This is a genomic window from Pontibacter beigongshangensis, from assembly GCF_014332515.1.
GTDB classification, from domain to species: domain Bacteria; phylum Bacteroidota; class Bacteroidia; order Cytophagales; family Hymenobacteraceae; genus Pontibacter; species Pontibacter beigongshangensis.
The window spans coordinates 1-115343 of the sequence record NZ_VFSD01000018.1; the positions used below are offsets into that span (position 1 = coordinate 1).

The following is a 115343-nucleotide window of genomic DNA, read 5'->3' on the forward strand; positions in this document are numbered from 1 at the left end:
GCAATGAGGCCGCGAAAGTTAAATCTCATAAATTTTTGGCTAAAAGTTGAAAGTTAATCTGGCTAAATGGGTACTATAAAATTGTGTTATGCTCTGTGTCTTACTACAAAAAATACCTCCTTATTTAAAATTTTGATTTAGTATTAAATTAATTATTGATACATACTATTATTATTGAATTGGCTATTATTTTTGTCCTATAAGCCATCAAACGATTTAAATATGAAATTTTTATCTGGCGCTTTCCTCGAGAGGATAACTTTTAGCGTTTTTGGACATTTTATTAGTGCTCGCGCATCACAAATGTAGAACAGGAAATATCAAATAAAAATACAACTATAACAAAACAGGGTGAACTGTATAAACCTTTATGTAAAAGCCTACATTATTTATGTTAACAGTAATTCCCATAAGTGTTCAATACTTCATTATCATCTTTATTATATTGCACTTTATTAATCCAAAATTCAACAATATGAACATAGGCATTTTATAATCTTAATTCAGTTACAAACAAACGATCTTTCATTTACAGTAAGAGAGGAGGAATGAAGCTAAATATAAATATATTAATATGTATATTATAAAAATATTTATTTCTGTTTTTGGTGTTACCGTTGTTTAGCTTAATTAAACACCATAGAACGGATTTGATGAGAAGGGAAAAAAGTATCCAATACTAGGAAACAGGTGTTTGTGAGATAATTTAGATCTGGTGAAAAAACTAGTGACACCAAAGAAGTGGCCGTTCAGCGGTTCCTATAGAGCGCTTTTCCTGGTACTATTTAAATTATAATGGAATGGTGAATCAACAGCAGCATGCTTGTAATCGTACAGGCAAACAGGATTACCTCCAGGATTTGTTATGTGGCCCGGACCAACAGACGGCAGTTTAGCTAGCTATCCGGCCACCAATTATTCCAATAAAATACCCCCTCAGGAGCCTGCGGCTGCTCCACCACACACGACCAACCGCCAGCACGCTAAATGTTCTCGCCGGCAGATCTGTCTTTCTCTGGCACCTCTTGTTGCTCCTCTTCTCCGTATATTTCCTCGGCAAACTTGCCTGGCTCCGCGTTCACCGCCGAGTGCCCCACGTTTAGCTCTTGCCGCACAAAGCGCACCGCATAGTCGGCCGGGTATATATTATGGCCGTACTTGCGCGAGTACACAAAGGTGAAAACGGCGCCGAAAAAGATCATCTGCGAGATGAAGAAGACCCAGGAGAGAATAATGATGACGGTGCCTGCCGCTCCGTAAGCCGAACCGACGTCGGCCTTGCCCAGGTAAAACCCCACCACGCCTCGCGCAATGGAGAAAAGAACAGCCGTTACGAAAGCCCCCACCCACACATCGCGCCACCTTATTTTCACGTCAGGCAGGTATTTGTAAATGCAGCCTATCAGAAGCATCACCAGCAGCAGGTTCGACAGGAAGTTTGCCACATGCAGCACATAAAACACCCAGCCCGAAAAGCGGGCCGTCAGGAAATCGCCGATAGCCACCAACACCGCATTGGCCAGTAACGACACCAGCAGCAAAATAGCCACCGCCATAATCATCCCGAAAGAAAGCACCCTGTCGAGCAACAGCTTCAGGTAGCCGCGCTTTGGCTGCGGCCGCACATGCCAGATCTCGTTCAGCGAATCCTGCAGCGACACAAACACGCCGGTGGCCGCCACAAACAGCACCACAATACCAATGAGCGTGGCAAAGTTAATGTCGGTAAAATCGTTGATGTTCTCCACCATTTTCTGCACCTCGTAGGCCGCCTCCGACCCGATGAGTTCCTTTATTTGGTAATAGATCTCGCCAGACACGGCCCGCTCTCCAAAAAAGTAGCCAGCCGCGCTAATGATAATGATCAGGATAGGTGGGAGCGCGAAAACAGTATAATAGGCCAGGGCTGCCCCCTTCTGAAAAGAGTTGTTGTCCAGAAACTCCAGCCAGGTTTCTTCCAGCAGATACCATGCAATCTTTAACCGCTTTGCAACCATTAACAGGGGCTTATAACTTTCTCTACAAATACGGAAACCATTGATTATGTTTTTATTAGGGCCCCAGGTTTTCCAGCCCCTGATTCTTTGGGCGCAACGCGAATGCCTAAGCGTGCCATTACCGAAAGGCCACAATATTTTGTACCTTTGTGCCGGATTTAGACAAGAATTTTTCAGTAACCATACATGGAAAGAGAAGTAAGAGTACGCTTTGCCCCGAGCCCAACCGGGCCTCTGCATATAGGCGGCGTCCGCACGGCCTTATACAACTACCTGTTTGCCAGGAAAATGGGCGGCAAAATGATTTTACGTATCGAGGATACAGACCAGAACCGCTTTGTGCCTGGCGCTGAAGATTATATTCTGGAGGCCCTGAACTGGTGCGGCATCACCCTCGACGAAAGCCCTGTTGCCGGCGGCCCTTATGCCCCCTACCGCCAGTCGGAGCGCAAGCCCATGTACATGCAGTACGCCCTGCAGCTGGTAGAGAGCGGCCACGCCTACTACGCCTTCGACACGGCCGAGGAGCTGGACGAGATGCGCGAGCGCCTCAAAGCCGCCAAAGTAGCCACGCCGCAATACAACGCCATTACGCGCGCCACCATGAAAAACTCCCTCACCCTGCCTGAGGATGAGGTGAAGCGCCGCCTGGAGTCCGGCGACCCATACGTGATCCGGCTGAAAGTGCCCCGCAAAGAAGAGGTGCGCCTGAAAGACATGATACGCGGCTGGGTAATGGTACACTCTTCTGCCATAGATGATAAAGTACTGATGAAGTCGGATGGCATGCCGACCTACCACCTGGCCAACATCGTAGACGACCACCTGATGCAGATCACGCATGTGATCCGGGGCGAGGAATGGCTGCCGTCGGCCCCGCTGCACGTGCTGCTGTACCGCTACCTGGGCTGGGAAGACACCATGCCCGAGTTTGCCCACCTGCCCCTGCTCCTGAAGCCCGACGGCAACGGCAAGCTCAGCAAGCGCGACGGCGACAAACTGGGCTTCCCGGTGTTCCCGCTTCGCTGGACTGATCCTTTTTCGGGTGAGCTGTCGAGTGGCTACCGTGAGGCTGGCTACCTGCCCGAGGCTTTTGTGAACTTCCTGGCGTTTCTGGGCTGGAACCCGGGCACCCAGCAGGAGATCTTCTCGCTGGAGGAGCTGGCACAGGAGTTCTCTATAGAGCGCATCGGCAAGTCCGGCACCCGCTTCGACATACAGAAGGCGCGTTGGTTTAACGAGCAGTACCTGCGCGCTAAACCCGATGCAGAGCTGGCCAACTACCTGCTGGCGGCCTTGGAAGAGCACCAGATCAGTTGCACGCCTGAGAAAGCCGAAAAAATAGCCGGCCTTATGAAAGAGCGCGTGAGCTTTCCGCAGGATTTCTGGCAGGAAGCCGCGTACTTTTTTGTAGCTCCGACCGAGTACAGCGAGAAAGTGGCCTCTAAGAAATGGAACATGCAGGCAGTGTCTGTTTTTCAGGATTTCAAAAACGAGCTTCCGGCGCTGGCAGATTTCAACGCAGACGCGGTGAAGGATTTGCTGCTGCAGATTCTGGAGCGCCATGGCATGAAAATAGGGCAGGTAATGCAGGCGCTTCGCCTGGCTGTAACAGGCGCAGAAGCTGGCCCCGACCTCATGCAGATCATCGAGGTGATCGGCAAGGAAGAAACGATGAGCCGCATCGAAACCGCCATTGCCAAGCTGAGCCACTTTGCAACGGCCTAGGAAGCCGCCTCTGTTGTCAGCAACGCCTCTGGAAGGCTGTTTTCATTCGAATAATTGCTGGTTGCTAGTTGTTGATTGTTAAATTGTTAGATGGTTTAATGGTTGGTTTGAAGATGAACCGGATAACACCAATCAACTCTCAACTCAATAGAAGTCTACCATCTAAAATCTAGCATCTATTGTCTAAGAGAGTCTCCAGAAGGCCATTTTCATTAGAATAATTACGACGCATCAGGCATTTAAAAAGAGGCTGATCCATTTCGATGGGTTAGCCTCTTTTTTGTTTCTGCAAATAGCCTTGCAAAGTAGCCTCCGCCGCCATTTGCAACTATTTCCTGAATTCGCCTTATACATGTGTTTAAGAAACAGACGTTAGGTAACCAGGAGGCAGCGAGACAATTAGTAGCAGGACGAGCGGCAGGCCACTGCTACTATGCTTGTGTCTCTTTAAAAACTAAAACTATGGCAAAGAACAAGAAGGAAAGCAAAAAGAAGTCGCGGGTGCACAAGGACCTGGAAGGCTTTGAGATAAAAGTGAACCAACAGGGCGAAATCATCTCCAACTACAACATCGACCAGATTAACGAATTCCTGAACAAAAACGTGGAGGACAAAAAGCTTCTGAAACGCGATGCCGCCGAACGGGCCCTGCGTGAGGAGGAAAACGAGTTCCATGTGGAGGAAACCGAAGAAGTGGAAGAGACAGACGAGGACTTTGTGCGCAACACCAATGCCCTGTCTGACGACGAGGACGATGTACCTGTACGGGGCAAGAAAAAAGGCGTGGAGGACGACGAAGAAGAAGTTGATGATGAAGTATAACAAAATCATATATTGCATCTGAAACCTTATTTCAGACTATGAGAAACTCACACGAAATCGACTACAAGATTTTCGGCAACGACATTCAGGTGCTGGAGATCGAGCTGGACCCCAACGAAACTGTAATTGCCGAAGCCGGTGCCATGGTGTACATGGAAGAGAGCATAGAGTTCGAAACAAAGATGGGCGACGGCTCCAATCCCAACCAGGGCTTTTTCGGCAAGCTTGCCTCTGTCGGCAGCCGCCTCCTGACTGGTGAGTCGCTGTTTATGACCCACTTCACGCACCGAGGCTATAGCAACAAGAGCCGGGTGGCTTTTTCAGCGCCTTACCCCGGCACCATTCTGCCCATTGCCCTGGACAAGGTACCGGGCAACACACTGATCGTGCAAAAAGATGCTTTTCTGGCAGCGGCGCTTGGCACCAAGGTAGCCATGCACTTTAACCAAAAGCTGGGGGCTGGCCTGTTCGGTGGCGAAGGCTTTATCCTTCAAAAACTTTCCGGCGACGGCCTGGCCTTTATACATGCCGGAGGCACTATTGTAGAAAAACAACTCAACAACCAGACCCTGCGTGTAGACACTGGCTGTGTGGTAGCCTTTGAGCCTGGCATTGACTTCAGTGTGCAGCGGGCCGGTGGCTTAAAGTCGATGATCTTTGGTGGGGAAGGAATCTTCCTGGCCACGCTGCGCGGCACTGGCCGTGTGTGGCTGCAATCTATGCCGGTGAAGAAATTGATAGAGGCCCTCATGCCCCGCGGCGAGAACGCCAAGAAAGAAGGCGGTTTTATGAGCAGCTTTCTGGAATAGCAACGCAACAAAGACCTCACAGCGTCTTTCAGACCTATGAGTGTCTCTTGGTTAAGGCTCACAAGTCTGGAAGACACTGTGAGCCTTAAAGCACCAACCAGAAGAGGCGAGCAGCTGTACAGCTGCTCGCCTCTTCTGGTTGGTGCTTTTTTAGATGCTAGATTTTTGTCTGAATCAGAATTTACAGAATTAAAGAATGTTCAGAATATTTTAACCTTATGTTTTCTGAACCTTGTTGGTTCCGTACTTTTTAGCTAGTCAAAGCCATCTCCAAAATCGACCATTTAACAATTAAGCCATTTATCCATATATGAATTAGCACATTAAATCATTAGCACATTAACCAAGTCCATTCACCTCCAGTATCTCCTCCAGGTACTCGCGGGTGTTGGCGAGGCGGGGCACTTTGTTCTGGCCGCCCAGTTTGCCTTTGTGGCTAAGCCAATTGGTGAAGGTGCCTTGTGGGGCAGCATGTATGATGGGAGCCACCAGTGCAATGTCTTTGTGGCGTTTGGCATCGTAATCGGAGTTGATCTCGCGGAGGGAGTCGTCGAGCACCTGCTTGAATGTTTCCAGATTGTTGGGCTCTTTTTCGAATTCGATGATCCACTCGTGCCCGCCGCGTTTGCCGCTCTCCATATAAACAGGAGCTGCCGTGAAGTTGGTAATAATGGCACCGGTGGCATCGCAGGCTTTGGTAATGGCTACCTCAGCATTTTCTACAATCACCTCTTCGCCAAAAGCATTGATAAAGTGCTTGGTACGGCCGGAAATTTTGATGCGGTACGGGTTCAGGTTGGTGAACTTCACCGTATCGCCGATTTTGTAGCGCCACAGGCCGGCATTGGTCGAAATCACCAGAGCATAGTTTTTGCCAAGCTCCACCTGGTCGAGCGTAAGCACTGTAGGGTGTTCCTCTTCGAACTGATCCATGGGGATGAACTCGTAGTACACGCCGTAGTCCAGCATAAGCAGCATTTCGTCTTCGGTACCAGCCTGGTCCTGTATCCCGAAAAAGCCTTCGGAGGCATTGTACACCTCCAGGTAATTCATTTTATCAGAAGGAATAATCTCCTTGAACAGCTGCCGGTAAGGGCCAAAGGCTACAGCCCCGTGTGTGAACAACTCCAGATTGGGCCACACTTCCAGAATGTTCTGCTTACCGGTTGTTTCGAGAATTCGCTTCAGGAGCACATAGGTCCAGGTCGGCACCCCCGACATGCTGGTGACGTTTTCCTGCACCGTGAGCTCCACCATCTTGGCAATCTTTTCTTCCCAGTTGTCCATGAGCGCTACTTTTAGCGGAGGGGTTCGCATGGCCTCGGCCCAGATAGGCAGGTTCTGCATGATCACCGCCGACACGTCGCCGCAAGAGGTTTTGGCATTGAGTTCGTTGGGCCGGTGGCTCCCTCCTATCGAGAGGCCTTTGCCGGAGAACAGCTTGGTTTCAGGATAAAGGTTTACGTAGATGGAGAGCATGTCTTTGCCGCCTTTGTAGTGACACTCCTCCAGGGCCTCGGGGCTTACAGGTATAAATTTGCTGCGGGCATTGGTCGTGCCAGACGATTTGGCGAACCACTCAATATCGCTGGGCCATAGAATGTTCTGCTCGCCCTTCATGACCCGCTCTATGTGCGGAAACAGGTCTTCGTAAGTAGATACCGGCACCCGCTCCTGAAACTCTCTTACAGACTTAATGTCTTTGTAACCGTATTTCTTGCCCCACTCTGTGTCTTTGGCCGTGCTGATCAGGTTCTGAAACAATTCCTGCTGCACATCGTGCGGGTACTTCCGAAACAGATCAATCTGATGGATCCGCTTCTTCATTACCCACGTCACTATTGAGTTTATTATTTCCACTTTTTTGATTGCTGTTTGTTGATTGTTAGTTGCTAAGAAGCTACTGCTGCAGGTTCATGTTCGTTACCTTTATCAGGCTGTTAAGCATTTTAGGCAGTTTCTGCAGTGTTGAAAAAACATACTCGTATTCTTGCTGCGCCAGTAGCTTTCTAATCCTGCACTTCTCATTCCAATCCAAGCACTCATATACTGAACCTCTTGCATACCTAAAAAATTGTATTTTCTCTTTCTTCCCATGTCGTCCAAAGCCCTCGGCAATATTGGCTGATATACTGTCGACAGCTCTTATGAACTGCTGTCCCACCGTATTACGGGCAAAGTTCTCCCATTGCTCTACCCTCAGCCATAAAAAATTACTTAGGTTGAAAGCGGTTTTGTAGACCTCAATATCGTTTAACTGTACATGTTTTCGTTCCTGCATACTGCGCAAAATCCAAACAACAATCAACAACTAACAACCAACAATCAGGTCAAACCTTCCGCTTCAGTTCGAAGTGCTTGCCCAGGTATACCCGGCGCACCTGCTCGTCGGCGGCTAGTTCTTCGGCGGTGCCGGACTTCAGGATCTTGCCCTCAAACAGCAGGTAAGCTCTGTCGGTGATGGAGAGGGTCTCGTTTACGTTGTGGTCTGTGATAAGGATGCCGATGTTTTTGTTCTTGAGCTGCGCCACAATGCCTTGAATTTCTTCTACGGCAATGGGGTCTACACCGGCAAAGGGTTCGTCGAGCAGCACAAACTTCGGGTCTACGGCCAGGGCACGGGCAATTTCGGTACGGCGGCGCTCCCCCCCACTCAGCACAATGCCTTTGTTCTTGCGCACGTGCGTGAGCGAAAACTCCTCCAGCAGGTCTTCCATCTTCTCTTTCTGCGCCTGCTTGGTCATGTTGGTCATCTCCAGCACCGCCAGAATATTTTCTTCCACAGTTAGCTGCCGGAACACCGAGGGCTCCTGCGCCAGGTAACCCACGCCCCGCTTGGCCCGCTGGTACATGGGTAGCGTGGTAATGTCTTCCTTATCCAGAAAAATCTTCCCTTTATTGGGTTTCACCAGCCCCACAATCATGTAGAAGGAGGTGGTCTTACCGGCTCCGTTGGGCCCTAGCAAGCCTACAATCTCGCCCTGGTTTACTTCTACGCACACATCGTTTACGACCATGCGCGACTTGTATTTCTTAAACAGGTGTTCTGCTCTCAGTTTCATTGTGGTAATTTACTTAATAAACTTGCGCCCTGCAACGGACGCTGCCCAGGCTCTCTACTTCAAAGGTCGCCGCTTATACAGCTTAACATGGCGACAGATGCTTTCAGATGAAATTATTCTAATGAAAAGTGCCTTCCGGCATTGCGGCCGCTGCATGGGCTAAGGCCTGTACACAGGCAAAGTTCATGCTTATTTAGCTAAATACTCTATAAAAAGCTTGATTTTTACTTGCTGTCTGCTTAGCTTGTACAACTTACAACTATTCGTTACCACATGCTTACTGCCCTTGTTTTACTTGTTTCGCAGAAGCTGAGCTACATCAGCTTGCTGTTCATGGCAGGCTTTGCCGGTATGCTCAGCACCTCTGAGCCAGTGCCTACTGAGGACGATGGCAAACCTGCTACCAACGTCACAAAGACAACCAGCCTGAGAGGTATTGATGTGTCGAGGTGGCAGCACGAGGTTGACTGGCACCAGGTAAAAGAAGCCGACATTACGTTTGCCTTCGTAAAAGCCTCGCAAAGCGACAGCAGGCAGGATCCTTACTTTGAGCGCAACTGGCAGGAAACCAAGCGGGTGGGCATTAAGCGTGGCGCCTACCATTTCTTTATACCTACAGTGCCTGCCGTGGACCAGGTTAGGATTTTTAAAAGCCTGGTACGGCTGGAGGCCGGCGACCTGCCGCCCGTGCTCGATGTGGAGGTGGCCGACCCTACTATCGGTGGGGAGCAGTTCCGGGAGCAGATCCGCATCTGGCTGGAGGCCATAGAAGACCATTACGGCATGAAGCCCATGATCTACTCTAACCAGAACTTTTACCGCCGCTGGCTAAAAGGCCATTTCAACGAATATTCTTTCTGGATCGCGCGCTATAACACAGCACAACCCGTACTGCACGGAGATGATACCTGGAAGTTCTGGCAATACACCGACCGTGGCACGCTACCTGGCATTAAAGCAGCCGTAGACCTCAACTTCTTCCCCGGCGACTATGATACGCTGCACGCGCTTTGCCTGCCAGAACTGCCTGCCACTCAAGAAGAAGACCTGCTGCAGCAACTCAGGCACAGGCAACCGCTGCCGTAGCGGCTGTTGTTCAGCTTCCGGCAGCAAAATTTATCGTGTAACTTCTATCATTTAAAAGCATGAAGCTAACCAGCATATTTTACGGCTTTTGGTGCCTGGCCTTTTTGCTCTTCACTTACTGGCAGCTAAACGATCCGGATGCCTGGCTGTGGCTGCTGATCTATGGCTTTGCCGCGCTGATGTGTGGTTTGGCGGCCTTCGGCATCTACTTCCGCTATGTATTAACGGCCTTTGCGGTCTTGTTCCTGTTTGGCTTCGCATTGCTTTATCCAAGCTCTGTATCAGATTGGATAAGGCAGGAATGGGCGCAGAAAGATCTCTCCATGAAAACCAATGCCATGGAGCAGGCCCGCGAGTCGTTTGGGCTGTTGGTGGCAGGTATAATGATGGCACTGGCCGCAGCTACAGGCTGGCAAAAGCACCGGCAACAGAAAGCCCTGCCGCAAGAATCTCTAAAGGCAAGACATTGATTACCGGCAAATTATTTGAATGAAAATGGCCCTCCAGAGGCTTTTTAGATGCTAGCTGCATTAGACTGGTGGCCTGTAGCTGGAAGTCAGGTAGTGGGGATTTATAAGCTAAGTATTTCCTCTCCCTATCTTCTCATTTTCAAATTAAAAACATCAGTCTACTCTACTATAGCAGCTATTTTACCCGAATGTCTTTGATGCGCAGCTGGAGTGTGGAAACGCCTCTGAAAATGTTTTCCTCGATGGTATAGCACACGTCGAACGGAATACCTTTGGAGATGGCATCGTAATAGTCGCTAAGGCCGAAGCCAATGGCATCGATGGAGTAGTAGCCATCCTGGGTGAGCGTAAGCTTCAGGTGCGAACTGCCCACCACGCGCACAGCCCCTGTATCGTACACGCATTCCGACACAAAAACCGGCTTCATGTTGCCCGGGCCGAACGGCTCCATCTGGTGCACGATCTTATAGAAATTGCGGGTGACCTGGTTCAGCTTTATTTTGGCGTCTATCTCGATCTGCGGTATCTTCTGCTCTTCGGTAATAGTGTCAGACACAAATGCCTCGAAACGCTCCCTGAAGGCCGGAATATTCTCTACGGGCAATGTCAGGCCGGCGGCATACATGTGCCCGCCAAACTGGTCGAGCAGGTCAGAGCAGCTTTCGATGGCGTCGTGCACATTAAAGCCATGCACCGAGCGGGCCGAGCCGGAGGCCTTGCCATTAGACTGGGTCAGGATGATGGTAGGACGGTAGTATTTCTCGATGCAACGCGAAGCCACAATACCGATCACGCCTTTATGCCAGGAGTCTTTGTACAACACTGTAGAGTTGGCATTCCGTAGAAAATCGTCTTCCTCGATCATCTGCAGCGCCTCTTTGGTAATGTTAGTGTCTTTGCTGCGGCGCTCCTTGTTCGATTCGTTTATGACGTCTGCCACCGCGTAGGCTTCCTCCTTGGTTTCGGCCAGCAGCATCCGCACCGAGCGCTTGGCATCGCCCATGCGGCCAGCGGCGTTTATGCGGGGCGCAAAGCCAAATACCACACTCGTCACATCCATCGGGCCCGTAATGTCAGCCAGCTCCTTGAGCGCCTTCAGCCCCGGACGCATGCCGGCAGCACCATTTATCTGCAGCAGGCCGTAATGGGCCAGCACGCGGTTCTCGCCTGTAATGGGCACAATGTCAGCGGCAATGCTCACCACCACCAGGTCCAGCAGCTTAAATGCCTCCCGCTGCTCTATGTTATTCTGAATACAGAAGGCCTGTATCAGCTTAAACCCGACCCCGCAACCAGACAGCTCTTTAAAAGGATATTGGCAGTCGGGCCGTTTGGGGTCCAGCACCGCCGCTGCCTGCGGAATGTCTTCGTCGGGCAGGTGATGGTCGCAGATAACAAAATCTACTCCCAGTGAAGTCGCTAAGGCCACTTTATCAGCTGATTTTATGCCGCAGTCCAGGCTGATGATGAGCGTAAAACCGTTCTCAGCGGCCCACTCCACTCCCTGCTGCGACACGCCATAGCCTTCTTTGTACCTGTCGGGAATGTAAAACTCAATATGTTCGGTGTAGTTGCGCAGAAAGCTGTACATGAGCGCCACCGAGGTGGTGCCATCTACATCGTAATCGCCATAGACCAGAATTTTCTCAGATTTATGAAGGGCCTCGTTGATGCGGTTTACAGCCCGATCCATGTCCTTCATCAGGAACGGGTCGTGGAGGCTGCTCAGGCTGGGGCGGAAGAAGGCCTTGGCCTCCTCGAAGGTGCAGATGCCGCGTTGGCAAAGAATATCGGCCAGGGTCTTGCTAATCTTCAGGCTCTCTGCCAGTTCTGAAACTACTTCCGGCAGTTGCTCTTCGTTGTAAACCCATCTTTTCTCCATATGCTTCAGCTCGCGTAACCTGTTGAGTTGCAAAGGTAGGAATTTAGCGGAAATCTGGCTGTGGCATATCGCTTCGCCCCTACCGGATTTCCGAAAATTTATATCTTTGTGCCGGTATAACAGGTTAGGAGATGAAACGATTCAAAGAGTTTTATGAGAAGTGGAAAGATTATTCACTGGACATTGTGATGTACGGTTTTTTCTTCCTCTTTCTGTTGCTGCTCTTCCTCTTCTTCGGAGATTAGGCATTACTGAGTAAGGTTGTCGCCACGGAGGTTGCGGAAACGCTTGCGGGCCTCGGCCACATAAATGCTCCCCTGGTGCTTTACCAGCAGGTCGTTGTAGAGTTGCATGGCCTTTTCTGAGTCTTTGAGGTTTTCCTCGTAGATAAAAGCCATTCTGTACAGGGCATCGTCGCTCAGGATATCGATCTGCGGGTTGCTCACAATCTTATCTAGGTTGGCTAGGGCCTGCTCAAAGTTCCCCATCCGCTCATACAGGTTAGCCTTCTGAAAATAGATCTCGTCCGTCAGGCTATGTCCCCTGAATTTTTCCAGCATGGCATCCAGCCGGGTGTTTGCCTCTTCCAGCTTGTTCTGGAACACGAGCAGTTCAATAGCGGCGTATTCTTCCATGGCTACGGTAGAGGTATCGAGTCCGGTGTTGTCGGTAATGAGCAGGCTCAGCTCCATGGCATCGTTGGCAATTTCGCGGCTAGTGGCCAGTTTCAGGATGTCGAGGTGGGCCTGGGCCAGCTCAAAGTCGCCTTTGTAGTAGTTCAGGCGGGCATTTCGCAGCTTTGCCTCGTGGCCTATGCTCGTCTCCTTATGCGATTTCTCCACCTGCGAATACAGCAGCGTAGCCTCCCACGGCTCCCCCTTCAGGAGGTAAATATCGCCCAGGGTCAGCTTACACTCCGCTACCAGGTTGGGGTTGGCGCGTGGCATGGCGATGGCCTCCTGCAGCAGGGCAATGGCTTTGTCTTTTTCGTCGAGGTGTAAGGCGTAGAGGCTGGCCATGTGCGGCAGCACCTCCACCGAGTTGGTGTTCCGGCCTACCTCTGTCAGCAGCGCCTCATACTCCGTTATCAGGCTCCGGATTTTGCCCAGATCTACCGGAAACGTGTTCTCAACCTGCTCCTCGCGGGCATTGATCAGCCGCTGCCGCGCCATAAAGTAGTACGGCCCATCCGGATATTCCTTCACCATGTACTCGTAGGCTTCTATGGCGCCTTCGTAGTCTTTGTTTTCAGCACTGATGGTGCCTAGCTCCATCACGCGGGTGCCGCCGCTGCGGGTGCGCTTGTCTACAGAGCGGGCCTGCAGCAGGGCGCTATAAAAATCTTTCCGCTGTATGTAGAGCCATATCAGCAGTTCGTTGTAAGAGAGCTTATCGGGCTCCAGCTGCACCTTGGTCAGCAGTTCTTTCTCCAGCAGGTCGAACCCTTTGTCGTCGCGGAGGCTGTTCTGCAGCATGTTCTGCACATAGCCCAGTTCCTGCTCATTTTCCTGCAGCAGTTGCAGTGCCTCCTGTATCAGTGGCTCATTTTTCTGGCGATGGGTGTAGAGCGCGATCAGCTGACGGTTGTATTCCATTGGGTTTTTGCTGAGTTCCCGGCCCCGCAGGTAGGTTTTCTCGGCATAGTCGAACAGGCCGTGCTGCATAAAAATACTGGCAACAGCTATTACCTCCCCCTGGCTCAGGTTGCCGATCAGCTTATCGTAGTGCTTCTCGGCCGCCGCCTTATCTCCTGACTCCTGGTACACAATGCCCAGGTCCACGGCATAGGCCAGGGAGTTGGCGGAGCGTTTCATGGTTTTCTTCACCAGTTTCTCCGCCTCCTTGTAGTTGCGCTGTGCCAGCAGGGTTTTCAGGTAATCGGGGTACACCACGTGGAACAGGCGCTGGTCGTCTATCAGTTTGGCAAAAAGGTTCTCTGCCTTCTCCAGGTCGCCCTTGCTCAGGTATTCCCGCGCCAGCTCCACCTCCTGCTGCTTCGACTGGGCAGCCAGGTTGGCAGGCGCCAGCAACAGCAGTACCAGCGACAGTAGCAGGCTTGAAAAAATTCGTGTCCACATAATAAATCTACAACGGCATGACAGCCATTTTGATATGAGAAATGGCTGGTTTTTAAAGATAAATAAAAAGGAAACAGATTTCAGGAAAAAGAATTTCAGACGGCAGCCTGTTGCATATTGGGAGAAAGTTTAAAAGCTTCCTCTGATACATTCTTTCAAAGCCTCCGATTCGACCACACAATTCCTATCTGATTTGCACATCAGCACCCAAACAAATTATTCCAATGAAAAAGGTCCTCAGGAGGGTTCTGCTGTTGCTGCTCCTGTAATAAGTGTCAATTGTTTTGCTGCCGGAATTCTGAATAATTTCCCGGCAGCATGTGTAGCAGCAACAGAACAAATAGGCTCTGGAGGGCCCTTTTTATTCAAATAATCAGGTGTACACCAACCTTTGCAGCGCACGTAGCTCCTGCAAGGGTTTTGTCTGGAAAAGCTGCTACTGATCCTTCAGACGCTCGCAGGAGCTGCGCACGCTGCAAGGGTCTTTGCTGCTTCTCTTTGAAGCTAAAACAAAAAGAGCCACTCAAAACTGAGCGGCTCCTTTTGTTACGAATTCTTCTTTTTGCTTATTAGAAGAACTTCACACGGTTGTCTTTCACATCAGCCTTTTCTTTGATGGCTTCGTAGGCGTTAGACTGGTTGCGACCTGTACGCATATTTACCAGCTGCTGCTTCACCTCTGTAAAGTCTTCGGTTTCAGGAGCTTTGTTTACCTGCACCAACTCTACCATCAGCACACCATTCTGACCTTCGAAAGGAGCAGTACGGGCACCTGGCTTTAAACCAAATGCTTTGCCCACGGCCACAGGCTCAAAGCCAAGACCTGTGATGGAGCCACCCGCAAACGTTACGTCGTCGGCAGTTCTGACAGTGGCAGCAGGGCCGTAGCTGGAGGCAATGGCTTCCAGGGTACCGTTGCCACCTTTCAGTTTTTCGGCAATCTGTTTGGCTTTCAACTCGTTGCGAACAGCGGCAGTCAGTTCATCTTTGATGTCTTCTATCTTGGCATAACCTTTCTCGCGCTTGCCGGTAAGGGCAGCTACCACATAAGTATCGTTAATCTCAAACACTGGCGATACGTCTCCTACAGATCTGTCTTTGGCATAGGCCCAACGTACCAGTTCACGCGCATTCTGCAGGTTGTTTACCATTACGTTGTTTTTACCGATGTTGGCAGCTTCTTCTTTTACCAGTGTGCCGTTCTTTTCTACATTCTCTCTAAAACCGCTCAGGTTGCCGCTGGTACCAGAAAGCTCATCGGCAACGCCATAGGCCAGGCCTCGCGTTGTCTCGCTTGCCTCAACAGCCCGTTGTACGGCAGCCAGTTTGTAGGTCTGATTGGTTTTAGGCGCGGTGATTTTAATGATATGGTAGCCGAACTCTGTTTCTACCGGGTTTGGCAACAGGCCTGTGGAAGAGGCGCCGAAAATGGCTTTCTCAAACGCAGGCACCATTCTGCCTTCGCCGAACCAGCCCAGGTCACCGCCCACTGCGGCAGTTCCGTCTGTGCCGTGTTGTGCCGCCATCATGGCAAAGTCTGCTCCGTTCTGGATCTGAGCCAACACATCTTTGGCTTTGGCCAGGGCGGCTGCCTTGGCTTCCGGGGTATCGGCGTCTGGCTTGATCAGGATATGGCTGGCACGCGCTACACTCGACTCTCCTTCTTTGGCATCAATTACTTTAAAGAGACCTACTGTACCGTTTGAGGTATAAGGACCGTAAACTTTTCCTTCTTCTAAAGGCAGGCTGCTGCGCAATTGCTCCGGCAACTCGCTAACAGGCTGGTAAGAACCGTCGAAAGACGCATCTGAGTTCATGTTCACGAAAGCAGAATCGTTATCGGCGGCGGCAAACTGCTCTTTTAGTGTAGAGAATTCCTGCTGATAATAGGTGCTGTCTTCGGCAGAGGCGCTTACCGGAATGGTAACAAACTCGATAGAGCGCCCTTCCTCTACTTTATAGGCATCTTTATGGCGCTCGAAATAATCCTTTAGTTGCGCATCCGATACCTGCACAGCAGAATCAGGAATAGAACCGTAAGGCACAAACAGCGCCTTGATGCTGGCCGTTGCGTTCTGGGAGCTATGGTAGTTCTTTGCTTCGGCAGCAGTAATGTAAACAGACTTGGTGAGCATGTTCATATACTTGCTCTGCACACGGTCCTCTACCAGCCCTTGCTCAAAGTTAGTCCACATAGGGCGGGCTTGTGGGTCCATCTGGTCGAGGTTCTGCAGGTACTGTACGATCTGGCTGCGGTCGAACTCGCCCGTTTGCGGGTTCGTGAAGGCCTGACGCACAGATGGGTGAATGTTTTCGCCCTGCACCATGTCGAACAGCTCTTCTTCTGTTACCTCTATGCCCAGCCGGTCGTATTCTTTCTGCAGCGCGATCTTAAACACGAGGTTGTTCCAGGCCTGCTCGCGGATCATGGCCAGCTCTGTTTCTGTTGCCGATCGCCCTGACTGATTTTCGTAATTGGCCTTAATTTGCTGGAAAACCTGATCAAACTCAGTGTAATCAATATCTTCGCCGGCTACTTCGCCAATCGTGGTGTCGCTGCCGCCCATAAGCCTTGAGTTTGGAGCAAGCAAGTCACCGCCTACCACAAACACACCAAGCCCGATGGCGATAAAGCCAACTGCCCAACCAGACTTCTCTCTAATCTTGTTAATTAATGCCATTTGTTATACAACTTAATAAAGGAATGTGCAAAATAAGGTTAATCGCACTAAATTTCAAAATTTTATAAATATCTGTTTCAGAGCTTTATCAGAATTAATGTTTTGTGCTGCAAACGAACCGAAAAATAACAAGCGTTCGCTCTTCAGCCCCCTGCGGCTGCCAGGCACATTCAGGATTTGCCAGCGCGTACATCAGCAGCAACTTCCTGCCCTTCTGCTGCTTTTACCAGCTTCACGGCATTTATTCTGTTCTCGTCCATAGAGAGCACGGTAATGGTAAAGGGTGGCACCTCCACCACATCGCCTGGCATTGGAATTTCGCCGGATGCCGACAGGATAAACCCGCCCAGTGTCTCGTAATCTCCTTCCGGAATAGCGAGTTCGTACTTGTCGTTCAGGTAGTCGATCTCGTGCCGGGCGCTCAACAGAAAAGTCCCCTGCTCCGGCAGAACCTGCTCCAGGAGAGAATCTTCGTCGTACTCGTCGTGTATCTCGCCAAATATCTCTTCGATCACATCTTCTACCGTCACAATGCCCGAGGTGCCTCCAAACTCATCTACCACCACCGCCACCGAGCGGTGCTCTGTTACCAGCCGCACAAACACCTCGCTGGCCAGCATGCTTTCCGGCACCAGGCTCACCGGCGACAGGATCTCGGCAATGGTGGCAGGCTGCTTAAACATGGCCAGCTGGTGGCAGTAACCTACTATGTTATCGATGGTATCGTCGTATACCAGGATTTTGGAATGGCCGGTGCTCACAAAGGCCTCTTGTAACGCTTCTATGCTGTGTGCTAGTTCCACGGCTTCTATTTCGGTGCGCGGCACCATGCACTCCCGCACTTTTATGGTGCGGAACTCCAGGGCATTATGGAAAATCTCAGAGTCCACTTCAGGTATCTTCTCTGTTTCAGGGCGATACAACCTGTTCCGGATATAAGCATTCACGTCGGTGAGGCCAAAGACAGGCTTCTCTACCGAAAACTCTACTCTAAATACCTTCTCGGCCACCCATTGGCTCAGGCTCACGATCAGGTACACGACCGGGTAGAGCAGGTAATAAAAGACCAGCATAGGCACTGCCAGCACCTGCAGCATGCGGTTAGGGTTTATCACAAACAGGCTGCGCGGAATATACTCGGCCGTAAAGAGCACGATAACAGAGGCGATAAGGACCTGCAGCACCAGAATAAGGAAGCTCAACTGCAGCGGCTCCGGCAACAGAAAATAGAGGATGTTGTGCAGGATGCCTGCAATGGCAAAACCATAGAGCACCAGCGCCAGCACGTTGCCAATAAGTGCCGTACCCATAAGCCGCGACGGGTTTTTTAGCAGAAAAGTCAGGATGCGGCCTGATAACACGCCGTTTTTTTCATCCAGCTCTATCTGTATGCGGCTGGCAGAGGTAAAGGCGATCTCTATGCCCGAAAAAAAGGCCGAGCAGAGCAGCGCCATAAGAAGTAATATGATCTGATTGGGGTCTATCATGTTAACTTGTACAGCATCAGGCACTGTTGCGCTTTTTCCTGTGGCGGTACACCATAAACAGGATCAGCGAAACCATAAAAATCCAGTAATTGGTGGCTATATCCGTTTCAATACTCTTGTGTATGCCTATCACCATGGCCACAAAAGCCAGCGCAAATAAGATGGTGTTTAACAGACTCTGGTTCATTCTTTTTCTAGTGCAAAGCTGCCGGTCACTTTCGTCATCACCCATGGTGAGAACTTCTGGTTGGTACGCAGCCCATATCCTGTAATTACTTCGCTGTCTGTGGTTATTTTCACAAACTTATCAGTATAGATCTTGTCTCTGTTCTTATCCCAGAACAGCTCTTCTGTTTCTATTTTCTCTTTCTTCTGCAGGTTCTCCACCACTACGTTGCCTGTAACGTGGTAGAGGTTCTTGTTTCGGTCCTGCTTGCCGTAGTTGGAGCGCAAGGTAGAAGTCATCACGCCCGGCTCATCATAAAACTCTATGTACACTCCCTTCGGGAAAATGGCGTCCCCGTTTTCGAACTCCTGCTGCACAGGGGCTTTCATTTTTATCAGGAGCCGTGCCGAGTCGCTAAAGAGCGTGAGCACATTGTTGTTTTCTATCAGCGGCCCGGTATACTTAATCTCTTTGTCCGGGTCTTTCAGGTCTTTATCGCAGGCAGTGCTTACTACAACCAAAACTGCCAGCACGCCCAGTATCCACGCTTTCAGCATAGAATATATATTTTTATTAATAGTGAATATACTAAATTATTTTTACAAAGGTGCTTCTGCCTACCCAGCAAACCAGCAGCAGCGGGCACCGCTCCATAAAAAAAGCCGCTACGAGAACGGCTGCTTTTACACTATAATGCTTTTTTTATCAGAAAGGTTTATTCTAAGCGGCGCTTTAAAAACCACCTGCTGTTTATGGTAAAACCGATGCTGAAGTCGAAATAGTTTTCCTGTATCAGCCCGTTAGCGGTAGTTCCTCTGCGGCCTGCTGAAAAGGCTGTGTTCAGCTGGTAATAATCATACATGGAGGCCTGCCCGATCGGGAAGGTCATACCCACCGTTAAGGCCATATCTTTTAGCTGTTCTCCGTTAACCGTGTAAGGAGAGTCGCCATATCTTACGCCGCCACGGTAGGTTACCCGCTTCAGATAGTTGCTCACCGAATTCGGATCAGGCGTATACTCAGCACCCAGGGCCATGGTATAGCTATCGCCTAATTCACGCACCCCGTCAAAACTGCGGAAGTCGGACCATTTCTGCGTATAGTACTCTGCGGCAAGCGTAAAGTTATTGCCATTGTCGATGCTCAGGCCGGCACGAATGCTGGCCGGGATGGTAGAGGCACCTTTGGCACTATCGGCCAGAATATTCTGCTCCAGAACTGCATCAGATAGATTTCTGCGCTCGTAAGCGCTGTTGCGCTTTGTGCTAACGTCTGAATTAAGGCTGTAAACGGCTCCGGCTCCAAGCGACCATTTGCCGCTGATCTTCTTCCTATAGCTCGCACCTGCCTTGAACAACAGATCGGTGTAGCGGGTGCGCTCGCTATACACCACCATCTCCCGGCTGATATTGACCAAGGACGTATCTTGTATAAGTGAGGCAGCATCTTTAGTGATCGTCCCGAAAAGATAGGAGACACTTGCGCCAACGCTCAACCCCTCGGCTATGCGCACGCCATGTGCAAAGTTTACCTCGTTTATGCCTCCCTCGCCTGTGTAATACCGGTATACTGTGGCATTGGGGTTGCTGCCCAGCGGAGCGGTTTCGGTAATATCGTAATTAACCGTACTGTAAGGCCTCAGACTAATGGCAGAGCTCCACCTTTTGGAAAGAGGCACTCCCAATGTCAGGTAAGAAAGGTTGGCATTTCCGTCTGTACGCGACAGCGAGGCGTTTTTTGTATTCCGCACCTGCCCTGCTATGCCAATATCGAAAACGGTGGTGGTGTTAAAATAAAGGAGGGCCGGGTTGGCCGTGTTGGCCTGAAAGTTATTGCCGGCACTTACGCCTACGCCAGCCATACCGTTAGTGCGGATTGTGCCGTGGTTCTCATTCAGGTCGCCTAAACCGTAGCGGGAGTAAGGAGAATTAGAAAAATTTTGCGCCTGCACGGCCTGCGCCAGGCAAACCACGGAAGCGCAAATTATTAAACGTAGTATTTTATACATTATGTGCTAATATTCTTTGGAGCCCAATCAGGATCAGTTCAGGAATTACAAAGATGCGTCCTTTTAAATTACTTTCAAAAAAAGCTGCGTCGCCACCACAAACTATAACTATAAGATCTTTTGCTTTTTGCGAATAAATCTCGATAATCCCGTTCACTTCGGCCACTGTACCGGCCAAAACACCACTCATAATAGACTCCTGCGTGGTTTGACCTATCAATGGAAAGTTTTGATCAATTTGTTGTACTAACGGCAGCCTGCCCGTAAAATTATGCAGGGCCTTGTATTTCATCTGCAAACCGGGCGAGATGCTACCGCCATGGTACCGCCCCTCGCTGTCCAGAAAATCGTAGGTAATGCAGGTGCCCGCGTCAATTACCAGACAGTTGCGGCCCGGGAAGAAATAATGTGCTGCTACTGCCCCTGCCTTCCTGTCGGCTCCCAGTGTTTCAGGCGTTTTGTAAAGGTTAAGAACAGGCAAAGCTGTCTGCGCCGAAAGCTCCAGGAAGCTCCCTGACACAGACAGCTTTGCCTGTAAAAATTGCGTGTCGCCTGCCACCGAGGCTGCTATGGCATGATCAAAAACCTGGTTCTGCAGTTCCTGCGGAATGCTCGTTTGGTTCCCAAAGCTGCCATTTGTGAGCAGGTTCTCCTCTTCGAAGATCCCATACTTACTGCCGGTGTTTCCTATATCGATGACAAGGCTGCGCATAGGGTGGTTACATAAAGTACTTCAGCCGCACTACTTCTTTCTCGTTCAGGAAACGCCAGTTGCCGCGTGGCAGGTCTTTTTTAGTAAGACCGGCATACTGCACCCTGTCCAGCGTTACTACATCGTAGCCCAGGTGCTCAAAAATGCGGCGCACAATACGGTTACGCCCGATATGAATTTCAACGCCTAAGAACCTGTTGGTGTCTCCAATCAGCGCCAGGTCATCTACATCGGCCTTGCCGTCTTCCAGCTCCAGCCCTTCGGCAATTTGCTTGAAGTGTTCTTTGGTAATGGGCTTGTCGAGCTCTACCTGGTATATCTTCTTGATGTCGTTGGAGGGGTGTGTCAGTTTCTGGGCCAGTTCTCCGTCATTGGTGAACAGCAGCAGGCCTGTAGTGTTACGGTCTAAGCGGCCTACCGGGAAGATACGCTCCTTGGAGGCGTTCGCCACCAGGTCCATCACTGTCTTTCTTCCTTCCGGATCATCTGTGGTAGTGATAAAATCCTTTGGCTTGTTCAGCAGCACATACACCATCTTTTCGCGGCTCAGTAATTTTTTGCCATACTGCACGGTGTCGCCTGGGTTTACCTTATGCCCCATTTCAGTTACAACCTCTCCGTTTACCTTGATCTCACCAGACTCGATGAGCACGTCGGCTTCGCGGCGGGAGCAAACACCAGCATTGGCGATGTAGCGGTTCAGGCGGATGGTACCATCCTCTTCTTCGCCGGTACGGTTCGTTTTCTTGATGCGGGGATTATCTTTGTAACGGTTCAGGTTATAAGACGGGGCTTCAGCCGGTTTGTCTGGTTCATCGGCACGGCCTCTTCTGTTCCGGTCGGCAGCATTTTTACCTAAGCGTGAGTCCTTATCGAACGGTTTTTTATCGCCAAAAGAGGAGCTTCTTTCGCTTCTTTCTGGTCTTGCGCCACGGCTGTCATCACGTCTGTCGGTGTTGCCAAAAGAACGGCGTTCGCCACGGTCGGAGCCGAACGAGCGCTTTTCGCCTCCTTCTCTTCTGTCGGAGCCAAAAGAGCGGCGTTCGCCACCCTCGTTCCGGTCTGGCCTGTCGCTGTTAAATGAGCGGCGCTCCCTGCCTTCGCGGCTACCGCCATCAAACGGGCGTCTTTCGCCCCGGTTATCGTCTCTGCGGAAGCTGCTTTCGTCACGGCGCGAATCTCTTCGATCGGAACTAAAGCTTCTTCTTTCGCCACCTTCACTTCTGTCGGAGTTGAATGAACGGCGTTCGCCACCCTCTCTCCTGTCGGAGTTAAACGAACGGCGCTCGCCACCTTCACTTCTCTCAGAACCAAACGAGCGTCTTTCTGTGCCTTCTCGGTTACCTGCTCCAAACGGTTTTCTGTCGCCTTCGCGCCTGTCGGAGTTAAAGTTTCTTCGCTCGCCGCCTTCTCTTCTGTCGGAGCCAAAAGGTTTTCTGTCGCCACCTTCGCGCCGATCGGTGCCATATGGTTTTCTTTCACCGCTCTCGCGGTTACCGGCTCCAAAGGGGCGTCTTTCGGTTCTTTCGCCGCTGCCACCTGCTGGCCTCCTGTCGTCTCTGCGGAAGCCGCCTTCTCCTCTGCCACCCTCTCTTCTATCAGCGTTAAACGGACGACGTTCGCCACCTTCTCTCCTGTCTGAACCGAATGAGCGTCTTTCGCCTCCCTCTCTTCTGTCGGAGCCAAAAGAACGGCGCTCGCTGCTATCCGGACGGCCTTCTTTGTCTCTTCTGTTAAAAATTTTCTTTTCTCCTCTGTCGTCAGATGGTTTGTTGAAGTTTCGTCTTTCAGAACCTCTTTCGCCTGCGCCGCCGCTATTGCGGTCAGGTCTTTCGTTATCTCTTGCCATTCTATAAATATTAATGATGCAGTATCGCTACTGTATCGGTATATGCGGTATTAAATGATTATATGCAAACGGGACACAAGTACAGGACGTAACATAAGCAATATTACCTCCAACTCTCCTTATAACAGGCGTTTAATAGCTGTACTATGAGTTGGGGGAACAAAAAGCCGGTGTCTCCATACTTACTATTTTGGTAGCGTAAGGTTTTGTTAGTCAGCTATTTCGCCGATAACGTTCTCTTCAGAAATGAAGTCTTTGAGTTGAGGGAGGTCTTTGATGTGGTTGATGCCGAAGTAGTCCATGAATTTCTGAGACGTGCCGTAGAGTACGGGTCTCCCGATGGTATCGGCTTTACCTTTTATTTCAACAAGTTCTTTTTCCAGTAGTTTATGGATGGCGTAGTCGCAGCCTACGCCCCTGATCTGCTCCACGGCCGACCGGGTAATGGGCTGCTTGTAGGCAATAATGGCCAGCGTCTCGAGGGCCGACGTAGACAGTTTCTTCTTGGATCTCTGTTTCAGGTACACGCCCACCGTATCCTGAAACTCAGGTTTGGTAAGGAACTGGTAGCCGCCGCCAATGGCATAGATCTGAAAGGCAAAGCCGGCACCTGCCAGCTGCTCGTTTATTTCCTCTATGCTCTCCAGCACATCGCTTACCAATACCTCCATCTCCAGCGATTCGCCGAGCGCACGCTGAATCTCTTCGATACTAATTGGCGACTGGGCACAGAATACCAGTGCCTGAATATGATTTTGCAGAATATTCAAGAGAAAAAGGTACTAATCGTTACGTTGCAGTTTAGCCTCGATAGAATGTTGTGTGTGCGGAACAGCACGCAGTCTTTCTTTTGGTATAAGCTTACCTGTTACGATACATACGCCATAAGTGCCGTTTTTAATACGGATCAGGGCATTCTCCAACTGCTGCATGAACTTCATCTGGCGTGAGGCCAGCTGGTTCAGGCTCTCTTTCTCGGCCGTGTCGGCACCATCTTCTAGCACCTTGGTAGGAGAGGCCGTGTTGTCTGTACCTGAGTCGTTTCGGCGGCTAAGCGTTTCTTTGATAAAAGTAACTTCCTTCCGGGCATTCGTCAGTTTTTCAAGAATAATTTTCTCAAACTCTACAAGCTCTTCTCTGGAATAACGCTGATTTTCTTGATTTGTGCTCATTCTGTTATTTTAGAACTAATTTTTTATTTCGCCTTTGCTACTGTTATGCTAACATTCACAGCTTTACAAAGTTCATTTACAGTTAAAAAGTAGTACTTGGCTGCTAATCAGGTTATATAGGGTTTTTACACCGATTCGCTCCTGCTGCCTGCTTAAAATAGCATTTGCACTAAATTCGGTGCAAAAGTAGCAGTAATATCCTTAATACGCCACCTTCTTTCAAAATTTAATCTGCAGGGCATTAATAGTATCAGCCTTCTAGGCGGTTGATGCCTAACAAATGTACATTCGAAAAAATGCCCCGATTACAGCCTGACCATCGTCTGCTCTGCCTCTCCTGGCCCAGGCTGGCCTCCAGGGTCTATATTGATGTTTCCGATGCGTTATCCGACTTCTGGCGTATGCTCATTATTTGAATGAAATTGCCCCTCCGGAGGCTTTTAGTTGTTGAGCTCTTGCCTCTCACTCAGGTAACAGCTGACCGTTTTATTGTCCGCTCTGTTCACTCATGGACAGATTTTCTCAGTTGCCAAGCTCTCCTCGTCTGCTCTTCACCTCTTAGATACAACTACTCAACAACCGACAAGAAGCAATTATTCTAATGAAAACGGCCCTCCAGATATTATTGTAACCAGCTAGATGTCAGGAACTAACATTATGTTTCGGGCTCAATTGCTATAAAAATATTTTTCAGCAATTTGCTACTATATAGATTTTATGGCATGAAGTTAGCTTTGCAAATTTCATTAAAATATTATAAAATATCTAAAAACTATGAAAAAAGTATTTATTATTCTGTTCGCAATTGCAGCAATTGCCTCTGGAGCCGCTCAGGCACAAACTAATGTGTTTAAAGTAAACGTGATCAGCCCAGTTGTGCGCACCGGCTCTGTTTTTTATGAAAGAAGTCTGGCAGAAGACAAGAGTGCACAGCTTGGCTTTTTCTACACTGGCTTTTCGGTTGATGAGACCTCTTTCAGGGGGTTTGGCATAACGCCGGAGTTCAGGAAGTATCTCTCAAAATCCAAGAAGGCTCCGCAAGGGTTCTATGCGGCCCCTTTTCTCCGATTCCAGTCGTTTAAACTCACCTCCGGCGAAGACCTCACAGAGAGCGAAGAAGTTACTGAAGGCAAGGCTACCTACAGCACTTTTGGGGGAGGCTTGCTTATCGGCAACCAATGGATACTGGCCGACCGCTTTGTGATTGACGCCTTTTTTGGGCCTAGCTACAACAGAGGCAACCTGAAAGTAACCAGCGGCAGCGAAGAGGATTTTGACACAGGCGCTTTCGGTGGCTTTGGTGTGCGAACTGGTATCGCTTTCGGTCTTAAGTTCTAGCCTTGCATTTCTTACCCAAAAGCAGCGGGGGCTGGCTTAGATCTAAGCCAGCCCCCGCTGCTTTTGGGTAATTTAGCTAAAAGCTGAGCATATGGATAGCCGCTGCAGCTGCCTCGATGCCTTTGTTGCCGTGCTTGCCGCCCGCCCTGTCCAGGGCCTGCTCCAGGTTGTTGGTGGTAACCAGCCCAAACGATACCGGCTTGTTGTACTTGAGCGAGACGGTGGTAAGGCCGTTGGCTACCGCATGGTTTATGTAATCGTCGTGCTTGGTGTCGCCCTTTATTACCACACCCAAGGCGATCACGGCATCAATGTCTTCGTTCTGCGCCAGAAACTGCGCGCCCAACGTGAGCTCGAAACTACCAGGCACGGTATTGCGGAAGATGTTCTCTTTCTGCGCTCCATGCTGCAGCAGCGTTTCTATGGCTCCGGCACAAAGCGCATCGGTAATATCGGTGTGCCACTCAGCTACCACAATACCGAATTTCTTATCAGAGATATCTGCAAAGCTCTGTTTGCTGTACTCGTTGAGGTTCTTTAGAGAAGTGGCCATAATTTAATGTGCTAATGGTTTAATGTGCTAATTTAGTAATTTGAAAATTTGGAGATGGGAAGATTTGGAGATGAATGAATAGAGCAAGCTTAAGGAAAAAGTCTAATCTTCAATCATGACTCTTAACTTAATCGAAAGTCTATCATCCAATATCCGGCATCTAACCTCTTAAAGAAGTCTCTGGAGGGCCGTTTTCATTAGAATAATTGCTCCTGCGCCCCACTAAGTAAAACTTCTGCTGCTCTGGCCACTGCAGACCCCTACAACCTCCGGCACTAAATCTGCACGGGCAGCAGACAAAAACAAAACAGAATCAAAATAAAAGCGCTTTTGCCTTGCGAACAAGACAAAAGCGCTTTTTATATTCTCTGGCGCAAAGCCAAAAGTTATTTTAGTTAGTGGCTCCCACTAGTTCTTCGGCACGTGCCTTGTACTTTTTGGCATCTGTTACCTCGGAGGCAGCGGCGTAGTCTTTTATTATTTTATCGTAGGCATCGGCGGCAGCTTTAAAGTTATTACCAGCCTCGAAGGCTATTCCGGCCTTCATGAGGTACTGCGGCGAAAAATACTGGTTGGCATTGTGGTTGGCGGCACGCATATACATGTCGGCTGCCTCGCCATTCTTGCCCTGCTCCAGCAACGCATCACCGATCAGGCTGTAGGCACGGGCCTGCAGCAGGTAGTCTTTCGAGCTGAAATCCTCCAGCTGATCGATGGCCTCTGCAAATTTACCTTGCTTTAGCAACGCCACGCCTGCATAAAAATGGGCCTGGTTGGCAGCATCGGTTCCGCTATAGTCGTTTGCAATAGCCAACAGGCCATCGTACTGCCCGTCGCCGTTCAGCGCCTTGTTCAAAGAATCAGCCTCGAAGTAGTAAACTGCCTGGAACATGGCTTCCTGCGCTTGCTGGTTTTGGGTGGTGCGGTAGTTGTAGTACAGAAACCCTCCCACAATAAGCGCGGCAATTGCAATAAACACTCCAAGCAGCGTGGCCTTATTCTTCTTTACGAAATCCTCAGATTGCAAAAAGCGATCTGCCAACGCATCCGGATTTTCTACCAGCTCCTCTAACTCGTTGTGCTTCTTAACTGTTTCTTTTGCCATTAGCTTTGAAAAAATAATATACTCTATGCGAAAAATCAGGAATTAATGCCAAATATAGCGCACTTATGTATTAAACCACAAGTGGTTACCTATTAATTCCGTCCTTTTGTATTTTTTTAAATAAATTAATCCATTATGTAAGGATAGTCTTTCTCTACGTAGATGTCGGTGTAGAGCTCTGCCGGGTCCGGGTAAGGCGAGTCTTCCGCAAACTGCACCGACTCGGCCACCACCTGCTTTATTTTCTCGTCGATCTGGTTCAGCTCTTCTTCTGTTGCCCACTCGTTTACCAGAATGGTTGATTTCACTGCCTCGATAGAGTCACGGCCTTTGTAGTCTTCCAGTTCATCTTTGGTTCTGTACTTGGCAGGGTCAGACATGGAGTGGCCTTTGTAGCGGTATGTTCTGAACTCCAGCAGCGTAGGGCCTTCGCCGGCACGGGCACGCTCGGCAGCCTGGGCCACCGCATTGTGCACATTTTCTACCGACATGGCTTCTACCGGCTCAGACGGTATGTCGTAAGACAGGCCAAGCTTGTAAAGTTCGGTTACGTTAGAGGTTCTGTGCACAGCAGTACCCATGGCGTAGCCGTTGTTCTCGATCACGAAAATAACGGGCAGTTTCCACAGCATGGCCATGTTCAGGGCCTCATGGAAAGCGCCCTGGCGCACCGCGCCGTCGCCCATGTAGCACATGCACACGTTGCCGGTCTTGTTATATTTCTCGGCAAAGGCAATACCTGCTCCCAGCGGAACCTGAGCACCCACAATGCCATGGCCACCCATAAAGTTTACTTCTTTGTCGAAAATGTGCATAGAGCCGCCCTTGCCTTTAGAGCAACCGGTTGCTTTGGCAAACAGTTCGGCCATAATGGCGTTGGCGCTCGTGCCAAGTGCCAGCGGGTGGGCGTGGTCGCGGTAAGCGGTTATCCACTTATCGTCTTTGGTAAGGGCCGAAACAGCTCCTGCCACACACGCCTCCTGGCCAATATAAAGATGGCAAAAGCCTTTTATTTTCTGCTGACCATACAGCTGGCCTGCTTTCTCTTCAAACCGGCGCATGAGCTTCATCTGCTCGTACCAGGTCATGTAGGTCTCCTTTGAAAATGTTGGTTCTGTCTCTACCTTTGCTTTCGCCGGCTTTGTTCTTTCTTTTGTATCAGCCATGGGTAATTTTGTATTCGTTTGAAAAATATCCGTTGTGTGCTGTTAAGGAGTTTTTACATCCTGTTAAACCAGAGGCAGTAATGCCTGAACGGGTTTGGCTTGCGAATTTAAGGAAAAAGAAATCAAAGTAGAAACTTATGTTCCTCGAAAATCTTAATTTACTCTTTTTCAAGAACTACGAGGAAGCTTTCGTCAGTTTCTCGGAACATATAAACTGCTTTATCGGCGACAACGGGAGCGGCAAAACAAACCTGCTGGACGCGATTCATTACCTCTCCATGACCAAAAGCGCCTTCAGCAGCTCCGATGTGCAGAGCATAAAGCAGGACGAAGATTTTTTTATGGTGAAGGGCCGCTTCCTGCTTGAGGGCGAGAAGCACACCGTGCAGTGTAGCCTGAAAGCGGGCCAGAAGAAGACCGTTACGCACAACAAGGCCTTGTACGACAAGGTGAGCGACCATATTGGCCGGTTCCCGGTGGTGCTGATCTCGCCCTACGACACCGACTTGATCCGGGAAGGCAGCGAGGGCCGTCGCAAGTACTTCGACAGCCTGATCTCGCAGCTCCACCACCCCTACCTGGAGCAGCTCATAAAGTACAACCACATTCTGAAGCAGCGCAACTCGCTGCTCAAGCAGTTTGCCGAGCGCCACACCTTCGACCGCGAGTACCTCCACATCCTGAACGAGCAGCTGGCGCCGCTGGGCGAAGAGCTGGCACAGCAGCGGCAGGCCTTTCTGCAGACCTTTGTGCCGATCTTCCAGAGGCACTACCGCCACCTTTCCGACAGCCACGAAACCGTAATGCTCAACTACAAAAGCCAGCTGCCCGGTGCCGGCTTCCGGCAGCTGCTGGAGCAGGCCGAACGCAGAGACATGGCGCTGCAGCGCACCACCGTGGGCCCGCACAAAGACGATTACGTATTCCTGATGGATGGCAACCCCGTAAAGCACTTTGGCTCGCAGGGACAGCAGAAAAGCTATGTCATCGCCCTGAAGCTGGCGCATTTCGAGGTGATGGCCGAACAGCAGCAGCACAAGCCCCTGCTCCTACTCGACGATATTTTTGACCGCCTCGACGAGAAGCGCATCACCAAGCTCATGCAGATGGTGGCCGCCCACACCTTCGGCCAGATCTTCCTGACCGACACGCACCTGGAGCGCACCGACAAAATACTCGAGAATCTGTCGGAGCAAATTCGTAGATTTAAGGTATCGGAGGGAACGGTTTCTTTAATTTTGAATGAGTGATTTTTGCTAATTTTGAATTTTGAATGAGTGGATGAGTGAATGAAATGCAGCAGGAGGAGCAGCAAATCAGGAGGGCCATTTTCATTCAAATAATTCATTTTAAACATATTATCACTCTGTAAATTCTTGGGATGGGAACTCCATTTACAGATTCAGACAAAATCCATCCACTCATTCTCTCAATCACTCATCCACTCATTCAAAACTTTAAACCATGCGCTATATCTTCAAAAAGAAAAGTGACATCAACTACCGCAAGGCAGATATTCAGCCGATCGGGGAAAGCATACAGGCGCTGCTGAAGGCGTATAAACTGCAGGGCAAGCTAAGTGAGGTAAACCTGATCCAGAGCTGGGGAAGGATCATGGGCAAGCCCATCGCCCTGAAAACGAAGGAGCTTTACTTCAAAGACCAGAAACTGTTTGTGCGCCTCGACTCCGCCCCGCTCAAGCACGAGCTGAACATGTCGAAATCGAAAGTGATCGAGATCCTAAACCGCGATGCCGGAACAGAGGTAGTGAAGGATGTGGTGTTTTTGTAAAATTTTAAATGAGTGACTGAGTGATTGAGTGAATATATTCTATAGCTTGTAATTAGTGCTGCTTCAGCGGGAGCAAAAGTGCTGAGAAGGCCGTTTTCATTTAAATAATTCCGCTATCCCTCCTTCTATGAATTCCGTAAATTCTTATTCTAACCAACTTCATATTCACTCAATCACTCATCCACTCATTCAAAATTAAAAAAATCACTCATTCAAAATTAGAAATGACAGCACCAGCTTACCGCCCCGTTTCCTACTCCCGCACCACGCTCACAGAACTCATGATCCCGAGCTATGCCAACTTTGGCGGCAAGATACACGGCGGCATCCTGCTCTCGCTCATGGACAAGGTGGCCTATGCCTGTGCAGCCAAGCACGCCGGCAACTACTGCGTGACGGTAACGGTAGACGGCGTTCATTTTCTGCAGCCGGTAGAGGTGGGCGAGTTGGTCTCGCTGATGGCATCAGTAAATTATGTAGGCAAGACCTCGCTGATGGTGGGCATTAAAGTGATAGCCGAAAACGTGAAAACCGGGCTGGTAAAGCACACCAACACCTCCTACTTCACCATGGTGGCCAAAGACGACGACAATAAACCGACCCTGGTGCCCGGCCTGATACTGGAGAACCACAATGATGCCCGCCGTTTTCTGGAAGCCCTGAAACGCCGCGAGCTGTCCAGGCGCTACCAAACCGAGTTTGCCGAAGCCAAAACAGTGCTGGCCGTGGAGAAAGAACTTTATAAATTGCAGGGCGAGCGCTGTAAACTTGCCTACGACGACTGAAGGAAGCCGGCAGACGAATTATTCTAATGAAAATGGTCCCCAGAGGCTCAAACCCCATTTACTGGAACCACTCCACAAACCACCAAGACATACGCTGTTCAAATTTTATGCATAAAAACACCCTTTCCAAACGGCTGCTCACCCTGCTGCTGCTGCTCCTCGCCTTTACTGCTACTACTACTGCCACCCTGGCCCAGGTTAACGACAACCAGGACGAGGAGATCACCAAAATGGTAAGCGAGATCTCGGCGCAGAACCTGCGGGCGCTGGTAGAGAAAATGGTCAGCTTTGAGACCCGCCACACCCTGAGCACCACCACCGACAAAAAACGAGGCATAGGCGCTGCCCGGGAGTGGGTAATGTCGGAGTTCGAGAAATACGCCAAAGCATCGGGTGGGCGCTTGACTGTGGAGATGGACCGCTTCGTAATAAAAGCCGACGGAAGGCGCGTGCCGCAGGACACGGAGATGGCCAACGTGATGGCCACTCTGAAAGGCTCCGACCCGAATGATAACCGCGTAATAATAGTAGGCGCCCACCTCGACTCCCGCGCCACCGACGTGATGGATGCCAAAAGCAAAGCCCCCGGCGCCAACGACGATGCCTCTGGTGTGGCGATCGTGATGGAGATGGCCCGCATCATGGCCTCGCGCCAGTTTCCGGCTACGCTGGTGTTTGTGGCCTTTCAGGGCGAGGAACAGGGCCTGTACGGCTCCCGGCACCTGGCGGAGCGGGCAAAGCAGGAAGGCTGGAACCTGGTGGCCATGCTCAACAACGATATTGTGGGCAACTCCTACTCCGGCGAAACCGGCCTCCACGACAACACCCGCGTGCGCGTATTCAGCGAAGGCACCCCTGCCAACGAAACCGAAGAAATGGCCCGCCTGCGCCGCACCCTCGGCTCCGAAAACGACAGCCCCAGCCGCACCCTGGCCCGCTACATGAAAATGACCGGCGAAGCTTACATAGACCAGATAGAAGTAGTGCTTGGCTACCGTGCCGACCGCTTTCTGCGTGGCGGCGACCACACGCCCTTTAACCAGCAGGGCTTTGCGGCCGTGCGTATGAGCGAGATGAACGAGGACTTTGACCACCAGCACCAGAACGTGCGCGTGGAGAACGGCACCCAGTACGGCGACCTGATCGAGTTCATGGACTTTGAGTACCTGCGCAAAAACACAGCCGTTAACCTGGCTACCATGGCCAGCCTTGGCCGGGCTCCTTATGCACCCGAAGCCGTGTCTGTTATCACCGCCAACCTTACCAACAAAACCGACCTTACCTGGCAGGCACCCGCTAAGGGCAAAAAACCGGCAGGCTATTATGTGCTGATGCGCGAGACGAGCAGCCCGGTTTGGCAGAAGAAGTTTTTTGTGAAGGATACGAAAACCACCATCGGCTACTCCAAAGACAACTACTTTTTTGCCGTACAGGCCGTTGATGCGGCTGGCAATGCCAGTTTGCCGGTAATTCCGGTACCGGCCAGGTAAATGCTCATACCGATCTGATTACGCAAGCGAACAATCTGCTTCCTGCTACTCTTTACTATTGGTTTTGCTACCAGTTCTCAGGAACTGCACCGGGAGGTAAAAAACTGGTGCCGAATGTGTGGGGATATGCTTCCTTTAGGATATTAGGCGGAGCAATGTTTCTGTTTAATGGCCTGTTTGTAGCAGCTAAGGAGAGGGAGTTGTGCTCACAGACATGGCCTGGGGCGAAGTGCAGACAGAATAGCTGCTCTTTGACGCAGGGCTGTGCCTGCCCATTCATACTCTATAATTTATCTCCGAAAATCAGATTACAGATACACCCACCAAACAGAAAAAGCAGCTCAGAAAGCTGCCCTTTAACTCAAGTATGAAGTGTAATACCTTATAGCTTTGACACTTTGGCCGCCGCCGATGTTTCTGCTGTAATGCCTGGGCTGCCCTTATAAGCTACACTCGATGCACCCGATGCTTTTATCTCCAGCGATTCCCGGGCAAACACGTTTACCTTGCTGGCACCGTTTGCCTCTACCTTCACCTGTTTTGCCTCCAGCTGCTCGGCGCTCAATTTTGTAGCACCGGATAAATCCAACTTCACCTGGTCCGCCCTGCCCGAAAGCTCCACTTTAGCGGCTCCGCTCATATCGGCGTTCAGGGTTTTCACATCCAGGGCCAGGGCTACTTTAGAACCGCCGCTCAGGTCGAGCTTCATGGTGTTGGCTTTGAACGTAGAATGGCCTACCAGCTTCACGCCCCCACTAATATCAACAGAGCGCAACTCTTTGATCGTGATATAGGCCTTCATGCCTTTGTGGCTGGTCAGGTTGCCCTGGTTGTAGATGTGCAGCACCCCGTTTTTTACTTCGGTGCTTATCTGGCTCAGCAGGTTCTCCTCTGCCTCCAGCACCACCCCTTCGTTGTTTCCCTGGGTAAGTTCTACCGCAAAGCCTCCGCTAATATTTATGCCGGTAAAGCCCGATGCCTGCCGGGTTTCCTTCTGAATATTGCCATTGCCTTGCAGTTGCTGCGCCAGTGCCGGCGTTTCGACAAGCAGAAGGGCAAAGCAAGCTAAAGTGGTTGCGAAAAATGTGATGACTTTCATAGTTTTAGTTTTTTAGTGGCTATAGCGAGGTGCAGCTGCAGGCACAGACGCCTGTTCCTGATCCGCTTCTGACATAAAAGATGCGGCAGAATCTGAAAGGTTGCCTTGCGCCTGAATTATTTTCTGCACAGCACTCCACCCCGCACAAATCCCTGACGTAGTGCCTTTCAAGATAAGATTATGCTAATGATTTTGCCCCTCCGGAGCCAACCTTTAAAGATGCTGGACTTTAGGTTGAGTGAAGAGTTATGAGTGCCCGGCCTTTAGAAGCTGCTCTCACAATTCATTTCCAATCAGCACAGCTCAACTCCAAATCTCCAAATCAACCACTTTACAGTTAAGCCATTTAACAATCAGAGATTAACAACCAACAATCAAATTATTCCAATAAAAACAGCCTCCAGAGGCTCTGCTGCTGCTGATGCCGGCGCCTGTGCTGAATAGCAGCAGAGCCCGGAAGTCAGGGTAGGGGTTTGTTCAGGATTAGGTAAAAGGCAAGCCCACCGGCTGCATAAGCCTGCACATCCAGGGCATCGGCCGTATAGCGGGTAAAAAAGAGCGGGAGCAGCAGTTCAAAAACTACCGCAAAAACAGCAAATGCGCTGAGTATATAGCTTACAGGCAACACAAAGCCAGGCCTTTTAAAATACCATCGCTCCGCCGCCAGCACTACCGTAAGTGCCAGGGGGAGGCAAAGCAGGTCGTCGAGGTGCGTGTGCAGAGGCCACAGGAAAATGCCCGAAAGCTCCAGCACCTGGTTCAGGAGAAACAGAAAAAAGCACAGCAGAAAAAAGGGGTGCCGAAGCGTTTGCATGCCGGTTATAATGCCACCAACGCTATAAGCAGCACAATGGAGCCTAGTACTGCCATAAAGATCTCCAATGGAGTCAGTTTAGAGCTTCTCCGCTTTGGTTTAGGAAGTATCTGCCCACAATGTGGGCACCGTTTAGCCTGGGCCACTTCACGGCCACAGTGCGGGCACACAACATTTTCTGCTGCGCCAGCTTCTTGGTAAGGCATGTATGCGTATTTGAGTTATTTAACAGATAGCTTCAGCAGGACTTATGCCAGATAACCGATGCAGTTCTTAAGCGGGGTATAATAGCGGTCAGCCCCTCCATAGGTACCGCAAAAGCCTCTTTCGCTATGCCTGTAGGCCATAAGCTGCCCTTAAAGTAACCACGAAACTACGGCATTTACATGGATTTAGTGTTGCGCATGAAATAGAATCACTTTCACAGCTATAATTTTATGGGACTTATTGATGTGCCAGGAATGAGGAACCGGAAAGCTACCAGACGGGACACCTGATGGCTTGAAACTTATGAAAGAGCTGAAGCCTGAGACAGACAACTAGTGCTTCGCCAAATTAAAAATCAGAAATTCAAAATTAAAAATGATGGCAGACATGCCTTGTGGTAGCTTTACGAGCATTACACCTTTCTAAAAATCGATTTAGGCACCAGGCAGGCTGTCAGGTGCGCATGTTCTGGTGCTCGTCGTGCCCCTGCTCTACCAGGTCTCCCAGCACCCCCAGCGCAAGCCCTGCCGCAAAAAAAGCACAGAGCGACAAGGCATGCATTATTTGCAACATGCCACAACGCATGTAGTGCATCAGCACCACCAGCAAAAACACAGCTAATGAATATAAGATTGGCTTGTAAAATTTTGTCATGCGTTTTTCCTCAAACGATTATAACAACAGATCCCTTACATCATTTCTTATTACGCGTTGGTTTGAAACAGGTTAAAGATAGAAAAACTAATACTTGTTCGCAAACTTTTATCTATGCAAAAAGATATGGCAGCATAACCTTAGCCTGCCCTGCAAGGTAAACAAATAAAATATTTTAAGAAAACATGCAGGACAATCAACCATTCTATAAAACCATATATGGCAACTCCCCGCTTGTAGCGGCTGCCATTCACGATGGGCAGGCCGTTCGCGAAAACATAAGTCACCTGTTCGCCCTTACGGCTCCCGAGCGCCTCCGCGAAGAGGACCCATGCACCGCCTACTGGACCACTATTGCAGACACACGCATTATCAGCCTGCACTCCCGCTTTGAGCTGGACCTGAACCGGCCCCGCGAAAAGGCCATTTACCGGGAGCCTGAAGATGCCTGGGGCCTGCAGGTGTGGCACGAGGAGCTGCCAGACGACCTGGTGCAGGAATCGCTGACGCGCTACGACCACTTTTACGAATCGGTAAAAATACTGCTCACCGAACTGCAGGAAAAACATGGCTGCTTTGTGGTGTACGACCTGCACTCCTACAACCACAAACGCGAAGGCGCCAACGGTCCGGCAGCAGACCCTGCCGGAAACCCGGAAATTAATGTTGGCACCGGCAACATGGACCGGCAACGCTGGGCTCCGGTGGTAGATTCCTTTATAGAGTCGCTCAGCAGCTACAACTACCAGGGCAGACACCTGGATGTGCGCGAGAACGTGAAGTTCACAGGCGGCCACTTTATGCGTTGGATCCACGATAATTTTCCGGAGAGTGCCTGTGTGCTTTCGATCGAGGTTAAAAAGTTTTTTATGGATGAATGGACGGGCAAACCCGACCGCGAGCAGCTCGACGAAATAAAGCACGCGCTCCAGCACACGGTGGCCCCTGTACTGCAAGCCCTGGAGCAGGTCTGCCCGAAAACCAAACCATGACCGAAACCATTCCTGACACCTTTATTAAATCTGCTGTCGGCAGCCTGAAACGCGGCCGGAAAGTGCGGCGGCGCCTGCCCGATGGTGGCCTGCTGCACATAGACCGGCCTCTGCCATTTCTGGTGCTGTTCCGGCACCCGGCCGGCAAACCAGACTACGCCACAGCCGATTTTGTGAAAGCCGAGGCATCTTATATTATAGCCAAAGAAGAGCAGACGACCGAATTGGCGACACTGATAAAGGAGATCACCAGTGCCATGTCGGCTAAGTTCGGGGCTTTTATGATCCTGGAGCTTTTTGCAGCCCCGTCCGCCGCCCCAGATGTGCCTTTGTTTCAGGTGCTGGGGCCGGAGGAGGCGCTTCCGGCTACGGTAAATGTGCTGAGGCAAGAGCTGGAACAGATAAAGATTGAGAACGTGCCCGTAACGGTGGCTATCTCTTCTAACGAGCCATTGCTCACAGGGCCGCTGCACCTGCTCTCCGAAGACGAGTTGAAACAGATGAGCTGCCTGATGCTGGGGCTGGAGCTAAAGCCCGTTTACCTGAATACGGCCACAGGCAATGCCTACCCCCTGCTCCTGCGCACCCTGCGAACGCACCTATCCAATGCCATTAAAAAAGCGGTATTCGATTTTGTTCGCGTACAGACCACGCACCACCCCACGCATTTCCAGGCGCTGGGCCGGCGGGCGGTGGTACCGGCTGTCTGGCGCATCGACAAAAAGCTGGCTGCCATCAGCGACCAGTTCCAGTTTCTGATGCTCGTTACGCCCGTAAACGCCTCCGAAGCCTGGGAACAATTTTGCAAAAGCAAGTTCAGCAAAGCACCAACGTTTCACTATCGCCTTATGCCGGTAGACACGGACCTTCTGAAGCGGAAGCTCTACAACATTCCGCTGGAGAAAGTAGAGGACCCGACATTAGGCTTCCTGTTCCGCGACAAACGGCACGAGCTAGACAAAATGCTGACCATGCTGTCAGACCGCAACACACCCGACTTCCTGTACAGCAGCCTGCAACTCTTTGGAGGGGTAGATGAGCAACTGCTGAAAGTGGCCGAAGGCATACTGGCTGCCTTACCTGAGCCGGAAGCCAAGGGCGACATACCACTAATACCCGTAGAAGAATTTGCCGCACTGGCCGAACAGGAAATCGCCTTCCTCAAAAACCAGGATGCCACCATGCAATCAGGGGTTGAAATCAGGAAAGACATCGTGGGCCTGCTGGTCTCGAAAGGCAAACTATATATCGGCACGGATGCACAGATTCCCAGAGACCGGGCCGAAGCACTTATTCAGCATGAAGTGGGCACGCATGTGCTTACGTACTTCAACGGCAAAGCACAGCCCCTGCAGCAGCTTTATGTAGGGGTGCCCGGCTACGAAGAACTGCAGGAGGGGCTGGCCGTGCTGAGCGAGTACCTGGTGGGCGGCCTGAATCACGACCGGCTGCGCCTGCTGGCGGCCCGTGTAGTGGCGGTACACCACCTGACGAAGGGCTGCCACTTTACCGATAACTTCTGGCGCCTGAAAGAGGAGTATAAGTTCGACGATGATACCGCTTTCGATATTACCATGCGGGTGCACCGTGGTGGCGGCCTTACCAAAGATGCCGTGTATCTGCGTGGGCTGGTGCACCTGCTGCAGCACCTCAAAGACGGCGGCGAGTTGGAACCCCTGCTCATCGGCAAAATCCGGCAGGATTATATTCCAATTGTGCAGGAGCTGATCTACCGCAGGGTGCTGCGCCCTATTCCTATAAAGCCCCGCTACCTTCTCGACCCTGCCATTCAACCTAAGCTCGACCAACTCAAGACTGGCATAACGGTGTTTAACCTGATTTAAGTAGCAAAACAAACTAGCTGGAGCAGCTCTGAGCCATGCTAATTTACTTTTCGGGTGCCTCCACATTTCCTGTCTTTCAGCAACCTGAATCTTTCCGCCGCAACCCTATTCCTTTATAACGAGTACCCGATAGAACAAAAAAAGCAACACCCATGATAATAGGATTTGTAGTAAACGATATAAAAACGGAGAAACCCTCCTACTCCACCGTATTTCTGGCCCAGCGCATGCACAACCTTGGGCACTCTGTGTACCTGATGGGTGTAGGCGACCTGGCCTATTACCCTGATGGCTACATGGGGGCAGCAGCCGTGCAGGCAGACCCCGGCAAAAAATACAAAACGCCCGCCACTTACCTGGAGGTACTGCAGAGTGATAAAACCGAAAGAACACGGGTTACGGCCCGCGAACTGGACGTGCTCATGCTTCGCAACGACCCATCGGCCGAGCCTGAAGGCCGTGGCTGGGCACAAAACGCCGGCCTTATATTCGGGCAGCTGGCCCTGCGCCACGGCGTGATCGTGCTCAACGACCCCACTTCACTGTCGGATGCGGTTAATAAGATGTACTTCCAGCATTTCCCGGAGGCGGTGCGGCCGCGTACCCTCATTACCCGCGATAAAAACGAGATCAAGGAGTTCTTTAATGAGCAGAAGAGCAACATCATCCTGAAGCCGCTGCAAGGTTCAGGTGGCTCGGGTGTGTTTATGGTGAAAAAGGACGATGCCACCAACCTGAACCAGATCGTGGAGGCGATCAGTCGCGACGGCTACGTTATTGCGCAGGAGTACCTGAAGGAAGCCTCAGAAGGCGACGTGCGGCTCTTTGTAATGAATGGCGAAGCGCTGCAGCACAAAGGCAAGTACTGCGCCATCAGGCGAGTGAACAGCAAAGACGACATCCGCAGCAACATGCACGCAGGCGGCACAGCCCAGCCCGCCAACGTAGACCAGACCATGCTGGACCTGGTGGAACTGGTGCGCCCCAAACTGATACAGGACGGCATGTTTCTGGTGGGGCTAGACATAGTGGGCAATAAACTGATGGAAATAAATGTGTTCAGCCCCGGTGCTTTGCCAGATGCCAGTGAAATGGAAGGCGTGGATTTTTCGGAGCCTATTATCGCAGCGCTTGAGCGTAAGGTGCACTACAAGAAAACCTACGGCATGCAGGTCGATAACAAAACAGTGGCGATGATCTAGAGAGGTTGATTCCAGAATTTAGATTAATGCCGAGTGTGTTTTAAAGTGCCTTCCGGAGGTGCAGCTGCTACTGCTGCTGCACCTCCGGAAGGCACTTTTCATTAGAATAATTTTGGCAGTCATTCCCTCTTTCACTCCTTTCACCAGGTATAGTCGGAAACCACGCCTAACAGGTTTATTTCAATTATATAGAGATATATTCTAATAAATAGATACTAAAGCACTTGTACAGAAAAGAATGTTGGTTATCTTTATTTGCTGTTACAGCCTGCCCGATTGTCTATGAAACACTTCTTCAAGCTTTTACCCTTCCTCTTTTTGCTTGCAGCCTGCGAGGAAAAGCTGCCGAAGCCTACACAAAATGGCTCCAACACCATTGCCTGCAAGGTAAACGGCAAGTCCTGGGTAGCCGACCGTGGTGCTGGCTTTAATACAAAGAAATTTTCACTGAATTGGAGTTATTATTATCCACCTCACAAACGTTTCTTTTTATCTGCTAATAGCTACACAGATGGTGAAAATTCCACTATAGGATTAGCCTTAGAGGATGTGCGGGAGAGGGGCACACAACACTTTTCCTTCGATACCGGCCCCGCTCCTGATCAACGGCGCTACCAGAACCATGCGATGTACAGGGAATCTAAACCAGGGAGTAGCCGATACATCACAACCAGCCGGCACACAGGGTCGGTCACCTTCACGAAGGTAGACACGGTAAACCGTATCATTGCAGGTGTTTTCGAGTTCACGGCAGAGAACCTGGATGGCTCCGGGCAGACTGTTAGAGTCACGGACGGCCGCTTTGACATTAACTACGGTAAATAATAAATAAACACTCACTAGGTGAAGTTTCCGGCTACGCCTTTTCTATACCGCTTAGTCTCTGACTAACCTCGCTGCCTGAAGCAGCGAAAAAACTAGTTTGCTAACTTAGAGCCGCTACACCTTACTCTTGCCTAAGCCGAATGTGTACAGGGTGGCTCTTACTTGTAACCAAAATTGATGGGAATATTGTACCGCACCGGCACCGGCTTGCCGTCCTGCCGGCCTGGCTGCCAGGGCGGCATCAGGCTGAGCACGCGTATTACCTCCAGGTCAATGTCCGGGTGGAGGCTCTCCTTTATCTCTATATCTCTTACAACACCGTCTGCTCCAACAACAAAAGTCGCTATTTGAGTACCGAAGGCTTTTGCCCTGAATGCTTTTCTCGGGAATTTTATTTTCCGGTTTATAAACTGAAACATGGCCTCATCTCCACCCGGGAACTGAGGCATCTCCTCGAAAGGATAATAAGGAAGCTGGGTACCATCTTCTGCAAAAACATACCCTCCCAGCATTTCATCCTCCTTGTATAGCTCTACTCTCTTTATGTTGCCGGAAGCATAGTAGCTTATAAGGGAGTCGGTTAGTTTGTTGTTTTCGTAGTTCTCCCGCAGCACCAGCTGGCCCTCTTTATTCCAGATCATCCTCCTGCCTTGCTTTATCTTCTTTCCGGCATTGTGAGCGGCTGCAACATAGTGTATAATGCTTTGTTTTGCTCCGGTCTCCATAAAGTACTCCGTCACGCTTATCAGCGGAGGCTGCGAAGGGATTAAATCTTCAGTACTGTAATAAACGGCTTTCTCCTTCTCTACTTCATCCCAGTTCAAATCGTAATACCGCACCACCTGCTCCTGCGCCAGCACCTGCAGGCTCAGGAGCATAATTGCCAGGAACACAGCTCCTCTCAAAAAATTCTTCACTTTATTAGTTACGTTTTTATATGATAATATGATCCTATGAGGTTTCTATCATTTCTAGTTGTTTGCCATTGTGGCCGCCTCTTCTATAAGGTCCTCCTGCTGCACAGGGGGCTGCAGCTGCACCACAAAGGTATCTTTTACCCGCTGCGACTTGTAAAAGTAAGGCACCCAGATGGCTGCCGTTATCAGAGAACCCATTATATCTGACATGCCACTGACTGTTTCTGATGGCAGATTAAGAGCATCCATGGCTGCATACTGTGCCACCCGCACCGCAAAGCTGCTGAAATAGAAGATGGCGATTAGCCGGGGCACACTGGTGCGCCGCTGCAGGAAAAGGCTTATCAGCAAAATGGCGTACACAAAGAAGACAATATGCAACACTATTTCCAGGGCCAGTAAAATGGCGGTTGCAGGGGCATAGGCAGCGGAATCCGGAGATAGAAAGCTATGCCAGAGTTGCTGGTTAAAATAATTTTCAGTGACTAAAACCAACAACGTCCGTAACGGAGAAACAAAGAGACCGATCATGATCAGCACAAGCCAACCGCCAATACTATCAGCGGGAGCGCCCGTGTAGTTACCTATAGGAGCAGGATCGTAGAAATACAGCTTATAAGCCCCAAAGCACACCAGCGCCAGCACGGCTACAGCAAGCAGCACAGCTGGCCAGCTGATTGGGCCGTCCGCAACAACAGCAGCAAAATTCTGATTATAGCTCAGGCTATACCCTAAATCGTCCAGCAAGGCCTTCTGGTGCTTTACAAAATTCGCCATCTGCTCTGGCAGCACATGATCCTGCAGGGTGGTGTAGGCGTAGCTGAGGGTGACCAGGTAGCTCCTGCTATTGTAGGCCATTTTGCTGCTGTAGGTAAACACCTCATGGTTTATTTCTTTGCTTGCCGGCTTCACCGTCCAGGCCTCCGGCAGGTACAGGAGAATGTCGTGCTCTACCTGCGTGGGGTAGCTCAGGTGCATAGGCATGGAGCGCTTGCTCACGCGTGGTGTGCTGATGTAGCTGCGCAGTACCTGCGGATAGAATGAGGCAGACAATTGCCCTTTGGTGTCTTCAGATTCTTCCCAGAGGCCTGCTATTGTATATTCCTCCAGGGTGGTAAACTTGTTTTCGGAAGGGAAATCGAGAAATTCTAGGTCACGGGCTACTTCTATATCAGGGTAAGAGTTGGCGTAATAGTTCAGAAACGATTTCTCGGTTTCTTTCATGCTGGTGGTGGCAAAGCGGCTGCGCTGATAATCGGCCTCAGAACCGTAATACTCTGTTTTCACCTCCAGCTTCACATCGCCTCCTATATCATTAAAAAAGAAAGCCTCCTGCACTTTTACCTTACCCTTACCCGCTACAGGTGCTGTTACATCGGTTAGCTTTTTGGTAGCGGCATTTAGTACGAGCGCTTTCTGGTAATCCGGAAGCGAAATGGCATCGTGGCTGCCGCGCTGCTTGCTAATGGTGGGGTCGTACCAGAACTGCTTGTCCCAGAGCCTGACCTGCACAATGCAGTGGTTAAAAGCATAAGGCGATGGCAGCATCTGCGCTACCTGCCCACGATTAGAGGAGCTTACCAGAGCAGGATCTGCCTCTATGCCGAGCTCGCGCAGCATGGTAACCAGCAGCAGCGATTTGTCTTTGCAGTCGCCGAAGCGCTTACTGAACACCTCCGATGGCGCCCTGGGCTTATAGCCGCCTATGCCTGCCTCAAAGCCCAGGTACCGCACCTCGTCCTGCACAAACCGAAGAGCTGCCACCACCCGCTGCTCATCGCTGGCATATTCTTCGCGGATGCTGTCGATCAGGGCCAGCAGTGCCTTGTTTGGCTTCTCTGGCTGGTTGTAGAGCGGCAGCGTCCATTTAGCCACCTGCTCCCAGGTAGCAAACTCCGACAGGTAAACACCCGGATAGGCATCGTACCAGTCCGGAATTTCCTCATCTACGGGTGTGGCAGGCAGGTTTTGTGCGTGCCAGGTGTAGGTGGTGAAGCCATTCTGGGTAGCCACAACCGGCTTCTGCTCCGTTTTATAAAGCTTGTAATTGATTTTGCGGTGTTCTGGCGCCACCACATGCACCAGCAGCTCATCTACAGGGTCGTAGAACTGCAGGTTAAAGGAGTTGAAAAACTTGTCGTTAAAAACCGGGTTTTTGCCTGATATGGTAATGGCGTACTCCACCACATCGCCTACCCGGGTATCTTCCAGAAAAATGATGGCGGTCAGACTTTCGTCGAAGATCTTCTGCTCCAGGCCCTGCTCCCGCTGCACCACTTTTATTTTCTTCAGGTCCAGCTTTTCTATGGGTTTGCCGTTTCGCCAGACCACCAGCTTGTGGAGCTGCAGCTTTTCGAAGTTAGGGTCGTAGGAGAATTTAAGCTCGGAGCTGTTTTGTACACCTTCGTCTGTTGTTAGCTTATAGGTATTGTGGTAGTACACTTCGCCGCTGGCCACATTCCACTGGAGTACGCGCTGTAGAAAATGGTAGCCATCGTTCACCTCTTTCAGGTCGATGGTGGTGCTGGTGCGGTGCGGGAGCTGTTTTATCCAGGTTGGTGCTGGCGTAATAGTTAATTGTTTGTTTGCTGCCTGCACCTGAAGGTGCAGCGCCATGCTGAAAATAATGGTAAGTAGTGTGGTGATACCTCGCCCGTAGAAATGCTTCATACTCCAATCCTATAAATCATCTAAATATAATATAAGTTTTAGTATTTTAAATGCCGCGATTTGAGTTTTCAGAAGAATCTGCCGAAGGAACTGTTAAGTAAGTGTATATTAATATTTTAGCCTCGCCAACCTGATCCAGGTAAATTATTGTAATGAAAATGGTCCTCCGGAGATTCTGCTACTGTTACTGCTGCTCCTGATAATAGATTATTTTGTCTGAATCAGCATTCTCAGGAAGATTATTGTCTGAATCAGAATTTACAGAATTAAAGAATGTTCAGAATGCTTGAGTCTTAGTGCGGCCTGAAATTCGTTGGTTCCTTTATACTTTGCTACTCAAAACCATTTCCAAATCTTCACATTTCCAAATTCAAAAATTAGCACATCAGCACATCAAACCATTAGCACATTAAGTTGGTGCTGCTATTCTTCCGCTGCTTTGTAGGGAAATCTCGCACCATTGGTGTAATTTGAATCTGATACTCCAATAGACTTTATATATGCAAACCCCTCAACCCAAAGGAGCAAGAGCAGCTGCCGGCAATGCCAAGGCCGAGAAGAAAAGCTTCCGGGAGCAGCTGGGGGCGCTTAGGAACCTGCCTAAGTTCTTCCGGCTGATCTGGGAAACCAGCCCCGCCATGATGGTGGGCAACCTGCTGCTGCGCCTCGTAAAGGCAGCCATTCCGCTGGCGGTGCTTTATGTGGGCAAGCTGATCATAGACGAAGTTATTCGTTTAATCGCTGTTACGGGCGAGCGCGATTTGTCGTACCTGTGGCTGCTGGTGGCCGTGGAGCTGGGGCTGGCGGTACTCTCCGAGCTCATAAACCGGGGCATTACGCTTCTCGACAGCCTGCTTGGCGATTTGTTTTCGAACAAGACCTCCATTACGCTGATAGAACACGCGGCCACCCTGGACCTGGCGCAGTTCGAGGATGCCACTTTTTACGACAAGCTGGAGCGGGCCCGGCGGCAGACCAATTCGCGGGTGATGCTCATGAGCCAGGTGTTTTCGCAAATGCAGGATATCGTGACCATCGGTTTTCTGGCAGTGGGCCTGGTGGCCTTTAATCCCTGGCTTATCCTGGTGTTGCTGCTGGCCGTTATTCCGTCTTTCCTGGGCGAAACGCACTTCAACGAGCGCACCTACTCCCTCTCCCGCTCCTGGACACCCGAGCGCCGCGAGCTCGACTACCTGCGCTACATCGGGGCCAGCGACGAAACAGCCAAGGAGATCAAGACCTTTAATCTTTCGGGTTTCCTGGCGAGCCGGTTCAAGCTCCTCTCCGACCGCTATTATGCCCTAAACAAAAGCCTGATTGTGCGTCGGGCGTTGTGGGGGAGCGCGCTCTCCACCATCGGCACCCTCTCCTACTACGGCGCCTACGTGTTCATCCTTTTCCGGACGGTGGCCGGGGCTATCTCAGTGGGTGACCTTACGTTTCTGGCGGGCTCCTTCAGCAGTATGCGAGGGCTGCTGCAGGGCATCATGACCCGTTTCTCACAGATTGCCGAAAGCGCCATGTACCTGCAGGACCTCTTCGATTTTCTAGAGCTGCGCCCCGAAATTACGCCACCCACAAACCCGCTGCTGGTGCCACGACCGATACAGCAAGGCTTTACCTTTGAGAATGTGGGATTTAAGTACCATAACAGCGAGAAATGGGCCGTGCGTTACCTTTCGTTCCACGTGAAAGCTGGCGAGAAACTGGCTTTGGTAGGTGAGAACGGAGCCGGTAAAACCACACTGGTAAAGCTGCTGGCGCGCCTCTACGAACCCACCGAAGGCCGTATTCTGCTGGATGGTGTGGACCTGCGGGAATACGACCTCAACGACCTGCGCCACCAGGTGGGCATTATTTTTCAGGACTTTGTGCGTTTCCAGATGTCGGCTTCCGATAATATTGCCATTGGCCAGATCAGCGACATCCACAACAAAGAGCAGATCAAAACATCAGCCCAAAAGAGTCTGGCCGATTTGGTAATTAACCGCCTGCCGCAGCAGTATGAACAGGTGCTGGGAAAACGCTTTGCCAATGGCATGGAGCTGTCGGGGGGCGAGTGGCAGAAAGTGGCGCTGGCCCGTGCCTACATGCGCGAAGCCCAGCTCCTGATCCTGGACGAACCTACCTCCGCCCTCGATGCCCGTGCCGAACATGAGGTTTTCCTGCGCTTCTCGGACCTGATTGCCGGAAAAACAGCCGTACTCATCTCCCACCGCTTCTCCACCGTGCGCATGGCCGACCGCATCCTGTTCCTGGAGCAGGGCCAGCTAAAAGAGCTTGGCTCGCACGAGGAGCTGCTAGCCAAAAACGGAAAATACGCAGAACTGTTTACGCTGCAGGCGAGAGGATATCTTTAGAGTTTTGAGTTTTAAATGAGTGGATGAGTCATTGGGTGAATGAGTGATTGAGTGAATAATAAGTTCTGAAATCGAAATCTGTTTTTTTGAATTAGAGGGAATGTAGCCTCAGGAATTAAAGAGTTGAGAGAATGAACTTTTAATTCTGATGTAAGCTTCGTGAGAAATAAAAACTTACATTATGAATGAAATAGAGCAGGCTACCAATGAACAATTTGCAGAACTTTTCAGGCAGCGAACGAAGAGACTGGCAATAGATGTAATTCGCTTTAGCAAAACCTTATCTAAAACTGAAGAAGCAATTATAATGAAGAGACAGCTGTTGCGCGCTTCTACTTCTGTGGCAGCCAACTACCGTGCAGCTTGTCGCTCAAGGTCATCTGCCGAATTTTATTCGAAGGTAAGCATCGTTATAGAAGAGGCTGATGAAACACTTTTTTGGTTTGAGCTATTAGAGGAATCTGAAACAACTACGGAATTGGAAATAGCTTCACTAAAAAGAGAGGCAACCGAAATTTTATCAGTGTTGGCAAAAGCTCGGAAAACGATGGCAAATAGTACGCCTAGAAATAAATAATTCCTATATTAGGACTTTCGCACTTTAAGCAAATGCAATGTCTGGTTTAAACAGTTGCTGACAGAGGTAGCTGTCAAGTAATCCCTTCTTGAGTTGGTACACAGTGTGGTTGTAAGCATAAGCCAAGCTCTTGAGCCTTGTCCACACCAGGGTTGCTGCCAGGATGTGATTCCGCTGTGCCCTTGCCAATCGGCATTGCGACTCCTCTATGCCCGTGAGCTGTTTCTCCTCGCGGTGAAGCTGCTCGATGCTCCATCTCAGCCTGCACATTTCTTTGACAGCCTGAAGGTCATCTTGCTCCATATCGTTTGTGACGATGTAGTCCGTGCGGTGGGTGGACACCTCAACCCGGAATAGCTTCACTTTCACGTCCATGGGGAACTTGTGGAGTTTGACAACTTTGCCATGTTCCAACTCCCGCTCACTCCACTCTAACTCATCGACCGGCCGGTAAGGCTGTTGGCCTGAAGAATCGTCTGCTTTCCTGTTGCTCTTAACAGGGCAGTAGAAGGTTTTCCCCTCCTTTATCAGGTACTTCATCACCTCTGTGGTGGCGTACCAGGAGTCCATCAGCACGGTCTGGAACAGCACCCCGCGCTCCTCGAGGCGCCCGAGCATGTCCAGCACGTGGTCCAGCTTGCTCTTACCGTCCGCATCGGGGTCAAAGATGCGGAAGTCTAGGAGCCAGAACTGCTGGTTGATCGGGTCCAGGTAAAGGCAGTTGACCACGCCGATGCCTTTGATGATGCCGTGCGCGTTGCCTGAGTACTGCCGCCTGACCAACTCCATGACCCGCGAGTGCCGCTTGTCAAGCACCGTGTCATCGAAGATGATGAAGGCAAAGGAGGACTGAGTGATCAGTGGGCTAACCTTCTCCCAAAGTAAACGCGGCGTGAGTTTCTCGTCCCGCAGGAAACGGTGAACTGAATCATGGCTAAGCCCTTCCAGATGGTCAGCAAAGTAGGTGCAGGTATAGTTGATGTGAGTACTCAAAAGGTACTGGCAGTACATGTCAAGTTGTGTCTTCATGGCTCTTTTCCCTCCTCTTGCTTGTATCGAATTCTAGCCCGTTTTGGTTAGTTTGCGAAAGTCCTATATATAATTATCGCCTCAGCTAAAATTCACTCATCCACTCAATCACTCATTCACAATTCTAAAGCTCAGAAAGGAAAAAAGTACGGCAGAATGAGCGAGGCCAGCAGCCAGAGCAGGAGGTTGAGAAGGGTTCCTACTTTCAGATAATCGGAGAATTTGTAGTTGCCGGGGCCATAGATCATGGTGTTTGTCTGGTAACCCATGGGAGTCATAAAGCTGAGGGAAGCTGCAAACGTAACCGCCATCAGAAAGGGCCTGACACTTACGCCCATCTGCTGGGCCGTTACAATGGCAATAGGCGCCAGCAGGGCCGCTGTCGCGTTATTCGACATAAAGTTGGTCATCAGGAATGTCATCAGGAAGAAAGCCGACAACAGCACATGAGGCCCATATAAGCCAACATAATTGATCAGGTAATACGATATATAGCTGGCTGCACCAGTTTTATCAAGCGCTGCTCCCATAGACAGCACACCTGCCAGCATAAAAATTACTTTCCAGTCTATGGCCTTGTAGAGTTCATCGAGCCTGATGCACCGGAAAACAACCATCAGTATAACACCCACCAGCGCACTCACCACAATAGGCACCAGGCCGGTGGCAGCAGATACCACCACACCTACACTAATGAGGAGCACCGGAATTATTTTGCTATAGTCGAAGGCGCTCCGCTCTGTTTCGGAGAAAATGAGGAGGTCCTCGTTTTTGCGGAGAGCATCTGCCTGGTCTTTGTCTGCCGCTATCAGCAGCACATCGCCTGCCGACAGTTTGCCATGCGTTAGTTTATCATGCAAGATCTCGTCGCGGTGCCGTATGGCCAGCACCGTGGCGCCATGGTTATGGCTCCTGAAGTCAAGCTCCTTCAGCGATTTGCCTTGCATGTAGGAGTTTGGCGTAATAATGGCCTCATACAGCTTGGTGTTGTTACTCCGCAGGTCGTTGTCTTTAAACTTGCGCTCCGACTTCAGTTCAATTCCCTTCTCCTCTTTCAACTTCTTCAGCTTCTCTACATCGCACCGCACCTTTAGCACATCGTTAGCCCGCAGAATGGTATAAGTGGTAGGGGTAAACTTGTATTTCTTATGCCGTGTAATCTGCAGCACGTCTATGTCCAGGTTCTGAACGAGCCCGGCGTTTTTTAAAGGCATACCTACAGAGGGGGAGTCCGGCAGCAGGATGATCTCGGTCAGATAATCGCCCATACCAAAACTCTCGGTCAGGTCCTGAGCCTGTATCCGGTCGGGCAACAGGTGCCTTCCTATCAAAAACATGTAGGCGATGCCGGCCACAAGGAAACAGATGCCGGCAGGCGTTAGCTCAAACATGCGCAGAGGCTCCTCCCCCTGTGCCTGGGCAATTCCGCTAACCAGCATATTGGTAGAAGTGCCGATAAGGGTACATACTCCTCCCAAAAGGGCTCCGAAAGAGAGCGGCATCAGCAGCTTAGAAGGGCTTATGCGGATATCGCGGCACACCTGTATGATAATAGGCATCAGCAAGGCCACCACTGCCGTGTCGTTAATAAAGGCGGAGAGGGAACCGGAAAGCAGCATAACGGCCAACAGGCACATCAGGTAACTTTTGCGCCCCACCCTTGTGAGTATATTGCCAACGTTATTCAACGCACCTGACTTAAAAATGCCGGTGCTGATGATAAACATAGTCCCTACTGTGATAGTGGCCGTGTTGCTGAACCCTGCCAGACCTTCTGCAGGTGTTAATATGCCTGTGACCATAAAGAGGGTCATTATCAGCACGGCAACTGTATCTATCCGGAACCGGTCGCTTACAAATAGCACGACAGCTAAACTAATAATAGCCAGTACGATTCCGATTTCAATTGTCATGTAGTAGGGAGTATTCCTTAGCCTAAACTACTTATTTTTTCTTATTAATTAATATGCAATTGTATTTAGGGAGCCGGTTATCGCGCTCTTTTATGCTAATTTGTACCTATAACTATATTTTTTACTGAACAGTTACATCTATTTCAGGCAAGAGGCTTGATGAGGAAAGAAAAGAGAATGGAAAGAAAAAGAAGGAGCTCGACAGGTTTAGTCGTTGAACTCAGTTGAGTTGGTTAGCTCCTCCAGCCAGTGCTCGGCATCCTGATAAATACCGAAGTCTTTTACCGGAATTCCCGTCTGGCTGGCAATTGAATCAACCTGAAGCTTTGCTATTTTATCGGAAGGTATGACATGCGCTATTCTGGCTACTTGCTGCTCCAGAACAAGTTGCTGTGCCTGTATATGCAGGCTGTTCATGTTCTGAGGATGCGTCAGCATGTCCTGCATATTAACCAGTACAGTAAAACCGGGCTTTTTCAGTTTCAGCACCTTTTGCCAGTCCATTAAGTAATGAGGAACCGACTCCAGGGCTTTCCAAAATCCGCGAATGGTCAGATAGATCCGATTCTTTTCCGAATCGTAGCTCAAGTCGTAACAGGAATTGTCTGCTATGACAATTTTGGACTTGTCTGAGGTTATATCGCTGTGCAATTTTTCCATACCTCTTAGACAATACGTAAATTATAGGCAAGAAACTATTCAATTATAAATCTAATTTATAATTTTATTATAGTATCATGTTTATTTCTATCTCAAATTAAAAGAAACAGGCCCATTTCTAAATTTCTGCTATAGTACTTTGCTTATATCTATGACTGATCTTAGGCAAGACTCTTAGTGGTGTAGACAGTGCCAAAATTTACCGGAACCATACATGGCATCACCTTGAGAAAAGCTACACCCGTATCACGACATTGTATTCTTTGTATAAAGGGAGAAACAAATTCCGATATGTTGTGTCGCTGATCAGATTGCTTTGTTATTAGAGCCCGTAAGAAGGAGTATTCAACCTGAAAGGCACTATGGAGTCAAAGCGATAATATGCCCTGAAGCCCATGCACTACGCCGTTACGCACCAGATTGTCAGCAGCGGAAATGCGAACACCATTAATAAGCGTACCCTTTTTCCGGCAGACCGTAACGCTACCACCTGAGATGGTCTGTACCTGCAACCCGTCTTTCAGGTCTTTTTCCTGTAAATTACCTTTCAAGATGTGCCCTGACAAGATTACTTTAAGCTTCTCAGGAGATTCACCCTTCAGCTTCAGCAACGCTTCTTCGGGTGGAGCCAGTAACGTAAACATCTCGTCGCCGGATAGCAGAGGCACCAGGCCTGCCGTAGTAAGCATACTCACCAGCACCGGCCTGTTATCGTCTATGATATACTGCAGCAGCGTAAGACGCTGAGACGGAATAGCAGCAGACTCCTGCGCCTTGAGCTGAACAGTATTAACTAAAAAAAATGAAATTATTACTGCTATTAATACGATATTTTTATATAGATTATGCATGATTTATAAAGCTTCCTGTAGCTTTTATACGTGCACAAATCTAAAACAGATTAACAGTTGTTAGTTTTATATCCTAAGCAAAATACAAAACATCTCTATAAGAACGGGGGGCGCCAGTTGCTGATTTGCTCGATAAACAACGGACCAGCCTGCGGCACCAGTGCCAGGCTCAGTACAAAGCCAAACACAGCGCCATAGAGGTGTGCATCATGGTTAATGTTGTCGCCCATGCGTTTGCCCTGGTAATAGGAGTAAATCAGGTACAATATGCCTAATATAAAACCCGGTATACATAGCACGGCATACAGGCAGATATCGTTGGTGGGATAGAAGAGAATGCTCCCAAACACCACGGCAGCCACACCACCAGATGCTCCTAAAGCCCGGTAGCCAGGGTCGTTGCGGTGTTTGAAATACGTAGGGATATCGGATATAACGATGGCCCCCAGGTAGAGCAACAGGTAGAGCGCGATGCCCATAACAGGACCAAAAATAGCCGCAAAGGTCATTTCCACGGCGTTTCCGAAGAAATACATCGTGAACATGTTAAAGAAAAGGTGCGTAAAGTCGGCATGCAGAAACCCGGAGGTGACAAAGCGGTACCAGGAGTTGTCGCGCTGCACAGTGTAGGGCTGAAAGATCCAGCGGTGCATCAGGTCGTTGTTCTCCTGCCAGGCATACCACGAAATGCCGACTGTAAGTATGATAAGGATAAGGGTGACGTTTAAATCCATGAGGCTACTGTAAGGTGTAATTGGTATGGGTGATGACAAAGATAAAAGTTTTGGCCCGTTTCCCCGTTTTTCTACTAAATTGTTGGCCGATGCGCCCAGGGCTGCAACAGCAAAGAAAGGCCATTTTGATTCGAAAAATCTTCAAGCTGAATTATTCGAATCAAAATGGCCTTCCGGACGTTACTGCGGCTTTGGCTGCCATTGCCCTTTTAAACCCGTCTCTGCACAGTAAGGCATCCAGCCAGATGTTCGCTCAACCAGCCTGGTGTGCATGCAAAATTCAGGTTAGCTGTCCCGCTCCATCAGTTGCAGTGCCAGGCCACGGAGCGTGGCTTTCTTCTCGCCGGGCACCGCCACGGCATCTAAATGTGCCAGCGCCTTCTGGAAGTAGTCTTCGATCTGCTGCTCGGTCTGCTGCCGGATGTTGAGGGCATCGTAGACCGCGGTAACGGCCTGCACTTTTTCTGCGGCTATGGCCTCGTTGGTTTGGTTGCGCCACTGCCTGATAATGCGTTGCTGCTCCTGGCTGGCCTGCTGCAGCGCCGTGAGCATCAGGAAGGTCTTTTTGTCGGATAGAATGTCGCCGCCTACCTGCTTCCCGAACTTGGCTTTGTCGCCGTACACGTCGAGCAGGTCGTCGCGGAGCTGGAAGGCAATGCCGATGTTGTTGCCGAACTGCCTCAGGTGATCTGCGTCTGCTGCCGTGGCTCCTTTTAGACTAGCACCAAGCTCCAGACTGAACCCAACCAGCACAGCCGTCTTCAGCGTGATCATGTGGATGTACTCTTCTATGGTTACCTCCTCGCGCTGCTCAAAATTCATGTCGAGCTGCTGACCTTCGCAAACCTGTGCAGCTGTTTCGCTGAAATTTTGCAGCACCTGCGCCAGCTTGTCGGGCGCAACGCCAAGCAGCAGCTGGTAGGCCCGCACCAGCATCACGTCGCCGCTGAGTATGGCAATGTTGGCATTCCATTTTTCGTGCACAGTTTGCTGCCCGCGACGCAGCGGCGCCTTGTCCATAATGTCGTCGTGCAGGAGTGTGAAGTTGTGGAAAACCTCTACAGCCGCAGCGGGCAGTAAGACGTTCTCCACATCGTCGTCGTACATTTTAGCGGCCAGCAGCACCAGTAAGGGCCTTATCCGTTTTCCGCCCAAGGCCATAATGTAGCGAATAGGCTCGTACAGCTCCACCGGTTTATCGCCGTACTGGAGCGTGGACAAGGTCTGCTTTATTTTATCAGTGAGGATCGGAATATCCACAGGGTTGTTTAGTGTTGTTTAAGGGTTTTTATCAGTTCCAGATCGATGGTACGGTCGTTCAGGTTGGCGCTCTTCACCTCTACCAGCACCTCATCGCCAAACGAAATAATACGTTTCGACTGGCGACCGATAATGCGGTAGTTGTTCGCGTCCAGATCATAGTAATCGTCGTTCATGTCTGACAATCGCACCATGCCTTCGCACTTGTTTTCTTCGATCTCCACAAATATACCCCATTCTGTGACACCAGACACTATGCCTTTGTACTGGTTGCCGATGGTATCTTTCATAAACTCCACCTGCTTGTACTTGATAGAGGCTCTTTCGGCATCGGCGGCGCGCTTCTCCATTTCAGAAGAGTGCTGGCAGCGGGCATCATACTCCTCTTTCTCCACCGACGGCTTGCCATCGAGGTAGTGCTGCAGCAGGCGGTGCGCCATCATGTCGGGGTAGCGACGGATGGGCGAGGTAAAGTGTGAGTAGTGCGCAAATGCCAGCCCGAAGTGACCTTCGGGCTCGGTGCTATACTTGGCCTTGGCCATGGTTCTGATGGCCAGGTTCTGCAGCACACTCTGCTCCGGCTTGCCTTCTATCTGCTCCGTCAGGTTGTTCAGTTCTTCGGATATGTCGCCTTCCACATCTACTTTATAACCAAACTTATAGGCAAAAATAGAGAACGTGCTCAGCCTGTCGGGGTCCGGGGCACCGTGGGTACGGTAAACCATGGTGGGGCGCTTTTTGCCTTTGCCCAGGTTATAGACGTACTCGGCTACTTTCTTATTGGCCAGCAACATAAACTCCTCTATCAGTTTGTGCGCATCTTTCCGCTCTTTTACATACACCGAAAGGGGCTTTCCGTCTTCCGCCAGTTTAAACTTAACCTCTGTTGTCTCGAAACTGATAGCGCCGTTTTTAAAGCGCTTGTCTTTGAGCTTTTTGGCGATGCCGTTCAAGATGTTGATCTCCTCTGAAAAGTCGCCTTCACCGGTTTCTATCCGTTCCTGGGCTTCTTCGTAGCTAAAGCGGCGGTCGGAGTAGATCACAGTGCGGCCGAACCATTCGTTGTACAGCTTGCCATTTTCATCGAGCTCAAACACAGCCGAGAAGGTCAGTTTCTCTTCCTGCGGCCGCAGCGAGCAAAGGCCGTTGGAGAGGCGCTCCGGCAGCATCGGGATGGTTCTGTCTACCAGGTACACGGAGGTGGCCCGGTGAAAGGCTTCTTTTTCGAGCAGGCTTCGTGTATGCACGTAGTGCGTTACGTCGGCAATGTGCACGCCAATTTCCCAGTTGCCGTTCTCCAGCTTCTGGATAGAAAGGGCATCATCAAAGTCTTTGGCATCGGCAGGGTCTATGGTAAAGGTGGTCACATCGCGGAAGTCGCGGCGCTTAGCCAACTCACCGGCTGTAATCTTCTCCGACATGCTTTCTGCCTCTTCCTCTACCGATTCGGGGAACTCGAAAGGCAGGCCGAACTCCGCCATAATGGAGTGTATCTCTGCTTCGTTCTCGCCAGCCGGGCCAAACACCCTGGTAACTTCGCCGGTAGGGTTCTTGTCGGGCTTATCGGGCCACTGCACAATTTTTACCAGCACCTTGTCGCCGGCCTGTGCTCCGTTCAGGGCCTTTTCGCCTACAAAAACATCAAAATAAATTTTTTTGAAATCAGGCACTACAAAGCCAAAGTTTTTAGACAGCTCCAAAATGCCTACCAGCTCTTCGCGGCTACGCTGCAGCACTTCCAGCACAATGCCTTCGGCCCGGCCGCCATGCACGGTTGGCAGCACCTCCACCTTCACCAGGTCGCCGTCCAGGGCGTACTTCAGGTGCTCCCGGAACACGCGCACATCCTCTTCCATTTCCTCCGACACAATGTAGGCATACTTGCTGTTGGCCAGGTCTACTTTGCCTGTGATGATCTGCACACGCAGGTTCAGCATGTATTTGTCGTCATCCACAAGCAGCAGCTTGTTTTCGCGCACCAGCGTTTTCAGAAGGTCGGCTACTGTTTCGCGGCCTTTCTGGTCTACTACCCCTAGGCGGCGGAAGATCTGGCGCTGGGTAAATACGGTGTCGGGGCTGTTGGAGAACGATTCCAACACGATGGTTTTGGGTGTTTTGCGTTCTTTGCCACCCTTGGGTCCTTCTCTTTTGGAGGAGGCATCGCGCCGCGAGGAGCTGCCTCTTGATGATGAACCTCTGCCCGCGGATGCCTCTCTTCCTCCGCGTGAACTGCCTTTGTCGCTGCGGCTGTCTTTGTCGCGGCCGCCTTTATCTTTTTTACTTCTCATGAATATTTATGTCATTTTGTGCAGAAGCGGCCTCCTGTTTATGGCTACACTTCCGGTTACAAACCCTTACCGAATAATTGTTAATGAACCTATACGCCCGATGCAGGTGCTTTGGTTAGAACGGGAGGTTATTTACGTGTGAATTTATATAGAAAAATCTATATTGGGGCCCTGCCGGAGGAAATAAGGGAACTACTGACTAAGGGCCTGTGCTTGGGGCCTTTAGATTATTTGAATGAAAACAGTCTTTCGGAGCCAGAAAGAGATTCAAGACACTAAATACTAGATTTATTCTGAAGTTGATTTTAAGCCTTCATCTGCACCGCCCAGATGTTCGCAGGAACTGCGCGCCGCGAGGCCTTACCAGGTCAGTTACAAATGTTCAGAACTTCTGATTTCCAAATCAAGAAGTAGCACCTGTAATCAATTATTCAAATAAAAAAGGCCTTCCAGAGCCCAAAATCTGTTTTAAGATGCGGGTTGTAATGCGCAAGCTATACCTCCCAATAGAGTTAACGCCAAATTACATCACCCCCGCCTTCATTAGCTCGCGCTTCTGCTGGGCCGCCACAATATCCTCGGGCTCGCCTTTCGGAATGGCGCTGATGAGCGTGCGGGTGTACTCCTGCTGCGGGTGCTGGTAAAGTTGGTCAGGCGTGCCACTCTCCACAATCTGGCCTTTGCTCATCACCAGTATCCGGTCCGACATGTATTTGGCTACTGAAAGGTCGTGGGTTATAAAGATGTAGGTAATCTGGAATTCCTGCTTGAGCTTATTGAGCAAATTAAGCACCTGCGCCTGCACCGACACATCAAGCGCCGACACGGACTCGTCGCAGATGATGCACTTCGGCTGCAGCGCCAGCGCCCTGGCAATGCTGATGCGTTGCCGCTGCCCGCCCGAAAACTCATGTGGATAACGCTGAAAATGCTCCGGCATAAGCCCCACCTTCTCAAGCAGTTCCATGGTTTTTCCACGGCGCTCTTTCTCGGTTCTGTAGAGTTTATGCACATACATCGGTTCCATAATGGCATCGCCTACGGTGTGCATCGGGTTGAGTGACGCGTAGGGGTCCTGGAAGATCATCTGGAAATTCCGGCGGCTTTTCCGCAGTTCCTCCGGGCTTAACTGTGCAATATCTACCCCATCAAAAAGAATGCGTCCTTCGGTGGGTTCTACCAGCCGGAGCAGCGCCCGGCCCAATGTCGTTTTGCCACAACCTGACTCTCCCACCAGCCCAATGGTCTCCCCCGGATTGATGCTGAAACTTACATCGTCTACTGCTTTCACGTAGTCGGTGGTGCGCGAAAAGAAGCCTTTCTTTATCGGGAAGTACACCTTCAGGTTCTCTACCTGCAGCAATGGCGGCTTCTGCTGGTTTTCGCGCTTGTGTTTGATATCTGTTACGGTGCCTACATAGCTGTTCACCACATCGACTAAAGACGGCTCCTGCACCACCAGCTTTTTCTCCAGCAGGTTGCCCTGCTCATCTTCGTACATAAAGTCCGAAACCGTGGGAAGAATGCTTTGTGCTTTGGCTGATAACTTGGGGCGGCAGGCTAGCAGGCCTTTGGTGTAGGGATGCTGCGGATTAGTGAAAATATCGAGTACTTTGCCCTGCTCCACCAGCTTGCCTTTGTACATCACCAGGATGCGGTCGGCTATTTCGGCTACTACGCCTAAGTCGTGGGTAATAAAAAGCACGGCCGTGTTCTCCTTCACGCGCAACTCGTCTATCAGGTCCAGCATACGCGCCTGCACGGTTACATCAAGGGCTGTGGTAGGTTCATCGGCAATGAGTATGGCCGGTTCGCAGGCCATGGCCATAGCGATCATAACCCGCTGCTTCTGGCCACCCGATATCTCATGTGGATAAGCATCGAAAATTTTATCCGGCCGTGGCAGCTTTGCCTTCTCAAAAAGCTGAATGGTGCGCTGTCTGGCTTCTTTTTCAGAAATAGCCGTGTGTAGCAGCAGCACTTCGGCCACTTGTTTTCCACAGGTGTACACCGGGTTCAGCGACGACATCGGCTCCTGGAAAATCATGGAAATCTCGTTGCCCCTTATCCGCTGCATTTGCTTTTCGGGTAGCTGAAACAGGTCCACCTGCCCAAACCGCTCCGACTGAAACATAGCCGTTCCTCCTGCTATGCGGCCCGGTGGCGTGTTGATGAGCCGCATCACTGAAAGCGAGGTAACCGATTTGCCCGAGCCCGACTCTCCTACGATCGCTACTGTCTCGCCCGGGTACACCTCAAATGAGACCTTGTCCACCGCTGTGGTGGTGCCGCGATGTGTGGAGAAAACAGTTTCTAAGGCGCTTACCTTCAGAATTGGAATGGGTGTAGCCAAGGGTGTCAGGGGTTTTGCTTTTGGTAAAAATAAGGTTTTTCAGGAAAATTGCACCTTCCTTTTTAGAATATCGGTCTCATTGAACAATTAGCTGCAACTACATCAGCAGCGGTTATGCCTCTGGAGGGGCTTTTTCATTCAAATAATTTATTCTCTCCGCTACAGAACAGTTAAGATAATTCTAATGGCAGGATTTTGCTTGGGCTTGCAACAGGCTCTAACTTTATCACGTTGGAACAAACTTTTAACACTACATCTATGACTACTACCACCATTATCTTCGACCTGGGCGCCGTGCTGATCGACTGGCACCCGCATCACCTGTACCGCAAGATTTTTGACGACGAGGCAGAGATGCTGCACTTCCTCGAGAACATCTGCACCTCTGCCTGGAACGAGGAACAGGATGGCGGCCGTACCCTACAGGAAGCCACTGAGTTGCTGGTGGCACAACACCCGGAGCAGGAGGAGTACATCAGGGCGTTTTATGGCCGGTGGGAAGAAATGCTGGGCGGTGCTATAGACGGTACCGTAAAAATATTTGAGGAACTGAAGGCGCAGAACAAATTTAAATTTTACGCCCTCACCAACTGGTCTTCCGAAACTTTTCCGATTGCTTTAGAACGCTTTGAATTTCTGAAATGGTTTGACGGCATCGTCGTTTCAGGTGATGAGAAAGACCGGAAGCCTTTTCCGTCTTTCTACCAACTGCTGCTGGACCGATACGAGGTGAAGCCGCAGGAAGCGCTCTTTATCGACGATAACCTGCGAAACATTCATGCTGCCGAAAAAATTGGCATTGATTCCATTCACTTTCAGAAGCCGGAGCAACTGCGGGAGGAACTGGAGAAGAGAGGCGTTTTATAGTTTTTTGTCTGAATCAGAATAACCAGAATGTTAGAATTAGGTTCTAGAGGTGCAGCATCAGGAGTAGCAATTAAGTTTGAGGGGCGTTCTTATTCAAATAATTTGACAGCAGCAGCCTGAGCAGTATGTTACTGCACTTGTGGCGTCTTAACCTATGTTTGAAATTTTATTCCGGAAATTCTAAAATTCTGGCTATCCCGATCAGACTAATTGTGCTGCGTAACAGGCTATATGCGGAATCAAACAAAAGGAGCTGCCCCACACGTGGAACAGCTCCTTCTTCATTTGAAATTTTGATACTGCTATTGTTCCTGCTGCTGGCCTTTTTCTACAATAATGGCATTGCGTTTTGGTTCTTCGTGCTCTGCAAAAAAGCGCTTCTGATTAAACAGGATAATCAAAACACCAATAAAGATAGCAGAGTCGGCCACGTTAAAGATCGGCCACAGCGACATAGGGCTGCCTCCCAGAATCGGGACCCAATGCGGAATAATGCCTTCCCATATATCTACATAGAACATATCGATAACCTGCCCATGGAACCAGGGAGTAGAGGAGCCATAGGGCGCATTATCGAACCAGACACCATAGAAGGTACTGTCGATGAGGTTGCCAATGGCACCGCCCAGTATCAGGGCGATGCACCAGATCAAACCTTTTGGCGCTTTCTGATTGACCAGGTAATAGAGGTAATAGCTTATGCCGAACATTGCCACCAACCGAAATAAGGTCAGCATGAGTTTCCCGTACTCAGAACCCAGCTCCACGCCAAAGGCCATGCCCGGGTTAAGAGTATAGTGCAGCTTGAGCCAATCGCCTATCAGGTGAATCTCCCCTGGCATGCCCATTTCCATGTTATAATGCACAATCAGTTTCACAACCTGATCTATGATGATAACAAGTAAGCTCGCCAGGTAATATTTCCAATATTTCATAAGAAGCAGTTAAACAACTAGTGCCTGAGTTGGTGCCATAGCTGTTGCAAGAATGATTTACTATTATAAAAGCAGCAAAGCGACACGCGCCCTGCTGCTTTCTTCAATTTACAGAATTACACTGGATTCGGTCCGGATCTTCAGATTTACCTGATAATCATCGATATCCAAAAGCGTGCCATCTGCCAGATCATCTACAAAATCGAGGCTCAGGGCCTGCGTTTCGGCGCAGATGTAGTCGCTGTAGTTCTGCAGCGCGGCGTTTACATCCGGCTCTCCCTGCTGCACGGTTACGTGTATCTTGTCCTGTACCTCCAGGTTGGAGTCTTTGCGCAGGTTCTGGATACGGTTCACCAGATCACGGGCAATGCCTTCCTGCTTCAGCTCTTCGGTGATGGTGATATCCAGCGCCACGGTCAGTTTGCCTTCGTTGGCCACTAGCCAGCCTGGGATATCCTCGGAAGAGATTTCCACGTCTTCGGGTGTCAGAAGAGCCGATTCCTCGTCATTCAACATCACCCTAAAGCCACCTTCACGTTCCAGTTCGGCAATATCCTGCTGGTTCATCTGCTGCACGGCAGCGGCTACCAGCTTCATCTTCGCCCCGAAAACCTGCCCCAGCTTTTTGAAGTTAGGCTTGATTTTCTTCACCAGGATGCCGGAGGTGTCGTCGATATACTCTACCGCCTTCACGTTCACCTCGCTCATGATGAGGTCCTCTACCGCCTGAAGCTGCTGTTTAGTATGGTCGCTGAGAACCGGCACCAGGATGCGCTGCAAAGGCTGACGAACCTTTATCAGCTGCTTCTTGCGCAGCGAATGCACCAGCGACGAAACTGTCTGCGCCAGCTGCATGCGCTCTTCCAGGTCTTTGTCTACAGCTCCTGCTGCTACTTCCGGGAAATCGGCCAGGTGCACCGACTCCACCTGGTTGCGTCCGCTCACGCTGTTGAGGTCGCGGAAAAGCTGCTCGGTGTAGAACGGCGCAATGGGCGACGCCAGTTTGGCAATGGTCTCCAGGCAGGTGTAGAGTGTCTGGTAAGCTGCTATTTTGTCTTCGTTGTACTCGCCTTTCCAGAAGCGTTTGCGGTTCAGGCGCACGTACCAGTTGCTCAGGTCGTCTACCACAAAATCCTGTATGGCACGGGCCGCTTTGGTCGGATCATAGTCAGCCAGGAAGGTGTCTACTTCCTGCACCAGCGTGTTCAACTTGGAGATGATCCAGCGGTCGCTTTCGGTTCTTCGCTCCAGTGGCACATCGTTCTCGGCATAGGTAAAATTGTCGAGGTTGGCGTACAGGGCAAAGAAGGAGTAGGTGTTCTGGAGCGTTCCAAAGAAACGACGCTGTGTCTCTACTACCCCATCAGCGTTGAACTTCAGGTTGTCCCAAGGTGGCGCGTTGGCGATCATGTACCAGCGCACCGCATCTGGACCATACGTACCGATCATCTCGAACGGGTCGATGGCATTGCCGAGGCGCTTGCTCATCTTGTTGCCGTTCTTGTCGAGTACCAGGCCGTTGGCGATTACGTTTTTGTAGGCCACGCTGTCTTCGAGCATAACGGCCAGCGCGTGCAGCGTAAAGAACCAGCCACGCGTCTGGTCCACGCCTTCAGCTATATAATCGGCTGGGAAGTTCTGCTCAAATATTTCTTTGTTCTCTATCGGATAATGCCATTGTGCATAAGGCATGGCACCAGAGTCGAACCACACGTCGATAAGGTCTGTCTCTCTGTACATTACCTTTCCGGACTTGCTCACCAAGACGATGTTGTCCACATAGGGGCGGTGCAGGTCGGTCAGCTCGATAGGCGCTTCCATTACACCGGCTTTCACGGCTTTATCCATCTCGGCTCTCAGCTGCTCCAGCGATCCGATGCAGAGTTCTTCCTCACCGTCTTCGGTGCGCCAGATCGGCAGCGGTGTGCCCCAGTAGCGGGAACGGGAAAGGTTCCAGTCTACGAGGTTCTCGAGCCAGTTGCCAAAGCGCCCGGTACCAGTAGATTCCGGTTTCCAGTTGATGGTTTTATTCAGCTCGATCAGGCGGTCTTTTACGGCCGTAGTTTTGATGAACCAACTATCCAGCGGGTAGTAGAGCACCGGCTTATCAGTGCGCCAGCAGTGTGGGTAGGTGTGTTCGTATTTCTCAACCTTAAATGCTTTGCCTTCTTCTTTTAGCTTGATGGCAATTTTAACATCTGTCGGTTTGTAGTCTGCTGCTGACTCGTCTTCGCCGGTGTAGTTTTTCACGTACATACCGGCAAAGTCGGTTACCTCAGGCACGAAGCGGCCTTGCTTGTCTACCAGCGGCATGGGCTTCCCGTTCTCGTCGGTTACCAACAGCGCAGGTATGTCGTTTTGGGCGGCTACCCTAAAGTCGTCTGCACCAAAAGTTGGCGCAATGTGCACGATACCGGTACCGTCTTCTGTCGTCACGAAATCGCCTACTACTACTCTGAAAGCTGGCTTTTCGGGTTGCACGTACGGCATGAGCTGGTGGAACTCCACTCCTGCCAGGTCAGCGCCTGTAAACTCCTCTACTATTTTAAAAGGAATCAGCTTGTCGCCGGAGCTATAGTCGGTCAGGGCTAGGTCGGCTGCCTTTGGGTTGAAGAAGCGGCCTACCAAATCTTTGGCCAGGATTACGGAGATCGGCTCGAAGGTGTACGGGTTGTAGGTTCTCACCTTCACGTATCTGATGCCTTTGCCAACAGCCAGGGCCGTGTTGGATGGCAAGGTCCAGGGAGTTGTCGTCCAGGCAAGGAAGTACACCCTTTCCTCGTCGTACTCAAAAAGAAACATGTTGCGGGTAACTCGCTTCACCTCGAACTGCGCCACCACGGTCGTATCTTTCACCATGCGGTAGCAGCCGGGCTGGTTCAGCTCGTGCGAGCTCAGTCCGGTGCCGGCACCTGGTGAGTAAGGTTGTATGGTGTAGCCTTTGTATAAATAGCCTTTGTCGTAGAGGCGCTTGAGCAAAGCCCAGCAAGACTCTATGTACTCGCTCTCGAAGGTGATGTAAGGGTTGTCGAGGTCTACCCAGTAACCCATCTTCTCGGTCAGGTCGTCCCACTGGTGCTTGAAGCGCATCACCGTTTCGCGGCAGCGCTGGTTGTATTCCTCAACGGTTATTTTCTTGCCGATATCTTCTTTGGTGATGCCCAGCTCTTTTTCTACCTGCAGCTCTACCGGAAGCCCGTGCGTATCCCAGCCGCCTTTGCGGTTTACCTGAAAGCCTTTCAGGGTTTTGTAGCGGCAGAAAATGTCTTTCACAGCACGGGCCATTACGTGGTGGATACCCGGTGTGCCGTTGGCAGAAGGCGGACCTTCGTAAAACACGAACGGTTTGTTACCTTCGCGTGTAGCTACTGATTTTTCGAAGATGCTGTTCGTCTTCCAGAAATCAAGTACTTCCTCGCCCAGTTTGGCGTAATTCAGATTTTTATATTCGCTGTACTTTCCCATTCTCAGGATTATCTTGTTCTAATTCTATCGCAATCGGTCTGTCTATTTATTCTTCTTTTTCGTCTGCTGCCAGAACTAACAGAGGCTTCTAGCTAACTTTCTGCATTAAAGACTCCTGAACAGGTCCAGCCATTTATCAGATTTACAGGCCATGGCTGCCATTTCAGGACTTTTGCATTTACCGGCTCTGAAAGGCAAAGATAACAAAGCTGAAGAACAGAATCATAGAAGTGCCCACCATACCTGCTTCACTTGTTCTAATTAATCCGGCAAAGGTAGCAAAATATTGGGCTTTTCTTTTCATATCGTGATGTGCCTGTGTTCTTTAAAGTGGCGAAACCCTTCCTTGACTGCTGATGCTCCCTGCCTATAATAATCCTCCGGAGGGCCTTTTTGATTAGAATAATTGCTCCTGACCCGGCTAATACCTGCTGGCTGCGCCGTTTAACCGGAGGCTGCCGTATTTTCTGAATTGTAGGCTTGCTGTTCTATTAGCTTTAGCCCAACCCGTTCATCTGCCTTAAATTTCAGCATAAATCTGCCTTTCCTACTCCTGAACGTCTGCAAACGATTGCGGTACAATCGTGAATAAATTGGTCAAAAACAGCCTTTACACACTATAGGCGCTCAATTTCTCTATATTTTCAACATAGAAGATGCCATAGCAATGTTTGTTTCACTTCCTTCTGTAACCTTTAAAGGCACTGGTTTCTTTTCTTCCTACTCGGTTGTAATCTCTAAGTAACTGAATGTGTTAGGTAATTATTCATATCAAAATGGCCCTCCAGAGGTAGTTTTCGTGGAACTGGTTTGTCTTCACTTTATTTATTTTTGTGTATAAATTTTTTTTAAATCCACTTTAAGGAATTTCATGAGCTTTTTTGTGTCATTTATCTACAGGTACCCTATAGCAATCTAAAAAATTCAAATCCTTTTACTTAACATAACTATTAAACTAAAAACACTTTTGATTATAGATACGTTTCCTCCGGGACTTCTTACAACCTATTTCACAAAGTCACCACTAATCTTCTGCCAGAGACAACAGATCTATAAGTATTCATTTTCCACTTTTTTAGATCATGCTTCTGCTTTCTTCTTTTCTTCTACTTAAGGATGCCCGACTGTGGACAGTTGCCATGCTTATAGCTATTGAGGCTCTGGAAAGGCATTTTCATTCTAATAATTAACATGCTGCTATACAACCTCCTTTTAGCATTTTAAAACCCTGACTACACAAAAAAAGCCAGCCCAAGACGCTGGGTCCTGGGCTGGCTTCTTGAATAGTGCTGGGCTCTCCTACTTTTCGAGGGTTTCGAAAATGCTCTTAAAGCTAACAGCTTTGTCGATGAAAGCTTTCAGCTCGCTGATAGGTAAACGCACCTGCTCCCGCGAATCGCGGTCACGAACAGTGATAGTGTTATCCTCCAGTGTCTGGTGATCTACGGCAATGCAGAAAGGCGTTCCAATCAGATCCTGGCGAGTGTAGCGTTTGCCTATGCTGTCGCGCTCCTCGTAAATCAGGTTGAAATCGTATTTGAGGTCGTTGTAGATCTCGGTTGCTTTCTCTGGCAGCCCGTCTTTTTTAGTAAGCGGCAGAATGGCAGCTTTTACCGGAGCCAGCGCCGGGTGCAACTTCAGGAACGTACGGGTCTTGGTGGCATCTCCCTCGGTTATCTCTTCTTCCTGGTAGGCGTTGCAGAGCACCATCAGGAACAGGCGGTCAGCGCCGGCCGATGTCTCGATCACATACGGAATGTAGTTGCCGTAGGGTTTGCCGTCTTCGTTCAGGTCGTTGTCGAAGTACTGCATTTTCTTCTTGCTCAGTTCCTGGTGCTGGCTCAGGTCGAAGTCGGTGCGGGAGTGAATACCTTCTATCTCCTTAAAGCCGAACGGGAACTGGTACTCGATATCTACAGCGGCATTGGCATAGTGCGCCAGCTTGTCGTGGTCGTGGAAACGTAACTTGCCGGAGGGGATTCCAAGGGCCTCATGCCATTTTTTACGGGTGTTTTTCCACTGCTCATACCACTCCATCTCAGTGCCGGGGCGCACAAAGAACTGCATCTCCATTTGCTCAAACTCACGCATCCTGAAAATGAACTGCCGTGCCACGATCTCGTTGCGAAAGGCCTTGCCGATTTGCGCGATTCCGAAAGGCACCTTCATACGGCCGGTTTTCTGCACGTTTAGGAAGTTCACAAAAATTCCCTGTGCCGTTTCGGGGCGCAGGTAAATCGTGCTCGACTCCTCGGCCACTGAACCTACCTGCGTGGAAAACATCAGGTTGAACTGACGTACCTCTGTCCAGTTGGTGGTGCCGGAAATCGGGCATTTAATGTCTTCGCGGATAATCAGGTCGCGCACGCCGTCCAGGTTTTCCACCTCCAGCAGCTTGCCCATTTCAGCTGTCAGGGCTTTGGCTCTTTCCACATCGCCGGCATTTTCGTACTGAGCAGCTTTCTCTTCTATCAGCACATCGGCGCGGTAGCGTTTCTTGGAGTCTTTGTTGTCGATCATCGGATCGTTAAAGCTGTCTACGTGGCCAGATGCCTTCCAGGTGAGCGGGTGCATGAAAATAGCGGCATCCAGGCCTACTACGTTCTGGTTGAGCTGCGTCATGCATTTCCACCACAGGGTCTTGATGTTGTTCTTCAACTCCACTCCCATCTGCCCGTAGTCGTATACGGCCTGCAGCCCATCGTACACCTCGCTCGACGGGAACACGAACCCGTACTCTTTAGCGTGCGAGATAATATCTTTTAATTGTGCGTTTTCTACTGGTGTTTTCTCTTGTGTCGCCATGTCGCAAAGATAGTTGATTCCTTTTTGATTATGCCAAAAGCACTCAGGGCTCAGCCTACTATTTCATGCATGCTGCTCCTGCACTTTGCCTGAGAGTTGCTTTTTAATGCCGCATGCATAATTCCCAGGCAGGCTTTTACCATTTTTGCCGCTAATCTACATATTTCCTTTATGTTAAATGCCAATTATATTATTTTCTGGCATTCTTATTCCCTCTTACCGATAAGCAAGGCAACGTTTTTAACATTTTCTGATCAGGCAGGCCGGTGCAAAAAGCATTTTATCCTAACTTGCACCGATTTTACTTATCGAACAATCAAACACAGAATGGTTAAGCGAAAAAAAGGAAGAAGCAAGCCTGTAGTTCCCACCAAGCCCCACAAGTTTACCAAGCGCGTTGGTCTGCTAGATGTTGTTTTCCAGAAAGAAAAAAAGTTCCTGTACTTTGTTGCCTTCTCTCTTATTATGGCGGGTGTTGTTTATCCTTACTCCTCTATTGCCATGTGGGTGGGATTTGCGTTTGCAGGCTACTCCGCCATAGCCAACGACAGCATTCAGACCATTGGCACCTTTATAGGTTCTAACGAAGACAAGAAGTGGTACTGGCAGTGGCTGTTTATGGGGCTTATTTTTGTTTTCACGGTAACCTACAGTTGGGTCATTTTTGATGGAGATGTTAGTTACCAGCGCCTGGCGACACCGGGCCTCGATAAGACTCCCACCAGCTTTGTGTACCTGCAAATCGCTTCTCCTGTTATTCTTTTGCTGCTGACCAGGTTCCGTATCCCGGTTTCTACTACGTTCATGCTCTTAAGCGTGTTCACGGCTACTTCTGGCACCATCCTTAGCATGATCAACAAAAGTATGGCCGGTTATATTGTAGCTTTTCTTTCTGCGCTTGTTATATACCTTGTGCTGACTAAAGTAATCAAGCGCTTTATTAAGGGCGAGGCGCATGCGGCCTGGGTGGTGGCACAGTGGGGTATCAGTGGGTTTCTGTGGTATATCTGGCTGGCGCAGGATCTGGCCAACATTGCGGTGTACCTACCGCGGCAACTAAACCTGTACGAGTTTCTAGCCTTCACGCTGTTCATCTTCCTGGGGCTGGGCTTTCTCTTCTACAAGAAAGGCGACAGGATCCAGAACATCATCAACGAGAAATCAGAGGTGCGCGACGTACGGAGTGCCACCATTATTGACCTGGTTTACGCGCTTATACTCTTCTATTTTAAAGAACTGAACAATGTTCCGATGAGTACGACCTGGGTGTTTATCGGTTTGCTGGCTGGCCGTGAGTTGGGTATGCGGGTTCGCGCCCAGGATGCCAATGATAAATTCACGAAGACCTTCCGCCTTATCGGGCAGGATATTCTTTCAGTTACCTTAGGCCTCATCATCTCTGTTATACTGGCTGTGGCTATTAATCCCGTTATTCAGGAAGAAATCAAGAACTTCCTGTTTAAGTAGGTTCCTGTTTATTTCTAAAGGAAAGGCCGGTTATACCGGCCTTTCCTGTTTTCTGCATCTTGGTTTATTCTGTGCATAAGTTGTGGGACCAATACACAGAAACAGGCTCCTGCTTAATAAATGAGCGATTTAAAGGCATTTATCAACAGGGGAAATTTACACATCCTCTACAAGCCTTAAGATGCCCGAGCTCCCAAATTATTCCAATAAAAAAGCCCCTCCGGAGGTATTGTTCGCTTCTGGCTGGTTGCTGCCCTTACTCCCAAAAGCAAAAAATCCGGTTCGGCATTGCTGCCAAACCGGATCTATAAAAGCTATGTTAAGTGCTGCTTATTTAGCTGGCCACATTACTTCCAGGTTATCGTCTATGAAAACGCCGAAGTTTACGGCTATCAGCTGCTCATCGTCGAAGTAGAGGTCGATCATTTCTTTCTCGTAGGACACGCGGGTTTCGCCAGTCTCCATCTCTTCTTCTTCTATGTCGGTAATGTCATTGTCAATGAATAGCTGCTTAATTTGCTCCGGGCTCATTTCAAAGATCCGGTCGCCCCAAAGCTGCACCTCGCGGTTGGCCACCTCAATGCAGCTTAGGCGGTAATCATCTTCTTTATCGAAGTACAGCGAGTACCCTTCCTCCCAGTAGTTCCAGGCCTCGTGCTCGAACTCATCCTCCTCTTCCGACTCCTCAATTTCTTCAGGTTCGCCTATCAATTCTTTAACTTCTTCCATTGTCAAGCCGAACTTGATCTTACCAAGTCCTTTACCTAACCTGATGTCTTTATTAATCATGATGTTATGTTGATTATCTTAATATGCAAAGATAAATGAAATACTCATTCTGCCGTTTTTCAGTTCATTTGTTTTTAATAAAACTGAAAATTTTGTTTTCGGCTGGGCCTCTAAAAAATATTTCCTGTTCCTGCCTACTGCAGCTGGCTCCCTGGCACCTGTTGCGCTTTTAGCTCTCCCTCTCTATCCTGGTTTCGTCTGACTGATGGGTGGTTTGGATCTGGTTGTCCTGGTACATGACCGGGTGCTGCTCCGGATAGATAATGATGAAGCTGTTCTCCTTGTAGTTTCTTGAAAGGATGCGCGGAATATAATCCATCTTGCTATCGTAAGAAATGGTTCTGTTCCTGGCCGACACTACTACAATCAGATCATCGGAGGCAACATCTACTTTCATATTCTCTATAACATCGAACGCTGGCAGTACCTCAAAAGCTGCCTCCACGGCTGGTTTACTTTCTTCGAGTGTATGTTTAATTTTGTTCAGGGTGCGTCTTCGGGCTCTGAACACAATTTTTGCGCCCAGCTGCACCGACAATGTTTTTACCATCCGTATCCATCTCAGGTAGCCTCTTTCCAGGTCAGCGTTAAGCGGTACAATTACAACAATCCTTGCCGTGGTGTTGAGCGGCTGAATAATTTTACATACCAGTATCATTTGCTCAGTGTTTTCCAGCAGGCTATCCAGCACTGTTCCGAAAATCCTGTCGCGGGTAGTTATCTTGGCGTTCCATCCCAATACCACTTCTGTGATCATCATCTCTTTGATGGCGCGCAGGATCCCGCTGGCAACGTTTATATCTATTTTAGAGACCAGCTGCACATCGCTGTCCGAGGCAGAAGCATGTTTTATGGCTTCCTGCAGCATCTTATTTTTTAAGTAAATCTCTTCTTCTGCATGCTCATTGTCTATCACTACGGCCAGAGGATAAATGGGCTCATGATAATCCGGATTTTTGAGCACAATGGCCAGATCTATCAGGTTCTCTATCGTTTTCGGATTAGAGATGGGTACCAGTATTCTGTCAGGCTTTTGGCTTAGGTCTGGTTTCATACGGCTCTCCATAATAGCCAGAGCCCTGCCAGCTTTTTCTGTAATAAATGAGCTGCTCAGTGAAGTAACCAGTATGAGCACTACCGTCATGTTTAAGGCAGTATCTCCTATTATTCCGAGGTCATACCCCACCAGGATTACTGCTAAGGTTGCAGCGGCTCTGGCGGTGCTTAAACCGAATATGAGGTTTCGTTGAACAATGGAATACTTGTATATTTTTTGGGTTATATAAGCCGGTACCCATTTTGTAGCCAAGGCCATTGCTACAACCACCGCAATCATAACAAGCGTGTCCAATCCTTCAAAAAGCACTCTTACATCCACTAGCATGCCCACACTTATCAGGAAAAATGGCACAAAGATGTTATTTCCTACAAATTCCAGCCTGTTCATTAAAGCTGAGCTGTGAGGTATGAGTTGGTTCAGGGCCAGCCCGGCCAGGAAAGCTCCTAAAATTGCCTCCACTCCTGCCAGTTCCGCCAGAAAAGCAGCAGCAAATACTAGTGCCAGCACAAAAATAAACTGCGTTCCTTTTTCACTTTCGATCTGTTTAAAAAACCACCTGGCTACTATCGGGAATATGTACACTACGATGGCTACAAATATTACCAGCGAGACAAATAGCTTCAGCCAATACCCAATGCCTATATTACCTTGTGCTGCTCCTGCCACTACAGCCAAGACCAGCAGCACCGCTGTGTCGGTTATTATAGTTCCTCCTATTGTTACTGTTACCGCTTCGTTCTTTGCTAAGCCCAGCCTGCTGATGATGGGGTAGGCTAACAAGGTATGAGAAGCAAACATACAGGATAGCAATATTGCTGAGTTGATTTTATAATCGAACATGTACAGAAAAACTACTGTACCACTGATAATCGGAATAAAAAATGTGAGGGCTCCATATACTATGCTTCGGGTTTTTGTTTTTTTAAACCCAACCATATCCATTTCCAAACCGGCCAGGAACATTATATATAATATACCCACTGTTCCAAATAGTATAATGCTTGCGTCTCGTGCCAAAAGATTAAAACCATTTGGGCCAACCAGCACTCCTGATATAATCAAGCCCACTATCCCGGGTATTCTAAATTTACTTAACACCATGGGTGCTATCAGAATGATGAGCAGTACCATGGTGAATATCAGCACTGGATCTTCAAATGGAGGAACTAACTTTAGTAGGTATAACATTTGTCGTCTATTTCTTTTTCTTAAATATAGGAATTTTCTTTTTTAAATATTTTGCCTCTCTTTTTGCCTTTTCTCTTACTTGTCCACCTTTCCACACACTTTATATTTTAATTATTTTTAAAAGATTAAATTTTAAATCTATTCTTCTTTCATTATTTAGGCTGTTAACAAGTTGATAACTCCTCCTCTTTTACCTCATTGCTTATAACTTGTTTACTTTGTTTTAGTTCTTCACTATTCTTCCCACAGCCGGTTTTTGTTTACTTTTTTGTTTATCAAATAGTTAAATTGTTTGTCCACCTTTTGGGCCTCTGTGTTAATTTCTTTTTACACAGCACACTTGTGAGTGGATAAGTCAATGTTCTGCTCATATTTGTGCACCACTATCCACTTTTTGCACCTAACCGGGGTGTTTTTGGCGGGTGTGTGCTAGGATGATAAAAATGTTGCGCACTTCTATTAACGCTTATCCACAATTATACCCACTCTTGTGTTGATTTCTTTGCCGTGTTTCCACGTTTGAGTACAACTCCAATACTACCGCCCAAAAGTATGTTACCGGACGGATTTTATTGCCCAGTATTGACAGTTCAGGCAGAATTGCTGCACATTATGGTTTATAGAGTTGGTCTGTGTGCTGCTTCGAAAGTTAGTACGCAGTTATTTCAGCGGGAGGTGTAGGTTATAGGTTTATGCAAGAGCAGCAGCCGGAAAGATCTCTGGAGGTCTTCTTTTATTAGAATAATCTTTGTGTGCAGCTTTTCTTCTTCAGATAAAAACGATCTGTATAGGGGTTTATATACTGAGGAAGTGGAACATGATCGCCGTGTTCTGTGTATCGGGTTCGGGAGCAACCGGACCAGCAGTCGTAACTGAGAGGGTCCCATACACAAAAGGGTTCTTGATGGGTTACAGTTCACGTTAAATTATTTGAATGAAAAGCCCCCTCAAGAGGTCCTATCCCTGCGGCACTTGAGCTTCGTCAAATTAGAAATTCAACATCATAAATGATGGCAGCGATGATTGATGGCTGCTATAGCAGCGGTAGAAATTTCTAAAAATTGAAATGGAGGAGCACTACGTTGTTTCAAAAAGTTTAGTCCGAATAGCTGTTTGAAGAGGCGGTAGCTTTAGGTGGACACAGTGGCTGGTGGAGGTAAGGCAAATGCAGTAGGTAAAGGCGACAAAAAAAGGGATAGGAATTTAAGATGTTAGCTCGATCATCACCTAATTGTTGTCCTGTGGCTTGCCACTCTGTCCTGTATCACATTAATAAAAACACCGCTCGACCCTAGGTCAGAAAGAAAGGTGAAATTTGACAGGGGGTATGAAATAATAACCTAACGGCCCTTCCGAATAATTTATCTTTTCCAGTTCAGCGGGCCGTATCTTTTGCCCGTTATTCAGGCAGGTAATTTCTACGTCTGTTTACAGTATCATCAAATTTTCTCTGGTTCAGGTTGAAGAGCCTTACTCCAGAAATGTGGTAATCTGCTTTTTTCTATTGTGGAAAGTTGACTATAAAAATGGCTTACTGTCTTTTAGAAGCCTAAATTCGCTTTTGTTTCCACAGGATATAAGCCATCAATTAAACATAAAAATGAGGGTTTCTCTGCATTCTTTTCTGGTAAAATAATTGCTTTTAAAATTCTAGGTTCACTGCTTCCAACTCCCAGTTTGCTCTAGTTTCTATTGGCTTCGGATACATATATACCTTCCCAGGAAGGCGCTGCAATTTGGGATCGCCGCTATACCATTTGCCATCGTTATCCTCATCTACCAGCACCCTGATAAAGTAGGTTCCTGGCTCCATGTTCTTAAAATCGAAGTTCCGGAGGTTTTTCACTTCTCTTACCAGTTTATAATCCTTGTTGAGAACCTGGATAAAGAAAGAGTTGTAATCGCTGGTTACGGTACCTTTAAAGCTTCCCGTTCCCCTGTTGTCGGCCTTAACTATGGTAAGGGGCTGAAACTGCAGGGGCTCTCCTTTCAAAGGAACAATGGCCGTGCTGTCCAGAACGGCTGTCAACTGGCTAATCCTTTTGTCGGTGGAGGGCATGGGAAAACTTATTTCGGTTGCCGTTCTGTCCAGGGTGAGGTCTTCGGAGCTCAATGCCAGGAACTCCACCGTATCCGCTAGGAGCCTGATGGGCGTAGCAGCCAGTTTCACCGGTGTCTCCAGTTCCAGGGTTACGAGTTGCCCGGCTCTGAATGCTCTGTCAGATCCTCCTGTTGTGCCTGTTTTGAATTGAGCACCTTTAATGCGTTGCGATCTTTTACCCTCGAATTTAACCGCGACGGTGTCTACTTTCTGGTTGCCAGCTGAGTCTGTTGCTGCAAATATGGCTCTGCCTCCGGTAAATCCATTCCCTTCAAAGATATCGATCACTTTGCCTTTGCTGTCAATTTTAAAAAGCAGACTATCTTTTGGGCTTGCTTCGGGGCTGGCTCTGAAAGCGGCAATGCCTTCGTTGTAGTTTAGCACAAACCTGTCGAGGTATGTTTCGCGGCTTGGGGTCTGTGGCCTTTTGGTATCGAGGCGCAGTGTCTGGAGACGGATCGTATCAGAGCTTGTTGTTACCTGTATGGGCTTTGGCAGGTAGGCGATGCGCTCATTCTCGTTATCGTAGATGTTATTGTTATTCTTGTCGCCTACGGCAAAAATCCGGTATTCCCCTTCCTTCACGTTCTCAAATACAAACTCTCCGGCTGCATTTGTCTGCGCCTGGTAATAGGGTCTGTTCTTGCGTATGTTCAGGGAGTCTATAAGGGGGTACAAGGCCACAATTACCTCCTTTTCCGGCTGCTGTGTCAGGAGTTCCACCACGGTTCCGCTAACGCTGCTGGAGTCTATAAAAGAGCCGGTGCTGAAGGTGAGTTTAAGTCCTTTGGCTACGTTCTTTTCAGTTATATCCTGTACTCCGTTTCTGAAGTTCAGTGTATAGGTAGAGTTGGCTTCAAATGGCTGCTCGAAGCTTATTTCCATTTGATTCTTCTTTGTTTTAACCGTGTATTTGTTCTCCGTGTTCGGTGTTATCAACAGCTCTGTCGTAAGTTTGTTCGGCTGTACCTCCTCATCAAATTCCAGGCTGATGATGTTGGTCGTAACATTCAGTTCGCCATTTTTCGGGTTGCTGTTTGTTAAGGTTGGCGCTACTTCGTCCTTTGGTCCTCCTTCCGGATTGCCTACGGTTGCACAAGCGGTAAGAAGGCTGGCGGCCACGGCCACCAATATCAGGTTCACTAACTTCATGGTATGTTGTATCATGCTTTATAAAGCAAAAGAGGCAAACTTGCGCCTGCCTTTTACTTTTAACTTAAAGTGAGGTACTTAGTTGTGCTACTTTCTTTTTGCCACAAAAATCAGGCTCGAATAATCGTTTCCGTTCTTTTCGGCGTAGCTGTTCGATTTAAAACCGTTGAGCACACTGCTGATCATCTTCGTTTTTCCGTCTTTCTGTTTTTCGCTGAGCATGCTTACATAGTAGGCATCAAACTTCATGGGAAGCACCTCTTCTAATACCATCCTGTGTTTCTTCAGAAAGCGCTTCATTGTTTTTTGAGTGAAATGGTACAGGTGGCGCGGTACATCATAGGCTGCCCAGTTTTCCTTATACTGCTGCGCATCGTGCGAGTCTGCGTTTGGAACCGCAATAATCAAAGTACCATCTTCCTGCAACAGCGACAGGATCTGATTCATAGTCTCGTTAAGTTGATGGATATGTTCCAGCACATGCCAGAATGTAATCACTTCATACTTCTCTCCTTCTATTTCAGAAAGTGCAGGCGCTATAATAGTAGCGGTACTTTTGGAGGCTAATTCACGGGCTTTCTCGTTTGGTTCTACGCCACGGATCTCCCACCCGTCTTTTTTGCAGGCTGTCAGAAAAACGCCGGTGCCGCAGCCATAGTCCAGTATGCTTCCTTTAGCGGAGGCATATCTGTTGATAAGATCTACTTTCTGCCGGGTAGTAATGGATCGTACCACATGGTACGCCCTGTTGATAATTCCTGTCTTTATGTCGCTGTGCGAGATGTATTCCTCAGATTCGTAGTACTTCCCGATACTCTCCTCCGAAGGCCTCGGGTTGGTAAATTTAAAGGTACAGTTCTCACATTCCACAATCACGAAGCTCTCTTTAGAGACAGCATTGTCGGTTACTACCAGAAAGTTTTTAAACTCTTGTTTGCCGCAGACAGGGCATTGTTCCAGTCTCTCGTAGCTCATGTATTATTTTCCCAGGTACACCATAAGTACAGAAATATCGGCTGGCGTAACGCCGCTTATGCGAGAGGCCTGCCCAATTGTTTCAGGATTTATTTTCAAAAGCTTCTCACGTGCCTCCAACGATAAGGCTGGTATATTTCGGTAATCTATTTTCTCTTTGATGATGTAGTTTTCCAGTTCACCCATCTTAGAGGCCATCACATTCTCCTTCTCAATATAACTCTCATACTTTACAGCTATTTCGGCCTGCTCCACACTATCTGGCCTGAACTTACCCAGGTAATCCGCTATAGCAGGTATGGCTGCAGCCAGATGGCTGATTTCAATGTTAGGACGCTTGATCAGCTGCCCGGCTCGTTGCTTTTCAACTATCGGAGCAGAGCCCAAGCTCACCAGCATGTTGTTGATATCTCCTGGCTCAATCGGCTTATTATTTAAATAGGCGATGATTTCTGCCGTTTCCTCTATCTTCTTATCCACAGCTTTCAGGCGCTCTTCATCGGCCAGACCTAAGGCATACCCCAGCCTTGTGAGGCGGATATCTGCATTGTCCTGGCGCAAAAGTATGCGGTGCTCAGCGCGTGAGGTGAACATACGGTATGGCTCTTCTGTGCCTTTGTTCACCAGGTCATCAATCAGTACACCAATGTAAGCTTCTGAACGCTTTAGCACAAAAGGCGCTTTTTCGTTGATCTTGTTGTGCGCGTTTATACCGGCCATCAGTCCCTGACAGGCAGCTTCTTCGTAGCCAGTCGTGCCATTTATCTGACCGGCAAAGTATAGGTTTTCTACCAGCTTTGTTTCCAGTGTCAGGTTGAGCTGTGTTGGCGGGAAGAAGTCATACTCGATGGCATATCCCGGCCGGAACATCTTCGCGTTTTCGAAGCCAACGATTTTACGCAGGGCCTTGAGCTGCACATCTTCTGGCAAGGAACTGGAGAAACCATTCACATACACTTCTACCGTACTCCACCCTTCCGGCTCCACAAAGATCTGGTGACGGTCGCGATCGGCAAAGCGGTTGATTTTATCTTCGATGGATGGGCAGTAGCGCGGCCCTAATCCCTGTATGCGGCCCTGGAACATAGGCGATTTTTCGAAGCCTGTCTTCAGGATATCGTGTACTTCGGAATTGGTGTAGGTAATGTAGCAGCTTCGCTGTTTGGTTAGCGGCTCAGTTGCTTTGTAGGAGAACTTAGAGGGATTCTCGTCTCCGAACTGTTCCTCCATACGGCTGTAGTCCAGCGAGCGGCCATCCACACGTGGTGGTGTCCCGGTCTTCATGCGGCCAGCTTCGAAGCCCAGCTCTTTCAGTTGTTCGGTCAGGCCTTTTGCTGATTTTTCAGCAGCTCTGCCCCCACCTAATTGCTTCTCACCGATGTGGATAATTCCATTCAAAAAGGTGCCATTCGTTAAAACAACGGCCTTTGCACGTATAATTATCCCCAGGCTGGTGCGCACACCTACTGCCTTTCCTCCTTCTACTTCTATGCCTACTACCATCTCCTGCCAGAAGTCTACGTTCTCGGTCTGCTCCAGCGACAGGCGCCAGGCTTCGGCAAATCGCATGCGGTCGCTTTGCGCCCTAGGGCTCCACATAGCCGGCCCTTTCGATTTGTTCAACATCCGGAACTGGATCATGGTCTGGTCGGTAATGATGCCGCTCATGCCGCCCAGTGCATCTACCTCCCGTACAATCTGACCTTTTGCCACGCCACCCATAGCTGGGTTGCACGACATCTGGGCAATGGTATTCATATTCATGGTAGCGAGTAGTACCTTCGAACCCATTTTGGCTGCGGCCGCTGTGGCTTCGCATCCTGCATGGCCCGCCCCTACTACTATCACATCGTATTCTGCAAACATGTATTTCTGATTTAAGAGATGTTTCACGTGAAACATCATCAGTAGAAATGATAATTCCCTTTGAGACTAAAATTTACGCAAAGATAAACAAGAATCTTCTTGTTCGCGCATAAGAGCAGCCTGCTTCTCGGTTTTATCTTTAAAACCCAGCAAGTGTAGCACCCCATGTATGATCACGCGGTGCAGTTCATCTTCAAAAGTTGTGCCCAAGGTTGCAGCATTGTCGCGTACCCTATCTACACTAACAAAAACATCACCTTCAATAGTGCCTTCTTCATCGGCATTATTAAAGGTGATGATATCTGTGAGCGTGTCGTGATCGAGGTACTCCAGGTTAATTTTGTGGAGGTAATCGTCGGAGCAGAAAATGTAAGTAAGGCTTTCTAGCTCTTGTTCGTTTTGTTCGATTACTGTGGCAATCCAATTTGAAACTTTATCCGGGTTGGCCAGCGAGAAATCAATGCCCTCGCTAACAAACTCAATTGGATGATCCATTCTGAGAATTTACGATGTTAAAGATCAACTGCACTTTTTTCCCATTATCGAGGAAATTAACCTCATCGCACAGGTTTCGCATCAGAAAGATACCACGGCCACCAGGGTTTTCAAGGTTTTCGGGTGCTGTCGGGTCGGGTAAGCTTTCAAAATCAAAACCCGGTCCTTCGTCTTCTATTTCAAATCGTAGCTGGTTATCTTCAATCTCCAGAGAAAGATAAACAAGTTTATCCTTGTCGAATTTATTGCCATGGCGAATAGCATTGTTTACCGTTTCGGTTACGGCTACCATAATGTTGCCATAGATATCATCTTCAAACTCGAATTCTTCCTTGGAGTTATCTATAAAGCTCTCTATAACCCGAATATTCTCGATAATGGAAGGAATCTGAATTTTTACCTGATTCATATACGTTAAATGTGGGTGCGTAAATTAATTAATGCTGTTCTGAAAATACTCGTTCACTTTTTGCTTGTAATACGGGGATAAGGACGGGGGCACGGTTTTAAGTACTTCTGTCTGTTTCTCTTTCGCCCTCAAATATTTCTCAAAAGACTCTGGTAACTTTTTAGGTATATCCTGCGCTGTCTTTGCCTCTCGTTTATTATCCAGTTCCCGCTCCTTCATGGAGTTTTCTGCCTGTAGCAGCCGCGTCAGTATTTCACGCTGCCGCATAATGGTTTGTTCAGTCAAACGTTTATTAACGAGATCAGCTTCGGTTTGTTCCATCATCTTGCTAATATTTCCCATATCACCGTCTTTGCCGTTTTCGCCTGGTTTTTTGCCCATCTGCTCCATTTCTTTCAGCGCATTTCGGAGAGCCTCCTGCTCTGCAGCCAATTTAGCTAATTCTTCAGAAAGTGCCTTACCTGACTTGCCTCCTTTTTTCAAATCTTCTATTTTTTTATTCAGCTGGTCCTGCATTTGCCCGATATCTCCTGGTTGTGGCTTGTTCCCCTTCTTTTTGCCAGCCTGGTTGCCGGGCATCTGCTGCTGCATTTGCTGTTGCATCTGGGTCAGGGCATCGTTGAGCATCAGGGCCAGGTTGTTCATAGAGGTCATGGCTAACTGCTGCTGGGCGGTTGCTTTGCCTATGTTACGGTCTCGGAGCTCCTTCATGGTGTTGTCCATGCCCTGATTCATCTGGGCCACCTCGCGTGTTACGAACGACTGCAGTTGGAACACTTTTTTAGCCAGTGAGTAGAGACTGTCTTCTATCACCTTGGCATTGTCGCGGAGGTTGAGCTGTTGTTGCGACAGGCTAATGAAGCGTGGGTCTCGCTGGTTTACACCCCTGAAAGATTTCATTACATCTTCCTGATCGAAGGAAAGCTTGATCAGGTTCTCCAGGATATCACGGAGGTTGTCGAGGTTCTCCGACATGCTCTCCATACTCATGCTCTCCTGCATCTCCTCCATCTTCTGGGCCATCTCCTGCATCTTTTGCCCGGCCTTTTGCTGCGACTCGCTAGCATTTTTATTTTGCTGCTTCTGGAGCTGCTCCTGGCTCTGCTGCATGTCCTGCTCTATCTGCTGCTCGTCCTGCTTCAGGTCCTCCATCTGGTTAGGATGTTCGAGTTCTTTATTCAGGTCGCTAAGTTCTTCGAGTTGCTTTTTCAGGTCTTCAAAGTTTTGGGCGATCTCTTTCTGCTCCTCCTGCAGTTTTTCGTTTTTGGCCGTTTTATCCTCGGTTTCTTTGGCCAGCTCCTGCTGCTCTTTGCCTAACTTGTCGAGCTGGTTAGCTATGTTGTCGAGCTTCTGCTCGAACTGGAGTTGCTTAAACAGTTCCAGGGCCCGCTCCAGCTCCTTCTCAAGGTTGCGCTCCCGGTTGTCGAGTTTGCTGAGGAGCTTCTGTAGCTCCGGGTCGTTTGGCTTCTGTTGCTGCAGTAGTTTCTCCAGCTCTTCGTACAGTTTTTTGGTTTCATCGTCGAGCAGGTCGTTCATCAGCTTCTTCAGCTCCTCGGCTTTTTCTGCGAGTTGTTTGTTCTGCTCCGAGTGCATGTTCTGCTTTTGGTTCAGCTGGTCGTAGAGGTCTTTCATAGAGGAAATGTCCTGCTCCAGTTGCTTCTTCTTAGCCACCAGGTCTTCCAGCAGCTTTTTGTCCTGCCAGCTCATCTCTCGCTTGGTCTTCAGCTTTTCTTCGGTTTTGTTAAGCTCCTGGTTCAGCTGCGTAGATTTTTCGAGCGACTTGCTAATCTGGCTCTGCACCGACTGCGCATTGCTGGCCAGCTCCTTCTCGAGTTCTTTCTTGGTAGGCACTTTCATCTCGAAGGTGCGGGTGCGGGCGCTCTTGCGGCCACGGAGGCCGTCGTTATCCCAAACCTGCACAAAGTACTCTATCCTGTCGCCTGGCTGCAGGCTCAGGTTGGCAGTGTTCCATTGGTAGTAGTACGTCTGGCTGAGCTGGTTCTTGTTCAGTGGCAGCGCCCGGCTCTTGAATTTGGCGTCTGGTGCTGTTTTTTCGTTGTTGATCCGGTAATGCAGCTGAAGCGCTGTCAGGCCATAGTCGTCCGACACGTCGCCGCCTACTACCAGAAAATTGTAGAGCGCCGTATCCTGGAACTGCTCAATGCTGATCTGGGGGTGTTTGTCGGGGATGGTGTTGATCTGGTAGCTGATGTCCTCTTTGTTGCTGCTGTGGGCATTCTGTAGCTTAATGCTGTAGGCCTGGCTTTTGTCGAACTTCTTATCGGCTTTAAATACATTGCCTTCCTGCTTAGCCGCGATGGTTTGGGCAGGTTCCTGAAAAGTGAGCCGGATGCTGTCGGTTTCGGTGGCGGCAAAGTTCCAGGTCAGGGTGCTGCCTTCCGGGATAGTGGCGTTTCCGGTGTTTTTGATGGTCTCCGTTTTCCGGTTCAGGTAATCCGGATAGGCAATCTGCATTTCAAAGTCTTTCAGGTTCGGCCGCGAGAGCAGACGCAGGTTGTAATCTTCGGAGTAAAAGCCGGAGCCTTCCATCCGGAAATTAACGGGTTTTTGGAGTTGTTTAAACGTGTAGGTGTAGAGGCCGCTGCTGTTCCGGGTCAGTTTCTGGCGGCGGCCGTTGTAATGCAGGAATACTTCGCTCGGAATTGATTTACCCTCAATGGCCAGTTTCAATTCAAAGTCCTCTCCCCTATAGGTTTGCAGCTGATCGTTCTGCACCTCGAAGGTGAAAGGAGCCACCGGCGCGTAAAATTTCTTGTAGTGGATAATGCGCTCCGTGCCCTGCACAAAAATAGTCGGGTACACCAGGGCAATCAGCAAGGCAATGCCTGCAGGCAAGGCAGCGTATTTCAGCAGCGACTTGTTCTCCTTAAACTTTACCGCCTCCGTAAACCTGAACTTCAGGAGCTGCCCGGAGCGCTGGTTTATGCTGGCGGCGATCAGGTCGTTGGTCTTGTCGAGGTTTTGTAGCTGGATGGCATTCAGGAGTTTATCCTTTATTTCGGGATAATAAGTACCTACCTGCTGCGCTGCCTGCTCATCGGTGAGCACCTTTTTGAGGTTGGCCAGTGCCGAAATGGGCAGGGCTATCCACCGGAAGAACACATAGAGCACCAGCCCGATAAAAGAGAACAGCAGAAAACCCCGCACGTACTGCGGAAAATAAAACATGTACTCCAGCAGGCTATACACTACATAAATCGAGATAAGCATGCCAATGGCGAAGATGCTGCCTCTCAGTAGCATGTTGAGGTAGAACTTCTTCTTGTACTCCTGGAGCTGATGCATTAATTGATTCAGCGCATCATGTTCTTTCATGGGTTGTACTCCTTTACTTTTTAATAGTGCGTGTGCTGCTTTGGAGGCTGGTATCCGCTCTTAAGCCACTGATGCGTAGTTTATTAAGCACAGAATGGTTAACTATCTAATAAACTATAAATTAGCCATTTTTAGTATATTTTCAATGCTCTACTTCCAATAAAACAGGGCAATGGTCGGAGTGTATGGCATCTTTCAGGATGGCAGCCCGCTTCAGGCGGTTCTGTAGGTTACTGGTCACCATATTATAATCAATACGCCAGCCAAGATTTTTGTTGCGTGAGCCTGCCCGATAACTCCACCAGGTGTAGTTGTGGGGCTCCTGGTTAAAGTGTCGGAACGAATCTATAAAGCCGCTCTCTATGAACTTGCTCATCCAGCTGCGCTCCTCTGGCAGGAAACCGGAGCTGTTGGCATTCGATTTCGGGTTATGGATATCGATCGGCTGGTGGCAGATGTTATAGTCGCCGCTGATGATCAGGCCCGGCAGCGTGTGCTTTAACTGTTCTATGTACGCGTAAAAATCGTCGAGCCACTGAAACTTGAATCCCTGACGCTCCTCGCCGCTCGACCCTGAAGGCATATATACGCTCATCACCGAAAAGTTATCGTAGTCGGCGCGGATCACACGGCCCTCGTTGTCGTAGCATTCTATGCCGCAGCCGATCTCCACATGCCGGGGCTGCTGCCTGGAAAGGATGGCCACACCGCTATAGCCTTTCTTTACGGCCGGGTGCAGGTACACGTGGTAGCCCATGGCCTCGAAAATAGCCCGGTCGAACTTGCTATCGTCGGCCTTTATTTCCTGCAGGCACAGCACATCGGGGTTGGCTGCCAGCAGCCACTCGCGGAAACCTTTGGTAATGGCAGCGCGGATGCCATTTACGTTGTAGGTAATAATTCTCATGTATGATTGATGATATTAATCTTGATTTTAAATTATTTGAATGAATTTGCCCCTCGGGAGGGTTTTGCTGCTGTTTAAAAAAGACACAGGATTCTTCATCAAATTTTTAAGGCCTGTCTTTTCTGCCTTTCTCCAGACACTCGCAGGAGCTGTGCGCACTGCGAGGTCTTCGTTAAATTAAAATATCAATTATTCCAATGATTTTGCCCCTCCAAAGGAACTGCTGCTGCTCTTATTAGCTGTTAGATGTTTTGAAGCAGGACTTAATTAAGCGAAGAGCTTATAGTCCTGCACCTGCCATCCATTTCCAAATCTCCAAATCGAATAATTAGCACATCAGCACATTAAAAAATTAGCACATTAAAGTTCGTCATACCGGTCGAAGTACTCCAGGATGTGCCACTTGAGCATACGCTCCTGCTCCTTCAGGTTGGTGAAGGGGATCGGTTTCAGGGAACGGTAATGTGGCCAGCCGTCATCGTCTACACTCGTGAGTTCGTAGTAGCCCGACAGGCTGAATACCTTGCAGGTGGCGATGTGCATCAGGTCCTGCTTCTGCTCTTTGGTAAAATCGCTGATGCCCTGCCCCAACTCCTGAATCCCGATCAGGAAGAGAATGGCGTTCAGGTCGGGCTTCTTGCCAAACTGCTTCATGAGCATGGCCCGCAGGTTAATCCACCGGTGGTCTAGGTTCGAAGATTCTCCAAACATAAGGAAGGTAATTGGTTAGTTGATAATGCTTTTCTTTGCCGTTGAGGAGTTGTTGTAATAACAACTATTTGATCTGTTTTAATTCCTCCCAGTACTCCACCGCTCTTCTGAAGTGCGGGATCACGATGGAGCCGCCCACCAGGTTGGCGATAGAGAAGACTTCCATAATCTCTTCGTCGGTGAGGCCCTGCTCGTGACACTTGCCTACATGATACTTTATGCAGTCGTCGCAGCGCAGCACCATCGAGGCCACCAGGCCCAGCATCTCCTTTGTCTTCACGTCGAGGGCACCCTCCATGTAGGTGTTGGTGTCGAGGTTAAAGAAGCGTTTAATTACTTTATTGTCGTACGACATGATGCGCTCATTCATGCGCTCGCGGTAGTCGTTAAATTCCTGAACTAAGCTCATGGTATAGATTCTTTTATTTTGTAGGTAACAAATTTAGATTTACAAAGTTACTAAGATAAAACGGAAGCCCTGCGCTACAATCATGCTGCACGACCTGCTGTCTTTGCTGTTCCCCCGTATTTGCTATGCCTGCAAAGGTGTGCTGTCGCGCGGCGAGGATTTTATCTGTACAGACTGCAACATAAAGCTGCCTTACACCGAGTATCATGTACATGGTGGTGCCGCAGAGAACCAGTTGCTGCAACGGTTCTGGGGAAAGGTGCCCCTGCGGTTTGCCTTCTCCTATCTGCACTTCAGGGCCAAGGGCCGGGTGCAGCACCTGCTGCATGAGCTCAAGTACCGGGGGGCGCAGGAGCTGGGCGAGCACCTGGGTTTCCGCTATGGCTCCCTCCTCTCCGACCACCACTATGCCTTGCAGCTTGACCTGGTGCTGCCGGTGCCGCTGCACCAGAGCAAACTCCGTAAGCGTGGCTACAACCAGTCCGATAGCGTGGCCGAAGGCATGGCCCGTGCTCTGCAGCTGCCCTGGCACCAGCAGGTGCTGGAGCGGACGCTCAACACGGCCACCCAAACCAAAAAAGGCAGGCTGGAGCGATGGCAGAATGTGGAGGATATATTTGTGGTGCGGCAGCCAGAGCTGGTGCAGGGCAAGCGAATTCTGCTCGTAGACGATGTACTAACGACAGGCGCTACTTTAGAAGCCTGTGCCGTTGCCTTGCTCGCCGCAGGTTGTGAGGAGGTAAGTGTGGCTACCATTGCGGCAGCCTAGGGCTTGCAAATTAAAACTAGAACTTATGAATTAGAGATACAACTAGAACTTATGAATTAGAGATACCTTAAGTAAGGCCGCAGCAAACTGGGAATTTTTTAGTCCGTTCAATCCATAATATAGCCAACAAGTTGCAGAGACCTCGCAGTGTGCGCAGCTCCTGCGGGTGTCTGGAGAAAGGCAGAAAAGGCAGGCCTTAAAAATTTGACGAAAAATCCTGTGTCTTACGTCCTGCATCCTTTTAAAAGAGCAGCAGCAGCAAAGCCCGCCGGAGGGGCAAAACCATTAGAATAATTGATGCAGACTTTATGAGTCAACTTTACTAAGTCGTCTGCTCGCGGTGCATTTCCGAGAGGCTGGGCTCTGCGTACTCAATTATTTCCTGCTCCTCCAGCTCGTCGAGCACCTCTTTTATCTGGCTGTAATCTGCAGTGGCAGGAATCTCCATGGCAAAGTAGTGCTCATTTAGCTTTTCAGAAACACAACCAAAGGGTATAAACTTGTTTCTGATGTCTTCCAGCACCGTGGCATCGTCCGTTACAACCACATGTATGGTAGAGTTTCCGGAGGCCGACACGGTTTCTTTGTACACCAGGTGCTTTTCATCGGGGATATAGAGGGCCCTTACAATATCGTTGGTGGCAACCAGGGGTACATAAAAAGGGAGGCTGTCGATTCTATAAAGTTCTTCGGCGTGGTCCAGCTCTATGGCCCAAAGCACTTCTTCTATTTCCTGGTCAAAGATTTCGCTATGAAACCTGAACAGAATCTCCTTATGTTGTACTGCCTCTTCCATACTGCAATAAACGGTTTTAAATGAAAAAAGCCCGGTTTGCGCCGGGCTTTTTTTACTATGTATGTCTGATAGTTTAGTTGTTGGATCCTGTGCTGATCATGGCGCAACGGAAACCAATAGTAGCGGTAGAGGAGTCCTGCTTCATGAACCTTCTGGTGCCTGGCGATAACCAGTAAGCCACATCTTTCCACGAGCCGCCTTTGTACACACGAACGTCGTCGTTTATAAGCGAATGGAAACCTGCGTTGGTATCATAGTTCTCGGCCGGGTCCTGGTAGCCATCTCTACGGAATGGGTTCAGGTCTTCCACATCTTCGTAAGACAGTGGGCGGTACACATCCTGCACCCACTCGTTTACGTTTCCGGCCATGTTATACAGGCCAAAATCGTTTGGAGGATAGTTGTAGATGTAGTCCGTGATCATGGCGCCATCGTTCAGCGAACCGGCAATACCGGCATAGTCACCGCGGCCACGCTTAAAGTTAGCCATGAACTGCCCCATTTTTTTGCCGTGCGGGTTACGCAACTGGTGGCCGTCCCACGGGTACAGGCGTCTGTTGTTCTGGTTTTCGTCTTCGGTGTATTGGGTCCCGATAAGTGCCTGGGCTGCATACTCCCACTCTGCTTCTGTTGGCAGGCGGTAGTTCGGCAACACGTAGCCAGACTCGATAGAAAGGGCAGATGCCTCCTCGGTTGGCTCTTCAGCGCTTTTTCTGCCAAACAGGCCTCTTCTTCGGCTTCCTCCGCCTTCTATTTCATTATGTTCTCTGGCCAGGTTTTCGTTTACCTTATCCGTGCGCCATACGCAGTAGTTGGTAGCCTGCAGCCAGCTTACTCCCACCACCGGGAAAAACCGGAAGCCAGGGTAACGCAGGTAATAGGTTACGTAAGGGTCGTTGAAAGACAACTGCCGCGACCAAACAGTGGTGTCTGGTAAGGCTGCCTCATAAATTTCGGGTAGTGAGTCTCTTTTCAGGTAGTGCAGGTACTCCAGCCAGTGAATGTTGGCTACTTCGGCTTCATCCATGTAAAAAGAGGCAACAGTCACTGTGCGTTCAATGTTGTCGCGGGTCATGGCCACATCTTCTTCCATGGAGCCAAGGGTGGTACGGCCACCTTCAATAAAAACAAGGCCCGGGCCTTGCGGCGGCTCATAATAGTCGGCAACCTTAAATCCGGCTTCTTCTCCTTCTTCACCTTCCATCCCGTACTCAGTACCGGTAGCGGTACTTTCCCAACCCGGATCAGTGCTGGTTGGCCGGCGATCTCTGGAGCAGGAAGCAAGCACGAGGGCTCCCATAACCAACACAGATAAATACTTATTAATATTCATAAAATAGCACCCTATTAAAATTAGGTTCTTGTTAGGTAATTTAACACGCAATTATAATTAAATTCAGAACGACGGCCAAGGATTGTGTTGATTTAATTTGTTTTTATCTCTGCTCCTCAGCAATTTATTCAGATCCAGCTGCTCAAAGCGCAGGGTGATCTCCGTTGCTCCACCCGCCTGGGTGCTAAACCCTTTCAGGCCGATGGCATGGCTGACGCCGATGTTGAACTGCTCCAGTTGCAGCCCTACCAGCATGGCCAGGGTCTGGTCCTGGTTTGCTGCGGTGGCTACAGGTACTCCCTGGTATATCAATCCCAACGTTAGCGGGGTAAAAATAGTATAGATACTCAGGTCAGCCCTGCTGAAATTGTGATCTCTTATATAAGAAGCGGCTGGTATAAAGCTCAACTCAAATAACCGGCCCTGCACCTGATACGAGCGGGCATAAAATTTATAGCCTGCTGTTGCCATAAAGCGCAGTGGCAGTGCTGTTTTCTGTCCGAAGCCATAAGACGGCCGGTTTAAATTTGCCGCCGTAAGTCCGAACCAGAACTGCTCTGTGTACACCAGGCCACCGGTGGCAAAGCTTACATACCGGCCAGGCTCAAAATTGCTCACCTCTGCTGAGGTCACAGCCACCAGGCCATTATCAGAAAGCTGATCGCCAAAAACCAGGTTGTCGTAGTTGAGCCTGAGAGAAGCCACGCTGGCCTGAAGCCCCCCGGAAAAAGCCCATTTGTCCGTTACGGCGGTATGGTAAGCGTACGAACCAGTGGCCTGCAATTTTTGCAAACCGCCTACCCCTGCCCTATCTTGCTGCAGCAACAGCCCTACACCGCTTTTTGTTCCAGGTAATCTGTAGTCTGCCGAAAATTGGTTTGTGATGAAGGAGCCATTGAGTGCCGGCCATTGGTTGCGGTGCGCCACCGAGGCGCTCCAGTAAGGGCCAAGACCTGTGAAGGCCGGGTTCAGATAGTGCCTGCTGGCATATGGCTGGCTAAAGTTAACATCTTGTGCTACAGCTGTTGAGCTGCACAAAAAAATAAGGTAGCACAAAATTACTATCTTCCCGGACATAGGTATACTAAAACTTGCTGAAGGAACGGCTTATTCTTAAATCAAGTGTGTGGCTAAGGCTGTTTTTGATGGTTTTATTTAGGCAAGTGCTTATTGCTTAACAGATACTGGCATGACTTTGGCCTTATTTAATGCCTATTGATACCTATTGATACCTATAGACAAGGTAGCGGCCGTGTTAAAGCCTAGGCACTTATTTTCTGAAAAAAGTGCACGCAGCATTTATAATATTTTAGATTAACTTTAGGAATTACCTGATCAAACATCCATATGAAAAAAATTGCAATTGGCTTTGCCATCTTTCTGACTGTGCTGGTGGCAGCCGCCGTATTGGTGCCTATTCTCTTCAAAGATAAAATTAAACAAGCCGTCGACAAACAAATCGCGCAAAACATACATGCCACGGTTGTTTACGAAACAGAGGACATTAGCCTCTCGCTGTTCCGCGACTTTCCAGACATATCGCTTGGCATTGATAATTTAAGAGTAATCGGCCAGGATTCTTTTCAACTGGATACGCTGGCAAGCATTCCGTCGTTCCGGCTGGGCCTTAACCTGATGAGCGTGATTACCGGCGACGAGCTGAAAGTGAACAAGGTGGTGCTGCAGGAACCCAAGATCAGGCTTGTGGTGCTGGAGAGCGGCAAAGCCAACTGGGACATCTTTATCTCTGATACCACCGCTGCCCCGGCCGATACGGCCTCCAGCGACTTTAAAATGGCTATAAAGGGCTGGCAAGTCAATAACGGCACCTTATATTACGATGACCTCAGTATTCCCTTCGGGCTGGCCATGTACGGCGTGAACCACTCGGGCAGCGGCGACTTCGAGAAAAGTGTGTTCGACATGGACTCCAAAACCACTGCCGAACGCTTTACCATGACCTATGATGGCGTGAACTATATTCAGAATGCCAAACTGAATGCCGATGTGACCCTGGCCATGGACTTGGAAAAAGCGCTGTACACGTTCAAAGACAACAACATCCGCATTAATGAGTTTCCGTTTCAGTTTGCCGGCTCTATCCTGATGCCTGAAGAGGACATAGACCTGGACCTGACCTTTGCAGCCACCGAAACCGATTTCCGGAATGTGCTGTCGGTGGTGCCGGGCATGTATACCGAGGAGTTCAAAAATATCAAGACAGAAGGAAAGCTCAGCTTCGACGGTTACCTGAAGGGCCGCCTGAACGACTCGCTGATGCCTGGCTTCGGCACCGACCTGAAAATTGCGGAAGGCTATTTTAAATACCCCGACCTGCCACAGGCTGCCCGCAACATTAACGTAGACATGAGCATCGACAACAAAGATGGCAACGTGGACAACACCAACATACAGGTGCGCCAGTTCCACCTCGACCTAGGCAAAAACCCGGTGGATGCCAAAGTGTCGGTGCAGGGGCTGGAGACCATGCTCGTAGATGGCAATGTAAAGGCCAGCATCGATCTGGACGAGATCACAAAAGTTTTCCCTGTAGATGGCATGACGCTCCGGGGTTTGCTGAAAGTGGATGCCACGGCCAAAGGCACCTACAGCGAAACCAAAATGCCGGTTATCGATGCCGACATGCGCCTGACAAATGGTTACGTGAAATCGAAGGATTTTCCGGCCCCCATAGAGCGCTTGAACGTGATCGCCAATATTCTGAACACCACCGGCAACACTGACGATACCCGCATCAACATCCAGAACTTTAACATGAGCCTGGACGGAGAGCCGCTGGAGGGCAAGGTGCTGGTGCAAGGGATAGACAAGCCCGCTTTTGATGGCAACATAAAAGGGATACTCGACCTCACCAAGCTGACTAAAATATTCCCGCTCGAAGACATGACCGTGTCGGGCCGCATAAATGCCAATGTGGCCGCCAAAGGTAAAATGAGCGACATAGAGGCCGAGAAATATAACAACGTGACGGCCAACGGTAGCATGAACATCAGTAACCTCAACTTCGTGAGCAAGGACATGCCGCAGGGTATTAAGATCAGCAACGCCAATGCCGTGTTCAACAACGAGCGCATCGACCTGCAGAATATGAATGGCTACCTGGGCAAGAGCGATATTCAGGCCAGTGGCTCCATCTCTAACTACCTGGGCTACGCCCTGGCCGATGACCAGTCGCTGCGCGGTACGTTTAACCTGGCCAGCAACAAGTTTAATGTAAACGAGTGGATGGTGGATGAGAATACCGGCCAACCAGCCCCCGAAAGCGAGGCGGGTGTGGTAGAGGTACCGGCAAACTTAGACATTACCCTGAACATAGATGCCAAGCAGGTGGTGTACGACAACCTGAACCTGAGCAACATGAGCGGCAAGGTGCTGGTAAAAGATAAGGTGGCGCGCCTGCAGCAGGTAAGCTTTAACACGCTTGGCGGCAGCTTCGTGACCAGCGGCAGCTACAACACCCAGAACCTGCAGAAGCCGCTCTTCGACATGAACCTCGATATCAGGCACCTTAACTTCAAAGAAGCCTTTAATGCGTTTAACACCATTAAAGCAATTGCCCCTATTGCCGGCCTGCTGGAGGGAACCTTCTCTACTAAATTCAACTTTGCAGGCGAGCTTGGGCAAGACATGACGCCCATCTTCAGTACCTTGGATGGTGCCGGCGTGATAGAAGTGATAAAAGCGGCCGTGCGCCATGTGAAAATTGTGGACCAGATCAGCAGCCTGACCCATTTCGAAGAGCTGAAGAACTTTGTGGTGGAGAATAAGAAGATTGATGCACAGATCGTGGACGGCAGCCTCGTGATCAAACCCTTCGACCTGAAGATCGGCAATGTAGACATGACGGTAGGCGGCTCCAACAACGTGAACGGCCAGCTGGAGTATGTTACGGCCCTTCATGTGCCCACAGGAAAGGTGGGCCAGGAACTGAACTCACGCCTCTCCAGCCTTATCGGCGGCGATGTGAAGGCGGCAGAACGGGTAACGCTCAATCTGAACATCGGAGGCACGCTTACTGACCCGCGGGTGTCGCTGGCTGGTGGTAGTGCCAAGGGCCAGGTAAAGGATGCCGTGCAGAACGTGGTGCAGGATAAGTTAGATGATGTAAAGGCCAATGTGGAGCAGCGCAAGCAGCAAATGCAGGACAGCCTGACCAACGAACTGAACCGCAGAAAGCTGGAGGCAGAACAGAAGGCACGCCAGGAGCTGGATAAAAAGCGGCAGGAGGCCGAGCAGAAAGCCAAGGAGCAGGTCACAGACAAGCTGCAGAACCTGTTCAAGCCTAAGTCTGCGCCAGCGCCAGTCCCCCAGCCCGCAGATACTGCTGGCAATTAAGATGGAAGGCCCTCCGGAGCAGCAGAAATGCCTCCGGAGGGCCTTTTTCATTAGAATAATTTTTTGATGCTATCCTTCTCTTATACCACAGAAGATCAATGCATTGTAGCAAAACCCCGCAAAGGCAACTCCTTTTGCGGGGTTTTGCTTTTACGGGGTTTATACTTTTGTGCAACTTCTTTCCGTTAAACCGTATATAGATTGCCCTATATAGGTATATTAGTTTAAAATAATACAATTTTATGAAAACAAAATTATTTTTCCCTTTCCTGCTGTGCAGCCTTTTCTGGCTCAGCTCCTGCGACAACGAAAAAGACTCGACAGGTACAGCCAGAATGGAAGTCCGCATGACAGACGCTCCCGGCGACTATGAAGAAGTAAACGTGGATATCAGGTCGGTGCAGGTGCACAAGGAGGCTAGTGGTGATGAAGCTGGCTGGGTAACGCTGGATGAGATAAACCCTGGCGTATACAACCTGCTGGACTTTGCCAACGGCCGTGATACCCTGCTGGCGAGCGCCAGCCTGCCTGCTGGCAGAATATCGCAGATACGCCTGATCCTGGGAGACAACAATTCCCTGAAATTAAAGAATGGCACCACCTCCCCGCTCAAAACACCAAGCGGCCAGACATCAGGGGTGAAACTGCAGCTAAATGCCGACCTGGAGCAGGATGTAACTTACATGGTGCTGCTCGATTTCGATGCGGCAAAATCGGTGGTGGCCAGAGGCAACGGGCAATATAACCTGAAGCCGGTGGTAAGAACCATTACCCAGGCTATAGCCGGAGGTATCAAAGGCAAAGTAACGCCAGCAGAGTACAAACCCGGCATCTATGTGATCTCAGCTGCCAACGACACCATAGGTGGCTTTGCAACCAGCACCGGCGATTTTCTGATCAAAGGCGTGCCAGCCGGTACCTACAAGGTTAAGTTCTACACCGAGAACAGCGAGCACGATAAAACGGTAGAAAACATAACCATTACCCAGAACGAGATCAAAGACCTGGGCACGGTGGACCTGTCGCACTAAGGCTTCGCCACATTAGAAATTCAAAATTAGAATTAATGCCTGGAGGATTGACTTTCAGAAAATAGGCAGACAGAACTGGTTAGAAACAGAGTTGACTTTGGCGGTAATGCTTCGTTAAAGTAAAACTTGTAACGGCGGAAGCCTCTACACCTGAGGCTGATCAAAAAAGTGAACGCCACCTCCTGCACATTAAATGTTCGAAATGGCTCCGTAGGGGGTACGAATAAGTTATATAAGAAAAGAAGGCTGCTCCGATTTCCGGAGCAGCCTTCTTTTCTTATATAAAGTCTACTATCTAGTATCTTTAATCTATTAAAAAACCTGGCCCATCAGTTCACGCACGTAGGTTACGTAATCGGTGTTGGGTGGGGTGTGGCCGTTTTTGCGCAGGTCGGTGGCCGTTTGGGCTCGGTGGTAGGTAGCATGGTTAAAAGCATGCGTCAGGATGTCGAGCACGCGGGTGCTGTACTTCTGGTTGAGGCTGTTGGTGTAGTCGATCAGGCGGTTAAACTCGGCCTCGTCGGCATTGGCCACCAGCTCTGCAATTTTGTAAGAGGCGTACTCGTGCAGCTTTTTCAACTCTTCCAGGTTGTGCTCCTGCCACACCTTTACCGGGCTTTCGGTGCCGGTAATGCGAGCAATCCAGATGGCCTGCGCGTTTAGGGCGTGGCTGAAGAGGCGGGCCGCGTTAGCAGGCACTTCTGGCAGGCTGCTGAACACATCGAGCATGGTCCTGTTGGCCCAGATGTTGTATTCCGACAGGTTTTTCAGTACGTCGTTTCCAGTCATATTTTTTACGGTTATCTTCCCTAATTTATCGTTTCGTTTTCAGGTTCTTAAAAAGGCGCCCTGGTACTGTGCATTAAGCATTCTGATAGCAGCAGTAGCTATAACCTCCGGAGGGCGTTTTTCATTAGAAAAATTTCCGGGTGCAGCAAATTTGGGCAAAGGTAAGAAGTATAATACAAACCTCCTCCCAAACAGGCGGAAAACACTTTTAGCTATATCCGTTAAAGGTAATAATCTACGAAAGAAAGTAGGTAGGGCACAAAAATAATGAGCCCGATCACCGCCGCCATTATGGCTGCTGCCAGCACCGCGCCAGCTGCCAGGTCTTTGGCCTTGCCTGCCAGCACATGATAATCAGGAGAAACCAGGTTTATAACGGTTTCGATGGCGGTATTAAAAATCTCGGCCATAAATACCACCCCCATGCAACCCACCAGCAGGCACCACTCCACCGCCGTAACCTCAAACAGAAAGCCCGCCACTACCACGCCCAAAGCCGACCCTAGGTGCAGGCGCATGTGCGGCTCCGAACGCATGGCAGCGTTCAGGCCCCGGAGAGCAAACTTAAAGCTGTTGTAGCGCTTTTTAAAGTAGTTATCCAAGATGGTGGAGCAGCTTAGGCCTGTAAAGTTTTATGTGGCGGCAAAATTTTACCAGTTGCTGTAGTAGCCTGCTCAGGCACTCGCAGGAGCTGCGCACACTGCGAGGTCGAGGTAATTTGACGTTGATTACTCTCTAATTCACTCATTTAAAACCCGGCTTCAGCTTGTGCGTGAATACCTGGCGGAACTTCTCTACCTTGGGGCGCACCACAAAACTGCAGTAAGGCTGAAAACCGTTTTGCAGGAAGTAGTTCTGGTGGTAATCCTCGGCTGGGTAGTAGTTGGTCAGCGGTTCTATGGCCGTCACGATAGGGTCGCTGAAGGCGCCGGAAGCCTCTAGCTCCTGCTTGTACTTCTCGGCCAGCTGCCGCTGCTCCTCGTTGTGGTAGAAGATGACGGAGCGGTACTGCGGCCCCACATCGTTGCCCTGGCGGTTGAGGGTGGTGGGGTCGTGGGTTTCCCAGAACACTTCCAGCAGCTCTTCAAAGCTTATTTCCTGAGGGTCGTAGGTTATCCGGAGCACTTCGGCGTGGCCGGTGGTGGCGGAGCAAACCTGCTTATAGGTAGGGTTCTCCACGTGGCCACCCGCGTAGCCCGATTCCACTTTCTCTACTCCCTCTAACTGCTGAAAGACTGCCTCTGTGCACCAGAAGCAGCCATTGCCAAACGTTGCTAATTCCATAGGTTATTTTTTAGACACAGGTAGCAGGGCACAGTTTTTTTAGGATGAACTTCTGCCCCGACCTGAAATAAATTTTACTTTACGTTTTATGTGCCAAAGCAGCTGCATTGATGCAATACCGCACCAGAGTAGGTGTCCTGTCGTCGTGGAACAGGTGGCCCAGGTGCTGGCCGCAGTGGCTGCACAACAGCTGCAAGCGGCTTCTGCCGTAGGTGCTCAGCTGCTTTTGCCGTACATGCTCCCCGATATGTGCCCAGAAGCTGGGGAAGCCGGAGCCGACACTAAATTTCTTGTCCGCCTCAAACAACGCAGTGCCACAACCGGAGCAGGTGTAGGTGCCTTGCTCCTCCCCGCCTGCTGGTGGCACTATTTTGCTCCGGTGCTTGAACAAGGCTTGCAGGCTGTTACTTCTTTTCCAGCTCCTCTACCGGCACAAAGGTCATGGAGAGGGAGTTTACGCAGTGGCGGATGTTCTTGGGAGTCAGGTACTCGCCCTCAAACACGTGGCCCAGGTGAGCCTCGCAGCTGGCGCAAACAATCTCAATGCGGTGTCCGTCAGCATCTGGCACGCGCTTTACGGCCCCTTCTATCTCATCGTCGAAGCTGGGCCAGCCGCAGTGCGACTCAAACTTCTGCTCCGAGGTGTAGAGCGGGTTGTTGCAGCGCTTGCACAGGTATACGCCCTCTGCTTTGTTGTGCTCATATGCTCCTGTGCCAGGATACTCCGTGCCTTTGTTTACTATAATATATGCCTCTTCAGGCGTAAGCTTGTTATATTCTGATGGATCTTTTGCTACTCTCATAGATAATGTTCTCGTTGACGGTCTTTTATACGTGTTGATTGTATCAACAAATAAAGGACCGAATTAGTTTGAGGTGACAGTGTGGCGGGTTTAGCAGCAGCAGAGCCTCTCGAGGGGCAATATCATTGGAATAATTGCTGATTGTTGGTTGCGGATTGTTAATTGCTAAATGGCTTAATTGTTAAATGGTTGATTCAAAGATGTGAAGATTGGGAAGTGGAGTACCAGAGCAGGCTTTAAACGCGAGCAACTCTTCACTTTTAACTCTTAATTAGATCCAGATTGAATCCAGGTCGTGATACTAAAAACGAATACCTGCGCCCTGTGTCCTTTTAAAGCAGCAGCTATGACCTCGCAGCGTGCGCAGCTCCTGCGAGTGTCTGAGGGAAGTCAGAAATGACAGGAAACAGGTTGCGATTTTAGTTAGATAACTGCTTTGTAGCAGCCAGTTCACGGCTCTTGGAGTACAGCAGCTTGTCGATGGTCTGGACGATCCGCGCTACTTTCATGTCGTCTGTTTTGGCGGCAAAGATCCATTCTACCAAAGCTTGTTGCTCCGCTTCGGTACAACTCAGAAAGCTCTGGAAGGCAGTGGGTTCGTCCTGGAGGCAAAGCAACAGTTCTTCCCGCACGTTGTGCAGCGAGTTCTCCGCAAACAGGCGCAACTGCACCCAGTCCCCCTCCTGCTTGCCGATCTTCTTTCTTATTTCCGCTTTTACTGGTAAAAACATCCTGCCACTGCCCATGGGCAACAGGCTAACATCTTTCAGTTCGAAGCTATCGATGCTGCCGCTTACCTTTACTATCCCGAAGTAAGCATGCTCGTTTTTAGAAACTTCCGGAATGGCCACATACGTCCAGCCCCCTTTGCCCGGAAACTTTTCGAGTTGGTACGCTTTATCTACTAACAGCTCCTCCATTGGCTTCTGCTTTTTATAAAAGAAGTTTACATTGTACAAAAAGTACTAATATAGCAGTTTTTGTACAGGTTAAAAGCAGAATAAAAAGATTTATTTAGGATTAACTAGCTCATTGGCAAAGCCTTAGGAGCAGCAGGCGTGCAAGATGATAAAAAGAAGTAGTTGCAGACTACAGCCAGAACAGCAATTCTAAAAGGTTGATACATACAAAAAGCAGCCCCACACGGAGCTGCTTTCCTATTATCAAATCAAAAAATCTATAATCCATTTTCTACTTCAAGCTGCCGATCATTTCTTCCGGCTTCACCCACTCGTCGTACTGCTCACTGGTGAGCAGGCCGAGTTCTATGGCTGCCTGGCGGAGCGTAGTGCCTTCTTTGTGTGCTTTCTTGGCAATTTTGGCGGCGTTGTCGTAACCGATGTGTGGGTTCAGGGCCGTTACGAGCATCAGCGAGTTCTCGAGGTTTTGCTTAATGCGCTCGGTGTTTGGCTCTATGCCTACGGCACAGTGCTTATCGAAGGAGTCGCAGGCATCGCCGATGAGCTGGGCGCTCATGAGCAGGTTAAAGATCATCACCGGCTTAAACACGTTCAGCTCGAAATGGCCGTTCATGCCTCCTACCGATATCGCCACATCATTCCCGATTACCTGGGCGCACACCATGGTCATGGCCTCGGCCTGCGTTGGGTTTACCTTGCCTGGCATGATAGAAGAACCTGGCTCGTTTTCAGGTATTACGATTTCGCCGATGCCGCAACGTGGGCCGGAAGCCAGCAAGCGGATGTCGTTCGCGATCTTCATCAGGCTTACCGCCAGCTGCTTCAGGGCACCAGAGGTTTCTACAATGGCATCGTGTGCCGCCAGCGACTCAAATTTGTTGGGAGCCGTGATGAATTCGTGGCCTGCAAACTCTGATATTTTTCTGGCTACCAGCACATCGTATCCTTTCGGCGTGTTCAGGCCGGTACCTACCGCAGAACCACCCAATGCCAGCGTGCTCAGGTGCTCCAGCGTGTTGCGCAGCGCCTTCATGCCATAGTCCAGCTGAGCAGCATAGCCCGACAGCTCCTGGCCCAGCGTGAGCGGCGTGGCGTCCATCAGGTGCGTACGGCCAATCTTCACCACGTTCATGTAGGCCTCTGCCTTGCTTTGCAGCGTGTCGCGGAGCTTCTGCACCATCGGCAACGTGTGCTCCACCACTTTTTTGTAAGCGGCAATGTGCATGGCTGTCGGGAAGGTGTCGTTAGAAGACTGCGACTTGTTCACGTCGTCGTTGGGGTGGATTTTCTTTTTCTCGTCCATCAGGTCGCCGCCCAGCAGCACGTGTGCGCGGTTGGCCACCACCTCGTTCACGTTCATGTTCGATTGCGTACCAGAGCCTGTCTGCCACACCACCAGCGGGAACTCGTCAGCCAGCTGGCCAGCCAGAATCTCGTCGCACACTCTACCAATAATCTCGGCCTTTTCCTGCGCCAGCACCCCCAGCTCCGCATTGGCGAAAGCCGCCGATTTTTTCAGGATGGCGAAAGCCTCGATTACCTCTTTGGGCATCAGTTGACCGCCAATGGTAAAGTTTTCTCTTGAACGCTGCGTTTGGGCGCCCCAGTATTTGTCTGCAGGCACCTCGATAGGTCCCATGGTATCTTTCTCTACACGAACTTGCATATAGGTTTATGGTTAGTTTTTGAGGAAAATCTTCAATAGCAAATCTAATAAATTATTTTGGAATGGGTTTGCCCGACCGGGTGCAGCCGTTAAAAACACCGGGTTGTGGCAGCCAAATATTTGAATGAAAATCGCCCTCCGGAGCCGAAAAGACACACAAGGTGCTTTAGGAGTTAAGAGTTAATAGGTGTTCTCAGGTTCATCTTCCAATCTCCAAATCTTCAAATTAGCACATCAGCACATTACCCAATTATTCTAATCAAAAAGGCCCTCCAGAGGTGCTGCCCCTGTTGTTAAGGGATGGCTTAACGGATAACGGTTTTGCCGGAGTTTTGAGAAAGCAGCGCAATAATGTCCAGGTTTACCGGCTTCAGGTAGGTGGTGTTGATAATGGTCTGGTCATGCAGGGCAATCAGGTACTCGCCTTCCCTGCCAAGGTACCTGATAGACTCTATCTGCTGCATGCTGTAGGTGCGCTCCTCCTGCAAAAGATTGGTAACGGTTAGTTTGTCGTCGAAAATTAAAACGTGCCACCTGAGCGAATAGAAGGCCACAACGCCTGCCAGCAGCAGCAACAGGCCCAGCAGCAACCCATAAATTTTAAGCGAGCCCTGGCCCTCCTGGTGCTGCAGGTATTTTTTATAAAGCTCATATTCCTCCCCCAGTATGGTTTGCTGCACCATTCGGAGCGGCACAAAGGCCAGCACGAGGCCAAGAAACAGGCCGGGCGCAAACATGGACTGAAAGTTTGGCGTGAGCAGGTAGATAGCGTCGGCGGAACCGATGTTTACGATGCTCGACAGTAGCGATAAGCTTCCGGCAAAGAAAGCCGTCAGCACCACGACGAAGAAAAAGTAAAAGAACAGCAGTTTTCTCTCCTGCTTTTGTATATACTTCTGCTCGTCGGCCAGGAGGGGCGTGGTGTGGCGGGCCGGGGATATTCTTCGAAGCGCATATCGAAAAACGGGCAACAGCACGGTTACCGTTAAAAAACAAATTAAAAGGCTTCTAAAAATATCCAGCATGGTACGCGTGTTTCTTATTCAGTGCAAGTTAGCACGGTATCCTTAATTTTCAGAATATAAAACAATGCGCGGGGAGCAGGAGGTGCTGTCTGACCGGGTGTGCTGGTGGGCCAGCAGGTTAGCCGGAGTGCCTGAGCCAGCGTGTTGGCGCTGGCCCGGAGGCCTGCCGGAGCGGTGTTCCGGAATAAGTGCCCCGGGATTTTTAAAGGTGAAAAGGCTTGGGGTGAGGCCTCTTTTTGTTTATTTTTGAATATTACGAATCAGGCTGCCATCTGCCGTTTTACTTTAAAGTATGGTTTAGGAGATTGGTAGGAGGGAAATGATCAGCACTTACAGATAACGCATGAAACTTGCCAGATTGGCCACCTTTATCAGGGATTACATCATAGCGATCGCTTCTTTTCTTTTTATTTTTCTGCTGACGCTCATAGTTTATGCCGAATCGAAGAGTAAAACAGAAGAAAGAAGCAAAAAGCTGTTCGAGTTAAAAGCAGCGCAGGCAAGTGCCGCCATTGAGCTGCGCATGCACGACTACCTGCAGATACTGGTTGGTGCCAAGGCTTTTTATATGGCTTCTGATACCGTGCAGCGGGAGTCGTGGAAGCAGTATTACGAGTCGCTCCACCTGGAGAAGAACTACCCCGGCATTCAGGGGCTTGGGTTTGCACAGGTAATAGACGCCGCTTACCTGCCACAGCATACCCGCCAGGTCAGGGCAGAAGGTTTTCCGGAGTACAAAGTATGGCCCGAAGAACCCCGCCAGACCTACACGTCTATCGTCTACCTGGAGCCCTTTACGGGCCGGAACCTGCGCGCTTTCGGTTTCGACATGTACACGGAGCCCGTCAGGAGATCGGCCATGCAAATGGCCCGCGACACCAAACTGCCCGGCATGACCGGAAAAGTGCGGCTGGTGCAGGAAACCGGCGAAGACGAGCAGGCGGGCTTCCTCATCTACCTGCCGGTGTATAAAAACAACGCAGACCCTGTTTCCATCAAAGACCGCCAGCACCTGGTACAAGGCTACATCTACAGTCCGTTCAGGATAAACGACCTCATGCAGCCCATTCTGGCCGATCAGTTCAGGGAACTGGACGTGGAAATTTACGATGGCCCTACCCCCAGCAAAGAAAGCGTACTGTATAGCACCGATACCACCACGCTGTACTACAACAAAAAAGACCAGAGGCCTTTTTACATGCTCAGCACCCTGAGCATCGGAAACCACACCTGGCGCATCTACTGCACCGCCAATCCCCGGTTTGCGCTCTCCACCGATAATAACCTGCCCTTTTTTATTTTGTTCGGGGGCCTTATTATCGGGTTGCTGATGTTTTTTATTATCTGGTCGCTTACGATCAGCCGGCGCTCCAACCGCCTGAAACAAACCATTACCGATAATGCCACCGCTGCCCTGTTTATGATGGATGCCGATGGCTACTGTACTTTTATGAACCCCGCTGCCGAGGAGATGACCGGCTATACCATGGAGGAGTTCAGGCAGAAACCGATGCACGATCTTATCCACTACAAGCACCCCGACGGCTCCCCTTACCCCCGGCAGGAGTGCCCGCTCAACATGGTAATTCAGAACAACAAGAGCATCAGAGCCTACGAGGATGTGTTTATTCGCAAAGATGGCGTGTTTGTAAACGTGATGTGTGCGGCCAGGCCCATCTCGGAGAATGGCAAGCCAACCTTGTCTGTTCTGGAGGTGCGCGACATTACCGATGAGAAACGGGCACAGCAAGCCATTATAGAGAGCGAGGCCAGGTTCAGGACCATGGCCGACAATGCTCCGGTAATGATCTGGGTAACCGATGCCTGGGGGAATTGCATGTACGTAAACAAGCAGTGGCTCGATTTTACGGGGCAGTCTTTTAAAGAAAGCATTAACATGGGCTGGCACCAGGCCCTGCACCCCAAAGACCTGCCGGGCTTTGAGCGCATTAATAAAAAGGCAGCCGAGGAGGCAGAATCTTATAGAACAGAGTTCCGGGTAAGGCGCCAGGACGGGGAATACCGGTGGGTAGTGAGCACCGGCACGCCACGCCTGGGAGCAGATGGCGAATTTTTAGGACATATAGGCTCTATTCTGGATATTACAGAGATAAAAGAAGCCCAGAAAAAAGTAAAGCAGAATGCCGAGCTTATCCAGAAGCTGTTTCTGGAAGTGCCGGCGCTGGTGGGCCTGGTACGTGCCCCGGATAAGCAATATGTGCTGGCCAACCCCTTGTACAAGAAGCTGTATGGCAACAGGCTGCTCGTCGGGAAAACCGTGGAAGAGGCACACCCGGAGTCGGAAGGAGCCCAGATCCTGAGGCGCCTGAACAAGGTCTTTAAGACTGGAAAACCTTTCATCGGGAACGAAGTCGCGGCCCTGATCGACCGGGCAAACAATGGCGTACTAACCGAGGGCTATTTTAACCAGGTGTACCAGCCCCTGGTAAATGGCAAAGGTAAAGTAGAGGCCGTGCTGATGTTTGCCGTGGAGGTAACCGAGCTGGTGGCCGCCCGCAAAAAGCTGCTGCTCACCAACGAGGAGCTGAGCCAGAAGAATACCGAACTCCTGCGCATAAACGACGACCTCGACAGCTTTGTGTACACCGCCTCGCACGACCTGAAGTCGCCGATCGCCAACATGGAAGGCCTGGTAACGCTCCTGCGAGATATCCTGCAAGGCAAGATAAATGAGGAGGATGAGCAGGTGATCGACATGGTGACGGCCTCTATCCACAAGCTCAAGCAGACCATTGCCGACCTGGCCGAGATCACCAAAGTGCAGAAAGACCTGCAGGCCTCAGTGGAGCCGCTTGCCTTCCAGGATATTCTGGAAGACGTAACCAGCGACATCAGCAACTTAGTAGAAGAATCCGGGGCAAATATCAATACTGATTTTCAGGAGAAAGGCATCATGTACGCCCGTAAGAACCTGCGCAGCATCATTTACAACCTGATGTCTAATGGCATTAAATACCGCTCGCCGGAGCGTGTGCCGGAGCTGAGCATCAGCACGCACCGCGATGGCGACTTTGTGGTGCTGCAGGTGGCCGATAACGGTCTTGGCATCCGGAAGGAGCAGCAGCAAAAACTGTTCTCCATGTTCCGGCGTTTCCACTCGCACGTAGAGGGCACAGGCATCGGCCTCTACATCATCAAGCGGATTATCGAGAACAACGGCGGCCGCATAGAAGTAGCCAGCGAACTGGGGCAGGGCACCACTTTTACCGTATACTTTAAACAGGAACCCGTTGAGGTTGCCAGCGGTATGATGCGTGCAGCGCCTGAAAACTGAATTATTTGAATGAAAAAGGCCCTCCAGAGGTTTTTTCAGGACAGAAGACATAGGGTACAAGGCGCAGGTTTTTTACCTGTAGCATGTCAGGCAGTGAAGAAGCCTCCAGAAAATACGAGTTTTTCTGATTTGCAGGAATTTACGTAGTAGTTAAAGATTAAATGGCCAAGATAAAAACATCCTATTTCTGCCAGAACTGCGGCGCCCAATCGGCCAAGTGGATCGGCAAGTGCCCTGCCTGCGGCGAATGGAACACCTATGTAGAGGAAGTGGTGCAACGCGAGGAACTGACACCCACCAGCGCCTGGAAAGTGAGCAGTTCCTCCAGCCAGGTGGCCAGCAAGCCCAAACCCATCGCCGAGATCAGCTTTCAGGAGCAGCAGCGCATCCAGACCAAAGACCAGGAGCTGAACCGTGTGCTGGGCGGCGGCATTGTGCCAGGCTCCATGGTGCTGATTGGCGGGGAGCCAGGCATTGGCAAATCGACCCTGATGCTGCAGATTGCGCTCGGCCTGCAGGGGCAGCGGGTGCTGTACGTGAGTGGAGAGGAAAGCGAGCAGCAGATAAAAATGCGTGCCGAACGGCTCGAGGCGCAGGTGTCGGACTGCTATATCCTCACCGAGACCAGCACACAGAACATATTTAAGCAGATAGAGCTGCTGCAGCCGCAGGTGGTGGTGGTTGACTCCATCCAGACGCTGCACTCCTCGTTTATAGAGGCCGGGGCAGGCAGCGTAAGCCAGGTGCGGGAGTGCACGGCCGAGCTGCTCAAGTTTGCCAAAGAGAGTGGTACACCCGTGTTCCTGATCGGCCACATTACCAAAGAAGGAAATCTGGCAGGCCCCAAAATACTTGAGCACATGGTAGACACGGTACTGCAGTTCGAAGGCGACCGGCACATGACTTACCGCATCCTCCGCACCACCAAAAACCGTTTCGGCTCCACCTCTGAGCTGGGAATCTATGAAATGCTGGGCTCCGGCCTGCGCGAAGTAAGCAACCCCTCCGAGATCCTGATTTCGCAGCGCGAAGACGCCTTTAGCGGTATTGCCATTGGCGCCACGCTGGAGGGCAACCGGCCCCTGCTGATAGAGGTGCAGAGCCTCGTGAGCGTTGCCACCTACGGCACCCCCCAGCGGGCCAGCACTGGCTTCGATGGCAAGCGCCTGAACATGCTGCTGGCGGTGCTGGAGAAACGCGGCGGCTACCGGCTCGGCGCCCAGGACGTGTTCCTGAACATTGCCGGCGGATTGAAGGTGGAAGACCCGGCCCTGGACCTGGCCGTGTGCGCCTCCATCCTCTCCTCGTTCGAAGACATGCCCATTCCGTCTACCACCTGTTTTGCGGCAGAAGTGGGTTTGGGCGGGGAAGTAAGAGCCGTGAACCGGGTAGAGAACCGCATAACAGAGGCTGAGAAACTGGGCTTCCGCGATATCTACATTTCGAAGTACAATAAAAAGGGCGTAGACTTAAGCAAGTTCTCCATCCAAATACATGCTGTTGGAAGGCTGGAAGACGTCTTTCAGGGGCTGTTCGGGTAGAGTGCCTCACCAAATTCAAAATTAGGAATTATCATGGCCCGAGCGTCCTCGCTCGTGACGGCTATCCCGTGGCCTTTGGCTGCTATATACCTCCAAGTAAGTTCTGAAGGATCAAGGTCTGTGCAGCAGATGATGCAACATTGCTACTATTGAATTTGGCGTAGCTTCTTCACTGCCTGACATCCTGCTGCGTCTTGGTCTTGTGCCTCCTTTTGCCTTCAGAGGGCCATTTTCATTCGAATAATTGGTTTTTGACCCAACAAAGCGTACGATAGGTTCCGCTGTAAACCGAGATGGGAAACAGTGAATTATTTAAATGAAAACAGCCTTCCGGAGGCCGGCACTGCTGTAGGTGCTCCTGCAGTCGCAGGTTCAGTAGCCGAAAGGCTGGTACATAGGCAAAGTGGAATTAATTCGGCGCAAAATCAGTTGCAGAAAAAACATTTCCCAGGAATTATCAGCAATTATGCATCAGAAGCACCGGCTTTGTTTGGAGATTACATCTTGGAAGATAAAAGCGTGGTGGCCCCCCCTTTAAAAGATATGGATTGCTTCTCCATCCTCAAATCAAACATTAGCACATTAAAAATATTTATGAATCGACTTTCAGCCTCTTTGTTCCTGCTCCTTTTGCTGCTGGCAGGTTCTCCCCTTTTTGCACAGCCCAAAGCCATTATCAGGGGTAAAATAAGCAAGCCGCTGTCTGAACAGGTTACGGTAGTGACCTACCCCTCGCTGCTTGTGCACACCGAAGTAGAGACGGAGGCCACGCTTACAGGCAATGAGTTCAGGCTGGAGGTGCCGGTAACCAAAGCCGGGCTCGCCGAACTCGTGCACGGCTCCGAAGTGGTAACGGTGTACCTGGAGCCCGGCTTCGAACTGAACCTGACGGCCAACGGCGACAAGCTCCTGAAAACCGTGAAATTTGCAGGTGCCGGAGCTAACGAAAACAACTACCTGGCGCAGTATGGCTACAACTTCGAGGAGTTCGACCAGTACCAGGTGCTGCCTGATAATATTAAACTGCGCGAGAAAGATTTCGTGGAGTTCCTGGAATCGCGGAAGCAGGAGCAGCTCAGGTTCCTGGAGAGGTATACTGCCAAAAACCCTGTTTCCGACGCCTTCAGAAGGCTGGCACAGACAGAGATTGAGTATGGGTATGCCAACGACAGAATCACGTATTTCGACCTGCGGGAGCAAATGGTCAGGAGCGAGAACCGCCTGACGCCCTCGGCCAACTATTTCCATTACCTGCAGGAACTCGACATGCAGCGCGAGCAGAACCTGCTCAGCCCGGCTTTTGTCGGCTTTCTGAGCAACTACACCACGCACCTGGCTAAGGCCGCTGGCAAAACCGACACCAACCCCGATTACTACACCACGCGCTACACCCTCGCCAAACAAAAACTAGCCGGGCAGGTGCAGGCACTGGCCCTGAGCCAGGTCCTGAAACAGTCGCTGCTGAAAGGGCAGTCGAAGCAGTCGGAAGAGCTTCTGGCCGATTTCCAGACCGTAATGCAGGAGCCAGAGGTGCTGGCCTATTTCCGGAAGCTTTACAACGAGAACAAACAGCTGGCCACCGGCAGCCTCGCCCCCGATTTTAAGCTCCTGGATGCCCAGGGCAAGGAAGTGTCGCTCAGCGATTTTAAGGGCAGGCTGGTATACCTGAACTTTTGGAGCACCAACTGCGGCATGTGCCTGAACGACATGCCCTACCTGCAGGAACTCCACAAAAACCTGAGCGGGCAGCCTGTGGTGTTTATCAGCGTGGGCATGGACGACGACGAGGAGGCCTGGCGCAACACCGTTTCCAGGAGAAACCTGCCGGGGGTGCAACTCTATAAAAGCCTTAGCCCCGACGTGATAGCCGAATATGGCATCAAAGAGCTACCCGCTTATTTCCTGATAGACGAGGCAGGCAACGTGTTGTCGGCCAAGCCAAAGCGCCCCACCGACCGCGACGCAGAGACCGAACTGCTCCGGATACTGAACTCAGGGCAGGCCGCAGCACGGTAAGCTGTCGGGGCACAGCTAGTAACATTCCTATTTTAGTGCAAATTCCGGTCTCGATTTAACCGGACCTCCAAAAGAAAGCCTCCTGGTGCCATGGTGCCAGGAGGCTTTCTTTTGGAGCCATTGCCGGCCTGTTTTAGCTGGCCACCCTTCCGGCGTTTTCTGGGGCGATAGGAGCCCTTTGCTACTCTTGCGCTCCAATGATCTGTGAATAGATAAATAACCGTTAAACAGGCAGATGCGTACTTAATATTTACCACTTCTGCCAGGCAGAAGACGCTTCTATAAGTCCAGTTAAATGTGATAATACAAATTTAATAAATCTACAAAAGTATGGCATTGATCAATAAACAAGACATCGAGAGGCTAATTAATGTACAAGGCAACACACAAAACGCTTTGTGCATTTCTTTTTACCTGCCTACTCACCGTAGCGGTAAAGAGACCCTGAACGGGATGGATAGCATAGCTTTTAAAAATCAGGTTCGAAAAGCCAGAGAACTCCTAGGAAAACATGATGTACCCGAAGCGGAAATTACGCAATACCTGAAACCGGCAGAGGAACTCCTGCACGACGGCAACTTCTGGCGACACCAGGCCGAAGGGCTGGCGGTGTTCATCACGAAGGGGTTTTCGGCGCACTACACGCTTCCTATCACCATGCCAGACGAAGTGTATGTACTGGATCACTTCCATTTTACGCCTATATTGCCAATCCTGAGCCAGAACGGACGCTTCTTTATACTCAGCCTGTTCCGAGATAAAACCGCCTTTTACGAAGCCACCATCGACAAGATCAGGCAGATAGACGTAAGTTCGTTCCTGCCAGAGTCGATCAGCACCACCGACTCGCTTAAATTTGATGTGATCGGCAACGACCAGGATTTTACCCACGCCACCACCACCAACAACGGCACCAACATTGTGCACGGGCCAGGCTCTACCAAAGGCGACGAGGAACACGAACGCGTTCGGGAGTTTATGCAGGACATCGACAACAACCTGTGGCGCATCCTGCACAACGCCCACGAGCCGCTTGTTCTGGCGGGCGTAGACCACTACTGCGCCATCTACCGCAACATCAGCAAATACAAGAACATTGTGCCGCAGAACATTCACTTAAATGAGAATGCCGACATAGAGAACATGAACACCATCCATAGCAAGGCGCTCGCTATCATAAAACCACTGATGCAGCAAAGCCACTCCGAGTCGCTGGACCGCTACGAGACAGTGGCTGGCACAGGCATCACCTCCGAAGACATTGCCACAGTGGCCGCCGAAGCCATCCATGGCCGCGTAGATACGCTCTTTATTGCGCCAAGCCAGCCGGTTTGGGGTATCTACAACGAAAAGAGCGCAACAGCTGAGGTGCACGAAGAGTACCAGCGCGGCGACTTCGACCTGATTAACCTGGCAGCTATGAAGACGATTTCGCAGGGCGGAAAAGTGTTTGTGAGCAGCTACAACGGCATGTCGGAACTAAGCGATGGGGCCAGTGTAAAGGCGCTCTTCAGGTACTAAGCACCGCACTGAATTAAAAATTAGAAATTCAAAATGATGAATGCCACCAAATAGCGGTTTTGCTTACATTTAAACGGCTATTTGAATCAGGTACAAAAAAGGGACGGCTACAGCAGCTGTCCCTTTTTTGATTTAAAAATGCGATATTGCACATGCGGCGGCGTTTGCCGTTAAAACCATTGCAGATGAAGCTCCACTTTACAGACGGCCTTAACTTTGTTTCGAAGCTTACTCCCTTGCGCATGCTGAATGCCGCACAGGTGGTGGGCAGTTACATATGGTCGCGCGTGTCGGGTAAGGCCAGGCATTGGGGTCAGCCGCTGAGCATCTCCTTTGAGCCCACTACCTCCTGTAACCTGCGTTGCCCCGAGTGCCCCAGCGGCCTGCGCTCCTTTACGCGCCCTACCGGCATGCTCGACGATACACTCTTTAAACATACCATCGACCAACTGCACCAGCGCCTGCTGTACCTTATCTTTTATTTTCAGGGAGAACCTTACCTGCACAAAAACTTCCTGCACCTGGTGCAGTATGCCGCCAGCAAAGGCATTTATACCGCCACCTCTACCAACGCCCACTACCTGACCGATGAAGTGGCCCGCCAGACCGTGGAGTCGGGCCTGGACCGCCTGATTGTGTCGATAGACGGCACTACGCAGGAAACCTACGCGGCCTATCGGGTGGGCGGAAAGCTGGAGAAAGTGCTGGAAGGTACCCGGAATGTGGTAAAATGGAAGAAAAAACTGAAAGCAAAAACACCGCACATCATGTTTCAGTTTTTGGTTGTAAAGCCCAACGAGCACCAGCTCAACGATGTGAAAGCGCTGGCAGCAGAGCTTGGCGTGGACGAAGTGGTGTTTAAAACAGCGCAGATCTATGACTACGAAAACGGCTCTCCGCTAATTCCTACCATAGATTATTATTCGCGGTACAGCAACAACGGCAACGGCACATATTCGGTTAAAAACAAGCTGCTGAACCATTGCTGGAAAATGTGGCATTCCTGCGTTATTACCTGGGATGGCCTGGTAGTGCCCTGTTGCTTCGACAAGGACGCGGAGTACCGCATGGGCGACCTGAAGGCAGCGCCGTTCAGCAGCGTGTGGCGCGGCAAAAGCTACCAGCGCTTCAGGCAGTCGTTGCTGCGGTCGCGGTCGGAGGTGGAGATGTGCCGCAACTGCACCGAAGGCACCAGGGTGTGGGCGTAAAGACCTTACGATTAAGGTTTAAGAGTTATGAGCTAGGAGTTTTTTATTCACAAATCCGCTCATGTGCGCCATCGTAACTTCTTCTTCTCCATCTTCTCATCTCCAATTCTGCAAATTTTAAATTAGCACTTCAACCAAATAATTCTAATCAAAAAGCCCCTCGTGAGCTTTATGCAGCTCACAAGGGGCCGATACCCATGGGGCGGAGTTTCTGGCTACGCACTTCTTGTGTTCAGGTGTCTCAGACTAGTGCCTTTGCTTCACAGAAACAATATTGACGGAATGCAAATTTTCAGAGTTTGCGTCAGCCACTTCACTCAGTAAGGAGAACACTATTCTAAATATTCTAACATTTTGTGAGGTCCTTGGGTAGGTGCCCTATAGAAAGGTCCAGACAGAAATATATGGCGTCCTGTTGAAAGAGCAGCAGCAGTTCCGGAGGGGCTTTTTGATTAGAATAATTGAATTAGGCACTTAGTTAATAGCCAATAGTGCCTTCTTTAAAAAATTACCAAACTACTGGTTTTGAGGACCACCCTCAATGTGTATATTGGTTTAACACTGGCTCTGAGATTTTATGTTAAATATTTGATTTATAGCTATTTGAATCTTATTAAACAAGTGCCTAATTCAATAGAATAATTTGGTTAATGTGCTAATAAATGATCTGGAGAGGTGAATCGGGGCTGCAGTATGGCCCATAAACGACAAAGGGCCGAATCAACTCCGGCCCTTTGTGTTTATTTGTCGTTCTTGTCGAGATTTTTGCCCATGTCCTCTATCTGCTTCATAAAATTCTCTATCCTCTCGTCGGCATAAGGCCCGTACGAGTTGGTGATAGTGCCTTTTATGCCTTCAGTAGTTTCGATCACATACAGGATAGACATGTCGTCCGGGTTGCTTTCGCCTTCAAAGCGGTAGAAGTCTACTATTCGAACTTGGTCTGGGGTAAATGTCTTTTTATCGTCCATTGTCGCCAGACGTCCGTCTTCCGTCACTTTAAAGTCGAGGGTGCAGCCGTCTTTTCTTAGCCGGTTCAGCACATTCACCAGGGATCTTTCTTCAACTTTATCTTGCATAGCTTTTTGGTTTAAATTGATGTCGGTTGTCAAGTATAAACCTATACGCAAAAAAGGCTGAAGGATACAGTTTTCGGCAAGAAATCCTGCAATTGCCGCCTTATCATGGCCGCGGCCTTACCGGGCCAGCTTCTTCTGCTCGAGTTCCTTCTGTATTTTCTTGAAATCGATGGAAGAGCAGGCGCTGCCGCATCCTTTGGCGCAGCTGCCCCCTTTTGTGCTGAAGCTTCGGTACAGCAGGCGCGCCATATACGCTGCGGCCACTAAGAACAATACTAAAATGATTATTTCCTGCATTTGGCTTACTGGTTATAAGTTATTGCTTGTTAGTTGTTAATGTTTCTTTCTTGCTGGAATTAGCCATTCAAAACCAGCAATCGGCACCCCTCAATTAACAACTAAAAAGGCGGCAAAAAAGTTTACATCAGGGCTACTGCCAGAACTCGTTGATGGTGTCTTTTATCTGCTGGTGCACATGCCCGTTGCTGCCGATAATTTCTTTCCCGAATAAAAAGTCATCGCCGTCGCCGAACATCGACACCTGGCCGCCTGCCTCCTGCACCAGAATAATGCCGGCTGCCACATCGTAGGGCTGCAGGTTGTACTCAAAGAACGTTTCGGCGCGGCCTGCTGCCACGTAGGCCAGGTCGAGGGCGGCCGAGCCGAGCCTGCGGAAACCATGCGAGCGGGCCATAAAGGCATGCAGGATCTCGAGGTACTGCTTCGCCCTCGTCTCCTCGTAGTACGGAAAGCCGGTAATGACCAGCGACTGCCCCAGCTCCGTGATGTCTGATACTTGCAGGCGTTTGCCGTTGCAGTAGGCGCCTCCTCCCTTATAGGCCCAAAAGCACTCGTCCTGCATAACGCCGTACACCACGCCGGCCACTATTTCATTGTATTCCATCAGGCCCACGCTTACCGAGAAGAGCGGCAGGCCGTGCGTAAAGTTGCTAGTGCCGTCGAGCGGGTCTATTACCCAGTTGTAGCGTTCCTGGCGGGTGGTGTCGGTTCCTTCTTCGGTTATAAAGCCGGCCTCTGGCAACACTTTGCGCAGATCCTCCACCAGCATCTCCTCGGCCTGCTTGTCTACATAGCTCACCATGTTGGCAAAGCCTTTCATTTCGATGTGGGCGCGGTCGAAGGTCTCGGCTTCCTGCCGGATAAAGGCACCGGCTCTCTTGGCGGCTATATTTAACTCCTGTGTTAGTTGCTGAAGGTTCATGTTGTTACTTTTTGTTTAGTTCGAGAAAACCATACCATGTACGCAGACCGCAGCCCGATGGTGAGCACCAGCGGCAGAAACGAGGCATGGAACTGTTGTGGCCACCACAGCCAGCCCAGCACCAGCACAGCCGCTATTACCGCTGTTATGGCCAGGTAAGCCACCACCCATTTCGGGAAGCTGTTCCGCAACAGGTAGACGAAGATAAGAAGATGCGTGGGGATAGCCCACAAAAGGTTATAATTATCGGCGGTGCCCTGGTGGTCGGTGGCCACCCAGAGCAGCAGCAGCGCCAGCCCCAGCAGACCAAAGAGCAGGTACAGGATGGTATCGAAAGCTTTGCTCCAGTTGCGCTTGCGGTAGTTGATAAATGTCAGGGCAACGGCTGTAGCAAAGAGCAGCCACCAGAACACCGTAGGCGTAAACAGGCTGAGGCTCTCCTCTGCATGCTTCTTCTCGTACACGACCTGCATTTTTCCGGCCAGGGGCACGGCCTTGCCATTTTGCTGAATAGTGGCATTGGCCAACCCCTCTGACAGGTAATCGGGCAGGAACATGTACTCGTACGGTGTGGCGGTGCGGTCTATGCGCGAACCCAGGCCCAGGTCTATCCCGAAATCTCCCCAGGGCTGCGGGTCCAGATACAGGTCGGTCAGGTTCCGGAACGACATGTTTTTGTCGAGGTGGGCGAGGTTGAACTGGATCTGGTTCGGGAAGGTGGCCTCTATGCCATCCCGGATGCGGGTGGCGCAGTTATCGAAAAAGAAGTCGTAGAGGTAGAACTGGTTTTCGGGCAGGTAATTGTTTGTCAGGAAATCCCAGTATTGTTGCTTCTGCTCCGGCGTAAAGTTCAGCACCTGCTCGTACACGCCCCGGTTATCGGCCACATAGGCATACACAAAATCCTGGAAGTAGGCAGCCGAGAGCTTGTAGTTGAGCTTGCCCTGCGCGAACTTCAGGTAAAAGTTGGGCTCGTTAAAATCGAAGGTGCCGTAGTTAAAGATAATGTCCATGCCGGTGCTCGGGTCGTTTACCCGCACGGCGCTGTGGCCGAAGGTGGAGTAGAGTTCTTCGCCGCTGGAGCAGGTTATCAGGCTTATTTTGGCCTCGGGTGATAAGCGGATGCCGGTAAACTGGGCCTGCGCCTGTAGCTGTACCAACAGGAGGAACAGCGCCAGCCAAAGCCCCTTTAAATAGTTAGTCATGATCGTTTTTACTGTTTTTTTGCTTTCCTTCGGCTCCTGCCACCACCAATACAAACTCTCCTTTAATGGCTTTTGTTGTGAACAGCTGCACCAGTTCCTCCAGCGTGCCGTTTACCGTCTCCTCAAACATCTTCGATATTTCACGTGAAACAGATGCCATGCGCCCGCCTCCGAAGTATTCCTGGAACTGCGTGAGCGTTTTGAGCAGGCGGTGCGGCGACTCATAAAAGATCATGGTGCGCTCTTCGGTGGCCAGGCTGAGCAGGCGCGTCTGGCGGCCTTTTTTCAGGGGCAGAAATCCTTCGAAGGTGAATCGGTCGGTGCTGAAACCGGACTTGACCAGGGCGGGCACAAAAGCCGTGGGGCCTGGCAGGCATTCCACCTTCAGGTCGTGCTTGAGGCACTCGCGCACCAGAAAAAAGCCCGGGTCCGAAATGCCCGGCGTGCCCGCATCCGATACCAGCGCCATCACCTCTCCCGCCTTCAGGCGATCTACCAGGTGGGCCGTAGCCTTGTGCTCGTTGTGCAGGTGGTGGCTGTGCATGCGCTTGTCGATGCCCAGGTGCTGGAGCAGCTTGCCGCTGGTGCGGGTATCTTCGGCCAGTATCACATCTACCTCCTTCAGCACCCGGATGGCACGCAGCGTGATGTCCTCGAGGTTGCCGATGGGCGTGGGCACTAAATACAGATTGGTTTTTTCAGGTTCCTGCATGCGGCAAAGATACTTCAGATAAGTTAGAAAGTTAAAGAGTTAGAAGGTTGGAAAGGTATTTCAGATAAGCTAAAAAGTTAAAGAGTTAAAAAGTTATATAATGTTTTGAAGGCCTGTAAGGCAAGAATGAATTATGCTAATGAAAATCGCCCTCCGGAGGCGCTGCTGCTGTTGATAAATGTCTGATTCAGATAGATGAACTTTCTAACTTTTACCTTTCTGACTTCCAAAATTAGAATAGATTTCATCGATTCGCTTCGCCAGTTTATGGTCGCGGTTGGTTACGGTGTTGCCGGCGCTGTGGGTGGTGAGCTCTATGTCTACCTGGTTGTACATGTTGCTCCACCAGGGGTGGTGGTCCATTTCTTCGGCTGCCTCGGCTACGGCATTCATAAACGCCATGGCCTCTTTAAAGTCCTTGAACTTGAGGCTGCGTCTGAGCTTATTGTCTTCTTCTTTCCACATAATTATAATTGTTAATAGCTGTATAGTGTCCTGAACAGGAGCACAATTATTCAAATGAAAATGACCCTCCAGAGGTTCTGCCGCCGCCGCTCTTGCAGAACTCTCTGCCTCTTATACTTTTTAGCTTAAAACAGCTGTCTACCTTTCTAACTCAAAACAACTTTCTAACTTAAAAAACAAGCCTGGCGTATAGTTTAAAGGCTGCGACAGTGGCATGTGTAACCTAAAACTATGAAAACGATGGACAAAAAACCGAAATCAGTGCCGGCACAGGAACAGGATGTGCAACCCGGCAAAGAACACGAAATGACGCCAAAGCCGGAGTATATCCGGAAAACGTATAAAGGCAGCGATAAGTTAAAAGACAAAGTGGCCCTGATAACCGGCGGCGACAGTGGCATTGGCCGTGCCGTGGCTGTGCACTTTGCCCGCGAAGGTGCCGATGTGGCCATCGTGTACCTCAACGAAGACAAAGATGCCCAGGATACTAAAAAGCTGGTGGAGAAAGAAGGCCGCAAGTGCACCATTATTGCCGGCGATATCGGTGAGGAGGCTTTCTGCAAGAAAACTGTGGAGCAGGTGGTAAAGGAATTCGGCAAGCTCGATGTGCTGGTCAACAACGCCGCCGAGCAGCACGAGCAAACCGACCTGCGCGATATTTCCGAGAAGCAGCTCAAGCGCACCTTCCAGACCAACATCTTCTCGATGTTCTACATGACCAAGGCCGCCCTGGAGCACATGAAAGAAGGTGCCGCCATTGTGAACTCTACCTCCATTACCTCCTACCGTGGCAGCAGCCACCTCATGGATTACGCCTCCACCAAAGGCGCCATCACCTCCTTTACCCGCTCGCTCTCCTCTAACCTGGCCGAGAAAAATATACGGGTAAACGCCGTGGCGCCAGGCCCGATCTGGACACCGCTTATCCCCGCCTCCTTCGATGCCGAAAAAGTAAAGGAGTTTGGCTCTGAACAGCCTATGGGGCGCCTGGGGCAGCCATCGGAGGTAGCGCCGGCCTATGTTTTTCTGGCCTCCGAAGATGGCTCTTATGTAACCGGCCAGGTGATCCACGTAAACGGCGGCGAGCTGATAGGTTCCTAAAATTATTAAACCATCGCTCCGTAAAAGGAGTAAAACCCCTAAAGGCTGGTGCCGGTTTGCGGCTTTGGCCATTAAATCTATTCACTATGGAAAAAGACAAAGAGCAGAACGCACAGCAGCGCCGGCAGCACAATGGCAAAGGGCCGCACGACAGGCCGGTGCGTGTGATAGAAGACGATACCTCGGAGCAGGAAATGCGGGCCGGGCATATTATCCCGAACGCCGATGCGCCTAAAAACGAAAACCAGCGCGGCGGCTTCGGCAACCGCGACGGCAAAGAGGGCTACGGCTCCGATACCGCCGGCAACGGGCCATCCGCCATTGGCGTGAACGACTTTTCTGATGACGGGGTGCCGCCAAAAGATAACATGCGAACAGAAGACGAAGGCAGGGGATCTTAATGACTCTCCTGAGCTGTAATGACTATTGTATCAGGTGCTGGCGGAGCCTTGCCAAAGGCTTTGTCGGGCGCTTTTGTTTAACTAAAAAAGAAGGAGGACGTTATGCCATCATATAAGCATACCCAGCCCGGTGGGGAAAACGCCGGAAACCCAAGCGGAACAGGGCAATCAAAGGCAGGTGTTAAGCCTGTAGATCCGAACCAAACCCGGTCGGAGCACGATGAACTGGAGGATAAGTACACCGACGGTCCGGATGAGCCAGGACAAAACGTGAAAACCAATAACCCGAACCGGAACCTGAATAAGCCGGATATCGATAAAGGAAAGTATAATTAGAAATTTTTAGTATATTTCAACAGGAATAGCACTTGCTCCGGCAGGTGCTATTTTTTGTATCAGCTAAATTTACAGCGGCAGCACCCAAAGCAGGCGGCCGTATACTTGTGTAAGAGCTAACCAACCCCTATGGCCCGTTACGCCCTGACAGATATCCATGGTTGCGCCAGCACCCTCAAAGCCATGGTCACACAGCAGCTTCGTCTTCGCAAAGACGATGAGTTGTATATATTAGGCGATCTGGTAAACAAAGGCCCCGACAGCAAAGGCGTCATCGATTATATCATTCACCTCCGCAAGCAGCACTACCAGCTAAAGTGCCTGCGCGGCAACCACGACCAGATGCTGCTGCAGGCCGCCCGCACCGGCGAGAGCGCCCTGAAACTGCCGCAGGAGGAGAAGGAAATGCTGCTGACCAACTTCGGCATAAAAGATATCACGCACCTCCCTGACAGGTACTTCAATTTTCTGGGCAGCCTGCCGTTTTACCTCGAGCTGCCCGACTATTTTTTGGTGCACGCCGGCTTCGATTTTAAGCACGACGATATCTTCAGAGATACAGATGCCATGATGAACATCCGTAACTACAAAGTAGACTGGAGCAAGGTGTCGAACAAGCGCCTGCTGCATGGCCACACTCCCACGGCCCTGCACGCCATTAAAAAAGCCGTGGCGCACGAAGAGCCCCAGATAAACCTCGATGCTGGCTGCGTGTATTACAAAAATGCCGCCTTTGGCAACCTGGTCGCCCTCGACCTAGATAGCTACGCGCTCTTTGTGCAGTCTAATGTAGATCGGCCTTACCTCAACGGCCGAAAGTAGGGCAAAGTTTAAGCTGCCGGGTATCAAAAAAAGAAGTTATTTGTCTCCTTTTTCGTCCCTGCCCGTATACGGCCATTTTACAGCTGGTATACCTTAGGCGCATGCAAACATGGTCTGTCGCATATTAGACGGAACAGCAGCAGGGGCCTCTGGAGGGCATTTTTGATTAGCATAATTAGGGTTTCCTGTCAATAGCTTCTTCTCAAACCAACCTGACCAGCCGTACCTGAAGGCGCCTGGAAATTAGTACAGGTTTGAGCGCAAAGCCTGTAAAGCTCAGACGTGGCGAGCTTGGTTCTAAAAAGATTTGTCTATTGCCGCTGCAGTTGTGAACCCTGCTTAAACATTGCCAGCAGCAGCAGCCGAGTAGCCGATATCCCTTAAATCAGGTATGGTAAAAAATAACGTTTTATTTATTTTATTGTAAAATAATGTTACAATATTCAGGCATATGATTTTAAATGTTTTTTTAAATATGAAATTTTGCCTTACCTTTAGTGCCATTATGAGTTGTTTAATAGCAAGAACGAATATTAAAGTTATAACTTTAATATAACACAGGTCTCCTACTCTTTCTCTGCCTTCGTCCTGAAAATATGGCTGGGATAGATGGACAGATGTAAGTGATTCTGCGTAAGCATATTACAGGAGATTAGCTGCTCTGGCAGTTGTAATAAACAATAAAGTAGTAACCCAACATACCAGTTAATGGCACCGGATTTTGTTTTCTGCCACAGATGAGGCAGAAGAGAGAGTCAGGGCTATTGTTATGATGTTACCCATTCTGAATACTAGAATATTTTAATTTTTTAATTTTATGAGACAAACTTTTACTCTCTCTTTTAAAAACTTTCTAATTCCGCTGCTCCTGCAGGTGGTGCTGGCGCTCAGTGTGGTAGTGCCGGGGTATGGGCAGGCGACACGTGTTACTGTTTTTTCTGAAACAATGGGAACTGTGCCATCTGCTTCTGCGAGTCCATTATCTGGTGTTGATGTACATGAAAGAGAAAACCGTTTTGATAACGACAATGCCACTATGACTGGTAGTGGGGCTGTTAATGCCTCATTTCCATCAGGTGGTGCATATACAGGTGCTTCCGGAAATAATAATGTAATTGTTGCTGGGCCTACAGGTTTTTTTCAGATTACAGGCATCAATACAACGGATCTTGAAGGTATACAACTTTCATTCGGAATTAGAAAAGGAACTGTGTCTGCTACAGG

At 49.9% G+C, this 115343-nt stretch carries 94 protein-coding genes and 1 pseudogene (1 of these 95 running past the window's edge); 32 read left to right on the forward strand and 63 right to left on the reverse strand.

The genetic code is table 11. The annotated features are described in order from the left end of the window. Positions 1-983: 983 nt before the first annotated feature. Positions 984-1997: a YihY/virulence factor BrkB family protein gene (locus FJM74_RS14685; protein ID WP_187263382.1), complete on the reverse strand. Its 1014-nt coding sequence runs from the start codon at positions 1995-1997 to the stop codon at positions 984-986. 186 nt (positions 1998-2183) lie between these two features. Between FJM74_RS14685 and gltX the strand changes: the two genes are divergently transcribed. The 3 genes from gltX (at position 2184) to FJM74_RS14700 (ending at position 5356) form a co-directional block, all read left to right on the forward strand. Further along, the gene (gltX, locus tag FJM74_RS14690) at positions 2184-3725 is read left to right on the forward strand and encodes a glutamate--tRNA ligase (protein ID WP_187263383.1); all 1542 of its coding nucleotides are present in this window, start codon (positions 2184-2186) and stop codon (positions 3723-3725) included. 462 nt (positions 3726-4187) lie between these two features. Beyond that, positions 4188-4547, forward strand: a complete 360-nt coding sequence (locus tag FJM74_RS14695; protein ID WP_187263384.1) for a hypothetical protein — start codon at positions 4188-4190, stop codon at positions 4545-4547. A gap of 38 nt (positions 4548-4585) precedes the next feature. Beyond that, positions 4586-5356: a TIGR00266 family protein gene (locus tag FJM74_RS14700; RefSeq protein ID WP_187263385.1), complete on the forward strand. Its 771-nt coding sequence runs from the start codon at positions 4586-4588 to the stop codon at positions 5354-5356. A gap of 339 nt (positions 5357-5695) precedes the next feature. Here FJM74_RS14700 and FJM74_RS14705 read toward each other — a convergent pair whose 3' ends face one another. From FJM74_RS14705 to lptB, 3 genes are all read right to left on the reverse strand, one after another. Beyond that, positions 5696-7183, reverse strand: coding sequence for a GH3 auxin-responsive promoter family protein (locus tag FJM74_RS14705; RefSeq protein ID WP_187263483.1), 1488 nt, complete (start codon positions 7181-7183; stop codon positions 5696-5698). Positions 7184-7256: 73 nt separating this feature from the next. After that, the gene (locus tag FJM74_RS14710; protein WP_187263386.1) at positions 7257-7637 is read right to left on the reverse strand and encodes a four helix bundle protein; all 381 of its coding nucleotides are present in this window, start codon (positions 7635-7637) and stop codon (positions 7257-7259) included. Between the two features lie 49 nt (positions 7638-7686). Beyond that, on the reverse strand, positions 7687-8418 hold the full coding sequence (lptB, locus tag FJM74_RS14715; protein WP_187263387.1) for an LPS export ABC transporter ATP-binding protein: 732 nt from the start codon (positions 8416-8418) through the stop codon (positions 7687-7689). A gap of 273 nt (positions 8419-8691) precedes the next feature. On the opposite strand from lptB, the gene FJM74_RS14720 reads away from it, so the two are divergent. Continuing rightward, on the forward strand, positions 8692-9504 hold the full coding sequence (locus FJM74_RS14720) for a glycoside hydrolase family 25 protein (protein WP_187263388.1): 813 nt from the start codon (positions 8692-8694) through the stop codon (positions 9502-9504). Between the two features lie 59 nt (positions 9505-9563). After that, positions 9564-9974 carry a transmembrane 220 family protein gene (locus FJM74_RS14725; RefSeq protein ID WP_187263389.1) on the forward strand — a complete coding sequence of 137 codons (411 nt, stop codon included), beginning with the start codon at positions 9564-9566 and terminating at the stop codon, positions 9972-9974. A 175-nt stretch (positions 9975-10149) separates the two neighbouring features. On the opposite strand, the gene recJ is transcribed toward FJM74_RS14725, so the two are convergent. From recJ to FJM74_RS14780, 11 genes are all read right to left on the reverse strand, one after another. Then, positions 10150-11856, reverse strand: a complete 1707-nt coding sequence (gene recJ / locus FJM74_RS14730; RefSeq protein ID WP_187263390.1) for a single-stranded-DNA-specific exonuclease RecJ — start codon at positions 11854-11856, stop codon at positions 10150-10152. A gap of 248 nt (positions 11857-12104) precedes the next feature. Beyond that, positions 12105-13934 carry a tetratricopeptide repeat protein gene (locus FJM74_RS14735; protein WP_187263391.1) on the reverse strand — a complete coding sequence of 610 codons (1830 nt, stop codon included), beginning with the start codon at positions 13932-13934 and terminating at the stop codon, positions 12105-12107. A gap of 569 nt (positions 13935-14503) precedes the next feature. Next, positions 14504-16615: a peptidylprolyl isomerase gene (locus FJM74_RS14740; protein WP_187263392.1), complete on the reverse strand. Its 2112-nt coding sequence runs from the start codon at positions 16613-16615 to the stop codon at positions 14504-14506. 170 nt (positions 16616-16785) lie between these two features. Continuing rightward, entirely contained in the window at positions 16786-18102 is a 1317-nt protein-coding gene (locus FJM74_RS14745; RefSeq protein WP_187263393.1) for a hemolysin family protein, read from the reverse strand. A 16-nt stretch (positions 18103-18118) separates the two neighbouring features. Continuing rightward, on the reverse strand, positions 18119-18289 hold the full coding sequence (locus tag FJM74_RS14750; protein ID WP_187263394.1) for a hypothetical protein: 171 nt from the start codon (positions 18287-18289) through the stop codon (positions 18119-18121). After that, on the reverse strand, positions 18286-18825 hold the full coding sequence (lptC, locus tag FJM74_RS14755; protein WP_187263395.1) for an LPS export ABC transporter periplasmic protein LptC: 540 nt from the start codon (positions 18823-18825) through the stop codon (positions 18286-18288). The genes FJM74_RS14750 and lptC overlap by 4 nt, the downstream gene beginning before the upstream one ends. Before the next feature lie 158 nt (positions 18826-18983). Beyond that, entirely contained in the window at positions 18984-20276 is a 1293-nt protein-coding gene (locus FJM74_RS14760) for a PorV/PorQ family protein (protein ID WP_187263396.1), read from the reverse strand. Next, complete coding sequence (locus tag FJM74_RS14765; protein WP_187263397.1) at positions 20269-20988, reverse strand: type III pantothenate kinase; 720 nt, start codon at positions 20986-20988, stop codon at positions 20269-20271. The genes FJM74_RS14760 and FJM74_RS14765 overlap by 8 nt, the downstream gene beginning before the upstream one ends. 7 nt (positions 20989-20995) lie before the next feature. Continuing rightward, positions 20996-22837 (reverse strand): pseudouridine synthase, encoded by a 1842-nt coding sequence (locus tag FJM74_RS14770; RefSeq protein WP_187263398.1) that lies wholly within the window; start codon positions 22835-22837, stop codon positions 20996-20998. 209 nt (positions 22838-23046) lie between these two features. Continuing rightward, positions 23047-23607: an SMC-Scp complex subunit ScpB gene (gene scpB, locus FJM74_RS14775; RefSeq protein ID WP_187263399.1), complete on the reverse strand. Its 561-nt coding sequence runs from the start codon at positions 23605-23607 to the stop codon at positions 23047-23049. A gap of 12 nt (positions 23608-23619) precedes the next feature. Continuing rightward, a complete protein-coding gene (locus FJM74_RS14780) occupies positions 23620-24009 on the reverse strand; it encodes a TraR/DksA family transcriptional regulator (RefSeq protein ID WP_187263400.1) in 390 nt (129 codons plus the stop codon). A 774-nt stretch (positions 24010-24783) separates the two neighbouring features. Here FJM74_RS14780 and FJM74_RS14785 point away from each other — a divergent pair. Then, positions 24784-25347 carry a DUF3575 domain-containing protein gene (locus FJM74_RS14785; protein WP_187263401.1) on the forward strand — a complete coding sequence of 188 codons (564 nt, stop codon included), beginning with the start codon at positions 24784-24786 and terminating at the stop codon, positions 25345-25347. A gap of 76 nt (positions 25348-25423) precedes the next feature. Here the strand turns inward: FJM74_RS14785 and ribH are convergent, their stop codons facing one another. The 3 genes from ribH to pdhA form a co-directional block, all read right to left on the reverse strand. Beyond that, on the reverse strand, positions 25424-25900 hold the full coding sequence (gene ribH, locus FJM74_RS14790) for a 6,7-dimethyl-8-ribityllumazine synthase (RefSeq protein ID WP_187263402.1): 477 nt from the start codon (positions 25898-25900) through the stop codon (positions 25424-25426). A gap of 391 nt (positions 25901-26291) precedes the next feature. Beyond that, positions 26292-27005 (reverse strand): tetratricopeptide repeat protein, encoded by a 714-nt coding sequence (locus FJM74_RS14795; protein WP_187263403.1) that lies wholly within the window; start codon positions 27003-27005, stop codon positions 26292-26294. Between the two features lie 125 nt (positions 27006-27130). Beyond that, positions 27131-28171, reverse strand: a complete 1041-nt coding sequence (gene pdhA, locus FJM74_RS14800) for a pyruvate dehydrogenase (acetyl-transferring) E1 component subunit alpha (RefSeq protein ID WP_187263404.1) — start codon at positions 28169-28171, stop codon at positions 27131-27133. A gap of 137 nt (positions 28172-28308) precedes the next feature. Here pdhA and recF point away from each other — a divergent pair, with 137 nt between their 5' ends. The 4 genes from recF to FJM74_RS14820 all read left to right on the forward strand — a co-directional run bounded on the left by recF (position 28309) and on the right by FJM74_RS14820 (position 32237). Next, the gene (recF, locus tag FJM74_RS14805) at positions 28309-29421 is read left to right on the forward strand and encodes a DNA replication/repair protein RecF (protein WP_187263405.1); all 1113 of its coding nucleotides are present in this window, start codon (positions 28309-28311) and stop codon (positions 29419-29421) included. Positions 29422-29635: 214 nt separating this feature from the next. Beyond that, on the forward strand, positions 29636-29962 hold the full coding sequence (locus tag FJM74_RS14810) for a DUF721 domain-containing protein (RefSeq protein ID WP_187263406.1): 327 nt from the start codon (positions 29636-29638) through the stop codon (positions 29960-29962). 224 nt (positions 29963-30186) lie between these two features. Then, positions 30187-30747: an acyl-CoA thioesterase gene (locus FJM74_RS14815; RefSeq protein WP_187263407.1), complete on the forward strand. Its 561-nt coding sequence runs from the start codon at positions 30187-30189 to the stop codon at positions 30745-30747. 107 nt (positions 30748-30854) lie between these two features. Continuing rightward, positions 30855-32237, forward strand: a complete 1383-nt coding sequence (locus FJM74_RS14820; protein WP_206684051.1) for a M20/M25/M40 family metallo-hydrolase — start codon at positions 30855-30857, stop codon at positions 32235-32237. A gap of 382 nt (positions 32238-32619) precedes the next feature. On the opposite strand, the gene FJM74_RS14825 is transcribed toward FJM74_RS14820, so the two are convergent. The 3 genes from FJM74_RS14825 to FJM74_RS14835 all read right to left on the reverse strand — a co-directional run bounded on the left by FJM74_RS14825 (position 32620) and on the right by FJM74_RS14835 (position 35011). Beyond that, a complete protein-coding gene (locus FJM74_RS14825; RefSeq protein ID WP_187263408.1) occupies positions 32620-33336 on the reverse strand; it encodes a head GIN domain-containing protein in 717 nt (238 codons plus the stop codon). A 460-nt stretch (positions 33337-33796) separates the two neighbouring features. Next, on the reverse strand, positions 33797-34150 hold the full coding sequence (locus FJM74_RS14830; protein WP_187263409.1) for a magnesium citrate secondary transporter: 354 nt from the start codon (positions 34148-34150) through the stop codon (positions 33797-33799). Between the two features lie 660 nt (positions 34151-34810). Further along, positions 34811-35011 carry a hypothetical protein gene (locus tag FJM74_RS14835; protein WP_187263410.1) on the reverse strand — a complete coding sequence of 67 codons (201 nt, stop codon included), beginning with the start codon at positions 35009-35011 and terminating at the stop codon, positions 34811-34813. A 185-nt stretch (positions 35012-35196) separates the two neighbouring features. Between FJM74_RS14835 and FJM74_RS14840 the strand changes: the two genes are divergently transcribed. From FJM74_RS14840 to FJM74_RS14855, 4 genes are all read left to right on the forward strand, one after another. Then, entirely contained in the window at positions 35197-36003 is an 807-nt protein-coding gene (locus FJM74_RS14840; RefSeq protein ID WP_187263411.1) for an N-formylglutamate amidohydrolase, read from the forward strand. Beyond that, positions 36000-37847, forward strand: coding sequence for a flavohemoglobin expression-modulating QEGLA motif protein (locus FJM74_RS14845; RefSeq protein WP_187263412.1), 1848 nt, complete (start codon positions 36000-36002; stop codon positions 37845-37847). The genes FJM74_RS14840 and FJM74_RS14845 overlap by 4 nt, the downstream gene beginning before the upstream one ends. A gap of 152 nt (positions 37848-37999) precedes the next feature. Continuing rightward, positions 38000-39049 carry a glutathione synthetase gene (locus FJM74_RS14850; protein WP_187263413.1) on the forward strand — a complete coding sequence of 350 codons (1050 nt, stop codon included), beginning with the start codon at positions 38000-38002 and terminating at the stop codon, positions 39047-39049. Positions 39050-39331: 282 nt separating this feature from the next. Continuing rightward, a complete protein-coding gene (locus FJM74_RS14855) occupies positions 39332-39874 on the forward strand; it encodes a DUF6252 family protein (RefSeq protein WP_187263414.1) in 543 nt (180 codons plus the stop codon). A 158-nt stretch (positions 39875-40032) separates the two neighbouring features. Here FJM74_RS14855 and FJM74_RS22690 read toward each other — a convergent pair whose 3' ends face one another. Continuing rightward, a complete protein-coding gene (locus FJM74_RS22690) occupies positions 40033-40791 on the reverse strand; it encodes an energy transducer TonB (RefSeq protein WP_187263415.1) in 759 nt (252 codons plus the stop codon). A gap of 54 nt (positions 40792-40845) precedes the next feature. Beyond that, positions 40846-43461 (reverse strand): DUF3857 domain-containing protein, encoded by a 2616-nt coding sequence (locus FJM74_RS14865; protein WP_187263416.1) that lies wholly within the window; start codon positions 43459-43461, stop codon positions 40846-40848. A gap of 500 nt (positions 43462-43961) precedes the next feature. Between FJM74_RS14865 and FJM74_RS14870 the strand changes: the two genes are divergently transcribed. Next, positions 43962-45821: an ABC transporter ATP-binding protein gene (locus tag FJM74_RS14870; RefSeq protein ID WP_187263417.1), complete on the forward strand. Its 1860-nt coding sequence runs from the start codon at positions 43962-43964 to the stop codon at positions 45819-45821. Positions 45822-46002: 181 nt separating this feature from the next. Further along, positions 46003-46398, forward strand: coding sequence for a four helix bundle protein (locus FJM74_RS14875; protein ID WP_187263418.1), 396 nt, complete (start codon positions 46003-46005; stop codon positions 46396-46398). A gap of 24 nt (positions 46399-46422) precedes the next feature. Here FJM74_RS14875 and FJM74_RS14880 read toward each other — a convergent pair whose 3' ends face one another. The 5 genes from FJM74_RS14880 to FJM74_RS14900 all read right to left on the reverse strand — a co-directional run bounded on the left by FJM74_RS14880 (position 46423) and on the right by FJM74_RS14900 (position 51585). Beyond that, positions 46423-47427: an IS701 family transposase gene (locus tag FJM74_RS14880; RefSeq protein WP_187263419.1), complete on the reverse strand. Its 1005-nt coding sequence runs from the start codon at positions 47425-47427 to the stop codon at positions 46423-46425. Between the two features lie 131 nt (positions 47428-47558). After that, positions 47559-49340, reverse strand: a complete 1782-nt coding sequence (locus FJM74_RS14885) for an SLC13 family permease (RefSeq protein ID WP_187263420.1) — start codon at positions 49338-49340, stop codon at positions 47559-47561. 207 nt (positions 49341-49547) lie between these two features. After that, on the reverse strand, positions 49548-50000 hold the full coding sequence (locus FJM74_RS14890; RefSeq protein ID WP_187263421.1) for a hypothetical protein: 453 nt from the start codon (positions 49998-50000) through the stop codon (positions 49548-49550). A gap of 368 nt (positions 50001-50368) precedes the next feature. Next, entirely contained in the window at positions 50369-50851 is a 483-nt protein-coding gene (locus tag FJM74_RS14895; RefSeq protein WP_187263422.1) for a fasciclin domain-containing protein, read from the reverse strand. Positions 50852-50946: 95 nt separating this feature from the next. Next, on the reverse strand, positions 50947-51585 hold the full coding sequence (locus FJM74_RS14900) for a rhomboid family intramembrane serine protease (RefSeq protein WP_187263423.1): 639 nt from the start codon (positions 51583-51585) through the stop codon (positions 50947-50949). A gap of 25 nt (positions 51586-51610) precedes the next feature. Between FJM74_RS14900 and FJM74_RS14905 the strand changes: the two genes are divergently transcribed. Continuing rightward, positions 51611-51817, forward strand: a complete 207-nt coding sequence (locus tag FJM74_RS14905; RefSeq protein WP_187263424.1) for a hypothetical protein — start codon at positions 51611-51613, stop codon at positions 51815-51817. 53 nt (positions 51818-51870) lie between these two features. Here the strand turns inward: FJM74_RS14905 and FJM74_RS14910 are convergent, their stop codons facing one another. From FJM74_RS14910 to FJM74_RS14920, 3 genes are all read right to left on the reverse strand, one after another. Beyond that, complete coding sequence (locus tag FJM74_RS14910) at positions 51871-52845, reverse strand: polyprenyl synthetase family protein (protein ID WP_187263425.1); 975 nt, start codon at positions 52843-52845, stop codon at positions 51871-51873. Between the two features lie 8 nt (positions 52846-52853). After that, positions 52854-55133, reverse strand: coding sequence for a ribonuclease R (gene rnr / locus FJM74_RS14915; protein ID WP_187263426.1), 2280 nt, complete (start codon positions 55131-55133; stop codon positions 52854-52856). A gap of 523 nt (positions 55134-55656) precedes the next feature. Continuing rightward, a complete protein-coding gene (locus FJM74_RS14920) occupies positions 55657-57486 on the reverse strand; it encodes an ABC transporter ATP-binding protein (RefSeq protein WP_187263427.1) in 1830 nt (609 codons plus the stop codon). 258 nt (positions 57487-57744) lie between these two features. Here FJM74_RS14920 and FJM74_RS14925 point away from each other — a divergent pair, with 258 nt between their 5' ends. After that, a complete protein-coding gene (locus FJM74_RS14925) occupies positions 57745-58353 on the forward strand; it encodes an HAD family hydrolase (protein WP_187263428.1) in 609 nt (202 codons plus the stop codon). A gap of 302 nt (positions 58354-58655) precedes the next feature. Here the strand turns inward: FJM74_RS14925 and FJM74_RS14930 are convergent, their stop codons facing one another. The 4 genes from FJM74_RS14930 to FJM74_RS14940 all read right to left on the reverse strand — a co-directional run bounded on the left by FJM74_RS14930 (position 58656) and on the right by FJM74_RS14940 (position 65558). Further along, positions 58656-59288, reverse strand: coding sequence for a lipoprotein signal peptidase (locus FJM74_RS14930; protein ID WP_187263429.1), 633 nt, complete (start codon positions 59286-59288; stop codon positions 58656-58658). Positions 59289-59396: 108 nt separating this feature from the next. Continuing rightward, on the reverse strand, positions 59397-62753 hold the full coding sequence (gene ileS, locus FJM74_RS14935; RefSeq protein WP_187263430.1) for an isoleucine--tRNA ligase: 3357 nt from the start codon (positions 62751-62753) through the stop codon (positions 59397-59399). 178 nt (positions 62754-62931) lie between these two features. Continuing rightward, positions 62932-63057, reverse strand: a complete 126-nt coding sequence (locus FJM74_RS22595; protein WP_262890444.1) for a hypothetical protein — start codon at positions 63055-63057, stop codon at positions 62932-62934. 995 nt (positions 63058-64052) lie between these two features. Continuing rightward, on the reverse strand, positions 64053-65558 hold the full coding sequence (locus FJM74_RS14940) for a glycine--tRNA ligase (RefSeq protein ID WP_187263431.1): 1506 nt from the start codon (positions 65556-65558) through the stop codon (positions 64053-64055). Between the two features lie 327 nt (positions 65559-65885). On the opposite strand from FJM74_RS14940, the gene FJM74_RS14945 reads away from it, so the two are divergent. Further along, positions 65886-67025 carry a hypothetical protein gene (locus tag FJM74_RS14945; RefSeq protein WP_187263432.1) on the forward strand — a complete coding sequence of 380 codons (1140 nt, stop codon included), beginning with the start codon at positions 65886-65888 and terminating at the stop codon, positions 67023-67025. A gap of 330 nt (positions 67026-67355) precedes the next feature. Here the strand turns inward: FJM74_RS14945 and FJM74_RS14950 are convergent, their stop codons facing one another. The 11 genes from FJM74_RS14950 to FJM74_RS15000 all read right to left on the reverse strand — a co-directional run bounded on the left by FJM74_RS14950 (position 67356) and on the right by FJM74_RS15000 (position 82423). Continuing rightward, complete coding sequence (locus FJM74_RS14950) at positions 67356-67814, reverse strand: hypothetical protein (protein WP_187263433.1); 459 nt, start codon at positions 67812-67814, stop codon at positions 67356-67358. Positions 67815-67983: 169 nt separating this feature from the next. Then, positions 67984-70062 (reverse strand): cation:proton antiporter, encoded by a 2079-nt coding sequence (locus tag FJM74_RS14955; RefSeq protein ID WP_187263434.1) that lies wholly within the window; start codon positions 70060-70062, stop codon positions 67984-67986. A gap of 1642 nt (positions 70063-71704) precedes the next feature. Further along, positions 71705-73330 (reverse strand): Ig-like domain-containing domain, encoded by a 1626-nt coding sequence (locus FJM74_RS14960; protein WP_241739189.1) that lies wholly within the window; start codon positions 73328-73330, stop codon positions 71705-71707. 72 nt (positions 73331-73402) lie between these two features. Next, on the reverse strand, positions 73403-74290 hold the full coding sequence (locus FJM74_RS14965) for a class I SAM-dependent methyltransferase (RefSeq protein WP_187263435.1): 888 nt from the start codon (positions 74288-74290) through the stop codon (positions 73403-73405). Between the two features lie 3 nt (positions 74291-74293). Next, the gene (gene mnmG, locus FJM74_RS14970) at positions 74294-76156 is read right to left on the reverse strand and encodes a tRNA uridine-5-carboxymethylaminomethyl(34) synthesis enzyme MnmG (protein WP_187263436.1); all 1863 of its coding nucleotides are present in this window, start codon (positions 76154-76156) and stop codon (positions 74294-74296) included. Positions 76157-76222: 66 nt separating this feature from the next. Continuing rightward, positions 76223-76651 (reverse strand): rRNA maturation RNase YbeY, encoded by a 429-nt coding sequence (ybeY, locus tag FJM74_RS14975; protein WP_187263437.1) that lies wholly within the window; start codon positions 76649-76651, stop codon positions 76223-76225. After that, a complete protein-coding gene (locus FJM74_RS14980; protein ID WP_187263438.1) occupies positions 76635-77060 on the reverse strand; it encodes an ATP-binding protein in 426 nt (141 codons plus the stop codon). Before FJM74_RS14980 ends, ybeY begins: the two co-directional genes overlap by 17 nt. A gap of 24 nt (positions 77061-77084) precedes the next feature. Then, the gene (locus FJM74_RS14985; RefSeq protein WP_187263439.1) at positions 77085-80396 is read right to left on the reverse strand and encodes a DUF4175 family protein; all 3312 of its coding nucleotides are present in this window, start codon (positions 80394-80396) and stop codon (positions 77085-77087) included. A 142-nt stretch (positions 80397-80538) separates the two neighbouring features. After that, the gene (locus FJM74_RS14990; RefSeq protein WP_187263440.1) at positions 80539-81303 is read right to left on the reverse strand and encodes an exodeoxyribonuclease III; all 765 of its coding nucleotides are present in this window, start codon (positions 81301-81303) and stop codon (positions 80539-80541) included. A 360-nt stretch (positions 81304-81663) separates the two neighbouring features. Further along, positions 81664-82014, reverse strand: a complete 351-nt coding sequence (locus FJM74_RS14995) for a hypothetical protein (RefSeq protein ID WP_187263441.1) — start codon at positions 82012-82014, stop codon at positions 81664-81666. Between the two features lie 64 nt (positions 82015-82078). Continuing rightward, entirely contained in the window at positions 82079-82423 is a 345-nt protein-coding gene (locus FJM74_RS15000; RefSeq protein ID WP_187263442.1) for a carboxymuconolactone decarboxylase family protein, read from the reverse strand. Between the two features lie 82 nt (positions 82424-82505). Between FJM74_RS15000 and FJM74_RS15005 the strand changes: the two genes are divergently transcribed. Next, the gene (locus FJM74_RS15005; RefSeq protein ID WP_187263443.1) at positions 82506-83192 is read left to right on the forward strand and encodes a ComF family protein; all 687 of its coding nucleotides are present in this window, start codon (positions 82506-82508) and stop codon (positions 83190-83192) included. A 322-nt stretch (positions 83193-83514) separates the two neighbouring features. Here the strand turns inward: FJM74_RS15005 and FJM74_RS15010 are convergent, their stop codons facing one another. The 3 genes from FJM74_RS15010 to FJM74_RS15020 all read right to left on the reverse strand — a co-directional run bounded on the left by FJM74_RS15010 (position 83515) and on the right by FJM74_RS15020 (position 86398). Continuing rightward, complete coding sequence (locus FJM74_RS15010) at positions 83515-83988, reverse strand: DUF4265 domain-containing protein (protein WP_187263444.1); 474 nt, start codon at positions 83986-83988, stop codon at positions 83515-83517. Positions 83989-84061: 73 nt separating this feature from the next. Beyond that, on the reverse strand, positions 84062-85321 hold the full coding sequence (gene gldJ / locus FJM74_RS15015) for a gliding motility lipoprotein GldJ (RefSeq protein ID WP_187263445.1): 1260 nt from the start codon (positions 85319-85321) through the stop codon (positions 84062-84064). A gap of 63 nt (positions 85322-85384) precedes the next feature. After that, the gene (locus tag FJM74_RS15020; protein WP_187263446.1) at positions 85385-86398 is read right to left on the reverse strand and encodes a PorP/SprF family type IX secretion system membrane protein; all 1014 of its coding nucleotides are present in this window, start codon (positions 86396-86398) and stop codon (positions 85385-85387) included. 270 nt (positions 86399-86668) lie between these two features. On the opposite strand from FJM74_RS15020, the gene FJM74_RS15025 reads away from it, so the two are divergent. Further along, the gene (locus FJM74_RS15025; RefSeq protein WP_187263447.1) at positions 86669-89677 is read left to right on the forward strand and encodes an AsmA-like C-terminal region-containing protein; all 3009 of its coding nucleotides are present in this window, start codon (positions 86669-86671) and stop codon (positions 89675-89677) included. 242 nt (positions 89678-89919) lie between these two features. Further along, positions 89920-90708 (forward strand): DUF4382 domain-containing protein, encoded by a 789-nt coding sequence (locus tag FJM74_RS15030; RefSeq protein WP_187263448.1) that lies wholly within the window; start codon positions 89920-89922, stop codon positions 90706-90708. A 312-nt stretch (positions 90709-91020) separates the two neighbouring features. On the opposite strand, the gene FJM74_RS15035 is transcribed toward FJM74_RS15030, so the two are convergent. From FJM74_RS15035 to FJM74_RS15070, 8 genes are all read right to left on the reverse strand, one after another. After that, positions 91021-91497: a DinB family protein gene (locus FJM74_RS15035; protein ID WP_187263449.1), complete on the reverse strand. Its 477-nt coding sequence runs from the start codon at positions 91495-91497 to the stop codon at positions 91021-91023. 221 nt (positions 91498-91718) lie between these two features. Further along, positions 91719-92099 (reverse strand): diacylglycerol kinase, encoded by a 381-nt coding sequence (locus FJM74_RS15040; RefSeq protein ID WP_241739190.1) that lies wholly within the window; start codon positions 92097-92099, stop codon positions 91719-91721. Between the two features lie 142 nt (positions 92100-92241). After that, positions 92242-92781, reverse strand: a complete 540-nt coding sequence (msrA, locus tag FJM74_RS15045; protein WP_187263450.1) for a peptide-methionine (S)-S-oxide reductase MsrA — start codon at positions 92779-92781, stop codon at positions 92242-92244. A gap of 79 nt (positions 92782-92860) precedes the next feature. After that, positions 92861-93172, reverse strand: a complete 312-nt coding sequence (locus FJM74_RS15050; protein WP_187263451.1) for a peptide-methionine (R)-S-oxide reductase — start codon at positions 93170-93172, stop codon at positions 92861-92863. Positions 93173-93185: 13 nt separating this feature from the next. Continuing rightward, on the reverse strand, positions 93186-93584 hold the full coding sequence (locus FJM74_RS15055) for a methionine-R-sulfoxide reductase (protein WP_187263452.1): 399 nt from the start codon (positions 93582-93584) through the stop codon (positions 93186-93188). A gap of 419 nt (positions 93585-94003) precedes the next feature. After that, positions 94004-94504 carry a YdeI/OmpD-associated family protein gene (locus FJM74_RS15060; protein ID WP_187263453.1) on the reverse strand — a complete coding sequence of 167 codons (501 nt, stop codon included), beginning with the start codon at positions 94502-94504 and terminating at the stop codon, positions 94004-94006. Between the two features lie 271 nt (positions 94505-94775). After that, the gene (gene fumC / locus FJM74_RS15065) at positions 94776-96170 is read right to left on the reverse strand and encodes a class II fumarate hydratase (protein ID WP_187263454.1); all 1395 of its coding nucleotides are present in this window, start codon (positions 96168-96170) and stop codon (positions 94776-94778) included. A gap of 305 nt (positions 96171-96475) precedes the next feature. Further along, positions 96476-97195 (reverse strand): hypothetical protein, encoded by a 720-nt coding sequence (locus tag FJM74_RS15070; protein WP_187263455.1) that lies wholly within the window; start codon positions 97193-97195, stop codon positions 96476-96478. A gap of 343 nt (positions 97196-97538) precedes the next feature. On the opposite strand from FJM74_RS15070, the gene FJM74_RS15075 reads away from it, so the two are divergent. The 5 genes from FJM74_RS15075 (at position 97539) to FJM74_RS15095 (ending at position 106776) form a co-directional block, all read left to right on the forward strand. Continuing rightward, entirely contained in the window at positions 97539-100490 is a 2952-nt protein-coding gene (locus FJM74_RS15075; protein ID WP_187263456.1) for a CHASE domain-containing protein, read from the forward strand. Between the two features lie 161 nt (positions 100491-100651). Then, positions 100652-102031 (forward strand): DNA repair protein RadA, encoded by a 1380-nt coding sequence (radA, locus tag FJM74_RS15080; RefSeq protein ID WP_187263457.1) that lies wholly within the window; start codon positions 100652-100654, stop codon positions 102029-102031. A gap of 594 nt (positions 102032-102625) precedes the next feature. Then, positions 102626-104047 carry a TlpA family protein disulfide reductase gene (locus FJM74_RS15085; protein WP_187263458.1) on the forward strand — a complete coding sequence of 474 codons (1422 nt, stop codon included), beginning with the start codon at positions 102626-102628 and terminating at the stop codon, positions 104045-104047. A 330-nt stretch (positions 104048-104377) separates the two neighbouring features. Beyond that, positions 104378-105568 (forward strand): baeRF7 domain-containing protein, encoded by a 1191-nt coding sequence (locus FJM74_RS15090; protein ID WP_187263459.1) that lies wholly within the window; start codon positions 104378-104380, stop codon positions 105566-105568. Positions 105569-105753: 185 nt separating this feature from the next. Continuing rightward, positions 105754-106776 (forward strand): SPASM domain-containing protein, encoded by a 1023-nt coding sequence (locus FJM74_RS15095; protein WP_187263460.1) that lies wholly within the window; start codon positions 105754-105756, stop codon positions 106774-106776. Between the two features lie 740 nt (positions 106777-107516). Here the strand turns inward: FJM74_RS15095 and FJM74_RS15100 are convergent. The 6 genes from FJM74_RS15100 to FJM74_RS15125 all read right to left on the reverse strand — a co-directional run bounded on the left by FJM74_RS15100 (position 107517) and on the right by FJM74_RS15125 (position 111459). Continuing rightward, the gene (locus FJM74_RS15100; protein ID WP_187263461.1) at positions 107517-107855 is read right to left on the reverse strand and encodes a hypothetical protein; all 339 of its coding nucleotides are present in this window, start codon (positions 107853-107855) and stop codon (positions 107517-107519) included. A gap of 117 nt (positions 107856-107972) precedes the next feature. Next, positions 107973-108152, reverse strand: coding sequence for a FeoB-associated Cys-rich membrane protein (locus FJM74_RS15105; protein ID WP_187263462.1), 180 nt, complete (start codon positions 108150-108152; stop codon positions 107973-107975). 133 nt (positions 108153-108285) lie between these two features. Beyond that, positions 108286-109077: an inositol monophosphatase family protein gene (locus FJM74_RS15110; protein WP_187263463.1), complete on the reverse strand. Its 792-nt coding sequence runs from the start codon at positions 109075-109077 to the stop codon at positions 108286-108288. Further along, a complete protein-coding gene (locus tag FJM74_RS15115; protein ID WP_187263464.1) occupies positions 109074-110282 on the reverse strand; it encodes an Lnb N-terminal periplasmic domain-containing protein in 1209 nt (402 codons plus the stop codon). Before FJM74_RS15115 ends, FJM74_RS15110 begins: the two co-directional genes overlap by 4 nt. Further along, positions 110275-110994, reverse strand: a complete 720-nt coding sequence (gene rsmI / locus FJM74_RS15120) for a 16S rRNA (cytidine(1402)-2'-O)-methyltransferase (protein ID WP_187263465.1) — start codon at positions 110992-110994, stop codon at positions 110275-110277. The genes FJM74_RS15115 and rsmI overlap by 8 nt, the downstream gene beginning before the upstream one ends. Before the next feature lie 204 nt (positions 110995-111198). Then, positions 111199-111459 (reverse strand): 4a-hydroxytetrahydrobiopterin dehydratase, encoded by a 261-nt coding sequence (locus FJM74_RS15125; RefSeq protein WP_187263466.1) that lies wholly within the window; start codon positions 111457-111459, stop codon positions 111199-111201. Between the two features lie 231 nt (positions 111460-111690). Between FJM74_RS15125 and FJM74_RS15130 the strand changes: the two genes are divergently transcribed. The 5 genes and pseudogenes from FJM74_RS15130 to FJM74_RS22745 all read left to right on the forward strand — a co-directional run. Further along, positions 111691-112560, forward strand: coding sequence for an SDR family oxidoreductase (locus FJM74_RS15130; RefSeq protein WP_206684052.1), 870 nt, complete (start codon positions 111691-111693; stop codon positions 112558-112560). Positions 112561-112646: 86 nt separating this feature from the next. Then, positions 112647-112961 carry a hypothetical protein gene (locus tag FJM74_RS15135; protein ID WP_187263467.1) on the forward strand — a complete coding sequence of 105 codons (315 nt, stop codon included), beginning with the start codon at positions 112647-112649 and terminating at the stop codon, positions 112959-112961. A gap of 102 nt (positions 112962-113063) precedes the next feature. Further along, positions 113064-113297 (forward strand): hypothetical protein, encoded by a 234-nt coding sequence (locus FJM74_RS15140; protein WP_187263468.1) that lies wholly within the window; start codon positions 113064-113066, stop codon positions 113295-113297. Positions 113298-113426: 129 nt separating this feature from the next. After that, the gene (locus FJM74_RS15145) at positions 113427-114119 is read left to right on the forward strand and encodes a metallophosphoesterase (protein ID WP_187263469.1); all 693 of its coding nucleotides are present in this window, start codon (positions 113427-113429) and stop codon (positions 114117-114119) included. Between the two features lie 1036 nt (positions 114120-115155). Further along, a pseudogene (locus FJM74_RS22745) lies at positions 115156-115343 on the forward strand (IPT/TIG domain-containing protein) (its annotated part continues 868 nt past the right edge of the window); the annotation flags it as partial.

Coding starts and splice junctions, on each gene's coding strand:
- FJM74_RS14865 (WP_187263416.1), bottom strand. CDS start 43,461: ATGAAGCATTTCTACGGGCGAGGTATCACCACACTACTTACCATTATT.
- FJM74_RS14995 (WP_187263441.1), bottom strand. CDS start 82,014: ATGTTTGGAGAATCTTCGAACCTAGACCACCGGTGGATTAACCTGCGG.
- FJM74_RS15095 (WP_187263460.1), top strand. CDS start 105,754: ATGAAGCTCCACTTTACAGACGGCCTTAACTTTGTTTCGAAGCTTACT.
- pdhA (WP_187263404.1), bottom strand. CDS start 28,171: ATGGCTGATACAAAAGAAAGAACAAAGCCGGCGAAAGCAAAGGTAGAG.
- FJM74_RS14760 (WP_187263396.1), bottom strand. CDS start 20,276: ATGTATAAAATACTACGTTTAATAATTTGCGCTTCCGTGGTTTGCCTG.
- recJ (WP_187263390.1), bottom strand. CDS start 11,856: ATGGAGAAAAGATGGGTTTACAACGAAGAGCAACTGCCGGAAGTAGTT.
- FJM74_RS15005 (WP_187263443.1), top strand. CDS start 82,506: ATGCTGCACGACCTGCTGTCTTTGCTGTTCCCCCGTATTTGCTATGCC.
- FJM74_RS15130 (WP_206684052.1), top strand. CDS start 111,691: ATGAAAACGATGGACAAAAAACCGAAATCAGTGCCGGCACAGGAACAG.
- FJM74_RS14745 (WP_187263393.1), bottom strand. CDS start 18,102: ATGATAGACCCCAATCAGATCATATTACTTCTTATGGCGCTGCTCTGC.
- fumC (WP_187263454.1), bottom strand. CDS start 96,170: ATGCAAGTTCGTGTAGAGAAAGATACCATGGGACCTATCGAGGTGCCT.
- gldJ (WP_187263445.1), bottom strand. CDS start 85,321: ATGAATATTAATAAGTATTTATCTGTGTTGGTTATGGGAGCCCTCGTG.
- FJM74_RS15070 (WP_187263455.1), bottom strand. CDS start 97,195: ATGCTGGATATTTTTAGAAGCCTTTTAATTTGTTTTTTAACGGTAACC.
- FJM74_RS14875 (WP_187263418.1), top strand. CDS start 46,003: ATGAATGAAATAGAGCAGGCTACCAATGAACAATTTGCAGAACTTTTC.
- FJM74_RS14850 (WP_187263413.1), top strand. CDS start 38,000: ATGATAATAGGATTTGTAGTAAACGATATAAAAACGGAGAAACCCTCC.
- mnmG (WP_187263436.1), bottom strand. CDS start 76,156: ATGTTTGCAGAATACGATGTGATAGTAGTAGGGGCGGGCCATGCAGGA.
- FJM74_RS15100 (WP_187263461.1), bottom strand. CDS start 107,855: ATGCAAGATAAAGTTGAAGAAAGATCCCTGGTGAATGTGCTGAACCGG.
- FJM74_RS14720 (WP_187263388.1), top strand. CDS start 8,692: ATGCTTACTGCCCTTGTTTTACTTGTTTCGCAGAAGCTGAGCTACATC.
- FJM74_RS15125 (WP_187263466.1), bottom strand. CDS start 111,459: ATGTGGAAAGAAGAAGACAATAAGCTCAGACGCAGCCTCAAGTTCAAG.
- FJM74_RS15090 (WP_187263459.1), top strand. CDS start 104,378: ATGGCATTGATCAATAAACAAGACATCGAGAGGCTAATTAATGTACAA.
- rsmI (WP_187263465.1), bottom strand. CDS start 110,994: ATGCAGGAACCTGAAAAAACCAATCTGTATTTAGTGCCCACGCCCATC.
- ribH (WP_187263402.1), bottom strand. CDS start 25,900: ATGGCCACTTCTCTAAAGAACCTCAACGAGTACAGCAAACAGAGCTTT.
- FJM74_RS14930 (WP_187263429.1), bottom strand. CDS start 59,288: ATGAAATATTGGAAATATTACCTGGCGAGCTTACTTGTTATCATCATA.
- FJM74_RS14835 (WP_187263410.1), bottom strand. CDS start 35,011: ATGACAAAATTTTACAAGCCAATCTTATATTCATTAGCTGTGTTTTTG.
- FJM74_RS14785 (WP_187263401.1), top strand. CDS start 24,784: ATGAAAAAAGTATTTATTATTCTGTTCGCAATTGCAGCAATTGCCTCT.
- FJM74_RS14830 (WP_187263409.1), bottom strand. CDS start 34,150: ATGCAAACGCTTCGGCACCCCTTTTTTCTGCTGTGCTTTTTTCTGTTT.
- FJM74_RS14940 (WP_187263431.1), bottom strand. CDS start 65,558: ATGGCGACACAAGAGAAAACACCAGTAGAAAACGCACAATTAAAAGAT.
- radA (WP_187263457.1), top strand. CDS start 100,652: ATGGCCAAGATAAAAACATCCTATTTCTGCCAGAACTGCGGCGCCCAA.
- FJM74_RS14950 (WP_187263433.1), bottom strand. CDS start 67,814: ATGATTAATAAAGACATCAGGTTAGGTAAAGGACTTGGTAAGATCAAG.
- FJM74_RS14840 (WP_187263411.1), top strand. CDS start 35,197: ATGCAGGACAATCAACCATTCTATAAAACCATATATGGCAACTCCCCG.
- FJM74_RS14980 (WP_187263438.1), bottom strand. CDS start 77,060: ATGAATCAGGTAAAAATTCAGATTCCTTCCATTATCGAGAATATTCGG.
- FJM74_RS14890 (WP_187263421.1), bottom strand. CDS start 50,000: ATGGAAAAATTGCACAGCGATATAACCTCAGACAAGTCCAAAATTGTC.
- FJM74_RS14770 (WP_187263398.1), bottom strand. CDS start 22,837: ATGGCAAGAGATAACGAAAGACCTGACCGCAATAGCGGCGGCGCAGGC.
- FJM74_RS15105 (WP_187263462.1), bottom strand. CDS start 108,152: ATGCAGGAAATAATCATTTTAGTATTGTTCTTAGTGGCCGCAGCGTAT.
- lptC (WP_187263395.1), bottom strand. CDS start 18,825: ATGCTGAAAGCGTGGATACTGGGCGTGCTGGCAGTTTTGGTTGTAGTA.
- FJM74_RS14725 (WP_187263389.1), top strand. CDS start 9,564: ATGAAGCTAACCAGCATATTTTACGGCTTTTGGTGCCTGGCCTTTTTG.
- FJM74_RS14895 (WP_187263422.1), bottom strand. CDS start 50,851: ATGCATAATCTATATAAAAATATCGTATTAATAGCAGTAATAATTTCA.
- FJM74_RS15060 (WP_187263453.1), bottom strand. CDS start 94,504: ATGGAGGAGCTGTTAGTAGATAAAGCGTACCAACTCGAAAAGTTTCCG.
- FJM74_RS15145 (WP_187263469.1), top strand. CDS start 113,427: ATGGCCCGTTACGCCCTGACAGATATCCATGGTTGCGCCAGCACCCTC.
- FJM74_RS15140 (WP_187263468.1), top strand. CDS start 113,064: ATGCCATCATATAAGCATACCCAGCCCGGTGGGGAAAACGCCGGAAAC.
- gltX (WP_187263383.1), top strand. CDS start 2,184: ATGGAAAGAGAAGTAAGAGTACGCTTTGCCCCGAGCCCAACCGGGCCT.
- FJM74_RS15135 (WP_187263467.1), top strand. CDS start 112,647: ATGGAAAAAGACAAAGAGCAGAACGCACAGCAGCGCCGGCAGCACAAT.
- msrA (WP_187263450.1), bottom strand. CDS start 92,781: ATGGAATTAGCAACGTTTGGCAATGGCTGCTTCTGGTGCACAGAGGCA.
- FJM74_RS14960 (WP_241739189.1), bottom strand. CDS start 73,330: ATGATACAACATACCATGAAGTTAGTGAACCTGATATTGGTGGCCGTG.
- FJM74_RS14795 (WP_187263403.1), bottom strand. CDS start 27,005: ATGGCAAAAGAAACAGTTAAGAAGCACAACGAGTTAGAGGAGCTGGTA.
- FJM74_RS14815 (WP_187263407.1), top strand. CDS start 30,187: ATGACAGCACCAGCTTACCGCCCCGTTTCCTACTCCCGCACCACGCTC.
- FJM74_RS14820 (WP_206684051.1), top strand. CDS start 30,855: ATGCATAAAAACACCCTTTCCAAACGGCTGCTCACCCTGCTGCTGCTG.
- FJM74_RS14750 (WP_187263394.1), bottom strand. CDS start 18,289: ATGAACCAGAGTCTGTTAAACACCATCTTATTTGCGCTGGCTTTTGTG.
- FJM74_RS14885 (WP_187263420.1), bottom strand. CDS start 49,340: ATGACAATTGAAATCGGAATCGTACTGGCTATTATTAGTTTAGCTGTC.
- FJM74_RS14825 (WP_187263408.1), bottom strand. CDS start 33,336: ATGAAAGTCATCACATTTTTCGCAACCACTTTAGCTTGCTTTGCCCTT.
- FJM74_RS14990 (WP_187263440.1), bottom strand. CDS start 81,303: ATGAGAATTATTACCTACAACGTAAATGGCATCCGCGCTGCCATTACC.
- ileS (WP_187263430.1), bottom strand. CDS start 62,753: ATGGGAAAGTACAGCGAATATAAAAATCTGAATTACGCCAAACTGGGC.
- FJM74_RS14870 (WP_187263417.1), top strand. CDS start 43,962: ATGCAAACCCCTCAACCCAAAGGAGCAAGAGCAGCTGCCGGCAATGCC.
- FJM74_RS14925 (WP_187263428.1), top strand. CDS start 57,745: ATGACTACTACCACCATTATCTTCGACCTGGGCGCCGTGCTGATCGAC.
- FJM74_RS14705 (WP_187263483.1), bottom strand. CDS start 7,183: ATGAAGAAGCGGATCCATCAGATTGATCTGTTTCGGAAGTACCCGCAC.
- recF (WP_187263405.1), top strand. CDS start 28,309: ATGTTCCTCGAAAATCTTAATTTACTCTTTTTCAAGAACTACGAGGAA.
- FJM74_RS14735 (WP_187263391.1), bottom strand. CDS start 13,934: ATGTGGACACGAATTTTTTCAAGCCTGCTACTGTCGCTGGTACTGCTG.
- FJM74_RS15020 (WP_187263446.1), bottom strand. CDS start 86,398: ATGTCCGGGAAGATAGTAATTTTGTGCTACCTTATTTTTTTGTGCAGC.
- FJM74_RS14880 (WP_187263419.1), bottom strand. CDS start 47,427: ATGAAGACACAACTTGACATGTACTGCCAGTACCTTTTGAGTACTCAC.
- FJM74_RS14765 (WP_187263397.1), bottom strand. CDS start 20,988: ATGCGCAGCCTTGTCATCGATATAGGAAACACCGGCAGTAAGTATGGG.
- FJM74_RS14740 (WP_187263392.1), bottom strand. CDS start 16,615: ATGGCATTAATTAACAAGATTAGAGAGAAGTCTGGTTGGGCAGTTGGC.
- FJM74_RS14965 (WP_187263435.1), bottom strand. CDS start 74,290: ATGAGCTACGAGAGACTGGAACAATGCCCTGTCTGCGGCAAACAAGAG.
- FJM74_RS22595 (WP_262890444.1), bottom strand. CDS start 63,057: ATGAAAAGAAAAGCCCAATATTTTGCTACCTTTGCCGGATTAATTAGA.
- FJM74_RS15030 (WP_187263448.1), top strand. CDS start 89,920: ATGAAAACAAAATTATTTTTCCCTTTCCTGCTGTGCAGCCTTTTCTGG.
- FJM74_RS15035 (WP_187263449.1), bottom strand. CDS start 91,497: ATGACTGGAAACGACGTACTGAAAAACCTGTCGGAATACAACATCTGG.
- FJM74_RS14905 (WP_187263424.1), top strand. CDS start 51,611: ATGGGTGATGACAAAGATAAAAGTTTTGGCCCGTTTCCCCGTTTTTCT.
- FJM74_RS14985 (WP_187263439.1), bottom strand. CDS start 80,396: ATGAAAGAACATGATGCGCTGAATCAATTAATGCATCAGCTCCAGGAG.
- FJM74_RS15025 (WP_187263447.1), top strand. CDS start 86,669: ATGAAAAAAATTGCAATTGGCTTTGCCATCTTTCTGACTGTGCTGGTG.
- FJM74_RS15085 (WP_187263458.1), top strand. CDS start 102,626: ATGAATCGACTTTCAGCCTCTTTGTTCCTGCTCCTTTTGCTGCTGGCA.
- FJM74_RS15010 (WP_187263444.1), bottom strand. CDS start 83,988: ATGGAAGAGGCAGTACAACATAAGGAGATTCTGTTCAGGTTTCATAGC.
- FJM74_RS14900 (WP_187263423.1), bottom strand. CDS start 51,585: ATGGATTTAAACGTCACCCTTATCCTTATCATACTTACAGTCGGCATT.
- FJM74_RS14855 (WP_187263414.1), top strand. CDS start 39,332: ATGAAACACTTCTTCAAGCTTTTACCCTTCCTCTTTTTGCTTGCAGCC.
- lptB (WP_187263387.1), bottom strand. CDS start 8,418: ATGAAACTGAGAGCAGAACACCTGTTTAAGAAATACAAGTCGCGCATG.
- FJM74_RS14710 (WP_187263386.1), bottom strand. CDS start 7,637: ATGCAGGAACGAAAACATGTACAGTTAAACGATATTGAGGTCTACAAA.
- ybeY (WP_187263437.1), bottom strand. CDS start 76,651: ATGGATCATCCAATTGAGTTTGTTAGCGAGGGCATTGATTTCTCGCTG.
- FJM74_RS14945 (WP_187263432.1), top strand. CDS start 65,886: ATGGTTAAGCGAAAAAAAGGAAGAAGCAAGCCTGTAGTTCCCACCAAG.
- FJM74_RS15115 (WP_187263464.1), bottom strand. CDS start 110,282: ATGACTAACTATTTAAAGGGGCTTTGGCTGGCGCTGTTCCTCCTGTTG.
- FJM74_RS14955 (WP_187263434.1), bottom strand. CDS start 70,062: ATGTTATACCTACTAAAGTTAGTTCCTCCATTTGAAGATCCAGTGCTG.
- FJM74_RS14845 (WP_187263412.1), top strand. CDS start 36,000: ATGACCGAAACCATTCCTGACACCTTTATTAAATCTGCTGTCGGCAGC.
- rnr (WP_187263426.1), bottom strand. CDS start 55,133: ATGAGAAGTAAAAAAGATAAAGGCGGCCGCGACAAAGACAGCCGCAGC.
- FJM74_RS15110 (WP_187263463.1), bottom strand. CDS start 109,077: ATGAACCTTCAGCAACTAACACAGGAGTTAAATATAGCCGCCAAGAGA.
- FJM74_RS14810 (WP_187263406.1), top strand. CDS start 29,636: ATGCGCTATATCTTCAAAAAGAAAAGTGACATCAACTACCGCAAGGCA.
- FJM74_RS15000 (WP_187263442.1), bottom strand. CDS start 82,423: ATGAGCTTAGTTCAGGAATTTAACGACTACCGCGAGCGCATGAATGAG.
- FJM74_RS14700 (WP_187263385.1), top strand. CDS start 4,586: ATGAGAAACTCACACGAAATCGACTACAAGATTTTCGGCAACGACATT.
- FJM74_RS15075 (WP_187263456.1), top strand. CDS start 97,539: ATGAAACTTGCCAGATTGGCCACCTTTATCAGGGATTACATCATAGCG.
- FJM74_RS14695 (WP_187263384.1), top strand. CDS start 4,188: ATGGCAAAGAACAAGAAGGAAAGCAAAAAGAAGTCGCGGGTGCACAAG.
- FJM74_RS14780 (WP_187263400.1), bottom strand. CDS start 24,009: ATGAGCACAAATCAAGAAAATCAGCGTTATTCCAGAGAAGAGCTTGTA.
- FJM74_RS15055 (WP_187263452.1), bottom strand. CDS start 93,584: ATGAGAGTAGCAAAAGATCCATCAGAATATAACAAGCTTACGCCTGAA.
- FJM74_RS14685 (WP_187263382.1), bottom strand. CDS start 1,997: ATGGTTGCAAAGCGGTTAAAGATTGCATGGTATCTGCTGGAAGAAACC.